This window comes from Cupriavidus sp. YR651 (genome assembly GCF_900101625.1).
In the GTDB taxonomy this organism is placed as follows: Bacteria; Pseudomonadota; Gammaproteobacteria; order Burkholderiales; family Burkholderiaceae; genus Cupriavidus.
The window spans coordinates 345,956-458,560 of the sequence record NZ_FMYZ01000004.1 but is presented as its reverse complement, the minus strand read 5'-3'; the positions used below and the strand labels follow the sequence as shown (position 1 = coordinate 458,560).

The following is a 112,605-nucleotide window of genomic DNA, read 5'->3' as shown; positions in this document are numbered from 1 at the left end:
CATCGAACAGATCTATATCGACGGCGCCTTCGTCACCCCGCACGGCGAGGAATGGTTTGACCTTTTCAATCCCGCCACCGAACAGGTCATCGGACGCGTGCGCCTGGCCGATGCGCTCGACACGCGCCGCGCCATCGCCGCCGCGAAACAGGCGCTTCCGGTCATGGCGCGCACGACGAAAGCCGATCGCATCGCGTGGCTGCATCGCATGCACGAGGCAGTGCGCGCACGGGAGCAGGATCTGCTGGCAGCCGTGATCGAGGAATACGGCGCGCCGGTCAGCCGTGCGCAATGGATGACCCAGCATGCGTCCAGCGTGCTGCTGGACGCCGCCAATGTGCTGCGCGACTACGATTTCACGCACCGCGCCGGCACGGCCGAAGTCACGATGCAGCCGATGGGCGTGGCTGGACTGATCACGCCGTGGAACAGCAATGCCGGCTTTATTTGCGGCAAGCTCGCCATGGCCATCGCGGCGGGATGCACGGCGGTCATCAAGCCCAGCGAGATGAGCGCGATCCAGACGCGCATCGTGACCGAGGCGCTGCATCAGGCCGGCTTGCCGCCGGGCGTGTTCAATATCGTCACGGGCCGCGGCGATGTGGTCGGCGCCGAGATCGTCGCGCACCCCGATGTGGCCAAGATCTCGTTCACGGGATCGACGGCTGTCGGCAAGGGCATCGTTCGCGCCGGGGCCGAGACGCTCAAGCGCGTGACGCTGGAACTGGGCGGCAAGTCGCCATTCGTCGTCCTCGACGACGCGAACTTTGCACAGGCCGTGCCGCTGGCACTGAACGCGGGATTCATGAACAGCGGGCAGGCGTGCGTTGCAGGCACGCGCATCCTGGTGCCGGCGAGCCGGCTGGCCGAGTTCGAGGCCCATGTGCGAGATGCCATCGGCCAGTTCCGCTCTGGCGATCCCAGCGATCCGACGACGGTCATCGGCCCGATGGTCAGCCAGAAGCAGTGGGAGCGCGTGCAGCGCTATATCGGCACGGGCATTCGGGAAGGGGCGACGCTATTGACTGGCGGCGAGGGCCGCCCGGATGGCATGAAGGCTGGCTGGTTTGTGCGGCCGACCGTGTTCACCAGCGTCCGCAACGACATGACGATTGCGCGCGAGGAAATCTTCGGCCCGGTGCTGTCGATCATCGCGTACCGCGACGACGAAGACGCCATGGCGATCGCCAACGACACGACGTATGGGCTGCAGGGCTATGTCGCCGGCACCGATCTCGCGCGCGCGCGCCGTGTGGCGGCACGCATCGAGGCCGGCCGCGTGCTGGTGAATACGCTCGCGCATGAACCGGCGGCGCCGTTTGGCGGCTTCAAGCAATCGGGCATCGGCCGGGAATACGGCGTGCACGGGCTGGAGGCCTACCTGGAGCCCAAGGCCACGCTGGGCGTGCTGGTGGCTTGAGCGTTGGCGTGAGTGGCGGCGTTCGACATCCGTTCGTAGCCGTGATGCCGCCGGCGCTCACAGCTCCAGCGGCATCGCGCTGGTGCACTTGATCTCGTCCAGGCACACGCTGGACTTCACCCCGCTCACGCCCGGGATGCGCATCAGCGTATCCAGCAGGAAGTCGGACAGCGACTTCAGATCCTTCGCCACGACCTTGAGCACATAGTCGATGTCGCCGGTCACGGAAAAGCACTCCTGGATCTGCGCCAGCTCCGCCACGAGCCCCTTGAACTTGGACAGGTCGCGAATGTGCCCGCGCTCCATCGTCACATGGATAAAGGCCGTCACGCCAAACCCAAGTGCCGTGCTGTCCAAGCGCGCCTCGTAGCGCTTGATGATGCCGCTCTCCTCCAGGCGGCGGTGGCGCCGCAATGTCTGCGCGGGCGACAGGCTGATCGCCTCCGCCAGCTCCAGATTGGAGGCCCGGCCATGTTCCTGCAGGACCCCCAGCAAGCGGCGGTCCGTGCGATCCAGCTCAGGATTTTGCATTTGCGTTTCCTGGAAACGTAGTTTCGCGAAATTTTATCTCATATTTCAGGGTTTCCCTGCGTGCCTAACGAAATCCTATTTAGCTGGGCGACATATACACTCAATCCCAGTTCAGGCAGCGATGGAACCGCCCCGAAGTGCTCAGAGCCCCCTCCGAGCCCCTCATTCCTCGCCGCCGGCGGAAGCCGCGCATCGATCTCTTCGAGCCGGTTGCCCGAAATATTATTTCCCCTAGCCCCCACTTCCCTGCAGAGCACACCATGGCCGACCTCTTTGAAAACCCGATGCAACTGATGGGCTTCGAGTTCGTTGAATTCGCGTCCCCCACGCCCAACGTCCTGGAACCCCTGTTCGAGAGAATGGGCTTCTCGCTGGTGGCCCGCCACCGCTCCAAGGATGTGCTGCTGTACCGCCAGGGCGAGATCAACTTCATCATCAACAACGAACCGAGCAGCGAAGCCGCCTATTTCGCCGCCGAACACGGCCCCAGCGCCTGCGGCATGGCGTTTCGCGTCAAGGATTCGCACAAGGCGTATGCCCGCGCACTGATGCTGGGCGCGCAGCCGGTGGAGATCGCCACCGGTCCGATGGAGCTGCGCCTGCCCGCCATCAAGGGCATTGGCGGCGCGCCGCTGTACCTGATCGACCGCTTCGAGGAAGGCAAGTCGATCTATGACATCGACTTCGAATACCTCGAAGGCGTGGACCGTCACCCCGTGGGCCACGGCCTGAAGCTGGTCGACCACCTGACGCACAACGTCTACCGTGGCCGCATGGCGTACTGGGCCAACTTCTATGAACGCCTGTTCAACTTCCGCGAAATCCGCTACTTCGACATCCAGGGCGAGTACACCGGCCTGACCTCGAAGGCGATGACCGCGCCCGACGGCAAGATCCGCATTCCGCTGAACGAGGAATCCTCCAAGGGCAGCGGCCAGATCGAGGAATTCCTGATGGCGTTCAACGGCGAGGGCATCCAGCACATCGCCTTCCTGACGGACAACCTGATCGAAGTCATCGACAAGCTGCAGATGGCGGGCGTGGAGCTGATGACCGCGCCGAACGATTACTACTACCAGGCGCTGGAAAACCGCCTGCCGGGCCACGGCCAGCCGGTGGACCAGCTCAAGGCGCGCGGCATCCTGCTCGATGGCACCACCGAAGGCGGCAAGCCCCGCCTGCTGCTGCAGATCTTCTCGAAGGCCGCCCTGGGCCCGGTCTTCTTCGAATACATCCAGCGCGGTGGCGACGACGGCTTTGGCGAAGGCAACTTCAAGGCGCTGTTCGAATCGCTCGAGCGTGACCAGATCGAGCGCGGCACCCTGAAGGTCTGAGCGCCCCCTCCGGACCCAAGTTTTACCTGGGCCGGCGTCCTCCCGGGGCGCCGGCACCTTCCCCGCCGCCGGCGCCACCCGCGCCGGCGGTCTTTTCAAAGCGTCCACCCAAAGAGACGCGCCCGACATTCCACAAGAATGGGTAGAGGACACAACTCCATGCACGCTGTACAAGAGACAGACGGCACGCTTCAGCGCGGCCTAAAGAATCGTCACATCCAGCTGATTGCGCTTGGTGGCGCCATCGGCACCGGCCTGTTCCTGGGCATCGCCCAGACCATCAAGATGGCCGGCCCCTCGGTCCTGCTCGGCTACGCCGTGGCGGGCATCGTCGCCTTCTTCATCATGCGCCAGCTGGGCGAGATGGTGGTGGATGAACCCGTCGCCGGGTCCTTCAGCTACTTCGCCAACAAGTATTGCGGCCATTTCGCCGGCTTCATGTCCGGCTGGAACTACTGGGTGCTTTATATCCTGGTGAGCATGGCCGAGCTTTCGGCAGTGGGCATCTATGTCCAGTACTGGTGGCCGGGCATCCCGACGTGGATTTCCGCGCTGGCGTTCTTCCTGATCATCAACGCCATCAACCTCGCCAGCGTGAAGTCCTTCGGCGAGATGGAATTCTGGTTCTCGATCATCAAGGTCGCGGCCATCGTCGGCATGATCGGCTTTGGCGGCTACCTGCTGGTCTCGGGCCATGCCGGACCGGAAGCCTCGGTGGCCAACCTGTGGCAGCACGGCGGCTTCTTCCCGAACGGCTTCGGCGGCCTGGTGATGGCAATGGCCGTGATCATGTTCTCGTTCGGCGGACTGGAACTGGTGGGCATTACCGCGGCGGAAGCCGACAACCCCGAGAAGAGCATCCCGAAGGCGACCAACCAGGTCATCTACCGCATCCTGATTTTCTATGTCGGCGCGCTGGCCGTGCTGCTGTCGCTGTACCCGTGGGAAAAGGTCGTCACCGGCGGCAGCCCCTTCGTGCTGATCTTCGACGCGATGAACAGCAACCTCGTGGCCCATGTCCTGAACATTGTGGTGCTGACGGCGGCGCTGTCGGTCTACAACAGCGGCGTCTATTGCAACAGCCGCATGCTGCTGGGCCTGGCGCAACAGGGCAATGCGCCCAAGGCGCTGATGAAGGTGAACCGCCGCGGCATTCCGCTGGCCGCGCTGGCCGTGTCCGCGCTGGCAACCGGCGCCTGCGTGCTGATCAACTACTTCATGCCTGGCGAAGCATTTGAACTGCTGATGGGCCTGGTGGTGTCGGCGCTCATCATCAACTGGGCGATGATCAGCCTCATCCACCTGAAGTTCCGCCGCGACAAGCGCGCCGCCGGCCAGACCACGCGCTTCCAGAGCCTGGGCTACCCGCTGACCAACTACCTGACGCTGGCGTTCCTGGCGGGCATCCTGTACGTGATGTACCTGACGCCCGGCCTGCGGATCTCGGTGTACCTGATCCCTGTGTGGCTGGCCGTACTTGGCGTAAGCTATCGGCTCCGGCAGAAGAATGCCGGTTCGGCCCTGCCCGCCACCGGCGTCCAGACGCAGTAAGACGCGCGGCGGCCCACGGCCGCCGCCCCTGAACCACCAGCCAGATTCCATCCCATGTTCGAACACATCGAAGCCTTCCCGGGCGATCCGATCCTCTCGCTCAACGAGGACTTCCAGCAGGACCCGCGTACCAACAAGGTCAACCTGAGCATCGGCATCTATTTTGACGACGAGGGACGCCTGCCCGTCATGCAGGCCGTGGCCGAGGCGGAGACGGCGTTGCTGTCGGACATGGGTCCGCGCCCGTACCTGCCGATGGCGGGTATTCCCGGCTACCGCCAGGCCGTGCAAGCCCTGGTATTCGGCGATGACTGCGTCCCCCGCGCGGAAGGCCGTGTCGCCACGGTGCAGACGCTGGGCGGCTCCGGCGCGCTGCGCGTGGGTGCCGATTTCCTGAAGCGCTATTTCCCCACCGCGGAAATGTGGATCAGCGATCCGAGCTGGGAGAACCACCGCGTGGTCTTCGAGCGCGCGGGCTTCAAGGTCAACACCTATCCGTACTACGATCCGGCCACCGGCGGGCTGAAGTTCGACGCCATGCTGGCCGCGATCGAGGCCATTCCGCAAGGCGGCATCGTGCTGCTGCACGCCTGCTGCCACAACCCGACGGGCGTGGACCTGAACCAGGACCAGTGGCGCCAGGTCATCGGCGTACTGAAGGAGCGCAAGCTCCTGCCGTTCGTCGACATGGCTTACCAGGGCTTCGGTTCCGGCCTCGACGACGACGCCTTTGCCGTGCGCGAACTGGCCCGCCAGAACGTGCCCTGCCTGGTGGCCAACTCGTTCTCGAAGAACTTCTCGCTGTATGGCGAGCGCTGCGGCGGCCTGAGCGTGGTCTGCCAGAGCGCCGACGAAGCCAGCCGCGTGCTGGGCCAGCTGACCGGCGCCGTGCGCGCCAACTACAGCAACCCGCCGACGCATGGCGCCCGTGTGGTGGCCCGCGTGCTGACCACGCCGTCGCTGCGCGCCAGCTGGGAGCAGGAACTGGCCGCCATGTGCCAGCGCATTGCCCGCATGCGTCAGGCCATCCATGACCACCTGCGCGATCACGTGAAGGGGGAAGCCCTGTCGCGCTACATCACGCAGCGCGGCATGTTCACGTACACGGGGCTGTCCGCCGACCAGGTGGAACGCCTGAAGGCCGAACACGGCGTCTACGTCCTGCGCTCGGGCCGCATGTGCGTGGCCGGCCTGAACGAACGCAATGTGGGCGTAGTGGCCAATGCGATCGGTCAGGTGCTCAAGCACTAAGCCATCGCTCACCGTTTTGCCATGAAGAAAGCCACCCTCGGGTGGCTTTCTTATTGGTTCATCGCCGGTGTCCGGCCTACGACTTCGAGTTCAGCTCGCGGCGTGCACTGACCGCCTCGCTCAGCTTGTTCAGCACTGCCACCGAGTCGTCCCACCCGATGCAGGCGTCCGTGATGCTCTGCCCGTATGTCAATGCGGATGGCCGGTGTTCGCCGGGGGTAAATTTTTGCGCGCCGGGGAGCAGATGGCTCTCGACCATCACCCCGAAGATCGATTCGCTGCCGCTACTGACTTGTTGTGCCACGTCCCCCGCAACATCGATCTGCCGCTGGTGCTGCTTGGCACTATTGGCATGGCTGCAATCCACCATCAGCGAATGGCCCAGTCCGGCTGCTGCCAGTTCCCTGCAAGCGGCGGCCACGGATTCCGCATCGTAGTTCGGAGCCTTGCCGCCGCGAAGGATGACGTGGCAATCCGGATTGCCCTTGGTATGCACCGTCGCCACCTGGCCGTTCTTGTGGACCCCCAGGAAGTGATGGGGACGCGATGCGGCCTGGATAGCGTCGATGGCAATCTTGATATTCCCGTCGGTGCCGTTCTTGAAGCCAATCGGCGCCGAAATACCGGAAGCCAGCTCCCGGTGTACCTGGCTTTCGGTCGTGCGGGCACCAATCGCGCCCCAGCAAATCAGGTCGCCGATGTATTGCGGGGAGATCACGTCCAGGAACTCACCGGCCGCCGGCAATCCCAGGCGGTTGATATCCAGCAGCAGGCTGCGCGCAATGCGCAAGCCTTCGTCGATGCGATAGCTCTCGTCCAGGTAGGGATCGTTGATGAGTCCCTTCCAACCTACCGTGGTACGAGGCTTCTCGAAGTACACACGCATCACGATTTCCAGCGAATCCGCGAAGCGATGGCGCTCCTCCAACAAGCGCCGTGCATACTCGAGCGCCGCCTGCGGGTCGTGAATCGAGCAAGGCCCCATGATCACAAGCAGTCGGTCATCCTCGCCATGCAGGATGCGCGAGATGCGCTGGCGCGTCTGGGTGACCAGTGTTTCGACCGGCGTGCCGCGGATGGGAAAGAAACGGATCAGGTGTTCTGGCGGAGGCAGCGGAATAATGTCGTCCACGCGCGCGTCATCCGTCACGCTGGTGCGATCGGGCGGCGTCTGCCAACCCTCGGCAATCGTGGGCGGTGATTTCTGCGGATCGTTCATGGCTAACTCCTGGAAAAGCTGGAAAGAGGAGACTTGCGGCGGCCGCAAGTGAGGCTCGGCCGCGGAATCTGAAATTCTGTCGCTGCCATGCAGCGGGCGACGAGGTGAAAGATTCTAAGCGACAGCCGTGGGGGCTGGCCCACGAGTGTCCCTGCTCAGGCGGCGGACCGCCTGCGGTGGTTGACCGGTGGTGCGCACGAACGCGCGCCGCATTCGTTCCCGGTCAGACAAGCCGACTTCCTGCGCGATCACGTCCAGCGAGAGACGACCTTTTTCCAGCAAAAGCCTCGCTGCTTCCACGCGCAGGTGTTCGACTGCCTTTGCGGGCGATTGACCGGTCTCCGCGCTGAATGCCCGACTGAACTGGCGCGGGCTTAGCCCTGCGACATCGGCAAGCTCGTCGACCGTCAAGGCGTTGCGCAAATTGGAATTCGCGTAGTCGATGGCCTTCTGGATCCTGTCGGACTTCGGTTCCAGGTCAAGCAATGTCGAAAACTGCGACTGGCCGCCTGTCCGTCGATGGTAGATCACCAGCTTGCGCGCTACCGCGCGCGAGACGTCCTGACCGTGGTCCTTTTCAATCATGGCGAGCGCCATGTCGATCGTCGCCGTCATGCCTGCGGAGGTCCAGATCGGGCCGTCCACGATGAAAATCTGGTCCTCCTCGACGGCGATCTTCGGGAAGTGGCGCTGCAGATCGTGCGCGAACCGCCAATGCGTCGTCGCGCGCCGGCCATCCAGGACGCCCGCATGCGCCAGGATAAAGGCGCCCGTGCACGGTGCCGCGATCCGCCTCGATGTCTTCAGCGATCGCCTGACGAATTCAGTCAGCGTTGCGGAAGCGATGTCAATCTCGACGCCAGAGCCAAACATGACCGTGTCAAAAGCGATGTCGCCGATGGGCTGCGAATCGACCCGAATGCCTGCGGACGACAGCACGAGTCCGCCCTCCTCCGACAGAACCGTCACGTCGTACGCACGCTCTTCGAGTACGACGTTCGCCATTTCGAACGCGGTGACTGCCGCCAGGCCCATCAAATAGAAGTTTGGAAATACGACGAAGCCGATCGTGTGCATGGAATGCCCAATTTCATGTCCTGAATTGACGGTATATATGGCATTTGAGACGTGGTCAACGACGATTATGATCGACTGGCAGCCTAAGGCTCGGCCTGGCCGAGCCGGTGACTGGGCACCGACTTTGAGGCAATCGCCGCCCCGGAACCCAAATTTCAACCGTATTTCGCAAAGAATTTTCGTATGGATCGTCGATTATTGATTCTGGCACTGGGAATGTTTGCAATGGGGACCGACAACTTCGTCGTCGCCGGCATCCTTCCCGGCGTCGCGGCGTCGCTGCATACCTCCGTCAGCCTGGCGGGCCTCATGGTGACGTGTTATGCGCTGACCTACGCGGTGGCTGCGCCAGTGATGGCAGCCGTGGCGGGCAACTTGCCCCGCAAGCTTCTGCTCGTTTCGGCGCTTGGCATTTTCGTCGTCGGCAACGCCTTCACCGCGCTCGCCACCGACTTGCACTGGGTTCTGGTGAGCCGGGCCGTGGCAGGATTTGGCGCCGCGCTGTTTTCCCCGACTGCATTGGGCGTTGCCTCGGCGCTTGCCGCACCTGAAAAACGCGGCCGCGCGCTGGCCGCAGTCACGGCCGGCCTCACCGGAGCAACGGCCCTCGGTTCGCCGATCGGCACTTTTATCGGCGGATTCGGAGGCTGGCGGTCGACGCTCTGGTTTGTCACCGCGCTCGGGATTGTGGCGATGATCGGCGTCTGGACGATGCTGCCATCTGTTCCCCTGCCCGCATCCGTCAGGCTGCGCGAGCGGCTTGCCCCCGTACGCGACATGCGGATCGCGCTGACCTTGCTCACTTCGCTATTCGCGTTCGGCGGCTTCCTGATGGTCTACACGTATGCGGGCGTGGTACTGGAGCCCGTGACGGGCGGCGACGAACGCATTCTCGCGGGCATGTTCCTGTTGTGGGGCGTCACCGCGACGGCCGGGAACCTGCTCTCCGGCCGCCTCGTGGACCGGTTCAAGAGCCGCAACATCATCAATGCGATGCTTTGGATCGCCATCATCAATTTCTGCGCGCTGCCGTGGACCTCCGCGCATCCGTTCAGCGCTGCCATCGCGCTGGCCATCTGGGGGGCATGCGGATGGGGGCTCATCGTTCCGCAGCAACACCGACTCGTGCAACTGTCGCCGCAAGTGGCGCCACTGCTGCTCGCCCTGAACAATACAGCCACATACATCGGACTTGCCTGCTCGGGCGTGCTTGGCGGTGTCGTGCTCCGGTCGATAGGCGCGCAGTACCTGAGTCTCGTCGCGGCCGCGTTGATTACGATGGCTTTCGTTTTTGCCACAGCCGCGCATCGCTGCATAGAGCGGCCGCGCATGCAGCCTCACGCGACAGTGAGTCGCGAGGCCGAGCCTGTCTGATTCGTCGCCCCCCCCCGGTTCCGCGATTGCCCCTTGAGCTACCGGGCGGCATCCGGCGAGGAACCTGGCGTTGAGGTCTTGATCAATCCGTGGCGGGTAGCTTGATAGACAGCAGAGATCAATAGATCGAAAAATGCAAATTAACGAATGAATCGAGGGCCCTTATACTCCGCTCAATAACAAGGACGATAGGTGGAGACAACCATGCAAAAGACAGCCAGATTCGTTTCGCTTGCCATGCTGATCGCTTCCGGCATCGGAACGCATGGCGTGGCATTGGCGGCTGAAGGTTATCCGTCCAAACCGATTCACTTTGTTGTGCCATACCCGCCTGGCGGGCCGACGGACCTGATGGCGCGGCTGCTGCAAGCCAGCATGCAGTCGCGGCTTGGGGTGCCGGTGGTTGTGGAAAACCGCGCCGGGGCCGGGGGAAATATCGGTACGAGCGCGGTGGCAAAGGCCGCACCGGATGGCTATACGATCCTGCTGGCCGCAAGTGGCCCGATGGCGGTCAACCCGACGTTGTACAAGCAACTGTCGTACAACCCGCTGACCGAACTGGCTCCGGTCATACAGATTTCCGCTTTTCCGCTGGTGCTGGAAGTGAATCCTGGTACTTCGGTCAAGGATGTGAAATCGTTCATTGCCGCGACCAGGAACAAGCCGGGCGAATATAGCTTTGCCTCGGCCGGCAATGGCACGCCGCAGCATCTTGCCGGGGAACTGTTCAATACCGCCGTCGGCGCGAAGATGCAACACGTGGCGTACAAGGGGGCAGGTCCTGCTCTGAACGACGTCCTGGGTGGTCAGGTCCCGGTCATGTTCGATATCCTCGCCAGTTCGCTGACCTATATCAAGGCGAGCAAACTGCGTCCGCTTGCGGTCAGCACCAAAACCCGTTCGCCGGCATTGCCCGATGTGCCGACGCTTGCGGAATCGGGCCTTCCAGGCTTCGAGTTCGTCGCGTGGCACGGGATTGCGGCCCCGGCGGGAACGCCGCAGGCCATCGTGCACAAGCTCAACGGCGTGATCAACGAAATCTTCAAGGATCCGGAGTTCCGCACTCGCTGGGAGGCGATTGGCACGCCGGTGGTTGGTGGCACGCCCGAGGCATTCGGTGCGCTGATCCGCAGCGAGACGACGCGACTTGGGAAGATTGTTCGGGATACCGGCGCCACCGTCGACTAGTGGCATGACCCCGGTGCGTCAGCGCAGCGGGTCGCCTTTGGCCAGATGCTCGCGCAGCGTGCCCAGCAGCGCCGCGGCCGCTGGCGACAGACTCCGGTTCCGGGCGGTTACCAGCCCGATGGAGCGTTTCGCCACCGGCCCCGTAAGCAGTCGCTCGACGATGCCTGGGTGCGTCACCGTGCTTGCGGCGATCTCGGGCAACGCCGCCACACCGAAACCACACTCGACCATCGCGGCGATCGTCGGCAGTCGCTCCGACTCGAATGATGGCTGGAAACGAATGCGATTCTGAAGGAAGGCCCACTCCGCATACTGCCGCACGCTGCTTGGGTGAGTCATCGAGATATGGGGCAGGTCAACGGTGTCGGCCCAGCGAATCGCCCCCTTGCTGCGTGCCAGGGTGTGCCCCTTCGGAATCAGGAGTACGAAGCGGTCGGACATCATGGCTTCGTATTGCAGGTCCGCTTGCTGCGGGTCTGCCGCGGTCAGGGCAAAGTCGACCTCGCCGGCGCGTACCAGATCGAAGGCGGGGCCGGATAGCGTGTCGAAAACCTTGAGCGTGACCGCAGGGTGCGCGCGGTGAAAGGCCATCAGCACGCGCGGCAGCAACTTGGCCGCCAGCGAGGGCATTGCCGCGACCGCGACGCTGCCACGCTCCGCGTTGGCGATGCCTGTGACCGCGTCGACCGCTTCGCGAAAGGCCGCCTGGACATAGGTGGACTGCCGGACAAAGACTTCGCCGGCGGCGGTGAGTCGCACCGTGCGCGTGGTTCGTTCGAACAGGCGCACGCCCAGCGCTTCCTCGATGCGGAGGATCTGGGTGGATAGCGCGGATTGCGACAGGTGCAATTGGGTTGCAGCCTGTCTGAAATTGAGCGTGCGCCCAAGCAGAAGAATCGTTTCGATGTCGCGCATCGACAGATTGAGCTTCATGTCATTGATCCGTTTTTTGGATCATTCTATAGAAAGCGGTCTGCGCCATCGATCAAGGAAATCCTCAGTACGGAAAACAGGCAAGCAAGGAGAGCGGAATGCAGGAAAGCAGCGTGGAACAACCAGGTCTTCCAACCCCAGGCGTGGCGCATGCGGTTGTGGTGGGCGGCGGCACGATGGGCGCCGACGTTGCGGTGGTACTCACCCGCACGTCCTGCCGGACCACGGTTGTCGAGCCGAATGCCACAACCGCCGCCGCGCTGCGGGACAGAATCGGCGCCAATCTCGCGGCGATCGGTCGCGAAGCGGGTGCGCGTGACTTGCAGGTGGTAAAGGATCTGGATGCAATCGACTGGAACTCGGTCGACCTCGTCATCGAATGCATCCCCGAGCGCCTGGAGTTGAAGCAGGCGTTGTTCGCCCAATTGGTGCGCCTGGCTCCGCCTCACACCATATTGACCAGCAACAGCTCCAGTTTTCCGATCAGCGCCATCGGTGCGGGGCTACCCACGCGCGAGCGCATGCTCGGCCTGCATTTCTTCATGCCGGCGCATCTGGTGCCACTGGTTGAGGTAGTGCTTGGCGAAGCCAGCGACATGCGCAACGCGGACGCCCTGATCGCGTTCATGCGTCGCTGCGGCATGGTACCGGTCAAGGTCATGCAGGACCTGCCCGGCTTCCTTGCCAATCGACTGCAGCACGCGCTTTCCCGCGAAGCGTTCGACATGATCGATCGGGGTATTGCCTCGCCCGAAGATGTAGACGCCGCCGTACGGTTCGGCTTTGGCTTCCGTTTTCTTGCCGCCGGGCCGGTGCTGCAACGCGATCATGCAGGCATCGACGTGCATGCGGCCGCCGCCGCGACGATGTATCCGACCTTCTGCAATGCCGATCAACCGGCGCAATGCCTGCGCGAGCGGGCTTCCGACGGTCGACATGGCATGAAGAAGGGAGAGGGGTTCTATCGCTGGACGCCCGAGGCCATCGAAGCGGAAAGAGCGCGCTACGACCGCCTGCTGCGCGCTGGCCTCGATCTGATCGCCGCAGAACTGCCAGAGATCCAACCCTGAGCCAAATCCAGACAGAATCATGAGTGAGAATGTATTGCTGGCCGAATCGCCACTGGTTATCACGGTGGCGCCCAACGGCGCCTACAAGACGCATGCCGACCATTCCGCCGTACCGCTGACGCCGGCGGCGCTGGCAGCGGAGGCGCGTGCCTGCCTGGATGCCGGCGCGGCAATGATGCACATGCACGTACGCCGCGAAGACGGTCGCCATTCGCTCGATGTCACCGACTATCGCACCGCGCTGGCCGCGGTGAAGCAGGCCGTGGGCGACGAGTTGCTGGTGCAGGTGACCAGCGAGGCCGCCGGGATCTATCGCGCGCACGAACAGATTGCGATGGTGCGCGAATTGCGGCCAGAGGCGGTCTCGATCGGCCTGCGCGAAATCGCCGTGCCGGACATCCCCGAGGGTGAGCTTGCCGCATTTCTGCAATGGCTGGCGGTCGAGGGCGTGATGACGCAGATCATCCTTTACGACGTCGCCGACGTTCAACGCCTGCAATCACTACGCGAACGTGGCCTGATGCCGCCTGGGGCGTGGTCGGTCCTGTTCGTGCTGGGGCGCTACACGGCAGGACAGACTTCCTCGCCGCGCGATCTGCTGCCCTTTCTGCAAGCCTTCGATCAATCGCTGCCCTGGGCGATGTGTGCCTTCGGTCGTGAGGAACACGCCTGTGCTACTGCAGCCGCTGCGTTGGGCGGCCACGTTCGCGTTGGTTTTGAGAATAACCTGAAATTGCGCGATGGCAAGGTCGCGCCCGGCAACGCGGCACTGGTTGCTCAGGCTGCGGAGGGGGCGAGAGTATTGGGCAGGCCATTGGCTGACGCCGCGGATGCGCGGCGCCTGTACAGCAAAGTGCGTTGAGCTTGCACGGGGGTCGGAAGCGATGATCAACCGACCCTTCGCGTTTCTGTTTCAGCGCGGCGAACTGTCGCTGCAGGACGAGATGAACGAGGGCGAGAGCGATGGCCCTCGCATCGGCCTTATATCGACCTTACATCGGCGGCACCACGCCGTTCTTGCCGGCGGAGATTGCCCGCGCGACCAGCGTGCCATCGGCCTGCTTGTTGGCAAACAGCACCACGTTCGTGCCCGTCTTCAGCAGCGAACGATCGCCGGGCTCCAGCTTGACCACGGGCACTTCGGGCGGGACGACGATCGTCTTCTCGCCTTCCGGGTACTTGACCGTGATCGTCCGCCCGTGGCTAACCACCACGTTGCCGACCGTGCCGTTGGTCATCGAACTGTTTCCGCGCAGATCCCACGGGCGATGCCCCGCGCCGCTGCCGGCCAGGCTCGGCGGAAAGACGTGGACTTCCAGCGCGCGCAGACTGCCATCGGCCTGCGGCATGGCCGCCGTACCGATATAGCTGCCGGAGGCGATGTCCTTCGGCTCGGCGTTCTCCACGCCACGCACGACGGTGTCCTTCGTCAGGGCCACGTCGACGTCTTTTCCTTCACGGGTACGGACCTTGATCTGGTCGCCGCTGACGGCGACGAGTTGGCCGCGCATGGCGGACTGGGCGTGTGCGGACGCGGGGGTGGCAAGCATGGCCACGAGCATCGCGGATGCGATGGCACCCGAGGCTGACAAGCGTTGAAGCATTGACATGGAATCTCCGGGAGGACGATCGGGACGACGGGGTGCGATCGGTCAAAAGACCCATCACCACGCTCCGTCGAGCCCACAGCGTAGCCGGAAACCGGAAGCCTTGCCGCGCATCGATTTGCCACGCCAACTACATTGCCAACACCCGCGCCACCCCCTGCACGATCGCGCCACCAAGCAGGCAGATGCTCAGCCAGCCGATCACGATCCCAACACAATCTCGAACTTTCATCTTGCTTTCAAAACGCCTGCAACACGCTTGCTGTCAGGCATTTGCCTCCGCACTGAAGTCGCCCACGCGCCGAGGCGGGGCCGACGGGCCGGTCTGATCCCATCCCGCCAGCAATCGGATCGATTTGGACGGCGGTCCCGAATACTTGCTGGCTTCCCCTTCGTCGGCGACACCCGTGCCCCGGCCCGGCGCGGCGGAAACACCCGTGAGGTCGCGCCCGGCCACGATCAGCGGTGTGTCCGCCTGCGTGGTGGTGCGAAAGTCGTAGCCATACCGGTCACCCGCGTGAACGCTTTCTCCGGTTACTGCCCAGGCACCGCCGGCGGCCAGCCCCATCGCCAAACATAAGGCGCGAATTGAAATAGTCTTTTTCATGTAGCTCTCCTGTTGCCACAAACTACGACTCACATTGTCGTAGAACGAAGCTTAGTCGAGCAACGCGATACCAGCAAGTCCGATTTCGGGGTGACCACTGCCTCGCTGAATGACTTGTTCAAAAAATTCTCGCCTACGCGGCGAATGGCGGTCGTCGATCGCGCGGATGCGCGGGCATCAGCCGATCCACGCCGGATCGTGATGGCCTGAGGCGGAATGGCGTGTGAAAGTGAGGGCGATCCGACGCCGCGCGCGTCGCTTTTTCCGCGCGCTGCATCACGGCGTGGAGCCGCTGCGTCGTTGCCTGCAGACATGCGGCGGACGGTTTACCATCGCCATTTGCCTCGCGTATTTCCCCAGGAGACCTCATGGCAGACTTGTCCGCCTACCCCATTACCCGCAAATGGCCTGCGCAGCATCCGGACCGTCTGCAGCTGTATTCGCTGAATACCCCCAATGGCATCAAGGTATCGCTGATGCTGGAAGAGACCGGCCTGCCCTATGAGCCGCATCTGGTGCGCTTCGACAAGAACGACCAGATGTCGCCGGAATTTCTTTCATTGAATCCGAACAACAAGATCCCGGCGATCATCGACCCCGACGGTCCGGGCGGCAAGCCGCTGGCGCTGTTCGAATCCGGCGCGATCCTGCTTTACCTGGCGGAGAAAACGGGCAAATTCCTGCCGACCGATGCGGCGGGCCGCTACGAGATGATCCAGTGGGTCATGTTCCAGATGGGTGGCGTCGGCCCGATGTTCGGCCAGGTGGGCTTCTTCCACAAATTCGCCGGCAAGGATTACGAAGACAAGCGCCCGCGCGATCGCTATGCGTCGGAATCGCGCCGCCTGCTGAATGTGCTGAACGAACGGCTCAAGGGCCGCACATGGATCATGGGCGACGACTACACCATCGCCGACATGGCCACGTTCCCGTGGGTGCGCAATATCGTGGGGTTCTATGAGGCGGGCGACCTGGTCGGCATCAAGGACTTCCCGGAGGTCACGCGCGTGCTGCACGCCTTCCTGGACCGCCCGGCCGTGCAGCGCGCGGTCAACATCCCCAAGCGTCCCGAGTAAGACCCGCGCGACGAAGCCGGATCGTCAGGCGGCGTAGCCCAGCAAGGTGCTGATCGCCGCGGCTTCCTCGCGCACGGCACGACCAATCGGCCCGTCAATGGACGGGTCGAATCCCCCGGTGGCGCCCAGCGCCGTCAGCACCGCGCATACGCGCCCCGTGTAGTCGCGCACGGGCGCCGCCACCGCGCTGATTCCCTTCAGATTCGTATCGCGCACCGCTGCGCAGCCATCGGCCGATACCGCCTCGCGCAGCTTGCCGAGCGGATCGTCCGGGTCCAGCTGGGTGCGCTGATCCGGCGTGGCCGCCTCCAGTTCCGCCCTGGCCAGCGCCTGCACGCTGGCCTCGCCGAGCATCCCCAGGAACACCCGTCCGGTGGCCGACCACAGCAGCGGCATCACCGAGCCTGCCCGCACGTTGACCGTCACCGGCAACCCCGGCTCCTCGATCCGGATGATCGTCGGCCCCTTGTTGCCCATCACCGAGACAAAGCACGTGACCTCCAGCCGCTCCCGCAGGCGGATCAGCGACGCCTCGGCCAGCCGGATCGGGTCCGCCTGCCGCATCGCCGCCAGACCGATCTGCAAGGCCTCGATGCCCAGGTGGTACTGCTGCGTACCGCTCTCCTGTGCCACCAGCCCTGCCTCGATCAGGCTGGCGAGGTAGCGATGCACCTTGGCCGGGCTTTCGTCGACGTGGGTCGCGATGGCCGTCAGGCTGGCCCGGCCGCCGAGCCGCGCCAGCCCCTTGAGCACGGCCATGCCGGTTTCGGCGGCCTGCACGCGCTGGCGCCGCTCGCGGGGGCGGGCGTCCGGTGACGAAAGGTCGGGATTGGTCGACATGGCGCTGAGGTTAACCCCCATTCAACGATTACGCAATGCGTATATTATTTACGCAAAACAGGCCGCCCACTATCCGGCCAAATACCAAGGAGACCGCCCCAATATGCCCCGCCACCGTCTTGCGGCCGTGTGTGCCGCGTCCGCCACGTTCTCGTTGCTTGCCGCCGTGCCCGCCCATGCCGCCGACAACTATCCGGCCAAGCCGATCCGCTGGATCGTGCCCTACGCCGCTGGCGGCGGCTCGGACTTCCTCGCCCGCACCATCGGCCAGGGGCTGTCGACCAAAGTCGGCCAGCCTGTCGTGGTCGACAACAAGCCGGGCGGCAATACGGCCATCGGCGCGTCGGAAACCGCACGCGCCGCGGCGGACGGCTACACGGTGCTCTCGGCGGACAACGGCACGCTGGTCTTCAACCCGGCGCTGTACAAGACGCTGTCCTACAGCCCGACCAAGGACCTGGCGCCGGTGACGCTGCTGGGCCGTTTCCCGATGATCCTGGTGGTTGGCCCGGGCAGCCAGGCCAAGACCGCGCAGGAATTCATCGCACAGGTCAAGGCCACCCCGGGTGGCATCAACTACGGGTCCGCCGGTGCCGGCAGCCCGCACCACCTGGCCATGGAACTGCTGAAGGTGGAAGCCCACCTGACGATGACCCACGCGCCGTATCGCGGTGCCGCCCCGGCGCTATCCGACGTCGCGGCCGGCCAGATTCCCGCGATGATGGTCGACTACGCCGCCGGCGCTGGTTTCATCAAGGGCGGCAAGGTGCGCCCGCTGGCCGTCGCCAACGCCACGCGCCTGCCGCAGCTGCCTGACGTGCCGACCTTCGCCGAACTGGGCTACAAGAACGTGGAAGCCGCCGCGCTGGTCGGCATGGTGGTGCCGTCGGCCACGCCGCCGGACGTGATCAACGCGCTGAACAAGCAGGTCGTGGCGGCGATCAAGGAGCCCGGCGTCAACAAGAAGCTGGTGGACTTTGGCGTGGAGCCGGTGGGCAACACGCCCGCGCAATACACCGATCTGCTGCGCAGCGAGACCACGCGCTGGACCCGGCTCATCCAGGATCTGAAAATTTCCCTCGATTAAGAGGTCGTTTAAAAAAGATCCTGGCGTCGTTGCGCGGCCTTGTCGTACCACTTGTACTGCCTGCGGCCGCGCGTCTAGCCAGGACCGCTTCGCTTCATTTTTAAACAACCTCCAGGGCCGCTGGCCAACCAGCAGCCCCCCCTGCATCACTGCCTCGTGTCGACACGGGGCGACCACCTTAGCCTCACCCTCAGTACGGAGCGCGCAGCATGTCCCAATCCCCTTCACCCTCCCGCGCCGGGGGTTGCCCCATCGACCACAGCGCCCTGCGCGCACCGGACGGTTGCCCCGTGAGCCACAACGCCGCGGCGTTCGACCCGTTCGAGGATGGCTACCAGCAGGACCCGCCGGACTACGTGCGCTGGTCGCGCGAGCAGGAGCCCGTGTTCTACAGCCCGAAGCTTGGCTACTGGGTGGTGACACGTTATGCGGACATCAAGGCGATCTTCCGCGACAACCTCACCTTCAGCCCGGCCATCGCGCTGGAAAAGATCACGCCGACGGGCGACGAAGCCAACGCGGTGCTGGCGTCCTACGGCTATGCGATGAACCGCACGCTGGTCAATGAAGACGAACCGGCTCACATGCCGCGCCGCCGTGCGCTGATGGAGCCCTTCACGCCGGCCGAGCTGGCCCATCACGAACCGATGGTGCGGCAGCTGACGCGCGAGTACGTGGACCGCTTTATCGACGATGGCCGCGCGGACCTGGTCGACCAGATGTTGTGGGAAGTGCCGCTGACGGTGGCGCTGCATTTCCTCGGCGTCCCCGAGGAAGACATGGACCTGCTGCGCCAGTACTCGATTGCGCATACGGTCAACACCTGGGGGCGGCCAAAGCCCGAGGAACAGGTGGCCGTGGCGCACGCCGTCGGCAATTTCTGGCAGCTCGCCGGCAAGATCCTGGACAAGATGCGCGAGGACCCGTCCGGCCCGGGCTGGATGCAGTACGGCCTGCGCAAGCAGCGCGAGTTGCCCGAGGTGGTGACCGATTCCTACCTGCACTCGATGATGATGGCCGGCATCGTAGCCGCGCATGAGACCACGGCCAATGCATCGGCCAATGCGATCAAGCTGCTGCTCCAGCATCCGGACGTGTGGCGCGAAATCTGCGAAGACCCGGCGCTGATCCCCAACGCGGTGGAAGAGTGCCTGCGCCACAACGGCTCCGTGGCGGCATGGCGGCGCATCGTCACGCGCGACACCGAGGTCGGCGGCATCGCACTGCCGGCGGGCACGAAGCTGCTGATCGTGACGTCATCCGCCAACCACGATGAACAGCACTTCGCCGATGCGGACCTGTTCGACATCCGCCGCGACAATGCCAGCGACCAGCTGACGTTTGGCTATGGCTCGCACCAGTGCATGGGCAAGAACCTGGCGCGCATGGAGATGCAGATCTTCCTGGAAGAGCTGACGCGCCGCCTGCCCCATATGCGGCTGGCCGAGCAGCGCTTCACGTACGTGCCGAACACCTCCTTCCGGGGCCCGGAGCACCTCCGGGTGGAATGGGACCCGGCGCGGAATCCAGAGCGGAACGACCCCTCGGTGCTGTCCACGCGCGCATCGGTGCGCATCGGCGAGCCCTCCGGACACGCGGCCAGCCGCACGGTAGTGGTCGAGCACATCGATCCGGCCGCCGACGGCGTGGTGCGCTTGCACCTGGCCTCGCCGGACGGCAAGGCGCTGCCGCGCTGGTCGCCGGGATCGCATATCGATGTGGAGTGCGGCAACACGGGCATCTCGCGGCAGTACTCGCTATGTGGTGATCCGGCCAACACGGGGGCCTTCGAGATCGCCGTGCTGCGCGAGACGGAAAGCCGTGGCGGCTCGGCATGGATTCACGACAGCGTGCGGCGGGGCGACAGGCTCAAGATTCGCGGCCCGCGCAACCACTTCCGGCTGGATGAGGGCTGCCGCAAGGCGATCTTTATCGCCGGCGGCATTGGCGTGACGCCGGTCAGCGCCATGGCGCGCCGCGCACGCGAACTGGGCATCGACTATACGTTCCACTATTGCGGCCGTTCGCGGAGCGCGATGGCGATGCTCGATGAACTCGTCGCACTGCATGGCGAGCGGTTGCGCGTGCATGCGCGCGATGCAGGCCAGCGCGCGGACTTCGCCGAGATCCTGGGCGCACCCGATGCCGACACGCAGATCTATGCCTGTGGCCCGGCCCGCATGATCGAGGCGCTGGAGGCGCAGTGCGCCGCGTGGCCCGAGGATGCGTTGCGGGTCGAGCATTTCGTGTCGGCGCTCGGCACGCTGGACCCGTCGAAGGAGCAGCCGTTTACGGTGGAGCTGAAGGACTCCGGCCTGACCGTCGAAGTGCCCGCCGGCCAGACCCTGCTGGCGGCCCTGCGCGGCGCCAACATCGATGTGCAGAGCGACTGCGAGGAAGGGCTGTGCGGATCGTGCGAGGTGCGCGTGCTGGCGGGCGATGTAGATCATCGCGACGTGGTGCTGACCCGCGGCGAGCGCGAAGCGAACAACCGGATGATGGCGTGCTGCTCGCGCGCGGCCAGAGGCGGAAAGCTGGTGCTGGAGCTTTGACGTGGCGCCTCAATGAAAGTCCCGGCTGCCGACCATGAGTCGTCCCAGCAGCGGGCTCAGGTCCACCAGTTCCTGCGCGACCAGGTGTTTCACCTCGCCCTGACGCTGCCATGTGCCGATCACCCCTAGCAACGTGGCGCCCAGCATCTCCTTGCGCTGACGTTCGACGAGGTCCGGCCACACGATCACATTGACCGCGCCGGTCTCGTCCTCGATCGACGTAAAGATCGTGCCGCTGGCCGTGGAGGGCCGCTGGCGCACCGTGACGATGCCGCATGCGCGCACCCGCCTGCCGTTGCCGCAATGGGACAACTGCTGCGCGGTCAGGTACTTCAGCGCGGTCAGCCGCCGCCGCAGCAGCGTCAGCGGGTGGCACTTCAGCGACAGTCCCAGGCTGGCGTAATCCGCCACCACGTCCTCGCCGATCTTCGGTTCGGGCAGCAGCAATTCGCTCTCGGCCGGCGGCGCCTCGTGCAGCAGGTCGCGATGCGCGGTCTGCACGGCTGCGCCCCGCGCATGCCAGCGGGCCTGCCGGCGGTGCCCGGCCAGCGAGACCAGCGCGTCGGCCGCAGCCAGCACGTCGATATCGTGCCGGTCCAGCTGCGCGCGGCGTGCCAGGTCCTCCACGCTCTCGAACGGCCGCTCGGCACGCGCGGCCTCGATCCGCAGCGCGGCCGCATCGCGCATGCCCTTCACGCGATTCATCCCCAGCCGCACATCCCGAAAGCGCTGACCGGGCCGCCGTGGTTCCAGCGTGCTTTCCCAGTGGCTGATCGTCACGTCCACCGGCAGCGTGACCACGCCATGCCGGCGCGCATCCTGCACAAGCTGCGAGGGCGAATAGAAGCCCATTGGCTGGCTGTTGAGCAGCGCATACAGGAACGCATCCGGGTAATGGCACTTGATCCAGGCGCTCACATACACCAGCTTGGCAAAACTGGCCGCATGGCTTTCCGGAAACCCGTATTCGCCAAACCCTTCGATCTGCTTGCAGATGGCCAGCGCGAACGACTCCGGATACCCGCGCGTGGTCAGCGCGCGCACCAGCGCGTCCTGATGCTTCTTCAGGTCGCCACGCCGGCGCCATGCGGCCATCGACCGGCGCAACTGGTCCGCCTGCCCCGGCGTAAAGCCGGCCGCGTCGATGGCCAGCTGCATCACCTGCTCCTGGAAGATCGGCACGCCCAGCGTGCGCCCCAGCACGCGGCGAATCACGTCGTTGAAGTAGGTCGGCAGCTTGCCGGTGCGGCGCAGATCCTCGCGCCGCTTGAGGTAGGGATGCACCATGCCGCCCTGAATCGGCCCCGGCCGCACGATGGCCACCTCCACCACCAGGTCGTAGTACTGGCGTGGCTGCAGGCGCGGCAGCATCGACTGCTGCGCGCGCGATTCGATCTGGAACACGCCGACCGTATCGGCCTTGCAGATCATTTCGTAGGTGGCGTCATCGGTCTCCGGCAGGTCTTCCATGCGGCACGGCAGGCCGGCGCGGTCCGGCTCGGGGTTCGGCACCATCGCCAGCGCGCGCCGGATCGCGGTCAGCATGCCCAGCGCCAGCACGTCCACCTTGAGCAGCCCCAGCGATTCCAGGTCGTCCTTGTCCCACTGGATCACGCTGCGGTTTTCCATCGCCGCATTCTCGATCGGCACCAGCCGCGACAGCTTGTGCCGCGCGATCACGAATCCGCCCACGTGCTGCGACAGGTGGCGCGGAAACCCGCGCAACTGCTCGGTCAGGCTGGCCCACTGGCGCACCGCCGGCGAATCGGGGTCCAGCCCGTAACGCGTGAGCCGCGCGAGAAACGCCATGCCGCCGTCCCACCACGCCTGCCCCTTGACCACCTGCTCCACCACGCCGGGGTCGATGCCGAGCGCGCGCCCCACATCGCGCAACGCACTGCGTGACCGGTACGTGATCAGCGACGCCGCCAGCGCGGCGCGATGACGGCCGTATTTCTCGTAGATGTACTGGATGACTTCCTCGCGCCGCTGGTGCTCGAAGTCCACGTCGATATCGGGCGGCTCATCGCGCTCGCGCGAGAGGAAGCGGCCGAACAGCAGGTTGGCCTGCTCCGGGCTGACCTCGGTGATATGCAGGCAGTAGCAGACCAGCGAGTTGGCCGCCGATCCCCGCCCCTGGCACAGGATGCCGCGCCCGCGCGCAAAGCGGACGATGTCGTGCACGGTCAGGAAGAATGGCTCGTACGACTTCTCCTCGATCAGTTCGAGCTCGCCATGGAGCTGGGCCTCCCACTCGGGCGCCATGCCATGCGGAAAGCGTTCCCGCATGCCGCGCTCCACTTCCTTGCGCAGATAGCCGATGGGGGTCTCGTTATCGGGGACCAGTTCCTCGGGATACTCGTAGCGCAGCGTATCCAGCGAGAACTTGCACTGGCCGGCGATCGCCAGCGTCTGCGCCAGTGTCTCGCGCGGATAGAGCCGCGACAGCACCTGCCGCATGCGCAGGTGGGCCTCCGCGTTGGGCGCCAGCGCCATGCCGCAGGCGGGCAGCGGCTGGCTCAGGCGGATCGCGGTCAGCACATCGGCCAGCGGCTTGCGCGAGCGCACGTGCATGTTGACCGCACCCGCCGCCACCAGCGGCAGCCCGGTTTCGGCGGAAACCGTCTGCAGGCGCGACCGGTGCAGCGCCTCGGCGTGGCCTTGCAAGTGCTCCAGCGCCATCCACGCGCGATCGCCGAAGGTCTCGCGGCACCACGCGGCCTGCGCACGCAGGACGTCCGGATCGGCGCAGTAGTCGGGCAGCAGGATCGCCAGGCAATCTGGCATGCCGCGCAGGTGCGCCTGCGCGGGGGCGGGGTCGGCGATATCCGACGGATACAGCAGGTAGCTGCCCTTCTCCGCGCGCGTGCGGCCCAGCGTGATGAACTCGCAGAGATTGCCGAAGCCCTCGCGGTTCCGGGCCAGCAACACCAGACGCGGCGGCGGCATGGCGTCCGCCTGCATCGGCGGGGCAGCCAGCACGAAGCGGCTGCCGATGATCAGGTTGAACGCATCGGCAGCGGCCGCGCGGGCCTCCAGCACGCGGTGACGCCGCGCGGCGGCATCGGGGTCCTCATCCTCGTCGACGTCCGGCGGCGGCATCTCGTCGTCATCGGCCCCAGCCTCTTCCGGCGCAAACGCCGCCAGTTCGTCCGCATCGTCGATCTCCCCGGCGGCCTGCCCCGCCGCCAGCCGTCGCGCGCTGCGCGCCACGGCCTCCCACATTTCCTCGCGCAGCACCTTGATCGCGTGGTGGGCCCGCGCGGTACCGGCCACCGAACATTCGTCGGTCAACGCCAGCCCGCTGTAGCCCAGCCGGAACGCGCGCGCGATCAGCTCCTGCGGATGCGAGGCGCCGGTGAGAAACGTGAAGTTGGAAATGCAATGCAGTTCGACGTAGTCGGGCAGCGACGGCAGCAGCGAGGAAAGTCCGGGCAGCGATGGCAACATGGCGATCCCCGGGGCTCAGGCAAACAGCCCGTGCAGGAACCAGCGGTATTCGCCGCCATCCTCCTGCCCGTCGCGCGTGGGGTGGCCCGGGCGCTCGCGATAGACCCAGCAGCGCAGCCCGTCGGCACGCTCGGCGATGAAGTAATCGCGCGTGGCCAGCCCGCCGTCCCACCAGCCGGCCTCGATCCGCTCGGGGCGCGTCAGCATGACCAGCGGGCCGTCGTACACCGGGCGGTGCTTGTGCACACGCAGCGACAGCGGCGCTTCCAGCAGCCACAGCGGACGTTCCGGTGGCGGCGCGCCGATGGCGGGCGCCCGCGCCGCGCCACGCGCGGGCGGCTCGTCCACCGGGCACCACTGGTTCGCGCGTTCGGGACGATGATCGGCCAGCGGGCGCGGCTGCAACACGTTGTCGCGGCCGAGGCGCGCCATCAGCGTGTCGAGCAGGCGGCCCAGCTCAGCAGGCTCCGCACCGGGCTCCGGGAACAGCGAATCGCTCTGCGGCACGCAGGTCTCCATCGCCTCCACGCGCAAGGCCAGGCCGCCCACGGGCGCATGAAAGCGGACCTTGTCCAGCTTTTCGCGCAGCAGCTTCGACAAGTGGGCCGCGTCGCGGCTCGGCTGCGCCAGCCCCAGCGGCACGAGCGTGCTGTCGGTGTCCTCGCCCAGCCGGTAGCGCTCGTGTTCCAGCACCAGCACGCAGCGCGTCACGCCGGCCTGTTGCGCGGCCAGCCAGCCCGAGAGGGCCAGCAGCAGCCGCTGCGCACCGGCCAGCACGCCCTCGGCCGACTCGATCCGGCCCGGCAGCTCCAACCGCTGCGCAAACGTCGGCGGCGCCTCGAACCATGCAAACCCGGTTGGCACCTTGCCATAGGCCTGGTCCAGCCGGTCCAGCAGTTCGGTGCCGATCCGGCGCGACAGTCCCGCGCGCGGCAAGCGGCGCACCTGCGCCAGCATGCGGCAGCCGACCCCCTCCAGCCATGCCGGATCGGCCAGCGTGTGCAGGCACTCCACCGGCAACCGGTCCAGCAGGCGCGTCATGCGCGTGGCGCTCACCGCCCGGCGCGCGGGCCGCACGATGCCACGCGGCCCGCGCCGCAGCGGCTGGCGCGCGAGCCACGCCGCACCCTGCGCGGTGGTGCCGCTGCCGATCTGCGCGAAGGTGCCCAGCTGGCGCACGCGGGCGCGGATGGCCCGGCACAGCGCGCGATGGCCACCAAACAGGCGCAGGCTGGCGGTCACGTCGAGCATGACGGTGGCAGCCTCCGGCTCGGGGTCGATCGTCACGGCCGGTGTGAAATGCAGCAACGTCAGCGCCACCGACGTCATCAACGCGGCCTCCGCCACGGGGTCGCGATCGAGCTGAACGACGTCCGCGGAGAGCGCCTGCACGCCGCCGCGCCGCATGCCGTAGCGCACGCCCAGCGCCATGGCCGGACCGTTGGCCAGCACCACGCGCTCGTGCTCCACCACCGCCACCGGCAGCGCCTGATGCAGCGTACCGGTGTCGGGGGCAGAGGGCGCGAAAGGCGCGGAGGGGGCGCCGGCGGCCTCAGGCCAGCTCGGTTGCAACGCGTCCAGCGACAGGCGCGGCAGGTGCACCGCGATCCAGTACGTAGGCCACGCCGGCATGGTCGTGAGCATGATCAGGCCCTGCCGCGACGGCAGGCGAAACAACGGGGGACACCGCGGGCGCGGCGGCACGTCCGGGCACGTGCGCCATGCCATCGAGCGGCAACAGCAGCGGCGTGTCCCGCACGGGGCCTCGCCGCTTATGGAAGACGATCGACATCACATTGCCGGGCAGCGGTGACAACGCCAGGCGCAGCATGGCTGGCGACGATTCATGCAGCACGCGCAGCGGACGCAACGCCCAGACGACCGTGTCGCCGGCCTGCGCCAGCACCTGCAGGCGGCGCAGCGCCTCCGGCCGCGCACCGGCCAGCCAGACCAGCACGGCGCCAAAGGCCTGGCTGCGCAGCATCTGCTCGGCCGCCCACAACATGTCCGTGCGCCGGGAGGCCAGCGTGGCCTCCGCCGAGGGCCGTACCCAATAGAGCTGACGCGCGGGCAGCCGGCCATCGGCCAGTCCGGCTGCATTGGGCAGGTACGGCGGATTGACCAGCCCCACGCGGCGTCCTGCGGCGGTCAGGGTGCGCAAGGCCGGCATCAGCAGGCGTAATTCCCCCGCGCCATCCTGCGCCAGCAGCAGTTCCGTCACCGCGCCAGTGGGCCAGCCGCCGCCGGGCAGTTCCGCCGTCAGCGCGCCATAGCCGGTCGGGCACACCGGCAGGCGGCCGGCACGGCCCAGCTGGCCGGCGCGCCACAGCCCGGGGTAGCGGTGTTCGAGCTCGCTGACCGCCGCCCGTCGCCCGGGTCCGGAGAGCGGGGTCGGCAGGGTCGATGGCGGCGATGGTGGCGATGGTGGCGATGGTGGCGATGGGGATGCGCGGTCCTCCGCCAGGAGCGGTGCGGCATGCGATAGCGCAGTCATTGGCGCGGTCATTGGTGATGCGGGAGGCTCGCGTCGAAAGGTAAAAGCCCATCGGCACGCGCGCTGGAAGTTTCTCGATACTGTATGTTTATACAGTATTGGCGCCGACGCAAGAGGGACACGCGCGATGTGGAACAGGCATTGCACAAAGCGAGCCGCGATGGATGGAACATCTTGCTTCCTCCCACTAAAGGGGGGCATCTGTCATGAAAATCCACAACAGATTGCAAACAAATGTCACGTCCGATTGTGTAGTCGAGGGCAGGTGCGGAAAAATGCACGCCTATGAAACGGAATACGCGCGAATGCGTGCATCTGCTGATTGCCGGTCTGCAGCGCGAGGGTCCGCTGCGACGCGATGCGCTGGCCGACACCAGCGGGCTCACGGCCGAGGAAACGACTCGTGCATTGAAGGCGGCGCGGCAGATGAGCGTCGTCGATCATGTGCCCTACGGCCCCGGCACCCTGCCCAACGCCGTGTTCTACCAGCTCACCGGCCGCGAACTGCCGCCCTCGCGCAAGAGCTCCCGCGTGCCACCGGCGCCTGACGACCGCTTCCAGCCGTTGCTGGATGCGTGGTGGCACAGCGACGACCTGGATCGCGCCTGACCGGCGCTCAGTCCACCGGCACTCTGCGCAGTGTGGACATGCCCTTGCCATGCTCGATGGCGTACAACTGCCGGCGTCCGGCATCGAAGGCGACGCCGCGAATCGACTGGAAGCTCTCCGCCACCACGCTGACCGTACCGTCGGGCGCAATCCGCCGGATCACGCCCTCCCGGCGGCCGGTGAACAGGTCCCCGTTCGGTGCCAGCGCAAACTGCGACGCGCAGGCGGCCAGCACCAACGCCGCCAGCATGGCCGGCAAGACGGAAGGCCAGCGGGGTTGGCGCGGCGTCATGCCTTCTGGATGGCTACCGATGCAACGGGGATTTCCGTGAGGGGGGCTTCCGCGCCGTGACAGGTCGCATAGTGATCGCAGCCCTCGCACGACGGCTCGGGACAGGGATGGATGTCCAGCCGCTCGCAGACGCGGTGATAGAAGAACTTCTTCCATTTCATGTCCGAGGTATTGGCTGCGAAAACCGGCTGGAAGACCTGCTCCAGCAACGTGGAGACATCGTGGCGGCCGGACAGGCCCATATCCTGCCAGAGATGCGTGTGGCCGAAGCACCCGGACGCCAGCGCATGCGCGGCCCAGCGGACCTCGGGGCCATGCCGGGCCGGCGTGTGGCCGTCTTCGAGCATCTCGACCAGGTCGGCGAATTCGCACGGCAAGGCGTCGGGGTCCTGCGGCGGTACATCGGGCTCCCAGCCCGCCTGGGCCGCACCGGGGAAACAGTGATCGAGCATCTGGCGGAATTCGGCCGGCGGCAGCCCGAGCCATTGCGCAAAGCGCGGCAGGCGCCCGGCGCAGGCGGTTTCCAGGACACCCGCCAGCGCCCGGGTCACGGGGTCGCCGGGGTGGGCGGCAAAGGCATCCAGCAGCAGCAATGAGCGGTTCATCGACGGGGACTTCCGGAACTCGGCGGGGATATTGTGAAAACGCGGTGCAAACGCGGCGCAAACCCGGTGTGAACATGGCGGGGACACCTCATATTCCTCGCGGCATCGTGGGTCCCGCCTCATCGCAATATATCGACGTATATAACGGTAGTCAAACGCGCATGAGACCTGTCATGCACTCGTCGTGGGTCGCGGCAAACGGGGCAACGAGAGCGGGCAAGGCAAGCGCTCCCCGACGCGCGGTAACACTTTCATCTCTGCGGAAAAAATCTGCATTTGACATTGCCCGGGTAGCGCATAGGCTGTCTCTGTATGCCTTCCGGACGACACATAGACCATGAGTGCCCCATGGCTGGCCCTGATGTTCGCATCCCTCCTTGCCCTGCCGCTCGCCGGCCGGGCGCAGGCGCCTGTCATCCCCGCTCCCCAGACCGACGCCATTCCCGCGTTCCAGCATGTCGATTCGATGGAAGCCCGCGTGCAGGGCTGCGTCACCTGCCACGGACAGAGCGGCCAGGGCACCAGTAACGGCTACTACCCGCGCATTGCCGGCAAACCCGCCGGCTATCTCTACAACCAGCTCGTTGCCTTCCGCGACGGCACCCGGCGTTATGCGCCGATGAACTACCTCGTCGCCTACCTGCCGGACCCGTACCTGAAGGAGATTGCCGAGTACTTTTCCAAGCAGCGCCCGCCCTTTGCCCCGGCCGAGCCGTCCGGCGCGCCAGCCGCCGCCGTGACGCGCGGCCAGACCCTTGTCACCACCGGCGACGGCAAGCAAGGCATCCCCGCCTGCGCGGCCTGCCACGGCACGGGACTCACCGGCATGGAGCCGGGCATTCCGGGACTGGTGGGACTGCGGCACGCCTACATCGTCGGCCAGCTCACGCGCTGGAGGGTGGGTGAGCGGCACGCGGCGGAGCCCGATTGCATGAAGCGCATCGCCTCGCGGCTATCCGACGCCGACATCGCGGCCGTGGCGGCATTCCTGTCGCAGCAGCCGCCGCCGAAGGACCCGTCGCCGGAATCGTCCAACCTCGTACGCATGCCGCTGGCGTGCGGCAGCCAGCGGTGATGCGGAGCAAGCCATGAAAGCGCGCGGGCTGTCCATCCTCCTCATCGGCATCGTGATCCTGGCGGTGGTGGTCGTGCTGGCCCTGCGGCAGACGCATCGCGGGCCGATCGGGAAGCCGGGGCCCGTCACGGCCGCGAGCGGTCCCGCAGCCAGGGGAGCCAGCGCATCCGGCGCGCTCAGCCCCGCCAGCCAGATCATCGTCAAGGGCGAATACCTGGCCCGCGCCGGCGACTGCGTGGCCTGCCACACCGAGCCCAACAACCCGCCGTTCGCAGGTGGCCGCGCCATGGCGACGCCCTTCGGCAACCTCTACGTCCCCAACATCACGCCCGACGACGAGACCGGCATCGGCCAATGGACCGCCGACGACTTCTACCGGATGATGCACAGCGGCGTCTCGCGCGACGGCACCCTGCTCTACCCGGCCATGCCGTTCGCCTCGTACACCAAGGTGACGCGCGAGGATTCGGATGCGATCTACGCCTACCTGATGTCCGTCACGCCGGTGAAGCGCAAGAACCATCCGCACGAGTTGCGCTTCCCGTTCAACAAGCGCGAACTGCTGATTGGCTGGCGCACGCTCTACTTCAGGGAGGGCGAGTTCCAGCCCGACCCGAAACAGTCGGTGCAGTGGAACCGGGGCGCCTACCTGGTGGAGGGCCTCGGTCACTGCGCGATGTGCCACACGGCCATCAACGCGCTGGGCGGCTCCAGCGAGTCGAAGGAGTTCGAGGGCGGGATGATTCCGAACCAGAACTGGTACGCACCGTCGCTCACGTCGAACCGCGAGGCCGGGCTGGGCAACTGGCCGCTCCAGGACATCGTCGACCTGCTGCAGGTGGGCGTCTCCCACCGCGCCACCGTCTACGGCCCGATGGCGGAAGTCGTCTACAACAGCCTGCAGTACATGAGCGACGAGGATGTGCAGGCGATGGCCGTCTACCTGAAGGCCCTGCCGCAACGCGACACCGAACCGCCGCCGCCCACCCAGGAGCATCTGGTGCAGCCGGCCGTGATGGAGGCCGGGCGCAAGATCTACCAGCAGCAATGCGCGATGTGCCACGCCGAGGACGGCAAGGGCCATCCGCCGTCGTTCCCGCCGCTGGCGGGCAACCAGTCGATCACGATGTCGTCGCCGGTCAACGCGATCCGCATGGTGCTCAACGGCGGCTACGCGCCGGGCACGCAGAAAAACCCGCGTCCGCACGGCATGCCGCCCTTCTCGCACATCCTCAACGACGAACAGGCCGCCGCCGTGGTGACCTACATCCGCGTGGCCTGGGGCAATACCGGCACGCCGGTGGCACCGCCACAGGTCAACGAACTACGCAAGCTCCTCCCCGAGTAGCCGCCATGCCAGATCCGCTGCATCCGATGCATCACGACGAACCGCCTCCGGCAGACCACGACGTGCACCGCGTGGTGAGCGGCGGCCCCACCGGCACCTTTGCCGTGGCCGGCGTGGCCACCGCCATCGTCGTACTGATCTACCTGGCTTTCTACTTCGGCGTGTATGCGCAGCGGGGGCTGATCCAGTGAACGCCACCTCGTCAACGCCGGCCACGCCCGACGGTCACCACGCCGAAGCGGTCGCCGTCGCGGCGGAGCGGCGATGGGCCGTGGTCGTGGCGATCATCATCGCCGTGATCATCCTCCTGATGATCTTCGCCGGCGTGCACTGGGCGTCGATGCCGCCATCGCGCGTGGAGACGGTGAACGTGAGGACGCTGCACCTGGAGGGGGAATTCGTCGAGGGCAACCTCGGCACCGCGGTCGACAGCGACGGCAAGGTGACGGTGCGCCTGGTGGCGCAGCAATACTCCTTCGAGCCGCAGTGCATCGTGGTGCCGCAAGGCGTGCCCGTGACATTCCGGGGCACCAGCGCCGACGCCATCCACGGCTTCATCGTCGGCACCACCAATGCCAACACCATGCTGGTTCCCGGCTTCGTGGCCACCTTCACCACGACCTTCCCGCGCGCTGGCGAGCAGTTGATGCCGTGCCACGAGTACTGCGGCATCGGCCACGAGGCGATGTGGGCGAAGGTGCAGGTCCTGCCGCGCGAGGATTTCATGGAGCGTGCCCGCCACGCGGAAAGGATGACCTGTGTTCCTCGCTAGAAAGCTCGTCCTCGCGCATTTCTGGGTGGCCTTCGTAGCCTTCCTCGGCGCCATCCTGCTCGGCGAGTGGCAAATGTTCATCCGCAGTCCGCTGTCGACGTGGGTCAACAATCCCGAGCACTACTACCGGTCCGTCACGGCGCACGGCACGGTCATGGCCTACGTGCTGCCCACGCTGGTGGCGATGGGCTTCGGCTATGCCATCTGCGAACTCGGCCTGAAGCGTCCGCTCGTCGGCCTGCGCTGGGCGTGGGCCGGCTTCTGGCTGGTCATCGCCGGCACCGTGCTCGCGGCGGCGACGATGGGGCTGGGCAAGGCGTCGGTCCTCTATACCTTCTATCCGCCGATGATCGGCAGCCCCTTCTACTACCTTGGCGTGGTCCTGGTGGTGGTCGGCTCGTGGATCTGGGTGGCGCTGATGGCGGTCAACCTGCGTGCCTGGCGGCGCGAAAACCCCGGCGCCACGGTGCCGCTCGCGGTGTACGGCACGGTGGCCGGCGCCTACCTGTGGGCGTGGACGTCGCTCGGCGCGGCCATCGAGGTGCTCGTGCTGATCCTGCCGGCCTCGCTCGGCCTGACCGACACCATCAACGCCGGCCTAGCCCGCGTGTTCTTCTCGTGGACGCTGCACGCCATCGTCTACTTCTGGCTCGTTCCCGCCTACGTCGCCTTCTACGCCATCGTCCCGCGCGCCATCGGCGGCAGGCTCTACAGCGACACCATGGGCCGCGTGGCCTTCGCGCTGTTCCTCGTGTTCTCGATGCCCATCGGCATCCACCACCTGTTCGCCGATCCGCAGGTCGGATCGGGCTTCAAGTTCGTCCACGCGGCCATGACGGCGATGGTGTCGGTGCCGACGCTGCTGACCGTCTTCACCATCGTCGCCTCGGTGGAAATCGCGGCCCGCCTGCGCGGCGGCAGCGGCGCCTTCGGCTGGCTGCGCGCGCTGCCGTGGCATAACCCGATGATGCTGGCGGTGACGTTCTCCTTCTTCATGCTCGGCCTCGGCGGCGCGGGCGGCATCATCAACATGAGCTACCAGCTCAACGAGTCCATCCACAACACGCAGTGGGTCACGGGGCATTTCCACCTGATCTTCGGCGGCGCCATCGTCATCATGTACATGGCGCTCGCCTACGACCTCTGGCCGCAGCTGACCGGGCGCGGCCCCCTGCCGGCCGCGCTGATGCGGCTCCAGCTCTGGCTCTGGTTCCTCGGCATGCTGGTGCTTTCACTGCCGTGGCACTGGGTTGGCCTGCTCGGCATGCCGCGTCGCATGGCCTACTACGACTACAGCCATCCGGACCTGCACCCGCAGGCCTGGACCGTGACCGCCTCCACCTTCGGGGGACTGGCGATGGTGATCTCGGCCATCCTCTTCGTTTACATCCTCGCCGCCGCCCATCGCGCCCCCGTCGGCACGCCGGCGCCTTATACCTTCAGCGAAACCATCCACCCCGGCGGACGCCCGCCCGCGGTCCTTAACGGTTTCGCCCTGTGGGTCGTGATGATGATCGCCCTGACACTGGTCAACTACGGCTACCCCATCGTCCAGCTTGCCGTGCTGGAAAACGCCTCGGTGCCGATCGTGCCGATCGGCAGCCGCTGATCCGCCGCGGCCACCGTCACCGGATACCCGCAATGTCCGAGCAACCCAACTCCTCTCTCGGCGGCAAGTGCGTGCTGGCGCTGGTCGTGCTGACCGTCGTGATGGGGCTGGTCGGCTTCATCTGGCTGCCATCGGTGCAGGGCGATTTCAGCGCGCGCGGGCTGTGGGACGCCATCTGCCGCGCCGCCGGCGTCCCCACGAACTGGAGCGAGGGCGACAAGGCGCGCGCGGGCCATATCGCCACCAACGTCGTGCTCGACCGAGGCATGGCCCGCGCCGGCTCGGCGGATGTGGTCGGACGCGGCGCCACGCTGGCGCTGAACAACTGCACGATGTGCCACGGCGCGCGCGGGATGACAGCCTCCAACGCGCCGAACCTCGCCGGCCAGTACCCGGAAGTCATCATCAAGCAACTGAATGACTACAAGTCCGGCAAGCGCGGCAGCTCCATCATGGAGACGCTGGCCCGCAGGCTGTCGGACCGCGACATCGCCGACCTCGCCGCGTACTACGCCTCGCTGCCCAAGGCGCGCACCGCCCCCACCACCTACGATGAATCCCTGCCCGCGCTGGTGCGCGTGGGCGATCCGCTGCGCAATATCGCACCGTGTATCTCGTGCCATGGCGGGGTCGACCAGAAGTTCGGCGCGCCCTGGCTGGAAGGGATGCCGCACGACTACCTGACCACCGAACTACGGGCGTTCCGCAATGGATCGCGGGCCAATGATGCGGAGGGGCAGATGCGGAACATGGCGCGCGCGATGACCGACAAGGAAATCGAGGAGGTCGCGGGGTTCTATGCGCGAAAGGCTGCGGCGGAGGGGCACTAACACTGGCCCTTGCGCAGGAACCCCACACTGCGCACGCGCAGAGAGGGGAATCGGAAGGATGCCGGCCGCCTCCGCACCAGGCAGGGCCAGGCGGGAGGCGCCGGCGAGGACCTGCTACTGCCGCCGGTATGTCGCCTGCATGATTTGCATCCATTCGCCGTTGTCACCCTGCATGAACGAAGTCAGCGTGCGGGTGTTGTCGTCCTGGAACGCGATCACGTCACGGTATCTGGCGCTCTTGCCCGCCACCACATTGCCCTCCGGCGTGAAGGCCGGGCCGTCGGCGCGCAACGTCAGCGTGCGGCCATCGGCCTCCAGGTCGCCTTCGTAGACCCACATGTGCGTCATCATCGAGCCGACAAACGTGCCGACGAAATGCTTGCGGGCCGGGTCGTAGCCGAGTGTCATCACGGTGGTCGACAGCCCGCACCCGGGCATTTCGCCTTCGGCGCGACACTGCACCCAGACGTCGCCAATCAGGCTCACCTGCTCCGGGATCCTCCACTTCTCGGGCTCGGTCCCCGGGCCCATTTGCGCTTGCCCTTCCCCGATCCATTTGCCCGCCAGCTTCTGCAGCCAGCGATGTTCGTTGGTCGTTTCGGTCTTCATGCGATGGTCTCCTGTGTGCCGCTGATCGATTTGTGTACAGCGTACACAAAAGCTTAGGAGACGAGGTCCGATGTGTCCAGCGCCAACCCCGCAAAAACCGGCGACATGACAGAAATGTCATGAAACCGGCTGCCAGGACTGTCAGCAGATGGCGGGAGGATGGCGGTAGAAAAGTCGGCGAGTATCTAGAGGCGCTATCAAAATGAAGCGAATAGCGGTTCTGGCTAGGCGCGCGGCCGCAGACAGTACAAGTGGTACGGCAAGCGAATGTGGCAACCCCGGCAACGACGCCAGAATCATTTTGATAGTGCCTCTTATTGCGGCAGCCGGACTTTCGGCACGATGAACTGGTTACCCGGCGCCCGCATGACGTCGCACTGGGCCTCGCCCGTGCGCGACTCGCCGGCCTGGGTCACGAACTCGACGTTGCCGACCACGCTGTACACGTCTTCCGCCACGCGGCGCGTGGTGCCCCGGATCCAGCGGAAATGCCCGGGGTTCGGCAGTGCGGCCTTGACCGCATTCATGCAGGCGACGGGCGCCTCGGGGGCTTCGGGCTTGCCGCCGCGCTGGCCCAGTTCGATGTTGACGGGGGCATCGGCGGCGGATGCCGTGGCCGTGGCGGCTGTGGCTGGAATCGCGACGGCAATCGCGATCACCGGCAAGGTCATGGCAGCCAGCGCCGCCAGCACGCGGCGCGCTTGGGTCGGCAATGTCATGAGGAAAACTCCGGGGGTAAAAAAACGGCCGGCACACGTGAAGCGTGCCGGCCGGGCGCTATTGTACTGCGGCCATCAGACGGACATGTCCCTGGCTTCCGGCTTGTGGTCGTCAAACCAGCGGTAGAGCACCGGCACCATCACCAGCGTCAGCAACGTCGATGTGATCAGGCCGCCGATCACCACCACGGCCAGCGGGCGCTGCACCTCGGAACCGGGGCCCGACGAGAACAGGAACGGCACCAGGCCCAGCATGGCAATCGTCGCCGTCATCATCACCGGGCGGAAGCGCTGCGTCGCGCCCCGCACCACCGCATTGCGCAGCGACATGCCGGATTCCCGCAGCGTGCGGATGTACGACACCAGCACCACTCCGTTCAGCACCGCCATGCCCCACAGCGCGATAAAGCCCACCGACGCCGGCACGGAGAGATATTCGCCCGTGACGAACAGCCCGATGATCCCGCCGATCGATGCGAACGGCAGCACCGTGATGATCAGCGTGGCATAGCGCAACGAGTTGAACAGCAGGAACAGCAGGAAGAAGATCGCGGCGATGGTGATCGGCACGATGATCTTCAGGTGGCCCATGGCGCGCTCCATGTTCTGGAACTGGCCGCCCCACTCGAAGTAATACCCCTCGGGCAGCTTGACCTTGCTCTCGGTCGCGCTCTGCAGCTCGGCCACAAAGCCACCCAGGTCGCGATCCTTCACGTTGATCATCACCACCACGCGCCGCTTGGCCATTTCCCGGCTGATCTGCGCCGGACCGTCGCTCACCTCGATCTTCGCCACGCTCTGCAGCGGCACTTGCACGCCGTCCGGCGCGGGCACCAGCAACTGGCGGATGGCCTGCACGTTGTCGCGGAAGTCCTCCGGCAGGCGCACGGCGGCCGCAAAGCGCCGCTCGCCTTCGAAGATGTCCGTGGCGCGCTTGCCGCCGATGGCGATCTCGATGATGTCGTGGATATCCGAAACGTTCAGCCCGTAGCGCGCAATCGCCTGGCGGTCGATTTCGATCGACAGGTATTGCTGCCCGGAAATCCGCTCGATCCGGATGTCCTGCGACCCCTGGATACCACCCGCCACGCGGGCGATCTCGCCAGCCAGGTCGCGCAGCTTGTCGAGGTCGTCGCCGAAGATCTTCACGGCCACGTCGGACCGCACGCCACTGACCATCTCGTCCACGCGATCGGAGATCGGTTGCGCCATCACGATCTGCACGCCCGGAATGGCCTTGAGCTTCTCGCGGATGGCGTTGGCGATGTCGTCCTGCGTCCAGCCGTCGGGCCACTCGTCGCGGTCCTTCAGGCTGGCGATCGGCGTGGACTCGTTCTGGCCCTGCGGATCGGCCGGGCTCTCGCCGCGACCCACACCGGACACCACCGACTTCACGCCGGGCACTTCCAGCACCAGCTTGTTGGCTTGCTTCTCAAGCTTGATCGATTCCTCCAGCGAGATATTCGGCACGCGGTCGATCGCCGGCACGATGGAGCCTTCCTTCATCTCCGGGATGAACGACGTCCCCAGCAGCGGCACGATCAGCAGCGTGGCGATGAACACCCCCACCGCCGACAGCACGGTCTTCTTGCTGTTGGCCAGCGCCCAGTGCAGCATGCGCAGGTAGTGGCGCTTCATGAACGCGATCAGGCGCGTGTCATGCTCCGCACCGCCCTTGAGCAGGTACGACGACAACACCGGCGAGAGCGTCAGCGACAGGAACAGCGAGATCGCCAGCGCAATCGAGATCGTGAAGGCCAGCGGGGCGAACATCTTGCCTTCCATGCCGGAGAGCGTCATCAGCGGCAGGAACACCAGGATGATGATGCCCACGCCCACGATCACCGGCGTAGCCACCTCCTGCACCGCCTTGACCAGGATCTCCGTCCTGGTGAGCCCGCTCTTGTCGGCATGCCCCAGCCGCTCGAACGCGTTTTCCACGACCACCACGGACCCGTCCACCATCAGGCCGATGGCGATGGCCAGCCCCCCCAGTGACATCAGGTTGGCGGACAGCCCCATCCTGTTCATCACGATGAAGGTCAGCAATGGCGTCAGCACCAGCGTGGCCAGCACGATCACCGACGAGCGCACGTCCCCGAGGAACAGGAACAGCACGATCACCACCAGCACCACGCCTTCCAGCAGCACCTTGGTCACCGTCCACAATGCCGAGTCCACCAGCTCGCTGCGGTCGTAGTACGGCACGATCTGCAGCTTGCCGGGCAGCATGCCGCGATCGTTAATCTCGGCCACGCGGGCCTTCACACGGCTCACCACTTCCTTCGCATTGCCGCCGCGCATCATCATGACGATGCCGCCCACGGCCTCCGTCTCGCCATTCTTGACCAGCGCGCCCTGCCGGACCTCATGGCCGATGGTGACCTGCGCCACGTCGCGCAGATAGACCGGCGTGCCGTCGATCTCCTTCAGCACGATGCTGCCCAGGTCGTCGACGCCACGTGCCAGGCCCACCCCGCGAATGAGGTATTGCTCCGCGTAGTGCGGCAGCACGCCGCCGCCGGAGTTGGCGTTGTTGCGCGCCATGGCCTGGTAGACCTGCTGGATGTTGACGCCGTAGTGGCGCATCCGCTCCGGGTTGACCAGTGCCTGATACTGCCGCACGTAGCCACCCTGCGAGTTGATTTCCGCCACGCCCGGGATCGAGCGCAGCAGCGGACGCACCACCCAGTCCTGCGCGATGCGGCGCTCGGCCAGCTCTTCCTGCGTGAGTTCGCGACTACCGTCGTCGACGCGGTCCAGCGTGTACTGGTAGACCTCGCCCAGGCCCGTGGAAACGGGCCCGAGCACCGGCGTCACGTCCTGCGGCATGCGGCCGGAGACCTCGATCAGCCGCTCCATGACCAGCTGCCGCGCAAAGTAGACGTCGGTCTTGTCGGTGAACACCAGCGTGATCAGCGACAGGCCCGCCTTGTTCAGCGAGCGCATTTCCTCCAGGCCGGGCAGGCCCGTCATGGACATTTCGATCGGTACGGTGACAAAGCGCTCGACCTCTTCCGGCGAGCGCCCCGTGGCTTCCGTGGCGATCTGCACCTGGACGTTGGTCACGTCCGGGAACGCATCGACCGACAGCTTGCCGGCGGCGCGCAGACCGAAGAAAAACAGCACCACGGCAATCACGCACACCACCAGCCGCTGCTTGATCGCGGCTTCAACCAGGGATGTCATCATGGCCGATTACCCCTGTTCCAGGCGCTTGCGCTCGTTGTCCAGGTGGAAGGCGCCCTCCACGACCACGCGGTCGCCGGGCTTGATGCCACCCTGCACCACGCGCATGCCGTCGCTCTCGGCGCCCAGCTTCACCTTGGTGAGCCGGTACTGGCCATCCGTCGTTTCCACGTACACCTGCTCGTCGTTGCCGTCGCGCACCACCGCGGATTCCGGCACCACCAGCTGATCCACCGGCTGGCCGGCAATCAGCATGCTGGCCAGCATGGCGGGTTTCAGGCGGCCGTCCTTGTTCTCGACCTCGGTGCGGACCAGCACCGTGCGCGATTGCGGGTTCACCGTGCGGCCCACGTAGATCAGCTTGCCGGTGATCGGGTCCGCGCCGTTGCCCAGCGATGGCACCTCGATGTCCACCTTCTGGCCTTCGGCCACCTGCGCGGCCTGCTGCTCGGGCACCTCGGCCACCACCCACACGCGCGACAGGTCCGCCACGGTGTACAGCGCGTCGGCCGGCTGCACCACCTGGCCCTGCGCCACATTGCGCTCCACCACGGTGCCCTGGATGCTGGAAAACACCGGCGAGTAGGAATCGATGCTGCCGTTCCTGGCCAGCGCGGAGACCGCCGCCGCCGACATGCCCAGCACGCGCAGCTGATCGCGGTACGCACGCATCTCGGCGGCGGCAATCGCGTACTCGCTCTCGCGCCGCTGCAGTTCGCCACGGCCGATCACATCGGCGGCAAACAGCTGGCGTGCGCGTTCGGCATTGCGCGCCTGCAGTTCGTTCTGGGCCTCGGCCTTCAGGAACGCCATCTGCGCGGCGCCCAGTTCGCTGCTGTGCAGGCGGGCGAGCACCTGGCCGGCCTTGACCTCCTGGCCGAGCACGGCATAGAGATCGGTCACGCGGCCGGTGACGCTGGCGCCGATGCGCGACACGCGTTGTTCGTCGAAATCGATCCGGCCCGCCACGCGCAGCATCTCGCTGAACGGGGACGTGGCCACGGGCGCCACCTTGAGCGTGCGCTGCAGGTTGGCCTCCGGCTTGACGATGCCCGGTGGCAGCTTGGGCGGCTCGGCGGCCGGCGCGGGATCTTTGGAGCAAGCGGCCACGGACATCAGCATGACCGCGGCGGCTGTGAGGGAAAGCAGGAAGTGGGGGCGCATGATCAGTTCGGATTCGGGGAGACGGGCAGCGACGGCGCGGGGCCGGCAGGCGTGCCGGGCGCGGTCGACATCAGCTTTTCAATCTGGATGGCGGCGACTTGCTGCTCGTACTGCGCGGCAATCAGTTCGCTGCGGGCATTGCGCAGCACCCGCTGCGCATCGAGATAGTCGAGAATCCCGCGCTCGCCAAAGCGGTACGCGGCCTCGGCCACGCCCAGCGCGGACTCGGCCTCGCGGACGATGCCGGATTCCAGCGCGGTGACCTGGGCTTGCGTGATCTCGTACTGGCGGTACGCGGTTTCCAGCTCCTGCGCGAGTTCGAACTCGCGGGCTTCCAGCGCGGTGCGGGCCTGCGTGGCCTGCGCGGTCGCCTCGCCCACCGGGCCGCTGCGGCGGTCCCACAGCGGGATTGTCATCACCAGGCCGATCTGCGAGACGTTGTTATCCGGTTGCCGATCCGTGCTGGCGCGGACCGCCACCTCGGGCCAGCGCAGCGAGCGCTGGTAGTCCACGCCCAGTCGGGCGCGCTCCAGCTCCATGCGTCGCTGGTTCAGTTCGGCATTGCCCGCCTGCATGGTGTCCCGCAGGATCGGCAACGGCGGCACCTCGGGCGCACGGCCCAGGTTGCCGGCGAGGCCAAAGTGGGCGGGCATGCCGCCGCCCACCTGCTGGCGGAGCGTGGCCTTGGCCTGGTCGACGCGCAACTCGGCCGTCTGCTGCGTCTTCTGCGCGGCCAGCAGCTCGGTCTCGGCCTTGATCAGCTCATAGCGCGGCGCCTCGCCCACTTCCACCCGCACTTTCGCGCGCTCCTGGATCTGGCGCATCAGCGTCAGGTCTTCCTTCGCCGCGGCCAGCTCGGTCTCGCGGCGCAGCACCTGGTAGTAGGACATCTTCACGCGCGCGGCCAGATCGCTGCGGAAGCTCTGGCGCAGCGCCTCGGAGGCCTCCAGCCCGCGCCCGGCCATTGCTTCGCGCAGGTTGCGCTGCTGCGGGTAGTCGAACTTCTGGACGATGGCATACGACGGCGCGTTGCCGCTGGTCACGCCCGGCTGCTTGCCGGAGAGCCGCCCATACATCACCTCCACCTGCGGATTGGGATACGCGCGCGCGCTGGTGATGGCGGCGGTGGCGGCATCGACATTGGCCTGCGCGGCATCGACGCCCTTGTTGGTGGACTGGGCCAGCGACAGCAACTGGTGCAGGTCGAACGTTTCGGCGGCCGGCGTCACCGCCCGGGGCGGCGTGGCGGGGCGCGCGGGCGCGGTCGTCGGAGCTACGGCAGGGGCGGCGCGGGTCACCGGGGTGGCCGGGGCGCCGCCTGGCGCGGGCTGCGCGGCCCAGGCCGGCGCCGCCACAAACGACAGCGACGCGACCCAAGTCAGCGTTTTATTGGTCTTCATGTCGGAAAAAGTCGAGCGATACGGCTGCCCGACGCCACCACGACGGCCATGCCGCACGGCCGGCAGGAACCGGCAGGGATGGCAGGCATCAGCCCGTGACGGCAAAGGTCACGGACACGCGGGGGCGCTCAGGGGCAATGAGGACGATCCGCCGGGTGGTCAGGCCACGCGGCGGATGCCGGAACGGTCAGGCGAGGAGATTGGGCGGCCGGAACAGGGCTTCGGGCTGGGGCGCACTGCGCCCCGGGAGCACTTGCGCCACGTCTTCGACAGACTGGGCAAGCTTCAGCGTGGGAACGTCGAACAGCGCACTGGACTCTTCGATTTCGTCGAGCAGGTCCAGCGGGTCGAGCAGATCGGCCGACCAGATATTGCAGTAGCCGGGCGGCGGGCCATTATCGGCCAGCGCGTCGGCATCCGGGTCCAGGCCGCCGTCGCCGGGCAGCACGATCTGCGAGAGATCGTCGCCGGTGGCCAGCATGGCGTAGTCCGGTGCGGCGTCCACCGTCACGATCGCCTCCACGGCCTGCGGTGCAGCCGCGCGCACGTTCGCCGCCGCCGAAAACGACAGCGCGGACAGGCACAAGGCAGTCAGCAGGAAGAGGAGGAAACGCATCAAATCGGGGGCGGATGACGGGGTGCGGCGCATGCCGCAGCACATGGGCGAAATTCGCGTGATCGTTTCGTAACGCTCACGCCAGCTGGATTGCTGCGGTACAGCATTGTAACCGAACGCAACAATTGACCGGTCAGCGGGCGGGGAGTTCCGCATCCAGATGCGTGACAGGAGCGGCGGGGCTCGGCCGAATCGACCGGCGCCAGTGGGTTGGCCGGCGAGGATTCCGAGGCCGCTGGCATGGAAGCCGGCGATGCCGGCCTCTCGCGTCGACCGATGCGCATTGGACCGCAACGATCCCGCCACCGATAATGGCCGGCCGCACACATATCCAACCCTTCTCACGATCCCTCCCGCATGCCGAGCGTCACTCCCCGCCGACTGAGCCGTCTGAACCGTCTCGCCGCCTGCCTGTGCCTGGTCCTGTCTCCGCTGGCCCGGGCCAGCGACATCAGCTGCGAGCCACCGCCCGCCACGTGCACCGGCGCGGCCGCCAGCACGCCGGCATGCGCGCCCCGCCCTGCCGAGCGCCTGATTTGTGATCATGCCCTGCTGTCGATGGGCTATGCGCGCATCTATGCGGACCAGCAACGCCTGCTCAAGACCGGCGCCGTCTCCGACGCCGAGATCGCCACATTCCGCAAGAAGCGCGACGCCTGCACGACGCTCGATTGCCTGGACACGGTGTTTTCCGACTGGAAGCGATTGGCGGCGGAACGCAAGGCAGCCGCGCGCCGATAGCTCCACCCGCACACCCCATCGCCACCCGCCGATGCGTCGATAAGCCGCCTGTCTTGGCGCGACGACTATTGGCACTGCCTATGAAGCCGATAACGGATCGGTCTTGGACGCTATCGCTCGAATCCCGCATGATCGGACCATTGGTTTTTTCCCCGCAATGGAGCTCTCCATGAAGTCCGCCCTCCTCGCCCTCTGCGGCGCGGCCTCCCTTCTCGCCTCGCTCTCCGCCATCGCCGGCCCCGATTTTGCCGTGATCGAACGTGCCCGCGCCGAGGCCCAGCATCGTCACGCCCGGGCCCAGCAACCCGCCTGCGACGTCACCGCCACCAGCGCGCCCCAGGCGGCCCCCGTCAAGGCCAGCTAAGCGGCAATCCTCCGCCGCCCGCCGCGCCCTCGGCGGCGACATGCGTCCTGCGCGCCAACCTCATCGATAATGCGTTTCGACACGACCATCGGACTTCCGGTGGCCGGCGCCGACATCGCACGATCATTCGGGAGCCACGGCTCTCGTCACGAGGAGACACCGCATGACCCGTACCGTCGCCGAAAAGCGCGCCGCCTTTCGCGCCCTGCATGCCGCCGGCTGTTTCGTGCTGCCGAATCCCTGGGATGTCGGCAGCGCGCTGTACCTGCAAACGCTCGGCTTCCAGGCCTTGGCCACGACAAGTTCCGGCCTCGCCTGGTCCGTGGGACATGCTGACAACAGCTTGTCCCGCGATGCCGTCCTGGCGCACCTTCGCGAGATCGTCGCGGCCACGGACCTGCCTGTCAACGCGGACTTCGAGAATGGCTTCGGTGCCGATGCCGCGGGCGTGGCGGAGAGCGTCGCGCTGGCGATCGATACCGGCGTGGCGGGGCTCTCCATCGAGGATTCGACCGGCGACGCCGCCGATCCGCTTTTCCCCATCGACGTCGCCGTGGAACGGCTCAAGGCTGCGCGTCGCGCCATCGACGCAGCAGGTGGCGATACCTTGCTGGTAGGCCGTGCGGAGAATTTCTTTGCCGGCCGCCCCGATCTTGACGACACCATCCGGCGACTCCAGGCCTACGCGGCCGCCGGGGCCGATTGCCTGTATGCGCCGGGCATCAAGACGCGCGAACAGATTGCGGCCGTGGTGGCGGCCGTGGCGCCGAAACCGGTCAACCTGCTGATCGGGTCCACATCGGACCTCACGCTGGAAGACGTCGCCGCACTTGGCGTGCGCCGGATCAGCGTGGGCGGCGCGTTGGCACGATCGGCCTGGGGAGGATTCATGCGCGCCGCACAGTCGCTCGCGCTTGGCCGCTTCGATGGCTTCGAGGGCGCGGCGGCAGGTGCCGAGCTCAACGGTCTCTTCCGCGACCGCGCGTGATCTACGGCGCGTGATCTACGACGCGTGTTCGGCGCCCTGGCTGGCATCCGCCACGAAATCGATAAAGCGCCGGACGCGCACCGGGATCTGGGTGCGGTGCGGGTAATACATATAGAGGCCGATATTGTTGCTGTCGTACGCCTTCAGGATCGACACCAGCCGGCCCGCCGCCAGATGGTCGTGCACCATATAGGCCGATAGCTGCCCGATGCCCATGCCCGCGCGCACGGCATCGATCTCGGTCTCCACGTCGTTGAAGGTCACCACGGCGGGCACGTCCCGGAACACCAGGTCGCCGTCGATACTCAGCTCCCACGGCACCATGCGGCCCGTCGCCGGCCGGCGGAACCCGGTGCAGGCATGCTTGCCCAGATCGTCGATCGTCTTCGGCTCGCCGTGCCGCGCCAGGTATTCGGGCGACGCGCAGATGATCAGCGGCAGATCGCGCAGCCGCCTCGCCACGAGGTTCTGGCCGGGACTGGTGCCGGCGCGAAAGCCGACATCGATCTTGGCCTCCACGAGATCGGTGAAGAGATCGCTCAGCACCAGGTCGAAGCTGATGCCCGGATACTGCTCGCGAAACGCCTTCATCATCGGCACCAGCAACCGGCTGCCCACGGACGGCGGCGCCGTCAGGCGGATCATGCCGTCGAACTCGCTGCGGGCGGTGCGGACCTGCTCCAGTGCCTCGTCGAGTTGCCGCAGGCCGGGGTCGGCCAGTTCGAACAGCCGCGCGCCCTCATAGGTCAGGCTCAGCTTGCGGGTGGTCCGGTGCAGCAGCCGCACGCCGAGGTCTTCCTCGAGCGTACGCACCGCCTTGCTGACGGCCTGCGGCGTGATGCCGGCATCGACGGCAGCTTGCGCAAAGCTCTTCGCGCGCACCACTCCCAGAAACAGCGTCAGCACCCGGGCCTTGTCCATGATTTGCAACCAGCGGTTGTGAATAAGGCAGGATAGTACGCCGGGCGTCCCGAATGACGGAAGCGACATTGGCTCCGTATGCGATGTGGCCGAAAACCACGCCTCCGGGCCAACAAGTTGGCCAATGCGGGACCGCAACGATAAGATTGCGCCACCTGGCCCCGAGAGCGTCACCATCGAGCCCCATCGGCGGCACCAGGAACCGGTAGCACTGGCCGGCAGTTCTCCCACTGACCGCGCCAGGCCGCCAGATAAAAACACGATAAAACGGGTAGGTCAGATGATTTCACGTACCACAGAGCGGCCGCGCCAGCGCGGCAGGATTACCTATTGGCTGATGGCGGGCGTACTGGCGCTGGCGGGATGCGTCACCGACGATCCCGACGTCACGACTGCCCCCGCCGCGGCGGCCCCTGCTGGCCCCTCGGGCCCGGCGGCCCAATACCGGGTTTCCGGCAGTATCAGCGGGCTGGCCGGCACCGGCCTCGTGCTACAGAACAACGCTGGCGATGACCTTCCCGTCAGCGCGAATGGCCGGTTCACCTTTGCCACGTCGCTGGCAGCGGGCGCGACCTATGCCGTGACCATCAAGACGCCGCCCTCGGCACCGTTGCAGCGGTGCACGGTGGCGTCGGGCACCGGCGCCGTGTCCAGCGCGGACGTGACCAACGTGCTCGTGACCTGCGTGCCGATCTCGACGCGCTTTGCCTATGTTGCCGGGTACTCGGGCCTGCAAGTCGCGGCGTACTCGGTCGACCTTGCGCACACGACGATCAACGCCGTCGCCGGATCCCCCTACGCGGACGGCAACACGCCATACGGTGTCGCCATCCATCCGTCGGGCAATTTCGTCTACTTTTCCAAGGCCAACACCGGCGGGCTCTCGGCCTACCGCATCGACGCCGCGACGGGCGGGCTCACGCCGGTGGCGGGGTCGCCGTTCGCGCAGCCAGTATCGCTCTCGGTGACATTCGACCCGAGCGGAAAGTATCTGATCTCGGCCAACAAGAACACCAACAACGTCTCCGTCTACGCGGTCGATCCGGTCTCGGGCGTGCCAGCCGAGGTCGCCGGCTCACCGTTCGCAGCGGGAAGCAACCCCGTCCATGTCACGACAGACCCGCAAGGCCGCTTCGTCTATGTCGCCAACTCAGGGGCCAACAATATCAGCGTGTTCACGCTGAACCCGGCCACGGGGAGCCTGAGTCCGGTTGCGGGTTCGCCCTTCGCGGCAGGAACGTCGCCGCTCGCGGTAGTCATCACCCCATCCGGCAAATATGCCTATGTGACCAACTTCGCCAGTCAAACCGTGTCGATGTACGCCGTGGACACGCTGACCGGCGCGCTGGCAACCCTGGGCACGACGGCAACGGGCTCCTCGCCCCGACACGCCGCGGTGGATTCGCGCGGCAAATTCTTCTTTGTCATCAATCAGGGCAGCGGGACTATCTCGACGCACCAGATCGATCCCGCCACCGGCCTGCTCTCAGCACAGGTGACGACGCCGTCCGGCGGTGCCCAGCCGCTGCATATCGTGGCCGATCCCGGCGCGGATGCGCTGTACGTGACCGACTACACGAACCAGTTTCTGTCGATCCTGACCTACGACCCGGCTACCGGCGCGCTGTCCCAGATCGCCGGATCCCCGTTTTCGCTGGGCATCTCCCCGACGGGCATGGCATTGCTCGCGCGATAACACCGGCGTGTCGGACCTGGCGGGAAAGATTGATCCGCGACGTCCGGCCGCCCCGCGCCCCTGACACCCTTCACCCTTCCGCAAAAAAAAACGCCGCGGCCATCTGGCTGCGGCGTGTCAATTTGCCGATCTCAGGCGGCACCCACATGCCGCCTCATGCACCCACTTCAGGCTCCGATCGGCTTGCCTTCCTTGTGGCGGATGACGACCGTCGACGAGCGCGCCGGCAGGTCGGCACTCGGCCATTTGTCGTTCGGATGCTGGATGTTCACGAAGAACGTCGTCAGGTCCGGCGTGTAGGCGATCCCGGTGATCTCGCAACCGTGCGGCCCCACCAGGAAGCGCTTGACCTCGCGCGTTTCCTGATCCACGTAGTGCATCGAGTTGGCGCCGAAGATGTTGGTGACGCTGGTGCCCGTGCCGGCGTCCGTCTGCACCCACAGGCGGCCCTTCGGGTCCACGCGAATGCCGTCCGGGCTGGAGAACGTGTCGCCCACCATGTTGCCCTTCAGGTTGGCCGCCGCGATGGACGGGTCACCGGCCAGCAGCAGGATTTCCCACTTGAAGCTCATGGCCAGCGGCGAATTGCCGTCTTCCACCCAGCGGACGATGTGGCCGTGCGAGTTGTTCACGCGCGGGTTGGCGGCATCGGTCACCTGGCGGCCGCCGTTGTTGGTCAGCGTGCAATAGATGCGCTTGTCCACGCCCACCGTGATCCACTCCGGGCGATCCATCAGCGTACCGCCGGCCACGCGCGCGGCGGCCTTGGTGTTGACCAGCACATCGGCCTGCGTGTTGAACGCGATGGCGACCGGCGCCGTCGCGCCCTGCGTAAAGTTGCCCGGGTCCATGGCCGTCGGCGTCAGGCCATTCTTCCCCTGCGTCAGTTCCACCCAGTTGCCGCTGCCGTCGGCATTGAACTTCGCCACGTACAGCGTGCCGGTGTCCAGCAGGTTGGCGTTGTTCATGCGATTGGTGGCATCGAACGCGGCGCTGGGGATGAACTTGTAGATGCAGCCCGGCGTGCCGTCGTCGCCCATGTAGAAGGCCACGCGATTGCTGGCATCGGTCATGAACGCGGTGTTCTCGTGGTCGAAGCGGCCCATCGCGGTGCGCTTGACCGGCGTGCCGGTCTGCTGGAACGGGTCGATTTCCACCACCCAGCCGTAGCCTTCGTCGGCGTTGGTCGGGTCCAGGTAATTGTCCGTCGTTTCTTCGCAGGTCAGGTACGTGCCCCACGGCGTATAGCCGCTGGAGCAGTTGTTGAGCGTGCCGACAACGGTGGCGCCGACCGCGCTGGCCGCCGGGCCGGACACGCGGTACAGCGTATTGCCGGTGTAGCGCTTGTTGTAGGTGGAGTTCTTCTTGACCTGCCACTTGCCGGCGGTCAGTTCGATCTCGATCACCGACACGCCCACCGACGACAGCGCGATGCGCTTTTGCTCGGCCGTGGCAGTGGCGGCGTCATAGGTGCCGCCGGGGAACAGGATGGCGCCGTCCATGGCTTCATGGTTCATGACCAGCAGGCCGCCCTTCTGCGGATCCACGCCGGGGATCTCGAAGTAGTGCATGCCGTCGTGATTGCCGCCGGCCTGGCGCTCGGTCTCGGCCGACGACTGGAACGCGCCCTTGTAGCCGGCGGAACCGGCTTCCACCGGATCGCCCGCGGAGAACAGCACGTCGTACGAATAGTTGGCCGGCAGCGTCACCGTGTCGGCGGTGACCTTGTCCGCCACGGGCGTGAAGCCGACGCTGTAGTTCAGCGGCTGGGCCGGCGTGGTGCCAGGCGTCGTGCCGGGCGTGGTGGACGGCGTGTTGTCGTCGCCACCGCCGCAGGCAGCCAGCATGCCGCCGCCAAACGCCGACAGCAGGGACAGGCCCAGGCCGCCGCGCAGCACGCTGCGGCGGGCCGGATTGGCCGCGACGATTTCCTCCAGCGTCTGACCCGGAACGGTGACGACGCCCTGTGCCTCGCGGCGCGGGGCGCGAAGCTTATCTGTGATGTACGACATGAGTAGAGACCTCCAGTTATGGGGAGCCACCGTTTGGTTTGTTGACGACGTCGGTGGTGTACTTGCCGGCCCAGATACTAGAGAGATCACATGACGGTTTCGTTACATCCTGTACGGATGAAGAAACATTGAAATCGCAGATGGATGGAAGACATTTCAACGCGCATGCGCCGCGCGTGCTGGCGTCATGCGGGTGCGCAAGTGTCAGCGCAAAAGATGACCGTGCGGTGTCAGGATGGCTGGTTGCAGCGGGTTCCTGCCACCGGCGTCCGTCACTCCATCGAAATCCGCGCGGCGAATCCGAGCAGCACGGCCGAGAACGACCACCGCTGCACCGCCTGCGCGCGGGGATGGCCGCGCAGCCACGACGACAGCCGCACGGCGCCGAACACGCAGGCCAGGTCGAAGGCCAGACCCATCGCCACCAGCACCACACCCAGTTCCAGCACCTGCAACCAGACGGCGCCGGCGTGCGGATCGATGAACTGCGGCAGCAGCACGGAACAGAACAGCAGCGCCTTGGGATTGAGGACGCTGCTGAGCACGCCCTTGGCCGCCGACGTACGCAGCGGCGGCGCGGCGCCGGCCTGACCATCGCCGGCAGCCAGCCCGAAGCCGGGACTGCGCAGGATCTGGACGGCCACGTAGGCCAGGTACAGCGCGCCGCCGATGCGAATGCCGTGATACAGCCAGGGCGCGGCCTTCAGGAGCGCCGCCACGCCGCAAGCGGACAAGGTGACATGCGCCGTGCGCGCCAGCGCCAGCCCGATGGCCGTCGCCACGCCGTGCCGCGTGCCGTGCGCGGTGCTGGTCTGCAGCACCAGGGCCATGTCCGGCCCCGGCAGGGCATACACCACGGCCAGCGCGCCGATAAACGTGATCAGAAGGTGAATGGAAACCACAGGTAGCCTCGTCGTATCGACATCATCGAGACTTCCATGATCGTGCAGGCGCCGGAGCGTTTTCCGGCGAAATCGGGGACGCCAGCGCCGGTGGCTGGCGGATTCCCCTCAGAGCAGCGGCAGTCCGGTGTCGGGCTTGACCTCCCGCAGGCTGAGCACCGATTCCACGGACGTCACGCCCGGCAAGGTCCGCAGGACATCGCGCATGAACGTGCCGTAATCCTCCAGATCCCGCGCCACGATGGTCAGCACGTAGTCGGCCGTACCGGTCACGTTATGGCACGACACAATCCGTGGAATGGCCTGGATCTCGCGTTCGAAGCGATCCGACAGCTCGCGGTCGTGCACGCCAAACCGGACCTGCGTGAAGGCCAGCAAGCCCAGTTCGAGCTTGCCGCGCGACAGCGTCGCCCGGTAGCCCTCGATATAGCCTTCCGCTTCCAGCCGCTTCAGCCGCCGCGCGCACGGCGTTTCGCTCAGGCCAACGGATTCGGCCAGGCTCGCATTGGTAATGCGCCCGTCTTTCTGTACCGCCAGCAGGATTTCCCGATCGATGCGATCCAGCGCCATATGCAATGTCCCTGATTTCACTGCGCAGAGGGTATCGCATTCGCCCTCGCGGCACGCACCACAGTCATGTGGCAGGCCATCCGTATTCGCGCAACTGGTTACCTGCGTGTGGCAAAAATCATACGGCCCAGAAAAACCACCCAGTGCATTCCCGGATAAGGCACGGAGATTCAGGCAAATCGGGAATATGTCATCTTTAGCCTATTGAAGTCGTCTATGCGGGCGGCTATGGTTCTGCGATAAATATTTTCCACGGCAATATATGTAAATCCAAGCATATATTGCGCGCCCCCTACCGGAAAAATAATGACCCTTATTGCAACGGGACGCCGCGCGTCTCCAGCCGCCCTCGATTCCGGACCTTGCAGGTCCGCCCGCGCAACGCCTCCGGCAGGTGCGACGCGCCCCCTCACCTTGTAGCAACCGCCTGTAGCAACCGTCGATTCGCCCGGGCCAAAAACCCTCTTAAAGTCCGGGCGCGCCGACACCTCTGGGGGTAATCCGACCACGGCGTGACGGGGTCAACCGGCTGGCCTGCCAGACCAGCCGGGCGCGCCATGAAGCGTGGACGGATTGCCCAGGACCCATGTCTGGAGAACATTCCATGAGCAGCGTGATAAACGATGGTGGCAGCCCGGCTCAATCGCCGGCGCCGTTCTTTTCAAAAGAGGCGACCTATGCCAAACCGGGATTTTCCCGCTGGATGGTCCCGCCCGCCGCACTGGCGGTACACCTTTGCATCGGCCAGGCCTATGCATTTTCGGTTTTCAATGCCCCGCTTTCCAAAGTCATCGGCATTACGGAATCCGGCCCCGATGACTGGAAGCTGACCACGCTGGGCTGGATCTTCTCGCTGGCCATCTTCTTCCTGGGCATTTCCGCCGCATTCGCCGGCAAGTGGCTGGAACGCGTGGGCCCGCGCAAGACCATGTTCACGGCGGCCTGCTGCTTTGGCGGCGGCTTCCTGATTTCCGCGCTGGGCGTCTACACGCACCAGATCGTGCTGCTCTACCTCGGCTACGGGGTGCTCGGCGGCATCGGGCTAGGCCTGGGCTACGTCTCGCCGGTCTCCACGCTGATCCGCTGGTTCCCGGACCGCCGGGGCATGGCCACCGGCATGGCCATCATGGGCTTTGGCGGCGGCGCGATGATCGCCGCGCCGCTGTCCGTCGCGCTGATGAACACCTTCAAGAGCGCCACCTCGGTCGGCGTGGCGCAGACCTTCCTGGTCATGGGCGTGGGCTACTTCATCTCGATGGCCATCGGCTCGCTGGCCATCCGCGTGCCGCCGCCCGGCTGGGCGCCGGCTGGCTGGACGCCGCCCGCCACCACCAGCAAGATGATCACGCGCAACCACGTGCACATCGACCAGGCCCTGAAGACGCCCCAGTTCTACCTGCTGTGGCTGGTCCTGTTCCTTAACGTGACCGCCGGCATCGGCGTGCTGGGCCAGGCGTCGCTGATGATCCAGGAAAGCTTCAAGGGGTCGGTGTCCGCCGCTGCCGCAGCCGGCTTCGTGGGCCTGCTGTCGCTGTTCAACATGGGTGGCCGCTTCTTCTGGGCCTCGTCGTCCGACTGGCTCGGCCGCAAGAACACCTACTTCGTGTTCTTCGCCCTGGGCGCCGTGCTGTACTGGCTGGTGCCGCAACTGGGCGGCGCCGGCAGCATCGCGCTGTTCGTGCTGGCCTACTGCGTGATCATGTCGATGTACGGCGGCGGCTTCGCCACCATCCCGGCCTATCTGGCCGACATGTTCGGCACGGCCTATGTCGGCGGCATCCACGGCCGCCTGCTGACCGCCTGGGCCGCCGCGGGCATCGCCGGCCCCGTGCTGGTGAACTACATCCGCGAATACCAGGTCGCCCACGGCGTGACCGGTGGCGCCGCCTACACCATGACGCTGCACATCATGGCCGGGCTGCTGGTTGTTGGCTTCATCTGCAACCTGCTGGTGTCGCGCGTCAATGAAAAGCACCACATGAGCGACGCCGACGTAGCCGGTGTTGCCGGCGTGGCCGGTGGCGCCCACTGAACGGAACGGAGTCTGCAAATGGAAAACCACAACCTCGACGCTCACCCCACCAACAAGGGCTTGCTGGCCGTCTTCTGGCTCTACGTGCTGGTGCCGCTGGTCTGGGGCGTGTCCAACACGATCACGCAGGCGCTGAAGCTGTTCCAGTAAGCGCGCTGCCGCCACCATGACAAAGGGCCACGGTTCATCGCCGTGGCCCTTTGTTCTTGCACCTGCCCTTTGTCCCGCCGATGTCCGTGCCGGAGGCTCAGACGCTGAACGCGGCCGTCGCCAGGTCCAGTTGCCGCGCCTGATCTTCCAGCGATGCCGCGGCAGCCGCGGCCTCTTCCACCAGTGCCGCATTCTGCTGCGTGGACTCGTCCATCGACGCCACCGCGCGGTTCACCTGCTCGATGCCGCTGCTTTGCTCGCTGGATGCGGCGGCAATCTCGCCCATGATGTCGGTCACGCGACGAATGGCGCGCACCACGTCCTCCATCGTGCTGGCGGCGTTGTTGACCAGCCCGCTGCCGGTCTCCACGTGCCCCAGCGACGTTTCGATCATCGCCTTGATTTCCCGCGCGGCGTTGGCGCTGCGCTGGGCCAGGCTGCGCACCTCGCCCGCCACCACGGCAAACCCGCGGCCCTGCTCGCCGGCGCGGGCCGCCTCCACCGCGGCGTTGAGTGCCAGGATATTGGTCTGGAACGCGATGCCGTCGATCACGCCGATGACTTCGGCCACCGTCTTCGCCGCGCTGCTGATATCGGCCATCGTGGTCATGACCTCGCTGACCACGGTGCCGCCCTGCTGCGCCACATCCACCGCATTGATGGCAAGCTGGCTGGCCTGGCGCGCGTTGTCGGCATTCTGCCGGACCGTGGAGGTCATCTGCTCCATGCTGGCCGCCGTCTCCTGCAGCGATGCGGCCTGCGACCCGGTACGCGCTGACAGGTCGGCGTTGCCGACCGCAATCTGGCGCGTGGCCGCCGTGATGGCCTCCGAGCCCTGGCGTACCCGGCCGACCGTCTCGGCCAGGCTTTGCCGCATCGTGGCCAGGCCATCCAGCAGGCGGCCCATCTCGTCACGGCGCGTCACGCGCGCCACATGCGTCAGGTCGCCGGCGGCAATGCGGTCGAACTGGGACAACGCGTCCTCCAGCGGGACGATGATGGCGCGCAGCAGGGACACCGCGCAGCCAAGCGCAATCGCCAGGGCCACGACGATGGCCACGATCATGCCGTTGCGGAAGCTTTGATACGCGCCCTGCGACGCCTCGAAGTTGTCGCCGGCAAGCTTGGCCTGGAACTTGCCGAGCTTCGCGCCCGTATCGTTGGCATCGCGGAACAGCGCGGAGACCTTGCCGTCCATGATCTTGTCCGCCAGTGCGCGGTCTCCCGCGCGCAACGCCACGATGATGGCGCCCAGGCCATCGCGTGACGCGGCCTCGCGCTTGATGCCGACCTCGCGCGCCAGCGCCTCTTCCTCCGCGTCGCGCGGCAGCGTCAGGTAGCGCTTCCACGCGTCGTCGGACCGCTTCATCAGTTCCTCGGTCCGCGTCAGCAGCTTGGGAAACTCCGGGGTATCCGGATAGAGCATCGCCCGGTCCAGCGCGGTGCGGGCGCGGGTCATGCTGAGGTCCGCCTCGGCCAGCGCCAGCGCGGACGCCAGTTGATTGGAATAGGTGGATTCGTGCGCCTGGGTGGCAGCGCGCAGGCCAAGCAGGCCGGCAATGCCGACGCCCAGCGCAAGCAGGAACAGCACGGACACCGTCAAGATCAGGCGCGTCCGGATAGTCAGGGTCTTGGGCATAAGGAGAGGCAAACAGTTGGACAGCGGACAAACACCGCCCGGCTAACGGTGCGGCGCAGCAAAAGCTTGAGCGCCACGCGTATGCCGCGCGTGGCCATGTCCGTTTTGTGACTGCTTGCCTACATCCGGCGATCGGCGTATGGGGCTGGTGTCGATGACGACGCCGCAGCGGCAGCCGGTTTGGCGGCCGGCGCCGATGCCGCTTGCGGCGCAGGGCTGGCTGCCACCGTGTTGCGCGACCATCCGCCGCCGAGCGCCTTGTACAGGCCCACTCGGCTGGTCAGGCGCGCCAGCCGGATCGTCGCCAGCGACTGCTGCGCGGAATAGAGCTGGCGCTGGGCGTCGAACACGGCAAAGTAGTCGTCCACCCCGTTCTTGAAGCGCATCTCCGACAACCGCCGGGTCTCGGTGATCTCCTTCTCCAGCGACTCCTGCGCGGCGGCCTGGCGGTCGTACGTGCCGCGCGCCGCAAGGCCATCGGCCACTTCGCGAAAAGCACCCTGGATGGTCTTCTCGTAGGCCGCCACGTTGATGTCCTTCTGCACCTCCGACGCATCGAGCCTGGCCTGGTTGGCGCCGGCGTTGAAAATTGGCAGCGTGATCTGCGGGGCGAATGCCCACGCCATGCCGCCGGTGAACAGCCCAGCCAGCGTGGTGCTGGCCACCCCCACGGCCCCGGTCAGCGAGATGGACGGGAAGAACGCCGCCCGCGCCGCGCCGATATTCGCATTGGCTGCTTTCAGACGGTGCTCGGCAGCCATGATGTCGGGCCGCTGCTCCAGCAGCGAGGACGGCAGGCCAGCCGGCAGCTCCGCCACGAACGAAGTGTTCTCGAACGGCTGCGGGGCCGGCAGGTCGCCGGGCAGCGGGCCGCCGATCAGCAAGGCCAGGGCGTTCTCGTCCTGCGCCACCTGGCGGGTGTACTGCTCCACGCCCACGCGCGCGGTCTCCAGCTGCGTCTGGGCGCGATGCATGTCGATCTGCGCCATGCCGCCGGCCCGCTTGCTGCGGGTGATCATTTCCACGGCCGACTGCTGCACGTTGAGCGTGTCCTGCGAGATCTTCAGCAGCGTCTGGTCGGCCTGCAGCGTCAGGTAGGCGGTGGCCACCTCGGACACCAGGCTGATTTGCGCGCTGCGGCGCACCTCTTCGATCGCAAGGTACTGCTCCAGGGCCTCGTGCTTCAGGCTGCGCACGCGGCCAAAGACGTCGATTTCAAACGCGTTGAAGCCAACCCCGGCCGAGAACGCGTTGATGACCGACGGCTGACCCGGCGCACGCAGGCCACTCGGCACGCGCGAGCTGACCATCCCGGCGTTGGCGTCGATGGCCGGAAACTGTGCGGCGCGCTGGATGCGATATTGCGCGCGGGCCTGGTCGATGGAAAGCGTGGCGATGCGCAGATCGCGGTTGTTGGCCAATGCCAGTTCGATCAGCCGGCGCAGGCGCGGATCGGTGAAGAAATCCTCCCAGCCGAGGTTCGCGGCGGCGGTCTGTGCTGGTGGCTGGGCCGTGGCGCTGCCGACATAGGCGGGCCCGGTGGGCCATGCCTGCGCCACGGGGGCCTCGGGGCGCTGATAGGTCGGCTCCAGCGTGCATGCCGCCAGCAGCAGCGGCAGCGTCGCCGCCGTGCCGCGCAACAAGGGAACGAGGGGGTGCGTAGGTGTTGTCTTCATCGTATTCATGTTCAGCCGGAGAATGCACGTCGGAGCAGCTGGACGAGGGCCTCGCTCGGCTTGCCGCGGTCTGCGATGTTGTGTGGCGGCTCGCTGAACAGGAGCCGGATCAGGCGATGCCGCACCGCCATGTCGGGCAGCAGCGCCACGCCCACGAGGTTCTGGTGTGTGCGTGCGACCTGGCACGGCACCCAGCCGAGCGGCGCCATCCAGAAGGCGCCTCGCGCGCCCACTTCGGCCGACGACGCCGCATCGCAGCGCAGCGCGGCGCCATTGCACGACAGGTCGCTGGTCACGCCGGAAAACTCGCGCAACGTGCCGTCGGCGCCATGCACGCGCAGCAGCGCCCGCTCCTCGAATGGAAAGCGCTCCTCCTTGCGTGGACGCGGGAGTTCGAAGCACACCAGCATGGAGGCCAGGTAGAGCACCATCGACACCAGCGTCCAGCCGATATTGAACCCGATGCCGGGTGCCGAGCCATCGGCGGCCACCGCGCGCGCAAGGCCCATGGCCGCGAGCAGGAACAGCGCGCCATACAGCGCGGCGAACTTGCCGTGGACCACCAGCCGTGATCGGTCGAGCCCCTTGTTGGTGACCTTGAACGGACGTCCGAACGGCTTGAACACGGCGCTCACCAGGCTCGCCGAGACCGCCATCGCCGCCACGATCTGCGTGACCTCGGTGAAAATCGGCATCGCACGGGACCCGGTTACCCAGATGCTGTAGGCCCAGTAGAGCAGCAACGCCGGCACGCCATAGGCCAGGAACTGCATCGGATCCCCATACAGCGTGGGCACATTGAAATACCAATACAGCAGCGGCCCCGCCAGCAGCATCAGCGTGAACGGGCGGCTGATCCAGTGCAGCAGGCCGTGGATGTAGTGCAGCCGCTGCCGGACGGTGTAGCCGCGCCCGCGCAGCGGCCCGTCGGCGGTCAGCGCCACCTGGATGGTGCCCAGCCCCCAGCGGCTGCGCTGGCTGATGTACTCGGGCAGGCCCTCGGCGGACAAGCCCACACTCAGCCGCTCGTTCAGCCAGCGCGTGACGTAGCCGTGCGGCATCAGGCGATAGGTCAGGTGGATGTCCTCGGTCACCGTCCCGGTGGGAAAGCCGCCAATCCGCGCCAGCGCATCCCGCCGCACCACAAACGAGGTGCCGATGCAGAACGCCGTACCCCACGCATCCTTGGCCGGCTGCATGATGTCGAAGAAGGCGCGCTGCTCGTCCACCCAGCATTCCGACGACCGCAGGTTGTACTGAATGGGATCGGCGTTGTAGTAGAACTGCGGCGTCTGCACCACGCCTACGCTGGCGTCGTCGAACAGGCCGATAGTGCGCAGCAGGATATTCCGGTTGGGCGCGAAATCGGCGTCCAGCACCATGATGTAGGGCGCGCCGCCACCCAACCGTTCGTCGGCGCTGTGCTGCAGCCCGTTATTCAGGTTGCCTGCCTTGGCGTGGGCGTTATCGGGTCGCGTCACGTAGTGGGCGCCGACGCGGTCGCAGAATTCCTTGAGCCAGCCGCGCCGCGTGTCATCCAGCACCCACACGCGGAAGTCCGGATAGTCGATGGCCAGCGCGGAAACGATCGTCTTCTCCAGCACCTCCAGCCCTTCGTTGTAAGTGGCGATGAAGATGTCCACCGACGGGGCAGCCCGGTTGCGACGCAGCCTCGCCTCGCCGGCATCGGCCGCGATGCTGTGGTCCGAACTGCGCGTCAGCGTGACGATCGAGATCAGCGTGTAGGCGATGGTGATGCTCTCGAAGCCGAAGAACCCATAGGCCCAGATGCTCGGAAAGTCCATGCGCCATTCCGGCAGCGTCTGCGTGAAGCGCCAGACGTAGTAGATCATCAGCAGCACGGCCGCCGCAGCGCCGAAGAGCCACCGGTCCGCCGCGCGGTGGCGGTCGGCACGCAGGCAGAGCACGGCAATCAGGAACGCGCCGGCGTTGATCTCCACCAGCATGCGGTTCTCCAGAAAGTAGGCGAACATCCTTACTCCTTCGCTATGTCGGCACGTTTGCCGGCGGCGCCGGTGGCGCCGCCGGGCTGGAACGGATTCCACCCCGCCGCCGCAAGCACGGCCCACGCGGTGGCCCCCAGGTGGGGCAAGTGGTAGTAGTAGAAGTCTTCCGTCGTGGAATCCGGGCCGATCGACAGGCCGGTGCGGATGCGCCGCTCGGGCGTGGCGTAGAGCATGCCGGATGGTGCGCGCTGGGACAGCAGCAGCGGCCACAGGTCGCGGGTCTGGTCTTCGCGGCCCGTGGCGCGCAGCACCAGCGCGGCCTGGCCGGTGCCTTCCGTCCACACGCCATCGGGATTGGCGTTGAAGCCGTAGCCGCCGCCCACCATGTGGCGGGCGCGCGTCCAGTCCAGCGCGCGCGACCAGCCACCGGCGGCATCGGGGATGGCAATCAGCGGCCAGAGCGATGCATCGAGCGCCGACGGCGCGCCGTTGAGCGTGCGGCCATCGTCGCGCGTACCGATGGCGAAGCGCCCTTCGCCGGGCTGCCACATGGCCTCGACAAAGCGCCGCGCACGGTCGGCCCCGGTTCGCCAGCGCGGATCGCTGCTGTACCGGGCCAGCCAGCGGAACGCGGCATAGGCATCGACATTGTGCTCGGTGGACTTCCAGCCCTGCCGGCGCGGCGAAGGCTCCTCGCCGAAGTATCCGCCGATGAAGGCGCCAGGGCTCTCGCTGCCGTAGGTCGCCTTGTCGACCCAGCCCATCATCGTGGCGGCCGTATCCAGGTAACGACGGTCGCGCGTGGACTCATAGACGGCCAGCAGCATCAGCGCGGCCCAGGCGACGTTGCCCGTGGCGGTGCCCACCTGGTAGTTGTCCTCGAACCAGCGTTTGCTGGGGGCATCCCACCAGCCGGGCAGCGGCACCGGGCCTTCGGGCACCGGCCCCGCGCGATAGGCATTGCGCACGCGACCGTCGTGGTAGTGCCGGTCGCGCGTGGTGGCCGCCACCATGCCATCGGCGATGCGCCGCGCGGCCTCCGGCTGGCCGCATGCGATCAGGGCGATGCCGGCCAGCGCGTTGTCATAGACAAAGGCGGATTGCTGGAGCGGTGGCGGCAATGGTTCGCCTCCGGGCGCGGCTTCGTAGCTGCCAAGCATGACCGGGCCCTTGCCCGGCATGGCGCCCACGCGGCCCGACAAGGCCTGGCAGCCGGTCTGGCGCACTTGTTCACGCACCTCCTGCTCGCGCGCCGGCGTGCCCGCCGCGGGCGCGGCCGGCGCAGTGGCCATGGCATAGGGCGCGCACAGGGCGCCGATGGCCAGCCACACGCGGCGCGCGAGGCGTGCGCGCCGCGGATTCACCTTACGTGTTGTCGGAAAACGCTGCACGGTGGTCTCCTTCCTGCGGGCGTTGACATGCCTGGTGAGTCCGCGCGGTCAGATCAGTCCGCGGTACCAGGGGCGATCCAGGCTGACCGTGGCCCAGTGGCCGAGGGCGCACCGGTCGGTCTTGCCCGCGCCGGGCAGGTCGGGCAGCGGCTTGTCGAGCCTGGCGATCAGGTAGATCTCGTTCTTCTCGATGGGAGGAAAGGGCACGAAGTAGCGCGCCTGGTCGCCGTCGGGCGCTCGCGGCAGGATCTCGGCCACTGCGCCGGCCACCGGTGCCGGCACGCCATCGACGTTCACCTTTACCTTCGCGCCCGGTAACAGGTCCTTGCTCAGGCTGCGCGGGAATACCGCCACCACACGCGGCTGGCTGCAGTTGGTGGTGCGCATCAGGGTGGCGCCGGCGGCCACGCGCGTGCCCGGCGGGGCCAGCACGTCTTCGACGATGCCGCCGCTGTATGCCTTGATGTCGAGGTTCGAGACGCGGTCGAGACGTTCCTGCTCGGTCGCCACCATCTTGTCCACCTCGCGGCCGTATCCTTCCAGCTGAGTCAGTTCGGCCTGCAGCTGGACGATCTCCGCGCGCAGCTCTTCCTGCCGCTGCGTGAGAGCGCCGACCGCACCGTCGGTGCTGGACATGTACACCTTGCTGCGTGCCGCCTCGCTGCTGCCGCGGGCGCCGTCGAGTTCCGCCTGGATGGCATCGCGCGCACCTGACAGCACTGTCAGCTGGTTGCGCGAGGCTTCCGTATAGGCCTCGCTGACCGCGCCGGCCCATTGCATCGCCTGGTTGCGGTTGACCACGTCTTCCTGCTGGTCGATCTGCTGCCTGGCCACGGCGAGTCGCGCCTCGATGCCCTTGACCTTGACGGCATGCTCGCGCTGTGCGGCGGCCTGGTAGCGCCTGATATCTTCATTGGTGGACGCCAGCCGCGCCTGGCTGCCTTCCAGCTTGGCCTTGGCGGCCTCGTAGCGCTTCTGGTTGTCGAGCTGCTTGCCCGTCAGCTCCATCAGCAGCGCACGATCGATGTTGGGGTTCTGTAGCGCCATCAGCGGCTGGCCCGTCTTGAACGCGGCGCCCACAGCCACCACCTGCTTCATGACGATGCCCTCGACCGGCGTGGTGACGAGGTTGACAGGACTGTTGACGACGGCACGTTCGGACGACCGCGTGAACACGGGCGGGAACATCACGGACAGGATGACCCAGATGACGAAGGCCACCATGCCGTAACTGACCAGACGCGGGGCAAGCTGCCACAGCGGGCGCAGGCTGAGTTCACGGCGTTGCCGCACCAGAGGCTCGTCCTGCCTGGGCCGATGCGTCGGCCCAGGTAACGAGGGCTTGTTGTCGAGCTTGTTGTTCATGACATCCTCCCGCCATCAAGGTGTGTCGGTCACAATCGCCACGGCGAAACGCGGTTGCGAAGACAAAGGCTCTCCCCGCTGCGCGAGCGCAGGCCCGCACAGACGCGCAGAGTCATCGTCCCCCAAGCTATTTCTTATGAGCCGTTGTCCCAGGCCGTTCAGGCGCGCCAGGACAGGCTTGTGTGGGCCGGGTAAACCGGTCCTTTGAGTTGCCAGCGCGCCTTGCCGAGGCAAAGGCACGCGGACGGATACAGCGAGGCGCGAACGCCATTGAAACCCCGGCGCGCATCATGTTGCACTGCGATCCGGAGTGGTTTCAAGGCTAGACAAGTTGCCCTTGACTTGCTGTAAGAATGTGTAAGGACTGTATGTCACGAGGCTTCATACGGCCGTGGCGTTGACGCTGCGGGAGATTAACGATGGATCAACCGGCTTCCTTTCAGGCACATCGCACGCACGCGTGGTGCCTGATGTACGGCATGCGCTCCGCCCTTACAGGTCCAGCGCCAGCGCCTCGCTTCGGCAACCGGACACGCACAACGTCATGACGTTGCCGGCGGCGCGTTCGGCGGGGGTCAGCACGGTATCGCGGTGGTCCGGATCGCCGCGCAGCACCCGCGTCCTGCATGCGCCACAGTTGCCGGCCTTGCACCCGTACGGGACTTCGACGCCGGCATCGAGCAGCGTATCGAGGATCGAGCGATCAGGTCGGATGTCGATAGTCCGGCCCGACCGCGCCAGCGTGACCTGAAACGCTTGCCGCGCATCGGCGGCGGGCTGGCCGGGCGCCGAGAACCGCTCGACATGGACATGCGAGTACGCCAGCGCCGCGCAGTGCGACTCGAAGGCATCCAGCATCGGTGCCGGGCCGCACGCATAGAAGTGCGCATCGGCTGGCCGCGCCTGCAACATCTGCCGCAAGTCGGGCGGACCGCCTTGCTCGTCATCGAAGTGCCACGTCACGGCCACGCCGATGGCTTCGACTTCGGCCACAAATGCCGCTTCTGCCCGCGATCTCGCCGCGTAGATCAACTCCGCGGACCGGCCGAGCTGGCGCAGCCGCCGCAGCATGCTCAGGATCGGCGTGATGCCGATCCCGCCCGCAATCAACACGGAATGCGCCGCCGCTTCCTGCAACGGAAAGTGGTTGCGCGGACGCGAGATCTCGATCGACGTGCCGACACGCATTTGATCGTGCACGTAGGCCGATCCACCCCGGCTGGCGCGGTCCTTCAGCACGCCGATGCGATAGTGGCCCGGTGTCGTCCCGCACAGCGAATAGCTGCGCACCAGGCCGTTCGGCAGGTGCAGGTCGATATGCGCGCCCGGCTCGAACGGTGGCAGGTCGGCGCCATCCGGCGATCTCAGTTCCACGCTGACCACGCCATCCGCTTCCTCGCGCAAGGCGTGTACGCGCACGCGCAGCTTGTCGGTCGGTGGCACGCGCTTGCGCGGCGGATGGTAGATGACCAGCATTTCCAGCGGCGTGTCGCCGAGCGTCCGGAACGAATGCGGCTGACCCGCCGAGATCGGGCTGACGGAACCCGCGCGCACCGGCTTGACCTCGTCCCCGACTGTGACCTCGCCGTATCCGGACAGCACGTAGAACACATGCGCCCACGGTTCCACATGCGTCGGCGACGAGCCGCCCGGGCCCACGGTGGTCAGCTCGATGCTGTATGCGTTGCTGGTGAACTCCGGCGGAATCACCGTCTTGTAGCCAGCCTTCTGGATGAACAGACCCGTCAGCGGCGTCCACGGCACGTCGTCCACGTGCCAGGTCACCTCATTGGCCGGCGCATTGGCGATGATGGTGTTGGCCGTCCCTTCCACTACCTGATGCATATCGTCTCCGAGCATGTTATTCGGCTCGCGCGCCACTGGCGTGCACGACAGTCGCCCAGCGCGACTGTTCCGACTGGATGAAGCGCCCGAACGTCTCCGGCGAGCCCTGTACGACGCCAAATCCATTCTTCTCCAGCAGCGCGCGAACCTCCGGCTTTGCCAGCACCTTGTTGAGATCGGCGTTCAGCCTGGCGACCAGCGGTGCCGGCGTCTGCACAGGTGCCAGCAGCCCGAACCACGCACGCAGCTCGAAATCCTTCAGGCTGGCGATGCCGGATTCCCGGACCGTCGGGACATCCGGCAGCATCGCCGAACGCTGCGGCCCGGTCACCGCAATGGCACGCACCTTCTGCGTGCGCATCAGGGGCGCGGCGGCCGGCACTGCCGCGAACATTACCGACACGTGCCCGCCCATCACATCCGCCAACGCCTGGGACACGCCCTTGTACGGCACGTGCTTCATCTCCAACCGAGCGTCGGTCCGGAACAGTTCCATGCCCAGGTGATGCTGGCTGCCGATACCGCTGGACCCGTAGGTCATGGCCGGCTGCTGCGTGCGCGCCAGCCGGATGAAGTCGCCGATGTTGCGCGCCGGTAGCGTCGGGTCCGCCACCAGCACGAAATCCACCGTGGCCGCCATGCCGATCGGCACGAAATCCCGCTGCGCGTCGTAGGGCATGTGCGCATAGAGCGACGGATTGATCGCCAGCGGACCGTCGGTGCCCATGAGCAACGTGTAGCCGTCCGGCCTGGCCCTCGCCACCACGCCGCCGGCGATGTTGCCACCCGCGCCGGGACGGTTTTCCACCACCACCGGCTTGCCCCAGAGCGTGCCCAGTTGCTGGCTCAGGATGCGCGCCAGCTGGTCCGGGCTGCCGCCCGGCGGAAACGGCACCACGATCATCACCGGACGGTTCGGATAGTCGGCGGTGCTGTCCGTGGCGTGTGCCATGCGGGCGACGCCTGTTGCCAGCGCGGCACCCGCCATCCACATCAGCGCCAGCCGGCGCGGCCAACTGCATGGCCCGGTAAAGCGAAGCATGGTGCGTTTCTCCGACATCGGTTTGCGAGGGGGTGGATTGACTCTATGATGGTCATGGATGTTGCGCAATATTGATTTCCAGGATCAATCTCCTCATGACTTTCCCTGACTATCTCGACCGCAAGGCGGTTGTCGAGGCACTCGGCATCAAGCCGGCCACGCTGTACGCCTACGTCAGCCGTGGCCTGTTGCGGCGCGTGCGCAGTCCCGATGGGCGAAACAGCCTGTACCTGCGCGAGGACGTGGAGCGGCTCTCCACCCGCCATCGCGGCCTGCTGAAGCGCGAGGACGCCGCGGCTGGATCGATGCGCTGGGGGATGCCCGTGATCAGCACGGGCATCACCTACATCGACGCGAACGGTCCCACTTATCGGCATCGCAGCGCCCTCGACCTGGCGCGGTCCGGCGTGTCGTTCGAAGCCGTCGTCCATCTGCTGATGACCGGTGGCTGGCAACCGGCGATGGATGCATGGCCGTCCATCGACACCCCGGCGGACGTGAAGCGGCGCCTGGATGCCGAATGCAGGACGCTGGAGACGGCCGACCTCAGCAAGGTGCTGGCAACTGCCGTGCTGTGGCTCGGCATGCAATCGCGCGGGCAGGATGAGCTCAGCGCCGCCAGCGGCGAGCACGCGCGGCGCATCGTGCAGACGCTGGCGGGATGCTTTGGCGGGCTGGGCCCGCAGCGGAAGTTCATCGCCCGGAAGGACGACGAGACCATCGCCGCACTGGTGCTGCGGGCCGCGCGCATCGACGCATCGGCCCAGGCGTTGTCCACCGTGAACCAGACCCTGATCGTGCTGGCCGACCACGAACTGGCCGCCGCGTCGTTTGTCTCGCGGATCACGGCCTCCACCGAGAGCGACCTCTTCTGCTGCGTGGCCGCGGCGCTGTGCGCCCATGCGGGATCGACCACCGTCGCCGCGACGGCAGCCATCGATGACAAGGTCTTCACGCCACTCACGCGCCGCAACCAGAAGGACATGCTGGCGCTCGTGCGGCATCGGGGCACTACGTTGTTTGGCTTCAACCATCCGCTCTATCCGCGCGGCGATCCGCGGGCGGACTACCTGCTGGCGCTCGCGGCCGACCTGCCGCCGGCCGACCCCAAGACGCCCGAGCTGCTCGCATTCCTGCGGCTGGCACGCGAGGATGGCGTCATGCCCGGCATCGCGGTCGCCCTGGCAGTGCTGGCCCGTGCGCTCGGGCTGCCCGCTGGTGGTGCATCCGGACTCTGGATCCTGAGCCGATCGGCAGGATGGATCGCGCACGCACTGGAGCAACGCACGCAGGGGTTCATGATGCGTCCGCGCGCCAAGTTCATCGGCACGGGCGGCACCGGCGACCCGGCGCTCCCGCCGACACAACACGGCGGACGTGACTAAGGCGAGACAAGTTCATCAAAAATCCCGAACACATCATTTCATTCGCGCGGCTTGGCGCTTCGCCGGTCAGTTCATACACTTGACGGGTTGCCCTGCGGGGCATTCCCTGTCCATCCTGGAGTCATCATGAAGATTGATCTGTCCGGCAAGACCGCGCTTGTCACGGGTTCCACCGCCGGCATCGGCTTTGCCACGGCCAAGGGCCTGGCCGAAACCGGCGCCCGCGTCATCGTCAACGGCCGTAGCACGGCGAGCGTGGAAAAGGCCGTGGCCGCGCTGAAATCGGCGGTGCCTGCCGCACAGGTCGAGGGCTTTGCCGGCGACCTCGTCGACGCGGCCGTCTGCGCCCAGTTGATCAAGGCCCATCCGGCCATCGACATCCTCGTCAACAACCTTGGCATCTTTCAGCCGCAGGACTTCTTCGACACGCCGGACAGCGAGTGGACGCGCTTTTTTGAAACCAATGTGCTGACCGGCGTGCGACTGTCCCGCGACTATGCAAAGGGCATGGTCGACCGCAAATGGGGACGCATCGTGTTCATCGCCTCCGAGTCCGCCATCAACATCCCGGTGGAGATGATCCACTACGGCTTCAGCAAGACCGCGCAACTGGCGGTCTCGCGCGGGCTGGCCAAGCGACTGGCGGGCACGGGGGTCACGGTGAATGCGGTATTGCCGGGCCCGACGCTGTCCGAAGGCGTGGAGGCCATGCTGAAGGACGAGATTGCGAAGACGGGCAAGAGCGCGGAAGACGTGGCCGCCGACTTCGTCAAGGCGCATCGCAGCTCGTCGCTCATCCAGCGCGCGGCGACGGTGGAGGAAGTCGCCAATATGGTCGTCTACGCGTGCTCGAAGCAGGCATCGGCCACGACGGGCGCGGCGCTGCGCGTGGATGGCGGCGTGGTGGACACGATCATCTGATCTCATGTCGTAGGGAATTGGAGGTTGTTTCAAAATGAAGCGAAGCGGTCCTGGCTAGGGCGAAGCAGGGGCTTCGGATCGCATGTGATCCGCCTGCTTTAACGGTATGTGGGCATGCGCCTGCTGGCGCATGCGCGCCCTGCAAGGGTGCGGCCGCAGACACAGCACAAGTGGTACGGCAAGCGGGTGTAGCAAACCCGGCAACGACGCCAGGATCTTTTTGAAACAACCTCCTATGGAACGCCGAGCAGTTTCAGCGCTCGCGCCAGCACTGGCGACGGATTGCCCGGATGCCAGATCGCCGAATACTGCGCGTGCGCCGGGGCGCCCGTCAGCGGCTTGAGCACCACGCCCGGAATCGCCGCCACCGCCAGCGTGCGCGGCACCAGTGCTACCCCGCGCCCGAGCGCCACCAGGCTGACCACCGACAGCAGGTGCTTGGCATAGTGGCGAAAATTCGGACTGAAGCCCGCCTGCAGGCAGGTGGCCGCGGTCAGGTCGAAGTATCCGGGGGCGCTCTCGCGCGGAATCACGATAAACGGCTCGTCGGCCAGCGCGGCGGGATCGATCCTTGACCGGCCGGCCAGCGGATGGTCCGCCGGGAGTGCCGCCGCCAGCGGCACGCGCGCCACCTGATGCGCCGACATCTCGCCCACGCCCATCGGCACCTGCGCAAAGCCCAGGTCGATGCGGTCGTTGCGCAGCGCCTCCACCTGCTCCGAGGACCCCATCTCTTCCCAGACGGTGTCCACGCCCGCCAGCTCGCGGTGCAGCCGCGCAAACAGCTTCTCGATACCGATATAGACCACCGCCGCGACGAATCCGATGCGCAGCGTGCCCGTTTCGCCCTGCTCCGCCCGGCGTACGACCTGTATGGCGACTTCCGCCTGGTTCAGGATACGGCGCGCCTCTTGCACCAGCGCCGCGCCGGCCGGTGTCAGGCGCACGCTGCGTTTGTTGCGGTCGAACAGCATCACGCCCAGCCGTGCTTCGAGTTGCTGGATGTGCTTGGTCAATGGCGGCTGCGAAATGCGCAGGCGCTCCGCCGCACGGCCAAAGTGCAGCTCCTCGGCCAGGGCCACGAACATGCGCAGTTCTCGGATTTCCATCGGGCGCTCCGGTTGAAAACGCCGTCAGCCACGGCGCAGCCAGTAATTCTAGTTTGGAATGAGTCTGTTCCAAAAAATATATTGGACGCTACAAACGCACCGTCCGCACAATGGCTGCATTCGTGGAGTGGCCACGCTGCGACGCAGCATGACACCGCACCCATAACAAAGATTGGAGACAGGCTGATGCCCCGTATTCCCGCCCTGGCCGTGGAGGCCATGACGCCCGCCCAGCGCACCGTCTACGACACCATCGCCGCCGGCCCCCGTGGCGGCGTGCGCGGACCGCTGGCGGTCTGGCTGCAACGGCCGCAACTGGCGGCCACCGCGCAGGCGCTGGGCCAGTATTGCCGCTACGACTCGTCGCTGTCGCCCCGGCTGTCGGAGCTCGCCATTCTCTGCATGGCGCGCGCCTGGAGCGCCGAATACGAATGGTTTGCGCACAAACCACTGGCACTGAAGGCCGGCGTTGACGCCGATGTGGTCGAGGCGATCCGCACCGGCCAGATGCCGCGCTTTGCGCACGAAGACGAAGCCGTCGTCCACGCCGTGATGCAGAGCCTGGACGCCACCCGCAAGATCCCCGATGCGCTCTACCAGCGCGCCGTCGCCGTGCTCGGGCAGGACAGCGTGGTTGACCTCGTCGGCCTGGCCGGCTACTACACGCTGATTTCCATGACCATCAACGCCTTCGAAGTGGTGCCGCCCGAAGGCACGGCGCCGGAACTCGTCGCACTCTGACTCTCAAGCTGAAGGAATAGAAACATGTCGTCCAGAAGACTCGACGGAAAAGTTGTCATCGTGACCGGCGCGGGCTGCGTGGGCCCGGGCTGGGGTAACGGCCGCGCCGTGGCCGTGCGCTTTGCGGAGGAAGGCGCGAAGATCTTCGCCGTCGACAAGCATGCCGCCGCCATGGAAGAAACGCTGGCCCGCGTGCGCGGCGTGCAGGGCGAAGTGGAGCCCTACACCTGCGACGTCACCGACGCGAAGGCCGTGGCCGCGATGGCCGAAGCCTGCGTCGCGCGCTTCGGCCGTGTCGACATCCTCGTCAACAATGTCGGGGGTTCCGCCAAGGGCGGTCCGGTGGATCTCAGCGAGGAAATCTGGGACGCGCAACTGGACTTCAACCTGAAGAGCGTCTTCCTGACGTGCAAGTCCGTGTTGCCGTATATGGAAGCGCAAGGCGGCGGGGCCATCGTCAATACGGCGTCGACGTCCGGCATCCGCTGGACCGGAGCGGCCCAGGTCGGCTATGCATCGGCCAAGGCAGCCGTGATCCAGTTCTCGCGCGTGGTCGCGGTGGAATACGCCAAGAAGAACATCCGCGTGAACACCGTGATTCCGGGCCAGATGCATACGCCGATGGTGGAAGCACGTCTGGCGGGCCAGCGCGCGGGCGGCAACGTCGACGCGCTGCTGGCCCAGCGCCAAGCCCGCATTCCGCTCGGCTTCATGGGCGACGGACGCGACACCGCCAACGCGGCGCTGTTTCTGGCCTCTGACGAAGCGCGCTTCGTCACCGGCACGGAGATCATCGTCGACGGCGGCATGAGCGTGCGCTGCGACTGAGCTGCCGCTGACCACAGGCCGCACCGATAAAACACACAGGGGAGACAACGCCGCCATGGCATTCAAGACATCCACGGCCCGCCCGGGCCGACGTGGCCTTACGAGGGCCGTGATGGCCCTGATGGCCCAGATGGCCGTGCTGGCGGCCGGCGCGGGCCTGCCCGCCGTCGCGCGCGCCGCCGCCTATCCTGACAAGCCGGTCCGTCTGGTGGTGGCGTTCTCGCCGGGCGGCCCCACGGACATCATCGCGCGCGTCATCGCCCGCAAGCTGGGCGACCGCCTGGGCCAGCAGGTGGTGGTGGAGAACCGTCCGGGTGCCGGCGGCAACATCGCCTCGGAACAAGTCGCGAAATCGCCGGCCGACGGCTATACGCTGCTCTACAACAGCTCGTCGATCGCCATCTCGCCCGCGCTGTTCCAGAAGCCTGCGCTGAATCCCACCGAGATCTTCACGCCGGTGGCCTATGTCGCCACGGTGCCGCTGGTCGTGATCGTCAATGCCGCGTCGCCGGCCAGGACGCCGCAGGACTTTCTGGCGTTGCTCAAGGCCAGGCCGGGCCAGTTGAACTTCGGGTCGTCCGGCAACGGCACGATCGACCACCTGACCAGCGTGCTGTTCGCGGCCCGCACCGGCACGCAGTTCAATCACATTCCCTACAAGGGCAATGCGGCGGCACTGCCGGACCTGCTGTCGGGCCGGCTGGACTTCATGATGTCCGGCAGCCTCAATGCCGTGCTGCCGTTCATCAAGGACGGCAAGCTGCGCGCGATTGCCGCCACGACGCAACGGCGTGTCTCCGTGCTGCCCGATACGCCGACGCTGGCGGAGACCATCACGCCCGGCTTCGATTCCGGCACGTGGCAAGGCATCGTCGCGCCGCGCGGTCTGCCGTCGGCCATCGCCACGCGGATCAACCAGGAGGTGGCGGCCTTGCTGAAAGACCCCGAAACCCTCGCCGCGCTGCACGCCCAGGGCGCGGAGCCGACCGGCGGCACACCCGCCGACTACGGCAAGCTGATCCGGACCGAATACGCGCGCTGGACGCGCGTGGTCAAGGAAACCGGCGCACGCTCCGACTGACACCGACAACCGACCACCATGCAAGTCGATACCACCGGCGCGTCCGGCATCTGGGATTGCCATTTCCATATCTTCGGCCCGTACGCGAGATTCCCGCTGCCGCCCGATCCCATCTACGCGCCACCGGCGGCGCCGTTCAGCGAGATCCGCGCGTTGCATGCGGCGCTGGGCATTGCCCACGGCGTCATCGTGCAGGGTGCGTGCTATGGCGATGACCACGACGCACTGCTCGCCGCGCTCGACGACAGCCATGGCACCTACCGTGGCATTGCCACCATCGATCCCGAGATTGACGAAGCGCGACTGGCCGATATGCACGCGCGCGGCGTACGCGGCATCCGCCTTGGCCTGATGTCCCATCTCGGCGGCCCGGCCGATCCGGGCCGCATGCGCGCCGTGCTCGAACGTATCCGCCCCTATGGCTGGCACGCGCTGCTGCACGGGCAATTGCCGGATGTGGTCAACGCCCTCTGGGCGCTGGCGCCGCTCAATATTCCGCTCGTGATCGACCACATGGCGCGCGTCAACGCCAGCGACGGGATTTCCTACCCCGCCTTCGCCGCGCTGGAGGAATTCCTGGCGCTGCCGCACCTGTGGATCAAGCTGTCCGGCCCGGATCGCATCACCGACGGCATCGTGCCCTATCCCGCCGCCGTGCGGGTGGCGCGGCGGCTGCTCGACATCGCCCCGGCGCGCGCGATCTGGGGCACCGACTGGCCGCATCCGAACATCCAGTACCCGCGTCCGAACGAATCCTGGCTGCTGGCGTGGATCCGTGCCCTGTGCGGCGACGCCGCTACCACCGACGCCGTGCTGGTGAATAACCCCGCACGCCTGTACGCCTGAAGAAAGGAGCCCGCATCGTGGATCTCAGCGACCGCATGCCGATTCGCCGCTACCCGGACGAGGCCGTCCAGGTGCTGCAACCGAAATTCGAGAAATACAGGCTGGTTCTGGCCGCCGTCGAGCGCATTGCCACCGGTGGCCGCTGGAATGAAGGCCCGGTCTGGTTTGGCGATGGCCGCTACCTGCTGTGGAGCGACATCCCCAACAACCGCATCATGAAGTGGGAAGAAGAGACCGGTGCGGTCAGCGTGTTCCGTGGGCCTTCCGATCACGCCAACGGCAATACGCGCGACCGTCAGGGCCGGCTGATCACGTGCGAGCACGGCGGACGCCGCATTACCCGCACCGAGTACGACGGCAGCATCACGGTGCTGATGGATCGCTTCGAAGGCAAGCGCCTCAATTCGCCCAATGACGTGGTGGTCAAGTCCGACGGTTCGATCTGGTTTACCGATCCGCCCTTCGGGATTGCCGGCTACTACCAGGGCGAGCGCGCCGAGGCCGAACTGCCGGAGCGCGTCTATCGGCTGGATCCGAATACCGGCACCGCGACCGTGGTGGCCGACGACATCAGCGGTCCCAACGGCCTGGCCTTCTCGCCCGACGAACGCACGCTCTACGTGATCGAGTCGCGCGCGCGGCCACGGCGCATCCGGGCGTTCAGCGTGGACACCAGCGGCAGCCGGCTGACGGAATCGCGCGTGCTGGTGGACGCCGGCCCCGGCACGCCGGATGGCTTTCGCGTCGATGTGGACGGAAACCTGTGGTGCGGCTGGGGCATGGGCACGCCGGAGCTCGATGGCGTGCGCGTGTTTTCTCCGCAAGGCGAGGCGATTGGCCATATCTCGCTGCCCGAGCGCTGCGCCAATCTCTGCTTCGGCGGACGCCACCGCAATCGCCTGTTCATGGCGTCGTGCACGTCGATCTACTCGCTATACGTCAACACCCAGGGCGCGGCCGGCGGCTAGGCCCAACCCACGCGCTGCTCCGCGCCTGCCCCGCGCTGCAATCACCGGCGTGGCGGCCAGCGCGGACGCGCGCGGCCGTCCCTTGCAACCACCAATCAGGAGACCACCTTGCTTAACCGATGGCGCACCCCGTTTCTTGCCGCGGCACTGATGTCGCTGGCATTCACCTCCCTCGCCCACGCCGCGCCGGTCATCCGGCTGGTGGTCGCGTTTCCGGCAGGCGGCCCCGCGGATACGCTGGCCCGCGCCATCTCGCGCCAGCTGGAACAGGAACTCCAGCAGACCGTTGTCATCGACAATCGCCCGGGCGCGAATGGCGCCATCGCCGCGAGCTTCGTTGCCAAATCGCCGACCGACGGCTCCGTGCTGTTCCTGACCAGCGCCGGCGCCATCGTGATCAACCCGTCGCTCTATGCCAGCCTGCCCTACAACCCGCAGAAGGACCTGACGCCGATCTCGATGGTCGTGAATACGCCGGAAGTCCTCGTGGTCAAACCCGATGCACCGGTCGCCACCGCCGCCGCCTTCGTCAAGCAGGCCCAGCAGGCGGCCAAGCCACCCAGCCTGGCCTCCACGGGCGTCGGCAGCATGCCGCATATGACGATTGAACTGTTCAAGGTCGCGACGCGCGTCAACTTCCTGCACGTCGCCTACAAGGGCGCCGCGCCGGCCATCACCGATACGCTTGGTGGCCAGGTCGATGCGTTCTTCGGCGATGCATCCGGCCTCATGCCCTTCATCACCAGCAAGCGTCTGAAGCCCATCGGCGTGGCTGCGCCCAAACGACTGTCATTCCTGCCGGACGTGCCGACGCTCGGCGAACTCGGCATTGCCAACGTGGAAGCCAGCAACTGGTACGGCATGATGGGCCCGGCCGGCACGCCGCCCGATGTGGTGAAGCGCGTGAACGAGGCGCTGCGCCGCACGCTCGGCACCCCCGAGGTGCGCAAGAACCTGGAGCAGCTCGGACTGGTGCCCGCGCCGGGGAGCGCCGCCGAATTCGCCAGCCTGATTCGCGCGGACGCCGCCAAATGGGGCCGCGTCGTCAAGGACCACAACATCCATGGAGAATGACATGCCGACACTGACGCCCCCCACCTCGTCGCCGGAACCGGTCGCGGGCCGGATGAACCTCTACTGGTCGCCGCGCTCGCCGTTCGTGCGGCGTGTCATGGTGACCCTGCATGAGCTCGGTCTGGCCATGGACGTCCATCGGATCGATGCCGTCGTCGCCATGACCGGATGCAACGACGGCGTCATGCGCGCCAATCCCCTGAACAAGATCCCGACGCTGGTGCTGGCGGATGGCAGCGTGCTGACGGACTCCACGCTGATCTGCGAACACCTGGCGAGCGACTCCGCGTTGGCACCCGCCGACCGCACCGCACGGTTGCAGGCGCTGCGCTGGCACGGGATAGGGCACGGGCTGACCGATCTGCTGGTGCTGTGGCGGAACGAGCGGTTGCGCCCGGCGGCACAACAATCGCCCGAGATCCTGGCGGCGTGGGATGCGAAATCCGTCGCCACGCTGGCCATGCTCGATGGCGACGCGGCATCGCTGGGCGGCACGCCCGTCACGCTGGGGCATATCGCCATCGCGTGCGCGCTGGGCTATCTGGATTTCCGGTTTGCGGAAAGGAACTGGCGGACGGAAGCGCCCAGGCTCGCGCAATGGTTTGCTGCCTTCAACCAGCGGGAGTCGATGCAACAGACGATGCCGCCGATATCCGCGTGAGCGCGCAGCGTGCCAGGGACGCCGCCGTCGCTGGCACGATTCGAGACTTGGGCTATTCGATGAACACGTAGTCGGCCTGATAGGGCATGCGATCCTCCTGCCCCTCCTGCGTGCACGTCGGCGGGAGCGCCAGGCCGCCTTGCGTATTCAAGCGCTGCACGTAGCGCACAGACCTGAACAAGCCCGCGCCGCCAGTGCTCGTTGCCTGCAATAGCAAGAGCGGAATGCTATTCGGATCTCGTGTATTGGCCGCTTGCTGCAACACCTTGCCGGTCACCTTGCTGCCGTCCGGCGCCTCCCAGGTCGGCCCGGCGTAGTGCTTGATGACCACTCTGGTGGCCTCATCGCGCAGGGTTGCCTCCGGCGCCTTGAACGTCCACAGCAAGCGACCATCCGGCGCCCGCTTGCACACGTAGATCTGCACCCCGATCGCGTGCATGACGGCCACCGTCCGGCCGGCATCGGCGGGCCGGAGTTCAGGCGGCACCGTCGTGTTGATCGACGCACAGGAAACCACAAGACTCGCCATGCCGATGGCGACGACGCCGCCACGCACTGCGCACCCAACGCGGGATTCTGACGACATATGGCCTCCTTGCCTGTGCCATGACAGCATAGTAGGTGTCGGGTGGGGCATGCTGCAACTTGTGGTCCCGCGAACAGCGCTTGTTTGGGAGGTTGTTTCAAAATGAAGCGAAGCGGTCCTGGCTAGACGCGCGGCCGCAGACAGTACAAGTGGTACGGCAAGGCCGCGCAACGACGCCAGGATCTTTTTGAAGCAACCTCCTAGCCGCGCATGCCGTGCTCTACGGCATAGTCGAACAGCGCGGCATCGCTCGACAGCCCCAGCTTGCGCATGGCGCTGCCCTTCTGCGTGCTGACGGTATTCACGCTGCGATGCAGGTGGCGCGCCACTTCCGTCATCGTCATGCCGTTGACGTAGAGCCGAACCACCTCGAGTTCCCGCGGGCTCAGCGAGCGCTCCGGATTGCTACTGACGACGCCCGACTCCGCCTGTTCGATTTCCCGACGTACCGCCGTGCCGAAAAACGTGCGTCCCTGATAGGCGGCAAGCACTGCGGCGGGCAGCTCCGAAATATCGTCGCGCTTGTTCAGGATGCCGCGCACGCCGGAATCTCGCATGCTGACCAGCAAGCCGGGATTCTCGAGCATGGTCAGCACCAGGACCTTGACGCCCGGCTGCTTGACGCGGATGGCGTTCAACATGACCAACCCGTCCGGACTATTCTCCATCGGCATGGAAAAATCCGTGATCAGCACATCGGTCGGCACGGTCTCCAGCTTTTCCATGAGCTGTCGGGAGTTCGACGCTTCCGCCACCACCTCGACGCCCATCATGGTCGCCAGCGTTTGCTTGACGCCAAAGATGATCAGCGGGTGATCGTCGGCAAGAATGACCCGAATCTTCATGTTCTCCTCCCGATTCCGTGACACTGCGGGCGCATCGTGGACGGGGATCGTTCGTCATTCTTCGCCCCCATGCCACCAGCTAGTGTCGCCCTGCCGTGCCGATGCCGCAACTTATGCCGCCACATCGTTTGCTGCGCCGCCGCAAGGTAATCGACAAGGTCGAGCCTCGTCCGCATGCCGCCGCAGCTTCCATGATAGGCATGTCGCCCGAATTGCCCCTGGTGTGGAAGGCATCCATCGCTTCACGCGTTCGACGCGACACGCGCCGATATGCGCCGATATGCGCCGATATGCGCCGGCACGCAACGACAGGCGCCGCTGCTGGCCGTCAGCGTCGCCCGATGCGGAAGCCGTAAAGAGCGGCCGCGTTCTCCCATCGCAAGGCATCGGCAAACGTGCCGCGTGGCGTGGCCCGGTGGTCCGCGCGCGGCGCGTCCGGCCAACTGAAGAGCGCCCGGCACTCGTCCGCGCGCGTGGACGACTCATGGTTGGTCCATGGCCAGTCGCTCCCGAGGATCAGCCGGTCCTGGCCTGCGACCTCCACCCACTTCTCCGCGATTGCCCGCCAGTCCAGCCCGGCGGGGAGCCGGTACGGTGCGCTGATCTTCACCCATAGCTGCCGGCGCTGCTGCACTGCCCCGGCCATGTCAAACACTGCATCGTCAATGCCGGCGGCGCCCGGCCGGCCAAAGTGGTCCAGCACGACCGGCACCGGGAGCTGGCCCAGTGCCGTATCGAGTGTCGCCAGTACGGCGGCGCCCTCGCCATTGCCGGTGTGCAGCTCGACGTGCCACCCCAGCGCGCCAATCCTTGCAAACAGCGTGCGCCAGGGTGCGGTGCCAATGCGCTGCCAGTCGGCATCCCCATACAGGTTCAGCCGGATACCCCTGACGCCCGCGGCGTGCAGGGTGGCCAGTTCCGCATCGGCGACCGTCGGGTCGACCACGGCGACGCCTCTCAGCCGCTCCGGCATGGAGCCCAGTGCGGCAAGCAGCGCCGAATTGTCCGTGCCGAGGAAGCTGGTCTGGACCACCACGCCATAGGCGTCACCGATCGAGGCGGCAAAGCCGCGCCAGTCCTCCAGGCGCGCCGCGTACGGCGGCCGGTAGCGCGCCGACGCCACGGCGACGTCCGCATCGAACACGTGGAAGTGGCAATCCACCACCGGCAGTGCTTTCTGAGTCATGGTCGGCCCCTTTCCCTGCTGCGGGTAAGCCCGGATATGGCAACGACGGCCTCACCGGGTAATCTAGTCCTCTATAGGAGCTGAATCTAACACGGAGTCCAGATGCGCGACAACGACTTGCTTCAGGCGCCATCAACCCCTGCAGGGCTGAGTCGCTACGGCCAGATTGCGGCGCAATTGCAGCAGAAGATCGTGTCAGGCACCTGGTCGCCCGGCAAGGCGATCCCGGCGGAAAGCGCCCTGGCCAGCGAATTCGGCATCGCGCTCGGGACCATCCGGCAGGCCATTGCCGTGCTGGTCCAGGACGGCTTGCTGGAACGCGTGCAAGGCAAAGGGACCTTCGTGCGCACGGGCCTCGCCGGGGCCAGCATGATGCGGTTCTTCCGCTTCCGGTCTGATAGCGATGCGACGGCGGCCCATACGGACCCCACCCAGGCCGGCGCGACGGTCATCCCGCGCTCGGAAATCCTGTCATGCCGCAGTGTACGGCTCGACAAGGGCCTGGCGGCGAGGTTCGGGCTGGCGGCCGGCGCGCGGGGCCTGGCGATCTCGCGGCGCCGCTGGCTGGATGAGCGGCCGCGCCTGCTCGAGTCCATCTGGCTGCCGCTGCCGCGTTGCGAGGCGCTGCAAGCCCTGCCCGTGGCGGAGTGGGGCGAGCTGCTCTATCCGCTGCTGGCCCGCCAATGCGGCATCACCGTCCATCGCGCGGTCGACGAGGTGACCTTCCGCCTGCTCGCCACCGACGAGGCGGAGCGGCTCGATTTGCCCGATGGGCACCCTTGCGCGCTGGTCACACGGCAGGCCTTCGACCTCCAGGGAAACTGCGTCGAATACCGACTGACTCGCGGCGACGCCTTCGCATTCCGCTATACCGCCGACCTTCGATAACCGGACAGGATCCACGGAGATAACCTCATGCATTCCCTGAAAACAATGGCGGCGGCTGCCGGTGTGGCGAGCCTCGTGCTGCAACCCGGCCTCGCGCAGGCCGCCGAGTCCGCATCCCAGTGGCCGACGCGAACCATCACCATCGTGGTGACCTACCCGCCAGGCGGCGGCGCGGATCTGATGGCCCGGCTGATCGCGCCAGGCCTGGGACGCGAGCTGGGGCAATCGGTCATCGTGGAGAACCGCCCGGGGGCCGGCGGACAAATCGGCGCGGCCTATGTCGCCAAGGCGGCACCCGACGGCTACACGCTGATGGTCGATGCGTCCTCCTACGCGGTCAATCCCAGCCTCTACCCGCGCCTGCCCTACGACCCCGGCAAGGCCTTCAAGGCAATCGGCGTGCTGGCGCGCTATCCCAATGTGCTGGTCGCCACGTCGGCCTTCCCGGCCAGCAACGTCAAGGACGTTCTCGCCATGGCGAAGCAGAAGCCGGGTTCCATCGCGTTTGCGTCTTCCGGCAATGGCTCCGCACAGCATCTGTCGGGGGTGTTGTTCGAGCAGCGCGCCGGCGTGGACCTGCTGCACGTGCCGTACAAGGGTGGCGGCCCGGCCATGACCGACGTCATCGCCGGACAGGTGCCGCTCTTCTTTGCCAACGTGGCCTCCAGCCTGCAGCACATCAAGGCCGGCAAGCTGAAGCCGCTGGCCGTCACCAGCCACACGCGCACGGCCGCGCTGCCCACCGTGCCCACCATGCAGGAGGCCGGCGTGGCGGGCTACGAAGTCTATGAATGGAACGCGGCATTTCTTCCCGCGGCAACACCGGAGCCCATCGTCGCCAAGCTGTCCGACGCCTTGCAGAAGGTCATGAACAGCCCGGAGATCCGGCAGCGCGTAACCGAACTGGGCGGCGAGGTGGTAGCCGCCCCGCCTGCCGAGGCCGCGCGCTATATCGACACCCAGACAAAACTGTGGGGCAAGGTCATCAAGGACGGCAACGTCAAGCCTGAATGATGCGTCCGCGCATCGCCATTGCCACACCCATCGCCACACCACAACTCCCGGAGACGATCATGACCCCGTTCAATCCCAACCGCCGTGACATGCTGAAATACGCGGCCGCACTGGGCGCCAGTGCGCTGGCGCCATCGCTGGTCCGTGCCCAGGCCTGGCCGAGCAAGCCAATTCGGCTGGTCGTACCCTTTGCACCTGGCGGCAGTTCCGAGATCGTGGCGCGGTCGACGGCCGCCGAACTGACGAAGTTGCTGGGCGTGTCGGTGTTCGTGGAGAACAAGCCGGGTGGTGCAGGCAATATCGCCATGGGGGAAGTGGCGCGCGCGGATGACAATCACACGCTGATCCTGGGCCATATCGGCACGCTGGCCGTCAATCCCTACATTTTCCCCAAGCTTCCCTACGACCCGGTCAAGGATTTCCGCGCGATCTCGCTGCTCTCCAAGGTGCCCAGCCTGTACGTGGTTCATCCGGACGTGCCGGCCAAGAACCTGAAGGAATTTGTGGCACTTGCCAAGAGCAAGCCGGGCAAGCTGAACTATGGCTCCGCCGGCAACGGCAGCGCCGGCCATCTGGCATTCGAGTATCTCAAGGCCACGACGGGCACGTTCATTACACACGTGCCCTATCGCGGCAGCGGTCCGCAGATCACCGATCTTCTCTCCGGGCGCCTCGATGCGGCGGCCGTGGGCGCTCCGGCGATCATTCAGTTCATCAAGACGGGCAAGCTGCGTTGTATCGCCACCGGCACCGCGCAGCGCATTCCGCAGTTGCCGGACGTGCCGACCGTGGCGGAGCAAGGCTATCCGGGCTTCGAGATGACGCAATGGTACGGGCTGCTCGCGCCCGCATCGCTGCCGCCCGCCGCTGCGGCCAAGCTTGGCGACGCAACGGTCAAGGCGATCCGTAGCCCGTCGTCGGTCGAACGGCTGAGCGCGGACGCTGCCATCGTGGCAGGCAGCACGCCGGAGGAATTCGCCCGTTTCATCGCGCAGGAACAGCAACGCTGGAAGCCGATCGTCGCGCGAGCGGGCATCAAGCCGGATTAAGCAGGCGCCTGGAGAAATTCCCGGCGTCGTTGCCGGGGTTGCCACACTCCTCTTGCTTTACCAGTCGTGCTGTCTGTGGCCGTGCGTCAGGTCAGGACCGCTTCGGTTCACGCCTCGCTGCGCACAGACTTCACGAGGTTGTCGCGCAGCGTGACGATCTCCTTCTGCAGCTTCGAGAAGCCCTGTGGCGTCAGGCCGCAGGCATCCATCAGGTTGACACTGAACGCCTTCTCACGCAGGCGCCGCCCACTCTTCGTCAGGCTGACCCGCACCTGGCGTTCGTTGGCCGGGTCGCGCATGCGCTCGACATAGCCCATCGCCTCGAGCTTCTTGAGGATCGGCGTGAGCGTATTCGATTCCAGAAAGAGCGTCTCCCCGAGGCCGCCGACGGTTTGATCGTCCTGCTCCCACAGCGCAATGATCGTGACGTACTGCGTGTAGGTGAGGCCGAGTTCATCGAGGATCGGCCGGTAGAGCTTGCCGAATGCCAGATTGGTCGAGTAGACCGCAAAGCACAGGAAGTCGGCCAGTTTCACGTCTGCGGGATCGGCCCGCTTCGCTGTCGATTTCATTGGTATCCCTCTCGCTGGGCGAAGTCCGTTGATCGGGACAGCATACATCGGATGCGAGCTAATCGTAACCGCCATGCCACACGGGCAGGCAACGCCACGCCGGCATGGAGGACGTCACATCAGTCGCCTCACCGGGATCTGAGGGTGCCGCGAAAAAACTCCTTGACTTCGGTTCGTCCGTGAACCATCATGCTTTCCATCGCATGCGATTGAATCGTGTACGAGTTTAAAGGCACCTCTCCAAACCATAAGGAAACCCTCCATGTCCAAGATCCAGAAAGTTCTGTTCACCGGCAAGACCCACACGACCGCAAGCCGCCAGGATGGCGCTTCGCACGAGCAACTCGATATCCATCTCACGACGCCCGGCAACGCCAACAGCCCTGAATACTCCTTCGACGGCGTTCAGTCGCATCCGACCGCGGAGCAACTGTTCGCAGGCGCATGGTCGGCTTGCTACACCGCCGCCGTCGGGCTGGCTGCCAAGTCGGCCAAGGTACAGGTTCCGCACGACGCGGCCGTCGATATCGAGGTGGACCTGGGCATGACCGGTAACGAGTACTTCCTGCAGGCCCGGATCCAGCTCACTCTGCCGGGCGTGGCGCAAGACGTCGCCGAGAAGATCGCGCACGCTGCCGACGAAATGTGCCCGTACTCGAAGGCCACGCGCGGCAACATCGACGTCGTGCTGAGCGTCCGCACGTAAGTGATGGGTGGCGTGGCTGGTTCGCATTCGTCCTGACGCGTCGGACCAGCCGCGCCGTGCCGCCCCTCGTTTTCGGCGGAATGCCGAAAACGGCGGGTTGCCGGGATACCTGACTTGCTCCTCGCCGTGCCCATCCAACGCGACAGGCACTCGGCCGCTGCCCTTTCCGCATGATTTTTGTACGCGTTTGTATCCCGCAGCCACACCGATACGCACCCTGACAGGAATGGCGCTCTCGGACTACGGGCGCGATACATCGCTCGACTCAAATACATCCCGTACCCGGTGGCGCGCATCGACAAGGCGCCCTCTGGAGCACTTTTCACACCACAACCCTTTAAGGAAATTCATCATGACCCGCAACATCGCCAAGCGATTTGTATTCGCCCTCGCCCTCGCCGCCGCAGCAGCCGGTGCGCAGGCCGCCGGACTGGGCCACAACGGTGCGCGCGACCCGTTCACCGACGGCGCCCGCTCCGTACAGGAGCCGCGTAGCCCCTATACCGACGGTGCCCGCTCGGTGCAGGAACCGCGCAGCCCCTACACGGACGGCGCGCGCAACATGGATGCGTACTCCGATGGCGCCCGCACCCTGTCCAGCATCGCCTGACGCGCCACATCGGCGAATGATCCAGTCGCGCATCCTGCGCGGCCGCAGTAGATAAACCGCAGCCTGCAACAGGCCGCACAAGGGTTCAGGGGAGCATCACCGCACGCCTGCACCCCGGGGGATGGGACTCATCCCCCCCGAAGTCAGGGCACTTGGCATTCGTGGATGCGTCCGACGAATCGTCCCGAATCTCGGCCCCGGATCTCCGCCCCGGCGCGCCGCACCGTGACTTGCGCTAGCGCTTCTGCCAGACGCGCAAGCCGAATACGGGCAGCACGCCGTAGACGTGATCGAACAGGTCCGATTGAATCTGCTCGTACGATTCCCACTGCGTGTCATTGATAAACAGAAGGACCTCGAGCGGCAAACCCTGGCTGGTCGATTGCATATGCCGGACCACCAGGGGCATATCGCTCCGCACCGCCGGGTGCTGGCGGAAATAGCCGACCATATACATGCGCAACATGCCGAGATTGGTCAGCCGCTGACCATTCCACACCGCGCTGACTGGCATCAGCAATTCCTTGCAGTGCGTCAGGTCGTCAAGCAGCTTGTCATCGGAAAACCTGACGCTGTCGGCATCGAGTGGAATGGCGTGCCTCACGCGTCGCCCTCCCGATTCCACCATGCCGCGCCAGTTCTTGACGCCGTTGGTCAATAGCACATAACTCGGCAAAGTCACGATGGTCTTGTCGAAGTTCTGCACCTTGATGGTATTGAGCGAAATGTCGACCACCACGCCGTCGGCAACATACCCGGGCACCTCGATCCAGTCGCCAATCCGCAACATGTCATACGCAGCCAGCTGGATACTCGCGACGAAACCCAGCAGCGAATCCCGAAACACGATAATGAGCAGCGCAGTCATCGCGCTCACGCCCGTGAGAAAGTAAGTCGGAGAACGATCCAGCAGCAGCGACACGATCGCAATAAAGGCCACGAGATACAGGACGATCGTGGCGATCTGCAGGAAGCTCTTGATCGGCCGCTCGCTCGCGTGCGGAAAATGGCCGTAGCGGTCTTCGATACTGGCGAGAAAGGCGAAGGCCGCCCGTAGCGCCGCGAATACGATGAAGCATGCCGCCAGCGCCGCGACCGGCGTACCCATGACAGATATGACCGGGAACGAGATCCCTTTCAGAAGCGGCGCCGAGAGATAGATGATGTAGGCCGGCACGATCGGCGCAAGCCGATGGAATACCTTGCGCCGCTCGGCCGCGCGCAGCCATTTGCGATGCTCGCCACGCGCGAGCCGGCCGACGGCCCACAGAAGAATCGTGCGGGTAATGTAGTAACAGACGACGCTCGCCAGCACAATCGCCAATAGCAGCGCAGTGACAAGCAGGATTGCCAAAAGGAGACTGTCAGTATGGACATAGAGCTGATGCTCTCCATTCGGTCCATCCACGATGCGGAACATGTCTTTGAACATAGATCCTCACAGCATCGATCGAGCGGCATCCTGCGGCAGGGCAGCCGGGGCAGCCTGTTCACGTCAGACGGTATTGTAGTGGCAGGCCGATACCGCCGGCCAATCCGGAATCCTTTATCTTTTAGCTGGGAGAATCCCGCACCGCGTCATTGCGCCAAATCGCCTTCGGGCACTCCCGTGCCACAATGCGAAAACCCATTCTCCATTTCCCATCGAGCCTGGAGGTGCGATGACTCGTTTTTCCAATCCAGACTTTGTCGAATATGTCAGCGCCAGTTTCGACCGACAAAGTGCCATGCATCTGATTCGCGCTACCCTGCCGGTCGTCGAGCACGGGCGCACCGAAATCCATGTGCCACACTGGGACGGCATCGAGCAGCAGCATGGCTTTGTACATGGCGGCGTGGTGGGAATGATCGCGGACTCGGCCGCCGGCTATGCGGCAATGACCGTGGTGCCAGCCAGTGCTTCCGTACTGACCGTCGAGTACAAGATGAACCTTGTCGCACCAGCGGACGGCGACTTGCTGATCGCCAGGGGCAAGGTTGTTCGCCCGGGAAGGACGTTGATTGTGACCCAGGCAGAGGTCTTCGCTGTCAAGGACGGCAAGGAAACGCTGTGCGCCCTGATGCAACAGACCATTATGGTCATGCACGGGAAAGCCGAGAAATAATGCGGCGGCGGTCGATGCCCTTTTGCCGTCGCAAAACAGGCGCGTCTGACGCCTGCCGCGACGGTCTCGCAGCATCAGGCTTATTTCTGGATAAACGCGAGAAGGTCGGCATTGACCTGGCTGGCATGGGTCGTACACATGCCATGCGGCGCGCCCGCGTAGACCTTCAGGGTGCCATCCGGGACGATCCTCGCCGATAGCTTGCCCGAGTCCTCGATCGGAACGATCTGGTCTGCGTCGCCTTGCAGCACAAGAGTCGGGACATCCATTTTCCTGAGATCCTCGGTAAAGTCCGTTTCCGAGAATGCCTTGATGCAGTCGTAGGCGCCCTTGATCGAGCATTGCATCCCCGCATACCAGAACCAGTCGATCGTCCCCTGGGAGGGTGTCGCGCCGTCCCGATTGAAGCCGAAGAACGGCGTCGCCAGATCCTTGAAGAACTGGGACCGATTATCGACGACGCCCTTGCGGATTTCGTCGAAGACGGAGAGCGGCAGGCCTTTCGGATTTTCCGGCGTTTTCAGCATCAACGGCGGCACCGCGGCGATCAGTACGGCCTTGCTCACACGCGCGGTTCCATGCCGGCCGATGTAACGCGCCACCTCGCCTCCCCCCGTCGAGTGCCCCACCAGGACGGCGTCCTCCAGATCGAGAAACGCAATCAGCTCGGCCAGGTCATCGGCATAGCCATCCATGTCGTTACCGTTCCATGGCTGATCCGATCGTCCGTGACCGCGCCTGTCGTGCGCAATCACGCGATAACCGCGTTCGGCCAGATATAGCATCTGAGCATCCCACGCGTCGGCATTCAGCGGCCACCCGTGCGAGAAAACCACCGGTTGACCGACGCCCCAATCCTTGTAGAACAGTTGCGTGCCATCTCGTAGTTTCAACGTCGTCATTACCAAACTCCTTGCTATCGACTAACAGAACCGTCCCTCGGGAGGTATGTTGGAATCAACATGATCGCGACACGGTCATTCGTGCGTTTGTACAGCCCGCCCGGAATTTGCGAAGGGGCCGCGGGGCACAGAGTGAGTATCGATGCGCATGTCGAATCGCCCTGTCCAATTGCCCCGACCATTTCGTATCCACACGATAAAGTCAGGGGGTCGCAGTCCGATGCAGCAAGACCGTTTTTCGCTGCGGACTAAACGAAGGTATGAGTCGTGCAAACCATCATGCGCCGCGCGCAACCGTTTGTAGGTCTGTTGCCTCCCCTCCCCCTGATGTACCTTGAACTCACCGCAGGTCCACACCTGCAAGCGCATTCGAACTGCAATCAAGGCCATCCATGATCAACGCTTCCTCAGGGCGTCAGTCAGCGACGACAAACATCGTGCCCATCCGCCCCGGCCCTGGCACCGCCATCGACCCGACGCCGAGCTGGCGCCAGCTTGTGCCCGGCGACGATATCGACGCGCGGAGCGGCGCCGGCCGGCGGGAACCCCTGCCCGCCAGCCGCTGGCGGCACGATGGCAGCGCCCCGCTGGAAGTGGCCCATGCCGGCAACGATTCGCACCACTGCATCGCGATCAACCTGAAGTCCACCTCGGTGACGTTTGCGCACGCGGGCCGCGTCATCGTCGACGGCCGCATCGCCGTCGGTGCGACGCAGGTCACGGCGCCGGGCGTGGCGGTGCGCGCCACCTTTTCGGCGCCCTGCGAAGTGCTGCATCTGCATGCCCGGCAGGGCGTGCTCGCCGAATGCTATGAAGACCTGTTCGGCCGCGCGCATGCGGGCGATATCCTGCTGGGCAACCCCTCCGTGACCCATGACCCCACGCTGGAGCGCCTGGCGCAGGCACTGGCCGTGGCGCAGGATACCGGCACCAGCCGCCTCTTTACCGACAGCGTCGGCCTGGCCATCGTGGCGCGCCTCGTCGCGCGTCATTTCCAGTCGCCCGTCACGGCAGGCCGCAACCTGACGCCGCTGTCGACATGGCGGTTGCGCCGCGCCACGGACTATATCGACGCCCATCTTTCCGAATGCATCAGCCTGGCGGACATCGCCGAGAGTGCGGGACTCACCCGAATGCACTTCGCCGCGCAGTTCCGCCGCGCGACGGGTCTTCGTCCGCACGAGTACCTCCTGCGGCGTCGCATCGAACAAGCCCAGGCGCTGCTCGAAGGCTCCGCACAGAGCATTCTCGATGTGGCACTGAACTGCGGCTTCCGCTCGCAATCGCACTTCACCACGGTCTTCAAACGCTTCGTCGGCGAGACGCCCTATAGCTGGAGAATCAAGCGCTCCACCGAATCCAGAGCCGCCTGACCCCCAATCGGCCTCGCGTCTGACAGCCGGTATCGATCCCTTCCGAAACGGAGAATCCGACATGCTCGCAGCAAGCGCAATGATCCACGCCATCGACCCCTGGCAGCAGACCCTGAGATGGTTGTCGACGCGTCAGGCTGATCAGGCTTCGCGCAGCGCGCCGACCACGGCAGGGTCCGGGAGCGAGCACTATGCTGCGTCGATCACCGTCATCGATCGCCCCGGCCCCGGGACCGTCGTGATCGCCTGGCGCGACGCCACGCGCGGCTGCTATGGAGACCAGGAATGGAGCCAGGCGGTGGCGCGTGCCGCGGGTCTTTGCGCGATGAGCGGCCGCGCCATCGCGCCCGGTGACGCCATCTACAAGCCGCGCGCTTGCCGCCCGAAGCCGCGCAATGCGGAAGCCATGATCCTGGCTGACATGCTCCACGCCGCTGTCGAAGCCTGATTCCCCGTTGACACGCTCCATACCGCTTCCGAAGCCTGAGCCCCGACGGGACGACGTCCGTCGGGGCTCGCGTCCGTCTTAGGAATCGGCAGGTCGCACCGCAGCCACCGCTATCGACTTGCCGGCGCGCATTCGCCCCCTGTCTGCCGATCTGGCGCACCGCCCGCCGAATCCCCCTCTCTCGCGCGCCAACCCGTGTCGGCGCATGGCCACGCCGCGCACCGCCTGACGGCTTTATCGATCACATCCCGGCGTCGCGTTGGCTACGGGTATGCGTCTGATTAAACCAAAGGATGAGTCCCTGCTACGAATGCGCTAGCGGCGAAGACCTCACGTACAACTGCGCCCGGAAGGCGTCAAACCTACTCTGGTAACCAAGGTGAGCGGCACTATCCGCCCCGCCCCAACCCCAGCAGGTCAGCGCAAGAACATCCCGCAAAGACCTCGTCCTCACACCAGGAGAATGATCATGAGCTCACGTACCCAACGCCTCTTCGCCACCACCCTGATCGCCGCCAGCGCGCTCGGTGCCCAGTTGGCCCACGCGGCCGACCCGCGCACCAGCCCCGAAGTCGGCGACCGCTACGGCTACAACTTCAACGTCAACTCGCCGCGCGATGTCTATACCGATGGCGCCCGCCTGGGCCAACGCGACGTCTACCTGGACGGCGCACACGACAAGACGCGCGATGCATCGCAACCCGCCAGCCTGCGCATCGCCGGACGCGACCTGACCGGCGTGTCGGCGACCCCTGGCGACGATGGCGCCACCCGGGTCTGAAGCAAGTGCCCGGGTGGCATGAACGCACGCCACCCGGCAACAGATCCATCGCGATCCTCCGAACGTCCGCCCAACAGTGCGAGGCCGTCATGAACAGCAATACCCCTTACTTCCCCCGGATCAACTTGCGAGGCCATATGCACGACACGCGCGACACGCGTGACTCGCACGATTCGCGTGAATCGCGCCGCCAGCTTTTGCTGTTCATGGGCTGGCTCGGGCTGTGCGCCACGACCTGCGCGATGGCCACCGCAGTCGCCATGTGGGCGCCCCTCTAAGGCATCCGCCCGTTCACCCGTCGCACGCATCCCGCCGAGATCTGTCATGGACCCACGCCTCTCCACCGTGTGCACCACCCACGGACATGACCGTCACCTTGACCTGCTGCCAGTCGAGCAAGAGCCGCCGCTCGCGGCACATCTGGCGATCGCGCGCGGGGGCTATTGGCATCATGGCATCTATGTCGGCAACGGAAAGGTCGTGCACTACGCAGGCCTGGTCAGCGCGTGGCGCTTTGGCCCGGTGGAAGAGATCCCGCTGTCGCGCTTCGCGGCCGGGCACACGCTCTGGATGCTTCCCACGCGGCCCCGGTTTGGCGCCATGGAGACGATCCGGCGCGCGCGGTCACGGATTGGGGAATGCCGCTATCGTCTGCTGACGAACAACTGCGAGCATCTTTGCATGTGGTGTCTGACGGGCTGCAGCTACAGCGGCCAGGTCCGTCGCTGCCTGCGCGACCCCGTCGCGGCGCTGCGCACTGCCTTCGGCATCGTGTTGACGCTGTGCGGCATGCACGATTTCGCCATGCAGGCTTGTTCCGGCGTGTGAATCGCGCCGCTCAAGAGGAAAGTCCTGAGGTCACGCCAAGCGCCTCGGCCTTGAGCACGAAATCCGCCAGGGATCGCGAGCCCATCTTCTTCATTGCCTGCCCGCGATGGATCTTCACGGTGATCTCGCTCAGGCCCATTTCGGCGGCGATCTGCTTGTTCATCAGGCCGCGCACCACCAGCGCCATCACTTCACGCTCCCGCGTCGTCAGCGCTTCATAGCGCTGGCGCAACTCCGCGCTCGACAGCGCCGCGGCGCGGCGCGCTTCGTCACGCGCGAGCGCATTGGCTACCGCGTCCAGCATGTCCTGATCGCGGAAGGGCTTGGCGAGAAAATCCATGGCCCCCGCCTTCATGGCCTTTACCGACATCGCAATATCGCCGTGCGCGGTCATGAAGACGATCGGAATGGGGATGTTGCCGGCAGCGATCTGCTCTTGCACCGCAAGCCCGCTCTGCCCCTTCAGCCTCACGTCGAGGATCAGGCAGCTCGGCGCGTCTTCGATCTTCCTGGCAAGGAACTCTTGCGCCGACGCAAACGTTTCGACCCTGTGCCCCACGGAACGCAGCAGCATGTTGACAGCGATGCGCATGGATTCGTCATCGTCCACGACGTAGACGATGGGGGTGCCGGGGCTTGGCTCGTTGCTCATGGCTGGCTTTCCTCGTGTAGTGGCAACGCCAGTTGAAGCAAGGCGCCGCCTTCCGGCGGGGAGTCGGCCCAGATCCTGCCGCCGTGGGCCTCGACAATCGATCGGCAGATGGAAAGACCCATGCCCATGCCGTCAGCCTTGGTGGTGAAGAAGGCCGTGAACAGCCGCTCGGCGTCTTCCTCGCGAATGCCGTGGCCGGAATCCTTTACCGCCAGAGTGACGTGCTTCGTGTCACTGGCCGTGGTGGAGATCCATAGCTGCCGACGCCGTCCGGTGATGCCCGACATGGCCTGTGCGGCGTTGATCAACAGGTTGACCACGACCTGTTGCAGCTGCACGCGGTCTCCGTTGATGACCGGCGCCGGAACACACAGGTCCACGAACACCTCCACGCGATGTTCCTGCAGCTCGCGGCCGACCAGTTCGATCGCTTCTTCCACCAGCGCATTGAAGTTCATGGCCGCAAAGCTCGGATCGTGTTTCCGCGCCATCGAGCGTATGCGGCTGATGATTTCGCTGGAACGCTTGGCATCGCGGATCATCTGGCCAATCGACAGCGTCGCCTCCTCGAGGTCCGGTTGCGGGCGATTCAACCATCGCAATGCGGAGTCCCCACAGGTCACGATCGCGGAGATCGGCTGCGTCACTTCATGCGCGATGGAAGCGGCCAGCTCGCCCAGCGTCGTGACACGCGTCACGTGCGCAAGCTCGGCAAGCGAGCGTTGCAGTGCCTGTTGCGTCAGGACGGCATCGGTGATGTCCATCAGGGCGCCGACATACTCGAAATGGCCATCCTTCGCCGAGACCACGCGCGCGACCAGTCGAACATGCTTGACGGTGCCGTCCGGCATCAGCAGACGGTGCGAAACATCGATACCCGGCTCGCCGGCGCGCGTTTTCCCGCGCACGGCCAGCACGAGGTCCACGTCTTCAGGGTGGGTGCGTGCCAGCACGTGTCCGGTATTGGGCAGTACGTCCCGGGCGTAGCCCAGGATGCGATACGCCTCGTCCGACCAGACCATGTTTCCCTCGGGCAGGTGGAGCTCGATACTGCCGGTCTTGCTCAGGCACTGCGCCTCCGCCAGGAATGCCTCGCTCTTGGCCAGGGCGGCCTTGGCTCGCTGACGCTCGGTAATATCGTTGTTCGTCGCCAGCACGCCGATCGGTGTGCCAGCCGGATCGCGCCACAGCGCCCATCTGCTGGAAATAACGATCCCTGCGCCGTCGCGGCGAACGCGATGCAGTTCGCCATCCCAGCGCCCGGTGCGCAGCAACTCGGCCTGGATCTCCGCCAACGGAATCGGAAAGCGTGTCTGGGTCAGACGGTGGAAGGATTTCCCGATCGCCTCGCTGGCGGTCCACCCATAGACGTCTTCGGCACCCTGGTTCCAGAAGGTGATGACGTCGTTCATGTCGTAGACGACGATGGCATCGTGCGTCAAATTGAGCATCTGCACCTGCCCCCGCAAGCGCGCGGTGCTGGCCAGATTGCGCAGGGTCAGGACGGTGGTCGTGGCGATGGCCAGCAGACTGAACACGCAGCGTGCCAATGACGCGGCACTCTCGTTCACATCCCTCGACAGCAGGAATCCCACGACGGTGAGCACCGCGCATGCCACGCCCGCAAAGCGGGTCGCGCTGCGTGATTCGGTGGACGCCACCAGGAGGACGACGATCACGTACAGGACGGCGATCGCAATATCCAGCGGCGTGAATGCATCGATCAGGAAAACTGCCAGCGCGAGCGCCGCGGCTGCCAGCAAGGGCGGGCGGCTATCGCCGCGCCTGGGGTCGATGGGCGGGAACGCGCTCGGCCGGTTTGCCCCGGACGCATTGGTGGCCCAGGCAAAGATCAGGGGAACGCGAGGACGGCGAACGAGGGGCATGCGATTAGAGGACAAGGATTGCTCTGCGAAGGCTGTTGTCCGTCACGCGATGGAACACAACCTTCTTCCGCCGGGCGGCCGTTGCGGGGCAACCTCCAGACGCCAATGCCCCGGCACGGTGCACTGGCGACGCCCCCGGCGCCTGATTTCTGCTGCGCTCAGGAATGAATAATAGTAGTAAAGTTTTCCCGGATTTGTGATGCAAAAGGCAGGAGCCCGGGCGCCTTCGCGTGGTGCCATCCGGACGAAGTGACGCCCCCTCCGGCTCACACAGGGCCAATCAGGACGCGAGCCGCATCACCTGTTCGAGACACGCCTGGATGGCGGCCCCATCAACCGGCTTGCACAACAGGCTCAGCGCGCCGCCTTCCATCGCCTGCTTGCGAATCGCTTCCGTGCAAAACGCCGTGATAAAGATCACGGGCACCCGGATGTGGTCCTCCGTCAGCCGACGATGCATTTCCAGCCCCGTCATGCCAGGCATCTGTACATCCGAGATGACGCAAGCCACATGCGCGGCGCTACCGGAACTCAGGAAGGATGCCGCCGAGGAAAACAGGCGAACCTCCCATCCCAGTGATCGCACCAATCGCGACGTGGCTTGGCGAACCGATTCGTCGTCGTCGACGACGGCTACTGTCTGATTGTTGTACAAGCGACTTCCTCGACCTGGCTTGGCAATGGGAACGGCGCGACCACCGCATCGACTCCCATCTCTTGGAAAGCATCATACGGCCGGGGCTCCGGCGCGGAAATCATATGTACGTATATAGGCGTCGCGTCCGGTGCCACGATTCGCGGCGTCAAAAGTAGCCTGACAGGCACCCCACGAGCCATCACCGGCAACGCGACCGACGGATCATGCAAATGCGAGAAAACCGGGCTTGTCGACAAACGCCCGAATCGCGCGACGCGCAGGATGGTGGCACGACGCTGCGTTCGATCGCGGACATCCAGCGCCACCAGCGGATCACGGACAACGATGCGGAATCCGTCGGCCCGCACGCGATGCTCGCGGAGCTACGCGCCGACAACATGCAGCTCGCCGCGACCATGCTCGATGTTCACGCGGTCTGCGATCACCACGGGGATGTCGCCACGACGAGCCTGCTTGAAAACTGGATCGACGAAGCGCAACGCCGTGCCTGGTTTTTGTCCGAAGCCGGCCGCTAGGGAGGCAAACGCGACTGAAGGCGGTATGCGGCGCCATGCGCTGCAGGAGTTCGAAGTTGACATAGTCTCCCTGCATTGCGAGGAATGGATGATGGCCAATAACGTTGGAAGTTCTTCCAACCGGCGCCCGAAGCTGAGCGCTTCGGCGATGGCGATCCGGTATGCCGGCATCGGCGCGGCGACGCTCTGCATGGCGGGCGCCTTCGCCTATGCGGGGGGCTGGCTGTCTCCGGGCCGGCTTACGCAAGAGCGGATTGTTTCGGGTTTCGAGGCGACGCAGGGCAAACATGTCGGGTTTCGCCGCAATCACGCCAAGGGCCTCTGCGCCACCGGGTGGTTCGACAGCAGTGGTGCGGCAACGTCTGTGTCGAAGGCTGCGCTGTTTGCACCGGGGCGCGTGCCGGTGGTGGGTCGCTTCGCGTTTGCCGGCGGCATGCCGTATGTGCCTGACGCGCCCGGCACCGTCCGAAGCCTCGCGCTGCAGTTCAAGCCCCCGGGCGCGCAGGAATGGCGGACGGCGATGATCAACCTCCCCGTCTTTCCCTTCAGTACGGTGCAGGCGTTCTACGAGCAGATGATGCTGTCGGTTCCCGATCCGGCGACCGGCAAGCCTGACCCGGAAAAGATGAAGGCCTTCGCCGCGGCGCATCCGGACTTCGTTGCCGCCGGGGCCATCTTCGGGGGCCGCGTTATCTCCTCCGGCTTCGCGAATACCGCTTACAACGGACTGGATACGTTTCGCTTCGTGGACGGGGCCGGGGCTTCAAGGCCCGTACGCTGGTCCGCCGTGCCGATCCAGCCGATCGTGAGCGCGGGAAAGCAGCGCGGCATGGATCCGAACTACCTGTTCGACGACCTGATCGCGGAGGTGGCAAAGCACCCCGTGCAATGGAAAATGGTGGCAACGATCGGCAAGCCGGAAGATCCGGAGCGCCCCGACAAGATCTGGCCCGCCGACCGGCAGCAGGTCGAGATGGGCATCGTCACGCTCGACAAGCTATCCAGCGAGGACGACGGCCCTTGCGTCGACATCAACTTCGACCCGACCGTACTGCCCGCCGGCATCGAGACCTCCGGCGACGCCATACCAAGCGCCCGCTCCGCCGCCTATTCGCGGTCCTTCACATTGCGCGAGCGCGAGCGTGGCGCGAAGCCGCCCAGCGCGATCACCCGGCAAGACGTGGCAGCAGGAGGAAACCCATGAGTGCCGCACCCCAATCGTTCTCGATCCCGTCGCGGATCCTTCACTGGCTGATGGCGCCGCTGATTCTGGCCATGCTCTTTATCGGCGTGGGGATGGTGGCAACGGTCTCGGACCGCTACGCCCTGCTGGTGTCGATTCACAAGCCGCTTGGCGTGGCCATTCTCGCGCTGGTCGCCATACGGCTCGTGGTCCGCCTGGCGCGGCGCCCCCCGCCGCTGCCGGTTGCGCTGCCACCGATCCAGCGCCTGGCGGCGCGGGCATCCCATATGCTGCTGTATCTGCTGATGTTCGCGATGCCGCTGATTGGATGGGGCATGCTTTCGGCGGCCGGATATCCCATCGTCCTGGGCCAGCACGTGCAGCTGCCGGCCATCCTGCCGCACAACGCCTACCTGTATGCCACGTTGCGGCAAGCCCATACGGTATGCGCTTTCCTGCTGTTCGCGATCGTCCTGCTTCATATCGCTGCGGCGCTCCATCACCGTCTCATCCGGCGTGACGGCGTGTTCGACGCCATGACTTCCGGAGAACAGGGTCGATAGCCAGGCAATGGCCACCGGCAGCCGCAAAGCGCAGGGCGATGCGGCTGGTGCCGCACGGCGGCGCGCCAAATGTCTGCACATTGCCCCCCCTATGCCGGCGCGTGGGGCGCGATCCGCGATCCAGGTCTTCCTCTGCGCAAGGTCGCCACGCGGCCTTGTTCCACCTATGATGAAACACACGGCGACGGCGATATCCATCGCTGTCGGATCATCCACGCACGCCTGCCGAGGACCGCCCATGCCTGCCCTGACAAAACGCACTCTCCTGACGCTCGTGCTGTCATGCGTCCCGCTTGCCCAGCCGGCGATGGCGGCACCCGAGATCTCGGTCACGCCGCTGATGACCCAGATACTGGCGGACTATCCGGGCAAGGAGGCGCTGATGATCACCGTCACCTACCCGCCCGGTGGCGCGGACCCGGTCCATCGTCACAACGCGCACGGTTTCATCTACGTGCTGGAAGGCACGGTCGTCATGCAGGTGAAGGGTGGCAAGGAAGTAACCCTGAAACCAGGGCAAACCTTTTATGAAGGGCCGGACGATGTCCATGTGGTCGGCCGCAACGCCAGCAAGACCAAGCCGGCGAAGTTCCTGGTGCTGTTGCTGAAGGACAAGGACGCCCCGGTTCTGGTGCCTGTGAAATGACGCGTCGACGACACCGGACTCAGGCGGCCATATCCGCTACCGGAGCCTCACTATAGAAATCGCTCAGGCACTGCAGATTGCCGGCGCGTATTTTCTCCGTCATGAAGTCGATGAAGACGCGGATGCGGGCCGGCAGGTGTTGCCGGCTAAGGTAGCAAATGTAATGACCACGGTCGTCGGGCGCGTGCCGCGCCAGGGCCATCACGAGTTCCTCGGCCGCGATGTGGTCGCAGACCAGATAGGCAGGCAACTGTGCAATGCCATGCCCCTGCAGCACCGCCCGCAAGACCAGTTCTGAATCGTTGAAGGTGAGACGCGCCGCCGGCAGGTACTTGCGCAGGTGCCCATCGACCTTGAACTCCCATTCGAACACCCTGCCACTTGCAAAGCGGAAATTGATGCACTCGTGCAGGCTCAGGTCCTCCAGCGTATGCGGCAGTCCGCGCGCCTTCACATAGGCGGGCGCGGCGCAAAGCGCCATCTGCATCGGAATCAACTGCTTGGCAATGATGCTGGAGTCCTCGATGCGGCCATTGCGAAACGCCACGTCGATCTGCTCGGAAGCGAAATCGGTCAGCCGGTCGTCCAGCAGAAGATCGACGCCGATTTCAGGGTAGGCCGCCACGAAGTCCGACAGCAACGGTGCGACAACCTTCCTGCCAAAGCCCACCGTCGCGCTGATGCGCAGCATGCCGCGTGGCGGCCCCTGGCGAAGCTCCAGCATGTCGTTCATGGCCTCCACGATATACGTCACGCCCAGGTGGCAGTTATCGAAGAAGCGTTGTCCTTCCCGGGTCAACTGCGTGGTGCGCGTGGTGCGCAGGAACAACCGGGTACTCAATTGCGCCTCGAGCTTCTGGACGTTCCGGCTCACCGCCGAGCGGCCGATGCCCAGGCGCTCGCCGGCCCTGGCAAAGCTCCCTTCGCTGGCAACCGCCATGAATGCCATGATGCCCGCGTAGCTCGCGGCAAAGCTCGTGGACAGCGCGTCGGCGCGATTCGGCAAACTGAGGCGAAATCCACCTTGCGATGCGTCAGCTTGATTCATATCTGATGTTTTCCGCTCATTTTCATACACGACCGGGCGTCGTGCGCGCTGCGGCGATGCCCCACAGACCGCTCTCGCACGCCCCGGCGATTCGGGTGATTCCGGCGCTTTTTCCTGCAGTCGGCCTTGCCGTCCGCAGCCATACCTAAGTGCTAGCGATACCTCCTTGCGCATGAGTGAGCTGCGGGGCGGGGACTGCTACGCTGCGTCGCACGAACAACACTGTTTTTCGAAGCCATGGAATCCCTCGCCGCCGGACATTCGCCCCACTCCCCATCCGACCCTCGCACGCAGGACGATGCCTCCGGCAACACGCCTGTCGCGCCGGCCGTGGCGCTGCAACGGCCGCAGATGTATCCGCACCTGGATGCCGCCGACATCGCCCGGGTTTCCGCCTTCGGCACCGAGAGCACATGGCGTGCCGGCGAACTCGTGGTGCGCACCGGTGACCCGGCCCGCGGCCTGATTCTGGTGATCGAGGGGCGTATCCGCGTGGTGCAGCGCGACGGCATTCGCGACAGCACGCTGATCGTCGAGCACCGCGCGGGAAACTTCCTCGCCGAGATCGGACAGCTTTCCGGCAAGCCCGAGCTCGTGGACGGCATTGCGATGGAGGATGTTCGCGCCGTGGTGGTGCCCCCGGAGCGCCTGCGGGCGCTGGTGGTGGCGGAAGCCACGCTTGGCGAGGTGATCATGCAGGCGCTGATCCTGCGCCGCGCGGCCCTGATTCAGCGCGGACGCGGCCCGGCGCTGATCGGCCATGGCAGCGAGCCCAGAATGCTTGAATTGCAGGCTTTCCTGCGACGCAACAACTATCCTCATTCGGTCCTCGACATCGACACCGACGACGATGCGGCCAGCGTGCTTCGCAAATTCGATTCGAGCCAAGTCGATCTGCCCCTGGTGATTTGCCCCAACGGATCCATCCTGCGGCACCCCGATACCGCGCAGTTGATTGCCTGCCTTGGCCTGCTACCCGAACTCGATGGCGACCAGGTCTATGACGTCGCGATCATCGGCGCGGGTCCCGCCGGCCTGGCTGCCGCGGTATATGCGGCATCGGAGGGCCTGCGCGTCATCGTGCTGGACGCGCTGTCTCCCGGCGGGCAGGCCGGCGCCAGCGCCCGCATCGAGAACTACCTGGGGTTTCCCGCCGGCATCTCGGGCCATGCGCTGGCCTCCAACGCCTTTGCGCAAGCGCAGAAGTTCGGTGCGTACTTCGCGATTCCCGTCGAGATCACGCAGCTCGAGTGCGGCGCGGTGCATCACCTGCGGACCCGGGATGGCGAGACGATCCAGTCGCGCACGGTGATCATCGCGAGTGGCGCGGCTTACCGTCGCCCGCCGATTCCGCGTCGGTCGGAATTCGAGGGCCGGGGCATCTACTACTGGGCGTCGCCGGTGGAAGGCAAGCTGTGTGCGAAGCAGGAAGTGGTGCTGGTGGGTGGCGGTAATTCCGCCGGGCAGGCCGCTGTCTTCCTGGGCACCCAGGCCGCGCACGTTCATATCGTGATTCGCGGACCGGGTCTGGAACAGACCATGTCGCGGTATCTGATCGACCGCATTGCCGCGCAGCCCAACATCACCGTCCACGCCCGCACCGAGCTGGTCGCGTTGATGGGCGAAGCGAACCTGACGGCCGTCGCGCTGCGTCATCGCGATACGGGTACGCAAAGGATGATGCAGATTCAGCATGTCTTCCTGTTCACCGGTGCGGAGCCCAATACCGCGTGGCTGGGCGACTGCGAGATTGGCGTGGACGAAAAGGGCTTCGTGCTCACGGGCCGGCATGCCGAATCGTCGACACACGCCCTGGAAACCCGCATACCCGGCGTCTTTGCGATTGGCGATGTCAGATCGGGTTCGACCAAACGCGTCGCCACCGCGGTGGGCGAAGGCGCGGCGGTCGTCGCGCAGATCCACAGCTACCTCGCGGCGGCGCAGCACGCGGCGTGACGCGCCGTCATGCACGGCAGGCGAACCACGAACCGGGCGCCGCCTTCCGGCCGGCGCTCGGCCGCGAGGCTGCCTTCATGGTCCGTCACGATGCGGCGGCAAGTCGCCAAGCCGATTCCCATGCCGTCGCGCTTGGTCGTGTAGAACGCATCGAACAGGCGCGACGCGGCTGCGGCGTCGAAGCCGCAACCCGAATCGCTGACGGCGATCACCGCGTGCGATCCTTCGACCGACAGGCCGATGGACAGATGCCGCGTCGCGGCTGCATTGCCCGTCATGGCCTCGATGCCGTTGATCACCAGGTTCGCCAGCACCTGCTGGAGCGGGACCCGCTCGCCCAGGACGAACACGTCATCGCCGGGCGCATCCACCCATACCGTGACCTGGTTCTGCCGGAGCTCCTGGTCGAGCCATTGCAGGGTGTCGCGCAGCATCGTGAGGATCGACAGCGGCTGCCGTGGCTTTGCCGTCGGCGATGCCATCGACCTGACTTCGGTCAGCACCGCGCCCGCGCGCAGCGCATTCTCGACGAGCGCCTCCAGCGCCGCGATGGCCGCCGGCACGTCCGGTGAGTCCCGCCTCAGCCATCGCAGCGCGGCCTGACCCCGCGTCGCCACCGAGGCAACGGGCTGCAGCGCTTCATGCACGATTGTCGCGACGGACCTGCCCAGCAAGGCAAGCCGGTTGGCGTGCACCAAGTCACGCCGCGCAGCTTCCGACTCGAATGCTTCGCTGGCGACGGATGGCGATGCCGCGTCTTCCGCGCCGCGCATCGCTATGCCGCCTGGGCGTGCTGCGCCAGCGCCGCGCGCCCTGCCGCCATTTGCAGCGCCACCGCGGCAACCCGCGCGCCAAGGTGGGCTGATGTCCTGAGATCCGCGGGCGTTGCACCGGCGTCGGCGCTGGTGTCCGCGTCGGACTGGGCCGCCGCACCGAGGAAATAGCTGTGGCGGTTCAAGGTGTCCTCGTGCGAGGTCGAGCTGTTGTGTCCGGGCGGCAGGCCGAGGTTGACCCAGTGCATCCCCAGTTGCGCAGCAAAGATCGACAACTGCTGCAACGTGTTCAGCTTGTCACCCGAGCGCGACGCCGCGTTGGTGAAACCGGCCGCGATCTTGTCCTTCCACGCGCCCGTCGCAAACACCGTCCGCGACGACGCATCCATGAATGCCTTGAACTGCGCCGAGGCGCTGCCCATGTAAGTCGGGGTGCCGAAGATGATCGCGTCGACCGATTCGAGGCCAGCCCAATGCGCGCCGATGTCCTCCACCGGGATCAGGAGGCTCTCCACCCCCGACACGCTTGCTGCACCGTTACACACGGCTTCCGCCTGTTTGCGCGTGTGGCCATAGCCGCTGTGATAGATCACCGCGACGCGAACTGCATTGCTCATTCAAGAATCCCACATTCGAGTTAATGCCGGCCACGAACCCCACACTTGCCGACCCGCTCCGATCTTAGTGAGAGCCTTTTGCGCCGTAAATGACAGTGATCCCAGATTTTCTGCCAGACCGCCGGCCCCTCATGGCGCGCCGTGCAGCCCTCGGGCGGCGATTGGTGCGTAAGTGGAAACGCCGCCGCCACGCAAGCCGTCTTGTCCCTCGCAGTGGGCCTCTCTACACTTGCGTCCGGTTCGTTACCGCGCATCGCGCACGCCCAGACCCATGAAGATAGCTCACGACCTCGATCTGTCAGCACATCGGCACGCCGCCATGCCTGCGGTGCGGCGATGAGTGAAAGCACCCTGCATGTGAAACCGACGCGCGGCTTCGATGGCGCATTCTTCCTCGACGCCGTCGTGCGCCGCATCCCGGGCGTCCAGCACACGCAATGCCTGGGCGACGCCCTCCGGATCTTTGCGGACCATCCCCCCGCCACGGCGATCGCCGTGCTGGCCGACGATAGGCCGATCGGCATCATCTGCTGGAACCTGATCGCCGACGTGGTGCGGCTGCCGTGCTATCGCGCGTCGATTGGCCGGGAAAACTGCATGCTGTTTGTTTCACGCGCACCGAACACACTCTGTATCGATGCCAACGTGGCGGAGCTCGCCCGGGCACTCGCACGCGAGCGGCATCGCGCCTCCCCGGACCCGTTTGTGGTGACGCGCAACGGTGCTTACCTTGGCATCGTGGAAAGCCAGGCCCTCGCGCTGGCGATCTCGGGCATGCGGCGCACGACGGCCGCCATGCAGCGTGGAAACGCCCTTGCGCCAGAATATGGGGATGACATACCATCGGCCGATTTTCCCGATCCTTGCCATGGCATTGACTCCTACCCCTCTCGCCTCAGGGACCATTGACGACATGCCGCGCAATGTGCTTTTCGTGGCATATCCGGACGTCAGCCTCCTCGATCTCGCGGGACCGCAGACCGTGTTCTGGGCCGCCTCGAACTACGCCCGCGCACGCGGCCTGGCCGGCTATTGCTGCCTGACCGTGAGCGTGTCCGGCGGAGCCGTGCCGTCAGTGGAAGGCACCACGATGCAGACCCTGGCACTCGAATCCTTCGACACGCGAATGATCGATACCGTCATTGTCCCGGGCTCTCCGGACATCATCCGGGTGGCGCAGAACTCCGCAGCGTTGATCGACTGGCTGCGCACCACATCGGGCAAGGTGCGGCGTGTCGCTTCCGTCTGTAGCGGCGCCTTCCTGCTGGGGTACGCGGGCCTGCTGGACGGCCTGCGCGCGACGACCCACTGGGCCATGCACGATCGGTTTCGCGCCCTGTTTCCCACCGTGGACCTGGACCCCGAAGCGATCTTCGTGCAGCAACGGAACCTGTGGACTTCGGCCGGCGTCACGACCGGCATCGATCTTGCGCTCGCCATGGTGGAGGCCGACTACGGTCATGAGATCGCCCTGAATACCGCAAAGGAACTTGCCGTGTTCATGAAGCGGCCGGGCGCGCAGCCCCAGTTGAGCGAGATCCTGATCACGCAGAGCCGGCAGGTGCCGGTTTTCGAGAGCCTGCACCTCTGGATCGTCCAGAACCTGTCCAAGGAAGCACTCTCCGTCGAGCAGCTTGCCGATTACGTCGGGATGAGCCCACGGAATTTCGCCCGGGTTTACAAACAGAAGACCGGCCGCACGCCGGCCAAGGGCGTCGAGCACTTCCGGGTGGAGGCGGCCCGGCGATTGCTCCAGGACCCGCATCGACCGGTCGACCAGATCGCCCAGGAGTGCGGTTTTGGCACCGAAGAACGGATGCGGGTGACCTTTCAACGCCACTTTGGGCTTTCGCCCAGCGAATTCCGCGCACGGCTGATTCGCTAGAAGGCACCCTTCCCCGCCAAGCCACCTCCCGTTTCTCCGCCGTCGACGGCAAGCCGGTTGCCTGTTGCGCGCAGCCGCGAACGGATTGGTGCCAAACGGGAAACACCGTGGGTCCCGCATCGGTCTGGTGCGCGGTTGCGCTGCTACCTAGCATTGACGCTGTGTTGTTCCACCTTCCACAGCGGAGATGCATCATGAAGATCGTGGTTATCGGCGGTACCGGGCTCATTGGCAAGAAGGTCGTGGCGCGGCTTGCGGCGCAGGGGCATGACGTCGTCGCGGCGTCCCCACAAACGGGCGTCAACGCCCTGACGGGTGAAGGCCTGGCGGCAGCCCTCACGGGCGCGCAGGTCGTGGTCGATGTCGCCAACTCGCCTTCCTTCGAAGACACCGCCGTCATGAACTTCTTCGAGACATCGGGCCGCAACCTGGCGGCGGCCGAGAAAGCCGCGGGCGTTCGCCACCATGTCGCCCTGTCCGTGGTGGGCACCGACAAGCTCGCGCAGAGCGGCTACTTCCGCGCCAAGATCGCGCAGGAAGCGCTGATCCGCGAAGCCGGCATTCCCTACACGATCGTCCGCTCGACGCAATTCCTGGAATTCCTCGGCGGTATCGCGCATTCCGGCGCGGATGGCGACACCACGGTGCGGCTCTCGCCCGCGCTGATCCAGCCCATCGCCTCGGATGACGTCGCGCACGCCGTGGCCGATTCCGCCATCGCCGCGCCGGTCAATGGCATCGTGGAGATCGCCGGGCCGGAACGATTCGAGATGAGCACCCTCGTGCAACGCTACCTCAAGGGGATTGGCGATGCCCGGACGGTCGTGGCGGACCCCACGTCCCGCTATTTCGGCGCGGACCTTCAGGAAGGCACGCTCGTACCGGAGGGCATCGCCCGGCTGGGACGCGTCACCCTTGATGCATGGCTCGCCCAGTCCCAGAAGTCATAGCGTGGAGGGCGGACGGCATGCCGCCCAGGAACTTGTTCGCCATGCCGAACACTGACGTCCGAATGCAAAGATGGCCCGGCAAGGGATGCACGGCATCGTGACGATTGCCGACTGACCAAGTCGGCGAGACAGGCGACCGTGTTCTTGCGAGCACGGTCGTTGCTCGTCCCTACTGCCCACGACGCTTTCCTGGTGGCTTCGCCCGGAAAGCGACTGCGGCCTGCTGACTCCCCATCGTGAAGCCCGCCCGCAAGGGAGACCCCGCGGCGCCACCGCATCGCGGTCTTGTGGATTCCGTGCACCGAATCGGCATCGAGACCTGCCAATCGTGGGCGTTCACACCGACCTCATCACGCGATCATCCATCGCGCCGTGATTGGTGCCGATGCGACAACAGAGTGCGCACCTTGGCGGTACTACCGGCGCATGGCGTCGACGTCTACGATTCTGTCCAGGCGGTTCCCGCGGCAAATCGTCCGACGCAGGTCCTGTCAATTCGACGACCGCCCGCTCATCAGGAGAGAACATGACGCAACGCCTCAACTACCTTCAGCAATCCCCGGAGTTGTTCAAGAAGTATCTGGAATTCAGCATGCTGCTCCAGAACGGCCCGATCGAGGAGTCCATCCGTGGTCTCGTCGAGATTCGCGCCTCGCAGCTCAATGGCTGTGGGTTCTGCCTCGACATGCACATCAAGCAGGCCAAGATCCATGGCGAGCGCGAGCTGCGCCTGCACCATGTCGCGATCTGGCGCGAGTCGACGCTGTTCTCCCCTCGTGAGCGTGCCGCGCTGGCGTGGACCGAAGTCCTGACCAACATCCCGGCCCACGGCGTGCCGGACGAGATCTATGACCGCGTTCGCACCCAGTTCTCCGAGAAAGAACTCACGGATCTCACGTTCCTCGTCATGTCGATCAACGGCTGGAACCGCCTGAACGTGGCGTTCCGGATGGTGCCCGGTTCGTCGGACAAGGCGTTCGGGCTCGACAAGGCCAACCTGGAATAACGTCATGAAGACATTCTTTCCCGCCGCCGCCATCGCGCTGTCGTGCCTGATGGCCGCCGCACCGGCCGTGGCCGCGCCCGAGGCAAACGTCACGCTGCTGACGACGGAGCCCCTGCCCGAGTATCCCGGCAAGGAAGTGCAGATGATCGCCGTCGACTATCCGCCCGGGGCCGTCGATCCAGTGCATCGCCATGACGCGCACGGGTTCATCTACGTGCTCGAAGGCAGCATCATCATGGGCGTCAAGGGCGGCAAGGAAGTCGTGCTCAAGCCGGGCGACACCTTCCACGAAGGCCCCAACGACATCCATACCGTCGGACGAAACGCCAGCACCACGAAGCCGGCCAAGTTCATCGTGCTTCTGATCAAAAACAAGGGCGCGCCGATCCTGACGCCAGTGAAGTAACCAGCCGCCGGCCTCTCCTGAGGCCGACAGTATCGAAGTTCCAAGCCAATCCCATGAGGTAACTGCTATGACGCGAAGAATCCTGATTATCGGCGGCGGATTTGCCGGACTATGGTCGGCGCTGGGCGCAGCGCGCGTGCTCGATATGGAGAGTCACGCCAGCTCGAACGTGGAAATCACCCTGGTCTCGCCCAAGCCGGAGCTCCACGTACGGCCCCGTCTGCACGAAGCGAGCCCCGAGAACATGGCAGTACCGTTCCTGCCGCTGCTGGACGCCGTCGATGTCAAGTTCATCGAAGGCACGGTCGATTGCATCCATCCCACTGACCATAGCGTGGATATCACCACGACGGCCGGCGAGAAGCAGTCCGTCAGCTACGACCGCCTGGTACTGACCAGCGGCAGCCGTCTGTTCCGGCCGCCGCTTCCCGGTCTGGCGGAGCATGCATTCGCGGTCGATCAGATCGATGACGCCGTCAAGCTGCGCAAGCATCTGGAGGGCCTGGCATCGCAGCCGGACACCACCGCGCGCAATACCTTCGTGGTGGTCGGCGGCGGCTTCACCGGGCTGGAGGTGGCAACGGAACTGCCGGAGCGCCTCCGCGCCATCCTTGGCGACAGCGTACGTCCGCGCATCGTTGTCATCGAACGTTCCGACGCCATCGGCCCGGATCTCGGACCCGGTCCGCGCCCGGCCATTCTCGAGGCGCTGGAGCACCTTGGCATCGAAACCCGCGTGGGTGCGGGAGTCGTCTCCGTCGACGCCACCGGCGTGGTCACCGCCACCGGGGAGCGGATCGACGCCGGCACGGTGATCTGGACCGGCGGCATGGTCGCCAGCAGCCTGACGTCGCAGATCTCGCCCCAGCTCGACCGCCAGGGTCGCCTGGACGTGACCCCCGACCTTCGCGTGATTGGCGCCAAGAATGTGTTCGGCGCCGGCGATGTCGTGCGGGCGCTCACCGATGACGAAGACCACTACTCGCTCATGTCGTGCCAGCACGCGCTGTTCATGGGGCGATTCGCGGGCCACAACGTTGCCGCCGATCTGCTGGGATTGCCGACGATCGAATACCGCCAGCCGTTCTACGCCACCTGCCTCGACCTCGGCGCATGGGGCGCGGTCTATACCGAAGGCTGGGACAGGCAGGTCAAGCTGACGCACGCCGAGGGCAAGGAGCGCAAGCTGTTGATCAATACACAGTGGATCTATCCGCCCGCAGCCGATCGGGAGCAGGCCCTCGCCGCCGGCAATCCGAATATCACGTACTAAGAGGCACTATAAAAATGATTCTGGCGTCGTTGCGCGGCCTTGCCGTACCACTTGTACTGTCTGCGGCCGCGCGCCTAGCCAGAACCGCTATCGCTTCATTTTGATAGCGCCTCCAACAAGCCAGGCAGTTCCTCACCTCCCTTGACCGGCGCCCCTCCCTCCCGTGGGGGTGCCGGTTTTTTTCTCCTTCTCCCCTTTCTTCCTTCACATATTCGCCTCCGGCGACCGCGTCGATTGATGCGCGCAAGGAAACGCCGCTTCCCCTCCACGTGTCTTGTCCGGCGTTCCGCAGCTGTCTAGACTGGCTTCCGGAATATCCCGATGCACGCGCCCGCCACCGATGAGCGAGATGAGTGTTACCCATCCAAACCCCCTCATGCCGCGCAGATGGCACCGTGCCACGAACCGGAGCAAACCGTGAAGCCCATGTCATCGAAGCCCTATCACAACGGCGAGGCCATCGAACCCCTGGTGTATATCGTCGATGACGATCCGGGCATGAACGAAGCCCTGGCGGACCTGTTGCGCTCGGTGGGCATGCGATCCCGCTCCTTCCTTTCGGCCGACGCGTTCCTGGCAACGCGAATCGAGGATGTCCCGGGATGCGCGATTCTCGACGTCCGCTTGAAGGGCGCCAACGGACTGGATGTCCAGCGCGAGCTGAACCGGCGCGGCGTCTGCCTGCCCGTGGTGTTCATCACGGGCTATGGCGATATTGAAATGACGGTAAAGGCGATGAAGGCAGGCGCGATGGACTTCCTGACCAAGCCCTTCCGCGATCAGGACCTGCTCGATGCCGTTGCGGCGGCGATTGCGGTGGATCGCAGCAAGCGCGATGCGCTGCAATGCGGTGATGACCTGCGCGCCCGCTTTGCCTCGCTCAGCGACCGTGAGCGTGAAGTGATGATGCTCGCGGCCTCGGGGCTCATGAACAAGCAGATCGCCGGCAAGATCGGCATCAGCGAGGTCACCATCAAGATCCACCGGGGCAATGCCATGCGCAAGATGGCGGCACGCACGTTTGCCGACCTCGTCAAGATGGCGCTCGAGCTCGACCTCTCGCCTCAGCGCGCCGGAACATTCGTCGCACCGCGCCACGGCATCGGCGCGGTGCAGCCGTCCATGCTCAGTTATTGATGGCTCTCGCGGTGCTCGCGGTGCTCGCGTTGCTTGCGGTGGATGTCGTGCGTGACGAACGGATTTTCATGCGATGGCATCGCAAACCATTCCGGGTGCAGGAGCGTCCCGCGCATATCGTCCAGCCCGCTGGTCCAGTGCTCGTTCATCGTCAACGGCCCGAACTGGAAGTCCTTGGCGCTGCCTTCAAACGATTTGTCGCGGTAGATCAGCTGGATGACATTCCTGCGCGCGTCGCAGGCGCATTCCGCCGCGCGCTGATAGGCTTCGCTCTTTCGCTGGGCGGGCGGGACCAGCGCCATCACGTCGCCGAGCATCCGACGAAAGTTCTGCTGCTCGCTCATGTAGTCCGTGATGGTGCGCGTGCGACTGGAGTACTGGACATCCTTCTGCCGCGCTGCCACGCCCAGGAGATTCTCCGGCACCGGCCCACGCGCGCTCCATAGGTCCACCTGGAAGATCAGCGCGCTGCGCCTGGGCTGTTCCCGCAAGATGGCCGTCAGCGGGGTGTTGGAGACCAGACCGCCGTCCCAATAGAATTCGCCATCGATTTCCACCGCGGGAAAGCCGGGCGGCAGCGCGCCTGAGGCCATGAAATGCTCGGCACGAAGCCTGATCTTCGTATTATCGAAGTAGACGAAATTGCCCGTGCGCACGTTCACGGCGCCCACCGACACGCGCATTGCCGATGGGTGATTGATGCGGTCGAAATCGGCAAAGCGCTCGAGCGTGGCTTTCAGCGGCGTCGTATCGTAGTAGCTCGCGCTGGCCGGTCCCGTCGGATGGCCGAATGGCGCGTGCCAGGCGCGCGGAGAAAAGAAGCCACGTTGTCCCTCGACCAGCGCGCGCGCCGCCTCGATGCCATCGAACCAGATACGGAGCGGATCTGGCCAGTGCTGCGCGCCCTCCGCGATCATGTCATACGGGACCAGACTGGGAAGCCAGGGCTGCCCGCAGATGTGCTCCCAGAACTGGCGCAATCTCTCGACACGATGCTCCGGCGCGTTGCCGGCGATGATTGCCGCATTCAACGCACCGATGGAAATGCCCGCGATCCAGTTCGGCTCGATGCCGGCCTCGGCCATCCCCTGATAGACACCCGCCTGATAGGAACCCAGGGCGCCGCCACCCTGCAGCACCAGCGCACAGACCGCGTAGCCGCGATCGATTTCGGTCTTTGCCGTCGCCGCGCCGGAGGTGCCCTGCAAGTCCTGTCTTTCGTGAAACATGTTCGCTCCTGGTTTTTGTCGATTCTCGTGCCGCCCCGGGGGCGGCAATGACGCGCTTGGAGGTTGTTGAAAAATGAAGCGAAGCGGTCCTGGCTAGGGCGAAGCAGGGGTTTCGGATCGCACGCGATCCGCCTGCGTAGCGGCATGCGCCTGCCGGCACATGCGCGCCCTGCAAGGGCGCGGCCGCAGACACCATACAACTGGTACGGCAAGCGAATGTGGCAAACCCGGCAACGACGCCAGGATCTTCTTTAAACGACCTCTTATTGCATGTACCAGCCGTGACTGACTACGAACGACTGCCCCGTCAGTGCGGCGGAAGGAAACGCGCTCAGGAACAGCGCCGTTTGCGCGACGTCCTCGACCGTGGTGAAGACGCCGTCGACGGTTCCGCCCAGCATCACGCGACGCACCACTTCTTCCTCGCTGATGCCAAGCTCGCGGGCTTGTTCCGGGATCTGCTTGTCGACCAGCGGCGTGCGGACAAAGCCGGGGCAAATGACATGCGAGCGGACGTTGTGCTCGCCGCCCTCCTTGGCCACCACCCGCGCAAGGCCCAGCAGCCCATGCTTGGCGGCGACGTATGCGCATTTGAGCGGTGACGCTTCATGCGAGTGAACGGAGCCCATGTAGATGATGGTGCCGCCCCGCCCGTCGCGGTACATGTGCTTGAGCGCCGCGCGCGTGGTCAGGAACGCGCCGTCCAGGTGGATGGCCTGCATGCGCTTCCAGTCGGCAAAGCTGTACTCGTGCACCGGATTGACAATCTGGATGCCCGCGTTCGACACCAGGATGTCGACGCCGCCGAACCGGTTCGCCACTTCCTCGGTCGCGCGTTCGACGGCGTCCTCGTCCGTGACGTCCATGGCCACGCCCATTGCCAGGCCGCCACGGGTCTCGATGCCGTCCGCGACCTTGCGCGCAGCGTCCAGGTTCAGGTCGGCCACGGCAACGGCCGCGCCTTCGCTGGCCAGCAGTTCCGCGATCGCCTTGCCAATGCCGCTGGCGGCGCCAGTCACGATGGCCGATTTACCTTGAAGCTTCATTCTTGTTCTCCACGAGTTGATGGAATTGGGGTTATCCAATGCGATGGGGGATCTTCGTCACTGCTGCAGGTAGTCGAAGACGACCTCGCCCAGACCCAGGGTCAGGTCGGCGACGTAGTGCTTCGCACCGATGACTTCGATGACGGGCAGCGAGGCAACCGGTGCCAGCGCGTGCGGAAACAGCGACAGCGCGGCCGGGCCGCTCCATGCGCCCTTGACGTCGACGTCCTTCAGGAAATAGCAAACCAGCTCGCAGATGCGGGCGGAGCCGTCGACATGCGGGATGATCTTGAGCAGGTAGTTGGGGGTATTCGCCAGCGCATCGCGAACCTGGGTCTTGTCGATGCACCGATGCTTGTAGCCCATCGTGCCAGTCGCCACCCGGACCGGACCGTAGTCGAGCGTGCCCAGGAGCGTGTCGGTCTCGACGGCGAGCCGCGGACTTGCCAGCTTCTTCGGGAAGCCCCACAGCTCCCGCCCGGCAGCGAGCGGCGGATGGTCGTCGAGGAACATGGCATGCGTATAGTTGCCGCGCCGCCCCTGGTACATCACCGGAATCACCTGCCCGGATTCGGTGTAGTCCCCGAATCCCGTCGAATCCGGCATGCGGATGAATTCGTAATGCACCACCGGTTCGGCAATCTCCAGCGGCTCCGGCACCACGGCGCGCAGCAGGTCGGGATCGGTTCGGTACGAGATGACAAAGTACTCCCGCTGCAGAAATCGATACGGCCCCATCGGGTAGGCCGGGTTGACGAGGGGCGTGGCATACGCGCGCTCCCGGATGGTCTGGACGTCCATGGTGCTTGAGGCTCCTGAAGGCGATACCGTGCCGCGATTCCGCTGTCCCCATGACAGCGATTCGTCACGACTCGACCCGACTCATTCTCGGAGGCCGATCAGGCTAAATCCATCACACATGGGTATCAGTGGGCTCGCGCGCGATCTGGCAAGGGATTCCGGGCCATTGCGGCGCCGGGCGTCATACCGGAAGTCAGGGCCATCATGCTTGAGGCTTAGCGCTTGCCGCGAAGGGATGAACGGCGCTCGACTCGCGATGCGGGTGGCGGCGATGGCATGCCAATCTCGCGAAGGGTGCCGGAGGCAGCCACTTACGGTATCCTCGCTGTCCCCTCCCGAGGCCTGTTGCCCCTCCTGTCCGGTGGCAGCCGCGGCGATCACGAACTGAATGGATAGCGATTTTCATGACTCACATCGACAACACGCTTTCGGAGAGCGACTCCGACCCGATTCATGAACCTCGTCTCTGGCGAGACAAAGGCTGGACTGCCAGGGTGATCAAGAATGAGGATGGCGAGGGCTGGGCCGTCGAGATGATCCGGGAGGGAAGCGCGGAGCCCGCGCTGGTCGGTCCATGGACCATGGGCAGAAACAAGGTCGATCCGAAGCCGCTCGATGCCACCGCGCACCAGACGCTGGTGAAGACGGCCTCCGAGGTCATCCGCCGGCACGAGCAGCAGTTGCACGCGCAACTCAACAAGCAGGTCACCGTCGAGGCCGGGTCCGAGGTGATAACCGTCAGGCTTGCCATCACGCCGGACGAATTCGAGCCATTCGGCACGCTCACGGCCACCGGACCGTTGGGGGACGTTCTCGCTACCGTCAATGTGCGACCGGACTTTCGCCTGACGCGGGAGAGCGCCGGCCGGTGGGCAGCCGAGGGCTTTGGCAAGATTCGCTAGGTCACGCTCGCCGGGCTGCTCTCCGCATGAGGTGCCGCTTTCGTCACCGGCCAGATTGCCGTCATCGCCGGAACCACAACATCGAGAGCGCGCACGCCACTACCAGCAGCAGGACCGAGGCCACCGAGAACAGGGCGCCCAGCTCGGTCTCCTTGCGCTCGAGCGCGAAGCGGGCGCTGAGCTGGCGATACACCTGGCTCAGGTCGGCGGCCGAGCCCGCCTGGAAGTACTCCCCGCCCGTGATCGTCGCTACCGCGCGCAAGGCCGGTTCATCGAGCTGCATGAAGTAAGACAGGCTTGACTCGCCGCCAACCCCGCCCTGCGTGGAACCAAAACCCACCGTATAGACCCGCACGCCGCGCTCGGCGGCCATGTGCGCGGCTTCCGACGGGTCCGGGCCAGTGGTGCGGCGGCCATCGCTGAGCAGGATCACCGCGCCGTGCCGATAGGAGCCGGGCTCCACCGCCTGCCGCTCCCGCTCCCGTTTGCGCACGGCGTCCGCCGCGGCGACGTCGTCGAGCGATGTGGCGCCACGCTCGGCACGGGCCGACGTGCTGCTGAACAGTATCGCCTCCAGATCAATGCCATCGTCGGGAAACAACACCGCCAGCGACTGGATCAGTCCGCTGCCGGTTGCCGTGCCGCGCTGGAGCTGAAAACGCTCGATCGCATCCAGCATGTCGTGCCGATTGTTGGTGGGGGGTAGCACCACGGTCGCCGTGGAGGCAAACGAGACAATCCCCAGGCGCACGTTGGCCGGCAGCCCGACGATCAGGTCCCGGGCGGCCTGCTGGGCGGCACTGATCCGCGTGGGCGGCACGTCGGTCGCCTCCATGCTGCGGGAGGTGTCCATCGCCAGGACCAGGGTGACCGACTCGGCCGGCAGGGTGACGGTGGCGCTGGGGCGCGCGCAGGCCAGCAGGGCGGCGGCCAGCGCGAACAGGAAGATCAGGGGTGGGATGTGGCGCCGCAGCCGTTGGCGGGCACCCAGGGCCGCGCGGGGCAGTGCCAGGCTGGCATAAAGCAGCGCGCCTTTCTTGCGCCGCGCAATCACGTACAGATAAGCGGCTGCCAGCAGAGGGAGCGCGAGCAGCAGCCAGAGCATTTGCGGCCAGAGAAACTGCATGCCCTGCTCCTTGGCGCGTGGGTAAGAGGATGGTACTGTATTTTTTAAGGCGAGACGGGACCTCGGGAGCGGCGATGAAACGGGTGACGATCTACGGATGGGCCTCGGTGGCAGTCGCGCTGGTCTTCGCCGCAGGGGTGGCATCCGCCTGGCTGTTGCGGCCGACGCCACGCCCCCTCACGCAACGAGACATCGACGCGGCCGTGATGCACACGCTGCAAACCCGGAACCTGCCGTCGCGCACCGCCCGGGCGGCCGAGGCGATTCGCGAGTCGGTGGTGGAAATCCGCAGTTTCACGCCCGTGGAAAAGACGGCGGAGCCGGCGCCCTCCCCCAAGAACAGGCGTGATCCCTCTGCCACACCGCCCAAATCCCCCCCGCCAGCCCGAGCCTTCCCGCGCGACGAATTCGGCACGGCCGATCCACCCGGCGGCAAGGAGCCCCCCGCCGCTAGGGACCCGCCCGGGGGCAAGCCCGAAGCGCGCCACATCGGCTCGGGCGTGGTCGTGACGGAAAACGGCATCGTCATCACCAACTACCATGTCATCGCCGACGCCCGGCGCCTGGAGATCCGGTTCCACGACGGGTCCACGTCCGAGGCGTCGGTGCTGCAGGCGATCCCGGAGAAAGACCTCGCCATCATCCAGGCCAAGTCCATTCCCGACGACCTGCCGGCGGCGACGCTCGGCTCCAGCAAGGACCTCGCGCCCGGCACCGAGGTCGTCGCGGTCGGCTTTCCGTTCGGCATCGGGCCGTCGGTGTCCGCCGGCGTAGTGTCCGGACTCGACCGTGAATACATTTCGCCAGACAAGAAGCAGAACCTGGACAAACTCATCCAGTTCGATGCCGCCGTCAATCCAGGCAACTCCGGCGGACCGCTGGTGAACATGAATGGCGAGGTGGTGGGCATCGTCACCGCCATCCTCAATCCCAACAAGAGCGGCACCTTCGTCGGCATTGGCTTCGCCATCACGATCGAAAGCGCCGGCAGTTCCGTCGGATCTTCACCTTTCTAGTCGCGGAGGCCCATGAACGACCAAGCCAGAGGCGCTGTGGACAGCGCCAACCTGATGGAACGCCTGCTGTACGAGGTGAAACGCGTGGTGGTCGGTCAGGACCACTTTCTCGAACGGGTGCTGGTGGCCATCCTTGCCGGGGGGCACTTGCTGGTGGAAGGCGTGCCGGGCCTGGCCAAGACGCTGACCGTCAACACCCTGGCCAGGACCATGAGCGGGTCCTTCAAGCGCATCCAGTTCACGCCCGATCTCCTGCCGGCCGACCTGATCGGCACGCGCATGTATCACCAGGGCACGGGAGAGTTCTCGACGGTGCGGGGGCCGGTCTTCGCCAACCTGCTGCTGGCCGACGAAATCAACCGGGCGCCCGCCAAGGTGCAGAGCGCACTGCTGGAAGTCATGCAGGAGCGGCAGGTCACCATCGCCGGCGAGAGCCATCCGGTGCCCACGCCATTCCTCGTCATGGCCACGCAGAATCCGATCGAGACCGAAGGCACTTACCCGCTGCCCGAGGCGCAGGTCGACCGCTTCATGATGAAGGTGCTGGTGGGATACCCCAGCGAGGAAGAGGAGGTCGTCATCGTCAACCGCGTCACCGGCCCGCGGATCAGCGTCAGCCCGATCGCCACGCCCGCGCAACTGGCAGGCCTGCAGGAAGAATGCCGCAAGGTCTACGTTGATCCGGGCCTGATCCAGTACGCGGCGCGCCTGGTGGCCGCTACCCGCAAGCCGGGCGCCTACGAACTGGCCGATCTGGATCGCTACATTTCCTTCGGTGCCAGCCCCCGCGCCACCATCGGCCTGATCGAAGGGGCGCGCGCGCTGGCGTTCCTGCGCGCCCGGGACTATGCCCTGCCCGACGATGTGATCGACCTCGTGCCCGACGTCTTGCGCCATCGCCTGGCACTCTCCTACGAGGCGATGTCCGACGGCGTGACGCCCGACCAGCTCGTCACCCGCATCCTGCAGGCCCTGCCGGTGCCCGAGCGGCCACTGGAATCCCATGTTCGGGCGACTGCGCGCTAGGCGTCGGCCCGGGCCGGACGCCGCCGCACCCGACGGCCCGCCGGCCAGGGCGGCGCTGGCCGGCGTCGGCGCAAGCCGGACCGAGGCCTTGTTGCGCCGCCTGGAATGGACGGTGGTCCGCCGCCTCGATGGCCTGCTGCAGGGCGACTATCGCACGCTGTTCCGCGGCTTTGGGCTGGACCTTGCCGACCTGCGCGAATATTGCCCCGGCGACGACGTGCGCCACATCGACTGGAACGTGACGGCACGGCTGCAGACGCCGCACGTGCGCGAGTTCCAGGAAGATCGCGAGGTCTACGCGTGGTTCCTGCTGGACCTGAGCGGATCGGTCGATTTCGGCTCCGGCGACGTGCGCAAGCGCGACCTGCTGAGCGACTTCACCACCGTCATGGCGAGCCTGCTGATGCGCTATGGCAACCGGGTTGGCGCAGTGCTTTATAGCGGGGCGGGAGACATGACCGCGTCCGTGGTGCCCGCGCGCTCGGGGCGCCGCCAGTTGCTGCACCTGATCGACCGCATCCACGCCACGCCGGCCGCTTCTCCGGGCGACACGCGGTTGCGCGACTTGCTGGAGCGGGCACGGGCCGTCGCGAAACGACGGTCGGTGCTGTTCGTTGTCTCCGACTTCATCAGCGCCCCGGGTTGGCAAGCGTCGCTCGCCATGCTGGCGCGGCGTCACGAGGTCATCGCCGTGCGGCTGGTCGATCCCCTGGAGATGGCGCTGCCCGACCTGGGCCTGGTGGTGCTGCAGGATGCCGAATCCGGAGAGCAGATGTTCGTGGACACGCACGATCCGGCCTTCAGGAAGCGTTTTGCCGCCGCCGCCGAGGCGCGCGAGGCCGAACTCCGCCTGGGATTTACGCGGGCCGGCGTGGATTGCCTGACGCTGTCGACCTACGCCCGCCTGGATCTGGCCCTGCTGCACTTCGCCCGTGAGCGCCGTCATCGGCAAGGCGCCGTCAAGGGGGCCGCATGATCGATGCGATGAGCCGACTGCCCGTCTTCAGCTTCCTGTGGCCCGACATGTTGTGGTTACTGGCGATCGTGCTGATGCTGACCGCTGGCTATGTATGGCTGGATGCCCGCCGGCGGCGCGCTGCGGTGCACTATCCCGCCCTGAAGTCCGTCGGCCTTGGCATCCGGGGCGGCGCGAACTGGCGCCGCCACGTGTCGCCCGCGCTGACCTTGCTGGCGCTGACCGCGCTGATCTTCGCCATCGCCCGTCCGCAGGCCGTGATGATGTTGCCCTCGCGCATCGAAACCGTGATCCTGGTCATCGACCTGTCCGGCAGCATGCGAGCGCAGGATGTCCAGCCCAGCCGCATCCGCGCCGCCCAGCAGGCCGCCAAAGTCTTGCTGGACGCACAGCCCGCAGGCGTCAACGTGGGGGTCGTCGCGATGGCCGGCACGGCCGCGCTGGCACAGATCCCGAGTCGCAGGAAGGAAGACGTGGCCACGGCGATCGACCGTCTGCAGCCGCAAGGCGGCACCGCCCTGGGCAACGGCCTGCTTATCGCGCTCACGACGCTGCTGCCACAGGTGGGCAACGACGCCGAGCGCCTCATGAACGACGACACGCCGCCCAAAAAACCCGAGGCATCCGGCAAGTCGGCCGGCGGTGTGGCCGGCGGGCTTGACGCCGCCGGCAGCGAAGACAGCGTGACGCCCGGCTCCTACGCCTCCGGTGTGATCGTCCTGTTCTCCGATGGTGAAAACAACGCCGGCCCGGGCGCGATGCAGGCGGCGCAACTTGCCGCCACGCATGGCGTGCGCATCTACACCGTGGGCGTCGGCACGCCAGAAGGCGTCGTGCTGTCGGCCGACGGCTGGTCGTCCCGCGTCAAGCTGGACGAGAAGGTATTGAAGCAAGTCGCCGACGCAACCGGCGCCGAGTACTTTCGTCTCGAAGATGCCACCAGGCTGACGAAGGTGTACCGCGCGCTGAACGCAAGGCTGGCATTCGACAAGCGCGACCAGGTCGAAATCACCGCGCTCTTCG

At 65.9% G+C, this 112,605-nt stretch carries 107 protein-coding genes and 1 pseudogene (2 of these 108 only partly in view); 61 read left to right on the top strand and 47 right to left on the bottom strand.

Translation table 11 applies throughout. The features are described from left to right. Positions 1–1,420 carry the 3' portion of an aldehyde dehydrogenase family protein gene (locus BLR29_RS14740; protein ID WP_092137734.1) on the top strand. The gene continues 8 nt to the left of window position 1, outside the view, so only the last 1,420 of its 1,428 coding nucleotides appear in the window; the start codon falls outside the window, past its left edge; the stop codon is at positions 1,418–1,420. Positions 1,421–1,477: 57 nt separating this feature from the next. Here the strand turns inward: BLR29_RS14740 and BLR29_RS14735 are convergent, their stop codons facing one another. Beyond that, the gene (locus tag BLR29_RS14735; RefSeq protein ID WP_092137733.1) at positions 1,478–1,951 is read right to left on the bottom strand and encodes an Lrp/AsnC family transcriptional regulator; all 474 of its coding nucleotides are present in this window, start codon (positions 1,949–1,951) and stop codon (positions 1,478–1,480) included. Positions 1,952–2,211: 260 nt separating this feature from the next. Between BLR29_RS14735 and hppD the strand changes: the two genes are divergently transcribed. The 3 genes from hppD (at position 2,212) to BLR29_RS14720 (ending at position 6,087) form a co-directional block, all read left to right on the top strand. Further along, complete coding sequence (gene hppD, locus BLR29_RS14730; RefSeq protein WP_092137732.1) at positions 2,212–3,285, top strand: 4-hydroxyphenylpyruvate dioxygenase; 1,074 nt, start codon at positions 2,212–2,214, stop codon at positions 3,283–3,285. 159 nt (positions 3,286–3,444) lie between these two features. Beyond that, positions 3,445–4,836: an amino acid permease gene (locus BLR29_RS14725; protein WP_092137731.1), complete on the top strand. Its 1,392-nt coding sequence runs from the start codon at positions 3,445–3,447 to the stop codon at positions 4,834–4,836. Positions 4,837–4,890: 54 nt separating this feature from the next. After that, entirely contained in the window at positions 4,891–6,087 is a 1,197-nt protein-coding gene (locus BLR29_RS14720; RefSeq protein WP_092137730.1) for an amino acid aminotransferase, read from the top strand. A 76-nt stretch (positions 6,088–6,163) separates the two neighbouring features. Here the strand turns inward: BLR29_RS14720 and BLR29_RS14715 are convergent, their stop codons facing one another. Together BLR29_RS14715 and BLR29_RS14710 are read right to left on the bottom strand one after the other, a co-directional pair. After that, on the bottom strand, positions 6,164–7,306 hold the full coding sequence (locus tag BLR29_RS14715) for a 3-deoxy-7-phosphoheptulonate synthase (RefSeq protein WP_092137729.1): 1,143 nt from the start codon (positions 7,304–7,306) through the stop codon (positions 6,164–6,166). A gap of 114 nt (positions 7,307–7,420) precedes the next feature. Next, a complete protein-coding gene (locus tag BLR29_RS14710; protein ID WP_092137728.1) occupies positions 7,421–8,383 on the bottom strand; it encodes a GlxA family transcriptional regulator in 963 nt (320 codons plus the stop codon). A gap of 183 nt (positions 8,384–8,566) precedes the next feature. On the opposite strand from BLR29_RS14710, the gene BLR29_RS14705 reads away from it, so the two are divergent. Further along, the gene (locus tag BLR29_RS14705) at positions 8,567–9,757 is read left to right on the top strand and encodes an MFS transporter (RefSeq protein WP_092137727.1); all 1,191 of its coding nucleotides are present in this window, start codon (positions 8,567–8,569) and stop codon (positions 9,755–9,757) included. Between the two features lie 204 nt (positions 9,758–9,961). After that, a complete protein-coding gene (locus tag BLR29_RS14700) occupies positions 9,962–10,945 on the top strand; it encodes a Bug family tripartite tricarboxylate transporter substrate binding protein (protein WP_092137726.1) in 984 nt (327 codons plus the stop codon). A gap of 18 nt (positions 10,946–10,963) precedes the next feature. On the opposite strand, the gene BLR29_RS14695 is transcribed toward BLR29_RS14700, so the two are convergent. Then, the gene (locus BLR29_RS14695; protein WP_092137725.1) at positions 10,964–11,878 is read right to left on the bottom strand and encodes a LysR family transcriptional regulator; all 915 of its coding nucleotides are present in this window, start codon (positions 11,876–11,878) and stop codon (positions 10,964–10,966) included. Positions 11,879–11,976: 98 nt separating this feature from the next. On the opposite strand from BLR29_RS14695, the gene BLR29_RS14690 reads away from it, so the two are divergent. After that, positions 11,977–12,948 carry a 3-hydroxyacyl-CoA dehydrogenase family protein gene (locus BLR29_RS14690; RefSeq protein ID WP_092137724.1) on the top strand — a complete coding sequence of 324 codons (972 nt, stop codon included), beginning with the start codon at positions 11,977–11,979 and terminating at the stop codon, positions 12,946–12,948. A 19-nt stretch (positions 12,949–12,967) separates the two neighbouring features. Beyond that, a complete protein-coding gene (locus BLR29_RS14685; protein ID WP_092137723.1) occupies positions 12,968–13,810 on the top strand; it encodes a beta-keto acid cleavage family enzyme in 843 nt (280 codons plus the stop codon). 130 nt (positions 13,811–13,940) lie between these two features. On the opposite strand, the gene BLR29_RS14680 is transcribed toward BLR29_RS14685, so the two are convergent. Then, the gene (locus tag BLR29_RS14680; protein WP_092137722.1) at positions 13,941–14,558 is read right to left on the bottom strand and encodes a DUF5666 domain-containing protein; all 618 of its coding nucleotides are present in this window, start codon (positions 14,556–14,558) and stop codon (positions 13,941–13,943) included. 262 nt (positions 14,559–14,820) lie between these two features. Next, positions 14,821–15,162 (bottom strand): hypothetical protein, encoded by a 342-nt coding sequence (locus BLR29_RS14675; protein WP_143018465.1) that lies wholly within the window; start codon positions 15,160–15,162, stop codon positions 14,821–14,823. A gap of 368 nt (positions 15,163–15,530) precedes the next feature. Between BLR29_RS14675 and BLR29_RS14670 the strand changes: the two genes are divergently transcribed. Next, positions 15,531–16,238 carry a glutathione S-transferase N-terminal domain-containing protein gene (locus tag BLR29_RS14670; RefSeq protein ID WP_092137720.1) on the top strand — a complete coding sequence of 236 codons (708 nt, stop codon included), beginning with the start codon at positions 15,531–15,533 and terminating at the stop codon, positions 16,236–16,238. Between the two features lie 24 nt (positions 16,239–16,262). Here the strand turns inward: BLR29_RS14670 and BLR29_RS14665 are convergent, their stop codons facing one another. Continuing rightward, on the bottom strand, positions 16,263–17,078 hold the full coding sequence (locus BLR29_RS14665; RefSeq protein WP_092137719.1) for an IclR family transcriptional regulator: 816 nt from the start codon (positions 17,076–17,078) through the stop codon (positions 16,263–16,265). Between the two features lie 103 nt (positions 17,079–17,181). On the opposite strand from BLR29_RS14665, the gene BLR29_RS14660 reads away from it, so the two are divergent. Both BLR29_RS14660 and BLR29_RS14655 read left to right on the top strand, forming a co-directional pair. Next, complete coding sequence (locus tag BLR29_RS14660) at positions 17,182–18,165, top strand: Bug family tripartite tricarboxylate transporter substrate binding protein (protein ID WP_092137718.1); 984 nt, start codon at positions 17,182–17,184, stop codon at positions 18,163–18,165. Between the two features lie 209 nt (positions 18,166–18,374). Next, positions 18,375–20,717, top strand: coding sequence for a cytochrome P450/oxidoreductase (locus BLR29_RS14655; RefSeq protein ID WP_092137717.1), 2,343 nt, complete (start codon positions 18,375–18,377; stop codon positions 20,715–20,717). Positions 20,718–20,726: 9 nt separating this feature from the next. Here the strand turns inward: BLR29_RS14655 and BLR29_RS14650 are convergent, their stop codons facing one another. From BLR29_RS14650 to imuA, 3 genes are read right to left on the bottom strand one after another with little or no spacing between them, the layout of a single operon-like run. Further along, positions 20,727–24,167 (bottom strand): error-prone DNA polymerase, encoded by a 3,441-nt coding sequence (locus BLR29_RS14650; protein ID WP_092137716.1) that lies wholly within the window; start codon positions 24,165–24,167, stop codon positions 20,727–20,729. A gap of 15 nt (positions 24,168–24,182) precedes the next feature. Beyond that, a complete protein-coding gene (locus BLR29_RS14645) occupies positions 24,183–25,811 on the bottom strand; it encodes a Y-family DNA polymerase (protein WP_255371242.1) in 1,629 nt (542 codons plus the stop codon). Beyond that, entirely contained in the window at positions 25,720–26,661 is a 942-nt protein-coding gene (imuA, locus tag BLR29_RS14640; protein ID WP_092137714.1) for a translesion DNA synthesis-associated protein ImuA, read from the bottom strand. The genes BLR29_RS14645 and imuA overlap by 92 nt, the downstream gene beginning before the upstream one ends. Positions 26,662–26,946: 285 nt before the next feature. Between imuA and BLR29_RS14635 the strand changes: the two genes are divergently transcribed. Next, on the top strand, positions 26,947–27,270 hold the full coding sequence (locus BLR29_RS14635; RefSeq protein ID WP_092137713.1) for a hypothetical protein: 324 nt from the start codon (positions 26,947–26,949) through the stop codon (positions 27,268–27,270). A 7-nt stretch (positions 27,271–27,277) separates the two neighbouring features. Here the strand turns inward: BLR29_RS14635 and BLR29_RS14630 are convergent, their stop codons facing one another. Together BLR29_RS14630 and BLR29_RS14625 are read right to left on the bottom strand one after the other, a co-directional pair. Next, entirely contained in the window at positions 27,278–27,562 is a 285-nt protein-coding gene (locus BLR29_RS14630; protein WP_092137712.1) for an SMP-30/gluconolactonase/LRE family protein, read from the bottom strand. After that, positions 27,559–28,167: a nitrogen fixation protein NifQ gene (locus BLR29_RS14625; protein WP_092137711.1), complete on the bottom strand. Its 609-nt coding sequence runs from the start codon at positions 28,165–28,167 to the stop codon at positions 27,559–27,561. Before BLR29_RS14625 ends, BLR29_RS14630 begins: the two co-directional genes overlap by 4 nt. 337 nt (positions 28,168–28,504) lie before the next feature. Between BLR29_RS14625 and BLR29_RS14620 the strand changes: the two genes are divergently transcribed. Genes BLR29_RS14620 through BLR29_RS14595 form a run of 6 tightly spaced genes read left to right on the top strand, consistent with a single transcriptional unit; the run spans position 28,505 to position 33,801 of the window. After that, positions 28,505–29,242: a c-type cytochrome gene (locus BLR29_RS14620; RefSeq protein ID WP_092137710.1), complete on the top strand. Its 738-nt coding sequence runs from the start codon at positions 28,505–28,507 to the stop codon at positions 29,240–29,242. Positions 29,243–29,255: 13 nt separating this feature from the next. Continuing rightward, positions 29,256–30,590, top strand: coding sequence for a c-type cytochrome (locus BLR29_RS14615; protein WP_092137709.1), 1,335 nt, complete (start codon positions 29,256–29,258; stop codon positions 30,588–30,590). A 5-nt stretch (positions 30,591–30,595) separates the two neighbouring features. After that, positions 30,596–30,781: a hypothetical protein gene (locus tag BLR29_RS14610; protein WP_092137708.1), complete on the top strand. Its 186-nt coding sequence runs from the start codon at positions 30,596–30,598 to the stop codon at positions 30,779–30,781. Continuing rightward, positions 30,778–31,362, top strand: coding sequence for a cupredoxin domain-containing protein (locus BLR29_RS14605; RefSeq protein WP_092137707.1), 585 nt, complete (start codon positions 30,778–30,780; stop codon positions 31,360–31,362). The genes BLR29_RS14610 and BLR29_RS14605 overlap by 4 nt, the downstream gene beginning before the upstream one ends. Further along, positions 31,349–32,971 (top strand): cbb3-type cytochrome c oxidase subunit I, encoded by a 1,623-nt coding sequence (locus BLR29_RS14600; protein WP_092137706.1) that lies wholly within the window; start codon positions 31,349–31,351, stop codon positions 32,969–32,971. Before BLR29_RS14605 ends, BLR29_RS14600 begins: the two co-directional genes overlap by 14 nt. A gap of 32 nt (positions 32,972–33,003) precedes the next feature. Continuing rightward, on the top strand, positions 33,004–33,801 hold the full coding sequence (locus BLR29_RS14595) for a c-type cytochrome (RefSeq protein ID WP_092137705.1): 798 nt from the start codon (positions 33,004–33,006) through the stop codon (positions 33,799–33,801). A gap of 114 nt (positions 33,802–33,915) precedes the next feature. Here BLR29_RS14595 and BLR29_RS14590 read toward each other — a convergent pair whose 3' ends face one another. The 6 genes from BLR29_RS14590 to BLR29_RS14565 form a co-directional block, all read right to left on the bottom strand. Beyond that, entirely contained in the window at positions 33,916–34,410 is a 495-nt protein-coding gene (locus BLR29_RS14590; RefSeq protein WP_092137704.1) for a DUF1579 domain-containing protein, read from the bottom strand. Between the two features lie 314 nt (positions 34,411–34,724). Next, entirely contained in the window at positions 34,725–35,129 is a 405-nt protein-coding gene (locus BLR29_RS14585; protein WP_255371241.1) for a DUF2880 domain-containing protein, read from the bottom strand. Positions 35,130–35,204: 75 nt separating this feature from the next. Then, positions 35,205–38,321 (bottom strand): efflux RND transporter permease subunit, encoded by a 3,117-nt coding sequence (locus BLR29_RS14580; RefSeq protein ID WP_092137703.1) that lies wholly within the window; start codon positions 38,319–38,321, stop codon positions 35,205–35,207. Between the two features lie 6 nt (positions 38,322–38,327). Further along, a complete protein-coding gene (locus BLR29_RS14575; protein WP_092137702.1) occupies positions 38,328–39,482 on the bottom strand; it encodes an efflux RND transporter periplasmic adaptor subunit in 1,155 nt (384 codons plus the stop codon). 2 nt (positions 39,483–39,484) lie between these two features. Beyond that, positions 39,485–40,882 carry a TolC family protein gene (locus BLR29_RS14570; protein WP_092137701.1) on the bottom strand — a complete coding sequence of 466 codons (1,398 nt, stop codon included), beginning with the start codon at positions 40,880–40,882 and terminating at the stop codon, positions 39,485–39,487. A gap of 187 nt (positions 40,883–41,069) precedes the next feature. Beyond that, positions 41,070–41,498 (bottom strand): auxiliary protein of the heavy metal cation-transporting efflux system HmyCBA, encoded by a 429-nt coding sequence (locus tag BLR29_RS14565; RefSeq protein WP_092137824.1) that lies wholly within the window; start codon positions 41,496–41,498, stop codon positions 41,070–41,072. 357 nt (positions 41,499–41,855) lie between these two features. Between BLR29_RS14565 and BLR29_RS14560 the strand changes: the two genes are divergently transcribed. The 3 genes from BLR29_RS14560 to BLR29_RS14550 all read left to right on the top strand — a co-directional run bounded on the left by BLR29_RS14560 (position 41,856) and on the right by BLR29_RS14550 (position 43,591). Beyond that, entirely contained in the window at positions 41,856–42,239 is a 384-nt protein-coding gene (locus tag BLR29_RS14560) for a hypothetical protein (protein ID WP_255371240.1), read from the top strand. Positions 42,240–42,408: 169 nt separating this feature from the next. Beyond that, complete coding sequence (locus BLR29_RS14555) at positions 42,409–42,603, top strand: hypothetical protein (protein ID WP_092137700.1); 195 nt, start codon at positions 42,409–42,411, stop codon at positions 42,601–42,603. A 163-nt stretch (positions 42,604–42,766) separates the two neighbouring features. Further along, positions 42,767–43,591: an isocitrate lyase/PEP mutase family protein gene (locus BLR29_RS14550; protein ID WP_092137699.1), complete on the top strand. Its 825-nt coding sequence runs from the start codon at positions 42,767–42,769 to the stop codon at positions 43,589–43,591. Positions 43,592–43,606: 15 nt separating this feature from the next. Here the strand turns inward: BLR29_RS14550 and BLR29_RS14545 are convergent, their stop codons facing one another. Beyond that, entirely contained in the window at positions 43,607–44,512 is a 906-nt protein-coding gene (locus BLR29_RS14545) for a LysR family transcriptional regulator (protein WP_092137698.1), read from the bottom strand. A 280-nt stretch (positions 44,513–44,792) separates the two neighbouring features. Here BLR29_RS14545 and BLR29_RS14540 point away from each other — a divergent pair, with 280 nt between their 5' ends. After that, entirely contained in the window at positions 44,793–46,208 is a 1,416-nt protein-coding gene (locus BLR29_RS14540; protein ID WP_176860955.1) for a lactonase family protein, read from the top strand. Between the two features lie 167 nt (positions 46,209–46,375). Here BLR29_RS14540 and BLR29_RS14535 read toward each other — a convergent pair whose 3' ends face one another. From BLR29_RS14535 to BLR29_RS14525, 3 genes are all read right to left on the bottom strand, one after another. Then, positions 46,376–48,220 (bottom strand): PhoX family protein, encoded by a 1,845-nt coding sequence (locus tag BLR29_RS14535; RefSeq protein ID WP_092137696.1) that lies wholly within the window; start codon positions 48,218–48,220, stop codon positions 46,376–46,378. Between the two features lie 272 nt (positions 48,221–48,492). Beyond that, complete coding sequence (locus tag BLR29_RS14530; RefSeq protein WP_092137695.1) at positions 48,493–49,122, bottom strand: LysE family translocator; 630 nt, start codon at positions 49,120–49,122, stop codon at positions 48,493–48,495. Between the two features lie 108 nt (positions 49,123–49,230). Next, positions 49,231–49,692: an Lrp/AsnC family transcriptional regulator gene (locus BLR29_RS14525; protein ID WP_092137694.1), complete on the bottom strand. Its 462-nt coding sequence runs from the start codon at positions 49,690–49,692 to the stop codon at positions 49,231–49,233. Positions 49,693–50,296: 604 nt separating this feature from the next. Here BLR29_RS14525 and BLR29_RS14520 point away from each other — a divergent pair. Next, positions 50,297–51,724, top strand: coding sequence for an L-lactate MFS transporter (locus BLR29_RS14520; protein WP_092137693.1), 1,428 nt, complete (start codon positions 50,297–50,299; stop codon positions 51,722–51,724). 18 nt (positions 51,725–51,742) lie between these two features. Beyond that, the gene (locus BLR29_RS14515; protein ID WP_092137692.1) at positions 51,743–51,874 is read left to right on the top strand and encodes an MFS transporter small subunit; all 132 of its coding nucleotides are present in this window, start codon (positions 51,743–51,745) and stop codon (positions 51,872–51,874) included. Between the two features lie 97 nt (positions 51,875–51,971). Here the strand turns inward: BLR29_RS14515 and BLR29_RS14510 are convergent, their stop codons facing one another. The 8 genes and pseudogenes from BLR29_RS14510 to BLR29_RS14480 form a co-directional block, all read right to left on the bottom strand. Next, positions 51,972–53,513 carry a methyl-accepting chemotaxis protein gene (locus tag BLR29_RS14510; RefSeq protein ID WP_092137691.1) on the bottom strand — a complete coding sequence of 514 codons (1,542 nt, stop codon included), beginning with the start codon at positions 53,511–53,513 and terminating at the stop codon, positions 51,972–51,974. Between the two features lie 119 nt (positions 53,514–53,632). After that, entirely contained in the window at positions 53,633–55,189 is a 1,557-nt protein-coding gene (locus tag BLR29_RS14505; RefSeq protein ID WP_092137690.1) for an efflux transporter outer membrane subunit, read from the bottom strand. 11 nt (positions 55,190–55,200) lie between these two features. Beyond that, on the bottom strand, positions 55,201–57,183 hold the full coding sequence (locus BLR29_RS14500; RefSeq protein ID WP_092137689.1) for a glycosyltransferase: 1,983 nt from the start codon (positions 57,181–57,183) through the stop codon (positions 55,201–55,203). A gap of 2 nt (positions 57,184–57,185) precedes the next feature. Further along, positions 57,186–58,448, bottom strand: a complete 1,263-nt coding sequence (locus BLR29_RS14495) for a YyaL domain-containing protein (protein ID WP_255371260.1) — start codon at positions 58,446–58,448, stop codon at positions 57,186–57,188. A gap of 147 nt (positions 58,449–58,595) precedes the next feature. Beyond that, positions 58,596–59,912 (bottom strand): HlyD family secretion protein, encoded by a 1,317-nt coding sequence (locus BLR29_RS14490; protein ID WP_092137688.1) that lies wholly within the window; start codon positions 59,910–59,912, stop codon positions 58,596–58,598. A 492-nt stretch (positions 59,913–60,404) separates the two neighbouring features. After that, positions 60,405–61,388, bottom strand: coding sequence for a PDR/VanB family oxidoreductase (locus tag BLR29_RS14485; RefSeq protein ID WP_255371259.1), 984 nt, complete (start codon positions 61,386–61,388; stop codon positions 60,405–60,407). Continuing rightward, a pseudogene (locus tag BLR29_RS32860) lies at positions 61,374–61,757 on the bottom strand (cupin domain-containing protein); the annotation flags it as partial. The gene BLR29_RS14485 and the pseudogene BLR29_RS32860, both read right to left, overlap by 15 nt. Positions 61,758–61,773: 16 nt before the next feature. After that, positions 61,774–62,799, bottom strand: a complete 1,026-nt coding sequence (locus BLR29_RS14480) for a Bug family tripartite tricarboxylate transporter substrate binding protein (protein WP_176860953.1) — start codon at positions 62,797–62,799, stop codon at positions 61,774–61,776. Positions 62,800–62,894: 95 nt separating this feature from the next. Here BLR29_RS14480 and BLR29_RS14475 point away from each other — a divergent pair, with 95 nt between their 5' ends. Continuing rightward, a complete protein-coding gene (locus BLR29_RS14475; RefSeq protein ID WP_092137685.1) occupies positions 62,895–64,184 on the top strand; it encodes a citrate synthase in 1,290 nt (429 codons plus the stop codon). A 126-nt stretch (positions 64,185–64,310) separates the two neighbouring features. Continuing rightward, on the top strand, positions 64,311–65,105 hold the full coding sequence (locus BLR29_RS14470) for an SDR family NAD(P)-dependent oxidoreductase (protein WP_092137684.1): 795 nt from the start codon (positions 64,311–64,313) through the stop codon (positions 65,103–65,105). Between the two features lie 233 nt (positions 65,106–65,338). Here BLR29_RS14470 and BLR29_RS14465 read toward each other — a convergent pair whose 3' ends face one another. After that, entirely contained in the window at positions 65,339–66,214 is an 876-nt protein-coding gene (locus tag BLR29_RS14465) for a LysR family transcriptional regulator (protein ID WP_092137683.1), read from the bottom strand. 186 nt (positions 66,215–66,400) lie between these two features. Between BLR29_RS14465 and BLR29_RS14460 the strand changes: the two genes are divergently transcribed. From BLR29_RS14460 to BLR29_RS14430, 7 genes are all read left to right on the top strand, one after another. Further along, positions 66,401–66,955, top strand: a complete 555-nt coding sequence (locus BLR29_RS14460; RefSeq protein WP_092137682.1) for a carboxymuconolactone decarboxylase family protein — start codon at positions 66,401–66,403, stop codon at positions 66,953–66,955. Positions 66,956–66,979: 24 nt separating this feature from the next. Beyond that, entirely contained in the window at positions 66,980–67,783 is an 804-nt protein-coding gene (locus tag BLR29_RS14455; protein WP_092137681.1) for an SDR family NAD(P)-dependent oxidoreductase, read from the top strand. Positions 67,784–67,838: 55 nt separating this feature from the next. Then, positions 67,839–68,864: a Bug family tripartite tricarboxylate transporter substrate binding protein gene (locus BLR29_RS14450; protein ID WP_255371239.1), complete on the top strand. Its 1,026-nt coding sequence runs from the start codon at positions 67,839–67,841 to the stop codon at positions 68,862–68,864. Between the two features lie 18 nt (positions 68,865–68,882). Beyond that, positions 68,883–69,710 carry an amidohydrolase family protein gene (locus tag BLR29_RS14445; RefSeq protein WP_092137679.1) on the top strand — a complete coding sequence of 276 codons (828 nt, stop codon included), beginning with the start codon at positions 68,883–68,885 and terminating at the stop codon, positions 69,708–69,710. A 35-nt stretch (positions 69,711–69,745) separates the two neighbouring features. After that, positions 69,746–70,678, top strand: coding sequence for an SMP-30/gluconolactonase/LRE family protein (locus BLR29_RS14440; protein WP_092137822.1), 933 nt, complete (start codon positions 69,746–69,748; stop codon positions 70,676–70,678). A 108-nt stretch (positions 70,679–70,786) separates the two neighbouring features. Next, positions 70,787–71,752 carry a Bug family tripartite tricarboxylate transporter substrate binding protein gene (locus BLR29_RS14435; protein WP_255371238.1) on the top strand — a complete coding sequence of 322 codons (966 nt, stop codon included), beginning with the start codon at positions 70,787–70,789 and terminating at the stop codon, positions 71,750–71,752. 1 nt (position 71,753) lies between these two features. Beyond that, positions 71,754–72,413 (top strand): glutathione S-transferase family protein, encoded by a 660-nt coding sequence (locus tag BLR29_RS14430; protein ID WP_176860952.1) that lies wholly within the window; start codon positions 71,754–71,756, stop codon positions 72,411–72,413. A 52-nt stretch (positions 72,414–72,465) separates the two neighbouring features. On the opposite strand, the gene BLR29_RS14425 is transcribed toward BLR29_RS14430, so the two are convergent. The 3 genes from BLR29_RS14425 to BLR29_RS14415 all read right to left on the bottom strand — a co-directional run bounded on the left by BLR29_RS14425 (position 72,466) and on the right by BLR29_RS14415 (position 75,030). Continuing rightward, positions 72,466–72,999 (bottom strand): DUF3455 domain-containing protein, encoded by a 534-nt coding sequence (locus BLR29_RS14425; RefSeq protein ID WP_255371237.1) that lies wholly within the window; start codon positions 72,997–72,999, stop codon positions 72,466–72,468. Between the two features lie 200 nt (positions 73,000–73,199). After that, positions 73,200–73,844: a response regulator gene (locus BLR29_RS14420; RefSeq protein WP_092137677.1), complete on the bottom strand. Its 645-nt coding sequence runs from the start codon at positions 73,842–73,844 to the stop codon at positions 73,200–73,202. Between the two features lie 328 nt (positions 73,845–74,172). Beyond that, complete coding sequence (locus BLR29_RS14415) at positions 74,173–75,030, bottom strand: amidohydrolase family protein (RefSeq protein WP_092137676.1); 858 nt, start codon at positions 75,028–75,030, stop codon at positions 74,173–74,175. Between the two features lie 102 nt (positions 75,031–75,132). On the opposite strand from BLR29_RS14415, the gene BLR29_RS14410 reads away from it, so the two are divergent. The 3 genes from BLR29_RS14410 to BLR29_RS14400 are packed head-to-tail and all read left to right on the top strand — an operon-like array spanning position 75,133 to position 77,981. Beyond that, on the top strand, positions 75,133–75,918 hold the full coding sequence (locus BLR29_RS14410; protein ID WP_092137675.1) for a GntR family transcriptional regulator: 786 nt from the start codon (positions 75,133–75,135) through the stop codon (positions 75,916–75,918). 27 nt (positions 75,919–75,945) lie between these two features. Next, the gene (locus BLR29_RS14405) at positions 75,946–76,932 is read left to right on the top strand and encodes a tripartite tricarboxylate transporter substrate binding protein (protein ID WP_092137674.1); all 987 of its coding nucleotides are present in this window, start codon (positions 75,946–75,948) and stop codon (positions 76,930–76,932) included. 59 nt (positions 76,933–76,991) lie between these two features. Next, positions 76,992–77,981, top strand: coding sequence for a Bug family tripartite tricarboxylate transporter substrate binding protein (locus BLR29_RS14400; protein ID WP_092137819.1), 990 nt, complete (start codon positions 76,992–76,994; stop codon positions 77,979–77,981). Between the two features lie 107 nt (positions 77,982–78,088). On the opposite strand, the gene BLR29_RS14395 is transcribed toward BLR29_RS14400, so the two are convergent. Further along, on the bottom strand, positions 78,089–78,553 hold the full coding sequence (locus BLR29_RS14395) for a MarR family winged helix-turn-helix transcriptional regulator (protein WP_092137673.1): 465 nt from the start codon (positions 78,551–78,553) through the stop codon (positions 78,089–78,091). 262 nt (positions 78,554–78,815) lie between these two features. Between BLR29_RS14395 and BLR29_RS14390 the strand changes: the two genes are divergently transcribed. Both BLR29_RS14390 and BLR29_RS14385 read left to right on the top strand, forming a co-directional pair. Beyond that, positions 78,816–79,259, top strand: coding sequence for an Ohr family peroxiredoxin (locus BLR29_RS14390; RefSeq protein ID WP_092137672.1), 444 nt, complete (start codon positions 78,816–78,818; stop codon positions 79,257–79,259). 352 nt (positions 79,260–79,611) lie between these two features. Further along, positions 79,612–79,869 (top strand): hydroxyquinol 1,2-dioxygenase, encoded by a 258-nt coding sequence (locus BLR29_RS14385; RefSeq protein WP_092137671.1) that lies wholly within the window; start codon positions 79,612–79,614, stop codon positions 79,867–79,869. A gap of 235 nt (positions 79,870–80,104) precedes the next feature. Here the strand turns inward: BLR29_RS14385 and BLR29_RS14380 are convergent, their stop codons facing one another. After that, positions 80,105–81,289 (bottom strand): mechanosensitive ion channel family protein, encoded by a 1,185-nt coding sequence (locus tag BLR29_RS14380; protein ID WP_255371236.1) that lies wholly within the window; start codon positions 81,287–81,289, stop codon positions 80,105–80,107. A 241-nt stretch (positions 81,290–81,530) separates the two neighbouring features. Between BLR29_RS14380 and BLR29_RS14375 the strand changes: the two genes are divergently transcribed. Then, positions 81,531–81,974 carry a PaaI family thioesterase gene (locus tag BLR29_RS14375; protein ID WP_092137669.1) on the top strand — a complete coding sequence of 148 codons (444 nt, stop codon included), beginning with the start codon at positions 81,531–81,533 and terminating at the stop codon, positions 81,972–81,974. Between the two features lie 80 nt (positions 81,975–82,054). Here the strand turns inward: BLR29_RS14375 and BLR29_RS14370 are convergent, their stop codons facing one another. Continuing rightward, positions 82,055–82,876, bottom strand: coding sequence for an alpha/beta fold hydrolase (locus tag BLR29_RS14370; protein WP_092137668.1), 822 nt, complete (start codon positions 82,874–82,876; stop codon positions 82,055–82,057). A 434-nt stretch (positions 82,877–83,310) separates the two neighbouring features. Here BLR29_RS14370 and BLR29_RS14365 point away from each other — a divergent pair, with 434 nt between their 5' ends. From BLR29_RS14365 to BLR29_RS14350, 5 genes are all read left to right on the top strand, one after another. Continuing rightward, complete coding sequence (locus BLR29_RS14365; protein ID WP_369804622.1) at positions 83,311–84,249, top strand: helix-turn-helix domain-containing protein; 939 nt, start codon at positions 83,311–83,313, stop codon at positions 84,247–84,249. 61 nt (positions 84,250–84,310) lie between these two features. Next, positions 84,311–84,697 carry a DUF3331 domain-containing protein gene (locus BLR29_RS14360; RefSeq protein ID WP_092137666.1) on the top strand — a complete coding sequence of 129 codons (387 nt, stop codon included), beginning with the start codon at positions 84,311–84,313 and terminating at the stop codon, positions 84,695–84,697. Positions 84,698–85,166: 469 nt separating this feature from the next. Then, positions 85,167–85,478, top strand: coding sequence for a hypothetical protein (locus BLR29_RS14355; protein ID WP_092137665.1), 312 nt, complete (start codon positions 85,167–85,169; stop codon positions 85,476–85,478). An 89-nt stretch (positions 85,479–85,567) separates the two neighbouring features. Further along, positions 85,568–85,756 (top strand): hypothetical protein, encoded by a 189-nt coding sequence (locus tag BLR29_RS31970; protein WP_143018463.1) that lies wholly within the window; start codon positions 85,568–85,570, stop codon positions 85,754–85,756. Positions 85,757–85,802: 46 nt separating this feature from the next. Then, positions 85,803–86,306 (top strand): lecithin retinol acyltransferase family protein, encoded by a 504-nt coding sequence (locus tag BLR29_RS14350; protein ID WP_092137664.1) that lies wholly within the window; start codon positions 85,803–85,805, stop codon positions 86,304–86,306. Positions 86,307–86,316: 10 nt separating this feature from the next. Here BLR29_RS14350 and BLR29_RS14345 read toward each other — a convergent pair whose 3' ends face one another. The 3 genes from BLR29_RS14345 to BLR29_RS14335 form a co-directional block, all read right to left on the bottom strand. Beyond that, a complete protein-coding gene (locus BLR29_RS14345; protein ID WP_092137663.1) occupies positions 86,317–86,958 on the bottom strand; it encodes a response regulator transcription factor in 642 nt (213 codons plus the stop codon). After that, positions 86,955–88,721, bottom strand: coding sequence for a PAS domain-containing sensor histidine kinase (locus tag BLR29_RS14340; protein WP_255371235.1), 1,767 nt, complete (start codon positions 88,719–88,721; stop codon positions 86,955–86,957). The genes BLR29_RS14345 and BLR29_RS14340 overlap by 4 nt, the downstream gene beginning before the upstream one ends. Before the next feature lie 403 nt (positions 88,722–89,124). Then, positions 89,125–89,499: a response regulator transcription factor gene (locus BLR29_RS14335; protein ID WP_092137661.1), complete on the bottom strand. Its 375-nt coding sequence runs from the start codon at positions 89,497–89,499 to the stop codon at positions 89,125–89,127. A gap of 206 nt (positions 89,500–89,705) precedes the next feature. On the opposite strand from BLR29_RS14335, the gene BLR29_RS14330 reads away from it, so the two are divergent. The 4 genes from BLR29_RS14330 to BLR29_RS14315 all read left to right on the top strand — a co-directional run bounded on the left by BLR29_RS14330 (position 89,706) and on the right by BLR29_RS14315 (position 92,409). Further along, a complete protein-coding gene (locus BLR29_RS14330; protein ID WP_092137660.1) occupies positions 89,706–90,017 on the top strand; it encodes a ferritin-like domain-containing protein in 312 nt (103 codons plus the stop codon). A gap of 25 nt (positions 90,018–90,042) precedes the next feature. Further along, the gene (locus BLR29_RS14325) at positions 90,043–91,221 is read left to right on the top strand and encodes a catalase family peroxidase (protein WP_255371234.1); all 1,179 of its coding nucleotides are present in this window, start codon (positions 90,043–90,045) and stop codon (positions 91,219–91,221) included. Further along, positions 91,218–91,763, top strand: a complete 546-nt coding sequence (locus BLR29_RS14320) for a cytochrome b (RefSeq protein ID WP_092137659.1) — start codon at positions 91,218–91,220, stop codon at positions 91,761–91,763. Before BLR29_RS14325 ends, BLR29_RS14320 begins: the two co-directional genes overlap by 4 nt. A gap of 307 nt (positions 91,764–92,070) precedes the next feature. Then, entirely contained in the window at positions 92,071–92,409 is a 339-nt protein-coding gene (locus BLR29_RS14315) for a cupin domain-containing protein (RefSeq protein WP_369804620.1), read from the top strand. Between the two features lie 19 nt (positions 92,410–92,428). Here the strand turns inward: BLR29_RS14315 and BLR29_RS14310 are convergent, their stop codons facing one another. Continuing rightward, positions 92,429–93,457, bottom strand: a complete 1,029-nt coding sequence (locus tag BLR29_RS14310) for a LysR family transcriptional regulator (protein ID WP_092137657.1) — start codon at positions 93,455–93,457, stop codon at positions 92,429–92,431. 237 nt (positions 93,458–93,694) lie between these two features. Between BLR29_RS14310 and BLR29_RS14305 the strand changes: the two genes are divergently transcribed. Further along, complete coding sequence (locus BLR29_RS14305) at positions 93,695–95,413, top strand: FAD-dependent oxidoreductase (RefSeq protein WP_092137656.1); 1,719 nt, start codon at positions 93,695–93,697, stop codon at positions 95,411–95,413. Here BLR29_RS14305 and BLR29_RS14300 read toward each other — a convergent pair. Both BLR29_RS14300 and BLR29_RS14295 read right to left on the bottom strand, forming a co-directional pair. Continuing rightward, positions 95,383–96,186, bottom strand: coding sequence for a sensor histidine kinase (locus BLR29_RS14300; RefSeq protein ID WP_092137655.1), 804 nt, complete (start codon positions 96,184–96,186; stop codon positions 95,383–95,385). The two genes, BLR29_RS14305 and BLR29_RS14300, sit on opposite strands and share 31 nt — an antisense overlap. Before the next feature lie 2 nt (positions 96,187–96,188). Further along, positions 96,189–96,803 (bottom strand): flavodoxin family protein, encoded by a 615-nt coding sequence (locus tag BLR29_RS14295; protein ID WP_092137654.1) that lies wholly within the window; start codon positions 96,801–96,803, stop codon positions 96,189–96,191. Positions 96,804–97,004: 201 nt separating this feature from the next. Between BLR29_RS14295 and BLR29_RS14290 the strand changes: the two genes are divergently transcribed. The 7 genes from BLR29_RS14290 (at position 97,005) to BLR29_RS14260 (ending at position 103,460) form a co-directional block, all read left to right on the top strand. Then, positions 97,005–97,712 (top strand): CBS domain-containing protein, encoded by a 708-nt coding sequence (locus BLR29_RS14290; protein ID WP_143018462.1) that lies wholly within the window; start codon positions 97,005–97,007, stop codon positions 97,710–97,712. Further along, the gene (locus tag BLR29_RS14285) at positions 97,618–98,688 is read left to right on the top strand and encodes a GlxA family transcriptional regulator (RefSeq protein ID WP_369804613.1); all 1,071 of its coding nucleotides are present in this window, start codon (positions 97,618–97,620) and stop codon (positions 98,686–98,688) included. Before BLR29_RS14290 ends, BLR29_RS14285 begins: the two co-directional genes overlap by 95 nt. A gap of 194 nt (positions 98,689–98,882) precedes the next feature. Continuing rightward, complete coding sequence (locus tag BLR29_RS14280) at positions 98,883–99,638, top strand: SDR family oxidoreductase (RefSeq protein WP_092137651.1); 756 nt, start codon at positions 98,883–98,885, stop codon at positions 99,636–99,638. A 526-nt stretch (positions 99,639–100,164) separates the two neighbouring features. Further along, positions 100,165–100,644, top strand: a complete 480-nt coding sequence (locus BLR29_RS14275) for a carboxymuconolactone decarboxylase family protein (RefSeq protein ID WP_092137650.1) — start codon at positions 100,165–100,167, stop codon at positions 100,642–100,644. 4 nt (positions 100,645–100,648) lie between these two features. Next, on the top strand, positions 100,649–101,050 hold the full coding sequence (locus BLR29_RS14270) for a cupin domain-containing protein (RefSeq protein WP_092137649.1): 402 nt from the start codon (positions 100,649–100,651) through the stop codon (positions 101,048–101,050). Positions 101,051–101,117: 67 nt separating this feature from the next. After that, positions 101,118–102,323, top strand: a complete 1,206-nt coding sequence (locus tag BLR29_RS14265; protein WP_092137648.1) for an NAD(P)/FAD-dependent oxidoreductase — start codon at positions 101,118–101,120, stop codon at positions 102,321–102,323. A gap of 321 nt (positions 102,324–102,644) precedes the next feature. Beyond that, positions 102,645–103,460: a response regulator transcription factor gene (locus BLR29_RS14260; protein WP_369804612.1), complete on the top strand. Its 816-nt coding sequence runs from the start codon at positions 102,645–102,647 to the stop codon at positions 103,458–103,460. Here BLR29_RS14260 and BLR29_RS14255 read toward each other — a convergent pair. The 3 genes from BLR29_RS14255 to BLR29_RS14245 form a co-directional block, all read right to left on the bottom strand. Then, positions 103,454–104,737, bottom strand: a complete 1,284-nt coding sequence (locus tag BLR29_RS14255) for a DUF3734 domain-containing protein (RefSeq protein ID WP_369804611.1) — start codon at positions 104,735–104,737, stop codon at positions 103,454–103,456. The two genes, BLR29_RS14260 and BLR29_RS14255, sit on opposite strands and share 7 nt — an antisense overlap. A 215-nt stretch (positions 104,738–104,952) precedes the next feature. Continuing rightward, the gene (locus BLR29_RS14250) at positions 104,953–105,735 is read right to left on the bottom strand and encodes a 3-hydroxybutyrate dehydrogenase (RefSeq protein WP_092137646.1); all 783 of its coding nucleotides are present in this window, start codon (positions 105,733–105,735) and stop codon (positions 104,953–104,955) included. A 57-nt stretch (positions 105,736–105,792) separates the two neighbouring features. After that, positions 105,793–106,536, bottom strand: a complete 744-nt coding sequence (locus BLR29_RS14245; protein ID WP_092137645.1) for an acetoacetate decarboxylase — start codon at positions 106,534–106,536, stop codon at positions 105,793–105,795. A gap of 404 nt (positions 106,537–106,940) precedes the next feature. On the opposite strand from BLR29_RS14245, the gene BLR29_RS14240 reads away from it, so the two are divergent. Further along, positions 106,941–107,438, top strand: a complete 498-nt coding sequence (locus tag BLR29_RS14240; protein ID WP_092137644.1) for a hypothetical protein — start codon at positions 106,941–106,943, stop codon at positions 107,436–107,438. 61 nt (positions 107,439–107,499) lie between these two features. Here BLR29_RS14240 and BLR29_RS14235 read toward each other — a convergent pair whose 3' ends face one another. Next, positions 107,500–108,564 (bottom strand): VWA domain-containing protein, encoded by a 1,065-nt coding sequence (locus BLR29_RS14235; RefSeq protein ID WP_092137643.1) that lies wholly within the window; start codon positions 108,562–108,564, stop codon positions 107,500–107,502. A 74-nt stretch (positions 108,565–108,638) separates the two neighbouring features. Between BLR29_RS14235 and BLR29_RS14230 the strand changes: the two genes are divergently transcribed. The 4 genes in view from BLR29_RS14230 to BLR29_RS14215 are tightly spaced (at most 12 nt apart) and all read left to right on the top strand, a layout consistent with a single transcriptional unit that may run on beyond the window. Further along, positions 108,639–109,580 (top strand): trypsin-like peptidase domain-containing protein, encoded by a 942-nt coding sequence (locus BLR29_RS14230; RefSeq protein WP_092137642.1) that lies wholly within the window; start codon positions 108,639–108,641, stop codon positions 109,578–109,580. A gap of 12 nt (positions 109,581–109,592) precedes the next feature. Further along, positions 109,593–110,606, top strand: a complete 1,014-nt coding sequence (locus tag BLR29_RS14225) for an AAA family ATPase (protein WP_092137641.1) — start codon at positions 109,593–109,595, stop codon at positions 110,604–110,606. Further along, positions 110,584–111,582, top strand: a complete 999-nt coding sequence (locus BLR29_RS14220; protein ID WP_092137640.1) for a DUF58 domain-containing protein — start codon at positions 110,584–110,586, stop codon at positions 111,580–111,582. Before BLR29_RS14225 ends, BLR29_RS14220 begins: the two co-directional genes overlap by 23 nt. Beyond that, positions 111,579–112,605, top strand: partial view of a VWA domain-containing protein gene (locus BLR29_RS14215; RefSeq protein ID WP_092137639.1) — the 5' portion only. Its footprint extends 71 nt past the window's final position; 1,027 of the gene's 1,098 nt are visible here — the first part of the coding sequence; the start codon lies at positions 111,579–111,581; the stop codon falls past the right edge of the window. The genes BLR29_RS14220 and BLR29_RS14215 overlap by 4 nt, the downstream gene beginning before the upstream one ends.

Excerpts from the sequence above, each read along its gene's own strand:
- BLR29_RS14735 (WP_092137733.1), bottom strand. The coding sequence starts at position 1,951 with ATGCAAAATCCTGAGCTGGATCGCACGGACCGCCGCTTGCTGGGGGTC.
- hppD (WP_092137732.1), top strand. The coding sequence starts at position 2,212 with ATGGCCGACCTCTTTGAAAACCCGATGCAACTGATGGGCTTCGAGTTC.
- BLR29_RS14725 (WP_092137731.1), top strand. The coding sequence starts at position 3,445 with ATGCACGCTGTACAAGAGACAGACGGCACGCTTCAGCGCGGCCTAAAG.
- BLR29_RS14720 (WP_092137730.1), top strand. The coding sequence starts at position 4,891 with ATGTTCGAACACATCGAAGCCTTCCCGGGCGATCCGATCCTCTCGCTC.
- BLR29_RS14715 (WP_092137729.1), bottom strand. The coding sequence starts at position 7,306 with ATGAACGATCCGCAGAAATCACCGCCCACGATTGCCGAGGGTTGGCAG.
- BLR29_RS14710 (WP_092137728.1), bottom strand. The coding sequence starts at position 8,383 with ATGCACACGATCGGCTTCGTCGTATTTCCAAACTTCTATTTGATGGGC.
- BLR29_RS14705 (WP_092137727.1), top strand. The coding sequence starts at position 8,567 with ATGGATCGTCGATTATTGATTCTGGCACTGGGAATGTTTGCAATGGGG.
- BLR29_RS14700 (WP_092137726.1), top strand. The coding sequence starts at position 9,962 with ATGCAAAAGACAGCCAGATTCGTTTCGCTTGCCATGCTGATCGCTTCC.
- BLR29_RS14695 (WP_092137725.1), bottom strand. The coding sequence starts at position 11,878 with ATGAAGCTCAATCTGTCGATGCGCGACATCGAAACGATTCTTCTGCTT.
- BLR29_RS14690 (WP_092137724.1), top strand. The coding sequence starts at position 11,977 with ATGCAGGAAAGCAGCGTGGAACAACCAGGTCTTCCAACCCCAGGCGTG.
- BLR29_RS14685 (WP_092137723.1), top strand. The coding sequence starts at position 12,968 with ATGAGTGAGAATGTATTGCTGGCCGAATCGCCACTGGTTATCACGGTG.
- BLR29_RS14680 (WP_092137722.1), bottom strand. The coding sequence starts at position 14,558 with ATGTCAATGCTTCAACGCTTGTCAGCCTCGGGTGCCATCGCATCCGCG.
- BLR29_RS14675 (WP_143018465.1), bottom strand. The coding sequence starts at position 15,162 with ATGAAAAAGACTATTTCAATTCGCGCCTTATGTTTGGCGATGGGGCTG.
- BLR29_RS14670 (WP_092137720.1), top strand. The coding sequence starts at position 15,531 with ATGGCAGACTTGTCCGCCTACCCCATTACCCGCAAATGGCCTGCGCAG.
- BLR29_RS14665 (WP_092137719.1), bottom strand. The coding sequence starts at position 17,078 with ATGTCGACCAATCCCGACCTTTCGTCACCGGACGCCCGCCCCCGCGAG.
- BLR29_RS14660 (WP_092137718.1), top strand. The coding sequence starts at position 17,182 with ATGCCCCGCCACCGTCTTGCGGCCGTGTGTGCCGCGTCCGCCACGTTC.
- BLR29_RS14655 (WP_092137717.1), top strand. The coding sequence starts at position 18,375 with ATGTCCCAATCCCCTTCACCCTCCCGCGCCGGGGGTTGCCCCATCGAC.
- BLR29_RS14650 (WP_092137716.1), bottom strand. The coding sequence starts at position 24,167 with ATGTTGCCATCGCTGCCCGGACTTTCCTCGCTGCTGCCGTCGCTGCCC.
- BLR29_RS14645 (WP_255371242.1), bottom strand. The coding sequence starts at position 25,811 with ATGCTCACGACCATGCCGGCGTGGCCTACGTACTGGATCGCGGTGCAC.
- imuA (WP_092137714.1), bottom strand. The coding sequence starts at position 26,661 with ATGACTGCGCTATCGCATGCCGCACCGCTCCTGGCGGAGGACCGCGCA.
- BLR29_RS14635 (WP_092137713.1), top strand. The coding sequence starts at position 26,947 with ATGAAACGGAATACGCGCGAATGCGTGCATCTGCTGATTGCCGGTCTG.
- BLR29_RS14630 (WP_092137712.1), bottom strand. The coding sequence starts at position 27,562 with ATGACGCCGCGCCAACCCCGCTGGCCTTCCGTCTTGCCGGCCATGCTG.
- BLR29_RS14625 (WP_092137711.1), bottom strand. The coding sequence starts at position 28,167 with ATGAACCGCTCATTGCTGCTGCTGGATGCCTTTGCCGCCCACCCCGGC.
- BLR29_RS14620 (WP_092137710.1), top strand. The coding sequence starts at position 28,505 with ATGAGTGCCCCATGGCTGGCCCTGATGTTCGCATCCCTCCTTGCCCTG.
- BLR29_RS14615 (WP_092137709.1), top strand. The coding sequence starts at position 29,256 with ATGAAAGCGCGCGGGCTGTCCATCCTCCTCATCGGCATCGTGATCCTG.
- BLR29_RS14610 (WP_092137708.1), top strand. The coding sequence starts at position 30,596 with ATGCCAGATCCGCTGCATCCGATGCATCACGACGAACCGCCTCCGGCA.
- BLR29_RS14595 (WP_092137705.1), top strand. The coding sequence starts at position 33,004 with ATGTCCGAGCAACCCAACTCCTCTCTCGGCGGCAAGTGCGTGCTGGCG.
- BLR29_RS14590 (WP_092137704.1), bottom strand. The coding sequence starts at position 34,410 with ATGAAGACCGAAACGACCAACGAACATCGCTGGCTGCAGAAGCTGGCG.
- BLR29_RS14585 (WP_255371241.1), bottom strand. The coding sequence starts at position 35,129 with ATGACATTGCCGACCCAAGCGCGCCGCGTGCTGGCGGCGCTGGCTGCC.
- BLR29_RS14580 (WP_092137703.1), bottom strand. The coding sequence starts at position 38,321 with ATGATGACATCCCTGGTTGAAGCCGCGATCAAGCAGCGGCTGGTGGTG.
- BLR29_RS14575 (WP_092137702.1), bottom strand. The coding sequence starts at position 39,482 with ATGCGCCCCCACTTCCTGCTTTCCCTCACAGCCGCCGCGGTCATGCTG.
- BLR29_RS14570 (WP_092137701.1), bottom strand. The coding sequence starts at position 40,882 with ATGAAGACCAATAAAACGCTGACTTGGGTCGCGTCGCTGTCGTTTGTG.
- BLR29_RS14565 (WP_092137824.1), bottom strand. The coding sequence starts at position 41,498 with ATGCGTTTCCTCCTCTTCCTGCTGACTGCCTTGTGCCTGTCCGCGCTG.
- BLR29_RS14560 (WP_255371240.1), top strand. The coding sequence starts at position 41,856 with ATGCCGAGCGTCACTCCCCGCCGACTGAGCCGTCTGAACCGTCTCGCC.
- BLR29_RS14555 (WP_092137700.1), top strand. The coding sequence starts at position 42,409 with ATGAAGTCCGCCCTCCTCGCCCTCTGCGGCGCGGCCTCCCTTCTCGCC.
- BLR29_RS14550 (WP_092137699.1), top strand. The coding sequence starts at position 42,767 with ATGACCCGTACCGTCGCCGAAAAGCGCGCCGCCTTTCGCGCCCTGCAT.
- BLR29_RS14545 (WP_092137698.1), bottom strand. The coding sequence starts at position 44,512 with ATGGACAAGGCCCGGGTGCTGACGCTGTTTCTGGGAGTGGTGCGCGCG.
- BLR29_RS14540 (WP_176860955.1), top strand. The coding sequence starts at position 44,793 with ATGATTTCACGTACCACAGAGCGGCCGCGCCAGCGCGGCAGGATTACC.
- BLR29_RS14535 (WP_092137696.1), bottom strand. The coding sequence starts at position 48,220 with ATGTCGTACATCACAGATAAGCTTCGCGCCCCGCGCCGCGAGGCACAG.
- BLR29_RS14525 (WP_092137694.1), bottom strand. The coding sequence starts at position 49,692 with ATGGCGCTGGATCGCATCGATCGGGAAATCCTGCTGGCGGTACAGAAA.
- BLR29_RS14520 (WP_092137693.1), top strand. The coding sequence starts at position 50,297 with ATGAGCAGCGTGATAAACGATGGTGGCAGCCCGGCTCAATCGCCGGCG.
- BLR29_RS14515 (WP_092137692.1), top strand. The coding sequence starts at position 51,743 with ATGGAAAACCACAACCTCGACGCTCACCCCACCAACAAGGGCTTGCTG.
- BLR29_RS14510 (WP_092137691.1), bottom strand. The coding sequence starts at position 53,513 with ATGCCCAAGACCCTGACTATCCGGACGCGCCTGATCTTGACGGTGTCC.
- BLR29_RS14505 (WP_092137690.1), bottom strand. The coding sequence starts at position 55,189 with ATGAAGACAACACCTACGCACCCCCTCGTTCCCTTGTTGCGCGGCACG.
- BLR29_RS14500 (WP_092137689.1), bottom strand. The coding sequence starts at position 57,183 with ATGTTCGCCTACTTTCTGGAGAACCGCATGCTGGTGGAGATCAACGCC.
- BLR29_RS14495 (WP_255371260.1), bottom strand. The coding sequence starts at position 58,448 with ATGGCCACTGCGCCGGCCGCGCCCGCGGCGGGCACGCCGGCGCGCGAG.
- BLR29_RS14490 (WP_092137688.1), bottom strand. The coding sequence starts at position 59,912 with ATGAACAACAAGCTCGACAACAAGCCCTCGTTACCTGGGCCGACGCAT.
- BLR29_RS14485 (WP_255371259.1), bottom strand. The coding sequence starts at position 61,388 with ATGCTGGTCATCTACCATCCGCCGCGCAAGCGCGTGCCACCGACCGAC.
- BLR29_RS14480 (WP_176860953.1), bottom strand. The coding sequence starts at position 62,799 with ATGCTTCGCTTTACCGGGCCATGCAGTTGGCCGCGCCGGCTGGCGCTG.
- BLR29_RS14475 (WP_092137685.1), top strand. The coding sequence starts at position 62,895 with ATGACTTTCCCTGACTATCTCGACCGCAAGGCGGTTGTCGAGGCACTC.
- BLR29_RS14470 (WP_092137684.1), top strand. The coding sequence starts at position 64,311 with ATGAAGATTGATCTGTCCGGCAAGACCGCGCTTGTCACGGGTTCCACC.
- BLR29_RS14465 (WP_092137683.1), bottom strand. The coding sequence starts at position 66,214 with ATGGAAATCCGAGAACTGCGCATGTTCGTGGCCCTGGCCGAGGAGCTG.
- BLR29_RS14460 (WP_092137682.1), top strand. The coding sequence starts at position 66,401 with ATGCCCCGTATTCCCGCCCTGGCCGTGGAGGCCATGACGCCCGCCCAG.
- BLR29_RS14455 (WP_092137681.1), top strand. The coding sequence starts at position 66,980 with ATGTCGTCCAGAAGACTCGACGGAAAAGTTGTCATCGTGACCGGCGCG.
- BLR29_RS14450 (WP_255371239.1), top strand. The coding sequence starts at position 67,839 with ATGGCATTCAAGACATCCACGGCCCGCCCGGGCCGACGTGGCCTTACG.
- BLR29_RS14445 (WP_092137679.1), top strand. The coding sequence starts at position 68,883 with ATGCAAGTCGATACCACCGGCGCGTCCGGCATCTGGGATTGCCATTTC.
- BLR29_RS14440 (WP_092137822.1), top strand. The coding sequence starts at position 69,746 with ATGCCGATTCGCCGCTACCCGGACGAGGCCGTCCAGGTGCTGCAACCG.
- BLR29_RS14430 (WP_176860952.1), top strand. The coding sequence starts at position 71,754 with ATGCCGACACTGACGCCCCCCACCTCGTCGCCGGAACCGGTCGCGGGC.
- BLR29_RS14425 (WP_255371237.1), bottom strand. The coding sequence starts at position 72,999 with ATGTCGTCAGAATCCCGCGTTGGGTGCGCAGTGCGTGGCGGCGTCGTC.
- BLR29_RS14420 (WP_092137677.1), bottom strand. The coding sequence starts at position 73,844 with ATGAAGATTCGGGTCATTCTTGCCGACGATCACCCGCTGATCATCTTT.
- BLR29_RS14415 (WP_092137676.1), bottom strand. The coding sequence starts at position 75,030 with ATGACTCAGAAAGCACTGCCGGTGGTGGATTGCCACTTCCACGTGTTC.
- BLR29_RS14410 (WP_092137675.1), top strand. The coding sequence starts at position 75,133 with ATGCGCGACAACGACTTGCTTCAGGCGCCATCAACCCCTGCAGGGCTG.
- BLR29_RS14405 (WP_092137674.1), top strand. The coding sequence starts at position 75,946 with ATGCATTCCCTGAAAACAATGGCGGCGGCTGCCGGTGTGGCGAGCCTC.
- BLR29_RS14400 (WP_092137819.1), top strand. The coding sequence starts at position 76,992 with ATGACCCCGTTCAATCCCAACCGCCGTGACATGCTGAAATACGCGGCC.
- BLR29_RS14395 (WP_092137673.1), bottom strand. The coding sequence starts at position 78,553 with ATGAAATCGACAGCGAAGCGGGCCGATCCCGCAGACGTGAAACTGGCC.
- BLR29_RS14390 (WP_092137672.1), top strand. The coding sequence starts at position 78,816 with ATGTCCAAGATCCAGAAAGTTCTGTTCACCGGCAAGACCCACACGACC.
- BLR29_RS14385 (WP_092137671.1), top strand. The coding sequence starts at position 79,612 with ATGACCCGCAACATCGCCAAGCGATTTGTATTCGCCCTCGCCCTCGCC.
- BLR29_RS14380 (WP_255371236.1), bottom strand. The coding sequence starts at position 81,289 with ATGTTCCGCATCGTGGATGGACCGAATGGAGAGCATCAGCTCTATGTC.
- BLR29_RS14375 (WP_092137669.1), top strand. The coding sequence starts at position 81,531 with ATGACTCGTTTTTCCAATCCAGACTTTGTCGAATATGTCAGCGCCAGT.
- BLR29_RS14370 (WP_092137668.1), bottom strand. The coding sequence starts at position 82,876 with ATGACGACGTTGAAACTACGAGATGGCACGCAACTGTTCTACAAGGAT.
- BLR29_RS14360 (WP_092137666.1), top strand. The coding sequence starts at position 84,311 with ATGCTCGCAGCAAGCGCAATGATCCACGCCATCGACCCCTGGCAGCAG.
- BLR29_RS14355 (WP_092137665.1), top strand. The coding sequence starts at position 85,167 with ATGAGCTCACGTACCCAACGCCTCTTCGCCACCACCCTGATCGCCGCC.
- BLR29_RS31970 (WP_143018463.1), top strand. The coding sequence starts at position 85,568 with ATGAACAGCAATACCCCTTACTTCCCCCGGATCAACTTGCGAGGCCAT.
- BLR29_RS14350 (WP_092137664.1), top strand. The coding sequence starts at position 85,803 with ATGGACCCACGCCTCTCCACCGTGTGCACCACCCACGGACATGACCGT.
- BLR29_RS14345 (WP_092137663.1), bottom strand. The coding sequence starts at position 86,958 with ATGAGCAACGAGCCAAGCCCCGGCACCCCCATCGTCTACGTCGTGGAC.
- BLR29_RS14330 (WP_092137660.1), top strand. The coding sequence starts at position 89,706 with ATGCAAATGCGAGAAAACCGGGCTTGTCGACAAACGCCCGAATCGCGC.
- BLR29_RS14325 (WP_255371234.1), top strand. The coding sequence starts at position 90,043 with ATGCGGCGCCATGCGCTGCAGGAGTTCGAAGTTGACATAGTCTCCCTG.
- BLR29_RS14320 (WP_092137659.1), top strand. The coding sequence starts at position 91,218 with ATGAGTGCCGCACCCCAATCGTTCTCGATCCCGTCGCGGATCCTTCAC.
- BLR29_RS14315 (WP_369804620.1), top strand. The coding sequence starts at position 92,071 with ATGGCGGCACCCGAGATCTCGGTCACGCCGCTGATGACCCAGATACTG.
- BLR29_RS14310 (WP_092137657.1), bottom strand. The coding sequence starts at position 93,457 with ATGAATCAAGCTGACGCATCGCAAGGTGGATTTCGCCTCAGTTTGCCG.
- BLR29_RS14305 (WP_092137656.1), top strand. The coding sequence starts at position 93,695 with ATGGAATCCCTCGCCGCCGGACATTCGCCCCACTCCCCATCCGACCCT.
- BLR29_RS14300 (WP_092137655.1), bottom strand. The coding sequence starts at position 96,186 with ATGCGCGGCGCGGAAGACGCGGCATCGCCATCCGTCGCCAGCGAAGCA.
- BLR29_RS14295 (WP_092137654.1), bottom strand. The coding sequence starts at position 96,803 with ATGAGCAATGCAGTTCGCGTCGCGGTGATCTATCACAGCGGCTATGGC.
- BLR29_RS14280 (WP_092137651.1), top strand. The coding sequence starts at position 98,883 with ATGAAGATCGTGGTTATCGGCGGTACCGGGCTCATTGGCAAGAAGGTC.
- BLR29_RS14275 (WP_092137650.1), top strand. The coding sequence starts at position 100,165 with ATGACGCAACGCCTCAACTACCTTCAGCAATCCCCGGAGTTGTTCAAG.
- BLR29_RS14270 (WP_092137649.1), top strand. The coding sequence starts at position 100,649 with ATGAAGACATTCTTTCCCGCCGCCGCCATCGCGCTGTCGTGCCTGATG.
- BLR29_RS14265 (WP_092137648.1), top strand. The coding sequence starts at position 101,118 with ATGACGCGAAGAATCCTGATTATCGGCGGCGGATTTGCCGGACTATGG.
- BLR29_RS14260 (WP_369804612.1), top strand. The coding sequence starts at position 102,645 with ATGCACGCGCCCGCCACCGATGAGCGAGATGAGTGTTACCCATCCAAA.
- BLR29_RS14250 (WP_092137646.1), bottom strand. The coding sequence starts at position 105,735 with ATGAAGCTTCAAGGTAAATCGGCCATCGTGACTGGCGCCGCCAGCGGC.
- BLR29_RS14245 (WP_092137645.1), bottom strand. The coding sequence starts at position 106,536 with ATGGACGTCCAGACCATCCGGGAGCGCGCGTATGCCACGCCCCTCGTC.
- BLR29_RS14240 (WP_092137644.1), top strand. The coding sequence starts at position 106,941 with ATGACTCACATCGACAACACGCTTTCGGAGAGCGACTCCGACCCGATT.
- BLR29_RS14235 (WP_092137643.1), bottom strand. The coding sequence starts at position 108,564 with ATGCAGTTTCTCTGGCCGCAAATGCTCTGGCTGCTGCTCGCGCTCCCT.
- BLR29_RS14230 (WP_092137642.1), top strand. The coding sequence starts at position 108,639 with ATGAAACGGGTGACGATCTACGGATGGGCCTCGGTGGCAGTCGCGCTG.
- BLR29_RS14225 (WP_092137641.1), top strand. The coding sequence starts at position 109,593 with ATGAACGACCAAGCCAGAGGCGCTGTGGACAGCGCCAACCTGATGGAA.
- BLR29_RS14220 (WP_092137640.1), top strand. The coding sequence starts at position 110,584 with ATGTTCGGGCGACTGCGCGCTAGGCGTCGGCCCGGGCCGGACGCCGCC.